Consider the following 114883-nt stretch of genomic DNA (forward strand, 5'->3'; position numbering starts at 1 on the left):
TTAGAATACCGGCCTGTCACGCCGGGGGTCGCGGGTTCGAGTCCCGTCCACTCCGCCATTATTCAAAAGCCCTGCTCTAACGAGCAGGGCTTTTTGCTGTCTGTCGTTCGGTAAATTCATCCTTTCCCATGCCGTCAAATCCCTTCTCGTGACCAAACCGTGACCATTTTGTAGCAATCTGGAAAACTAACTGATCTGTTTGGCTGCCCCGATAAAGGTCGAACGAAGGGGCGAGTCCACCGACACGCTGCAATTGAATGACACTCACCGTTTCAGCCAGCTACAAGCATTCACTGGATACGCGGTCAGGCTGAAACGATTCGTCACGGCGAGGCACGCTCGCCCCATGTACGCTCAAACACATGACGTCCGACCGCCGAAGGCTGGCGGGAGTGCCAGCATTGCAGGAGCCTTTGTTGACCTGTTATGTGATGGTCGCTGGAGTGGATCCCCCTTAATCCGCCCCTCTGCTGCGGCGTCGCCTGTGGGAGCTGACTCTGTTGCCTCTCGTGTCCAGTTCTAAACAAATCATATTTTTACTTACGTTGGTCTAAAAACCTGGTTGTTTAAAGTGATGGCAATCGGATTTGTATCAAGGCTCCGTATGGGTATAATCCGAAGGTTGCGTCAGATTTTGACGCTTATGTAGTGGTAAACACACAAGGGGGCACGTATTGGCAAGGGAGCTGCTCAAACTGACCAATTGGATTCGGCGTCTGTTTCATGCGTTTCTGCTGACATTATTGATGTGGGCAGTTCTGGTTGTTTCGCCTTTCGGTTTCGGTGAGCACCTGGACAAGTATGTCCAGGATCTTATCAATACCCAGGCGGGGCACTGGATTTATCCTGATACCCGGCAGGATGAAGTTGTGGTATTGCTTCTGACGGATGAGATAGTCGATGCCGTTCTGCGGGGACAATGGCCCGCGCCTTACTCTTTTCATGCTTCAATTCTGGATGATCTGCTGGTTCATCAACCACGGGCTCTGTTTATCGATTTTTATTGGATGAACCAGCTCAAGCCCGGCGCTGGAGAGCTGGTTCATGTGCTGAAAAACTACCGGGCAGCCGGAATTGAAGTATACCTTTCGGCACCGTCGCAGGAATGGCTGAATAATTTCTGGCCGGAGCTGGCCGGGTTGGTAATTCCCGTATCACCTCAAATCGTTATGGATCCCATGGACTTCGTTGCACGGGCCTATACGCAGGGTAATAACGAGCTGCCATCGGCGGCTTTCGCGATCGTCAACAACTTGAATCATGGGCTCGAGAATACAGAATCTCGTGGAGACATGGATATCTTCTGGGGCACGAAAAATAATATTCGTAATCAGGCCTGGATGACATCAGATACGGCACAGGATGATTGTTTTCTCGACAGCTTGTTACGAGGTTTCACACAAGTCGAAACGCCGGTACCTTATTCAACAACCGTTTTTGTCCGGGATCTTATCAACCCGGTCGGCCGTACCGAAGATGAAGCCCTTGCCGAGCTGGATGATCATCTGAAAGACAGAGTTGTCGTTTACGGTGCCAGCCTGACCGGTATTCAGGATGTGGTATTTACTCCGACCCGGGAAATTCTTCCGGGCGCCTATTATCACGCCATGGCGCTGGACAACCTGCTGACGTGGGGAGAGCAGTTCAAGGCGGCTACTCCACGCTGGCCTGACGGTATGGAAGGGTTATCGCTGCCATGGTTGCAGTTTTTTTTGCTGCTGCCGATTGCCTGTTTCGTGTGTTTTCGCAAAACAAACAACGAAGACTCCCAGCATGAAGATAACGATTACCTCTGTTATCCGACTTTCTTCGGGCGGCTGTGTGGCTTTGCAGTCAGCCGAGTCCGCCAGTCTTACCCGACTCTTCGTTTTTGGCTGGCCATTTTATTCTATGTCACCCTGGTGTGCTGGATACAATTCAGCCTGCTTGATTTATCGGTGGCGACCTGGGCGGGCTTCATCGAAATTTTTGGTGCGGGTATCGTGCTGGAGCGTCTCAGCCTGGTCGAACGCATCACCTCATTTCCAAAACGTCTATACCGATTTTATCAACCACAGGAAGGAGTGCGCAGTGCGGAGAATAACCATATTTCTGATGCTTTCACTGACAATGCTGGCCGCACAGGCGAGTGATGTCATCAAGATTACGGAATTCAGACGGGCACAAATAAATCTGTTTGACCCTGTCAGCCTTGAGCGAGTGAAGAAGGTGGATACCGGAACGCTTGAATTACCGTTGAATATACTCGAAGTAAAACCGAGTGGGCACTATGTTGTGGAGATTGAAAATGAGCGCTATTCAATAAAAAAAAGAATGGTTCGTACAGATCGAACCTATGAATTGAACAGTTCCTGTAAAAATGTGCTGGCTGCCAATCTTGATGCTGCGACACGCGGACTCGGCAATGGAGAATGCAAATGAGGCGGTCAACTTCAGCTCTTGTTGTCATTACCATGTTGCTGGCGGGATGTAGCTCTAGCGTACTGCCCAGTCGCCTGAATGCGGATAAAACGCTGCTGTCTCAAACCGGCAAGCAATATTCCAGCGGTCTTCTCGGCATTGGGGAAGAGCAGGATCGCTATCGTAATCAAAGTCTCGGGCTGGGACTGATTAGTCACCCTGCAGCAGAGACCTATATTAACGAGCAGTTGGAGAAACTGAAACAGGCCTCTGGTATTAGTGATCTTCCCGGCCGAGTCTATTTGTTCGCGGATACGGCTCTGGGTGCTCGAGCCAGTGCCGACGGCAATATTTATATTCCCTATGCCATGTTAAAGGATCTGGACACCACCGATGAGCTGGCCGCACTACTGGCTCACGAATTGGCCCACACCATACGTAATCATAACAGCAGCGATGTTTTCGTAAAATTCCAGAAAAAAGCGGTGGTGGCGGCGACGCTGTTTGCCAATCTTAAAAGTAATGATGCGGGAGTCATCCGCAGTGAAGATGAGCGTCGAATAGAGAATGCATTTACGGCCTTGATGGTCTCGGATGGTTTTATTAATCCAGGGTGGACGCGGAGGCAGGAAGAAGAAGCCGACAAGTTGGGGCTGGATTTGATGATGGCAGCCGGTTACAACAGTGAGGCCATGTTTACCCTGCTGGACAAGTTGACCTCCTGGGAGGAAATGAACAAGCAGCGGCAGTCCAGTGATAACGAACTTGTTAAAAATGCCTTGGAATCCGTCAATTTGAATGCCGAAAGCATTCCCTTCGGCGAGACGGTGAGCGGGGTGCTTGAAAAATCCGCCGGTAAGATGGATTCCTTGCTGAGTCGTTTCAACAAGGATCATGACTCGGCCGAGGATCGTTATAACATGCTGCTCGACTACGCCGATAAACACTATCCCGATGCTTCCAGTCCCGGTCAGGAACGTCGTCAATGGCAACAAATCAGCAAAAGTCGACAAACAGACAATATATGGCGTGGTTTGCAGCATATCGTCGATGCTAGAGAATCCATGACCAGGGGAGAGCTGGCATCTGGCGAACGCAGTATTCGGGACGCCGTCAATGTGCACACCCGGCACCAGAACTTTGTCAGACAATCCTACTATGAGTTACGTTCTGCTCAGGGGAAAACATCCAGCATGGAGCAAAACCTGCAGCTTGGTTTGAAGGGGGAATATCCCTCCTTGATGATGCATATCGAAAAGACTCGATTGTTGACGGAGAAGAGAGACAGTAACAATCAGCGACAGGTGTTGCCACTGCTCGACATATTTGACGACTATGGTCGGCCGCCCGGTTATTACCATCAGGTTATTGCTCTGGCTGAAGACGCAGGCCTGAGCGCCAAGGTGACGACACTCCTGGCCGACTGCTTTGCACGCTATGCAGGAGAAGGAATAAACTGCACCGTTGAAAGCGAGGAAAAAGAGGAAAGTACTGACCTGTCATACGGTAACTTTATAAGCGGACTCTTCAAGAAGGAATAACGTAAATTCATCTTCCGGGTGACCTTAACTCATCGCTGCTGATTGTGAGACAGAGTTCGGACCGAGAGCAGGCTCCCGTGTACCAAGGTCATTTGGCCGCACGGGTGCAGGGAGTCTGCTATGGCCTTTGTCACGAATGACCTTGTCTGGAGACCGGTTATTTAACTTTCTTGCCGGTGAATGTGCGAAAGGTGCGTCATTCCATTTAACCCGGCCGTTTCGGCGCTTAGTAGCTGCAAAGTCTCAGTGAAATTCCGTACAATGCTCGCCTTATTACAAAGGGGGCGCTATGCCGATTCAATACAATAAACTGGTGTTCTGGAATCTGGTGGCAATCGCCGTGCTGGGCAGCTGGTTCTGGTTACCGAATCATGGCTTCTGGTTCGATATCGACAAGGCCATTTTTTATTATTTTAACGACAAGATCGGCGTCAGTGACGGTTGGGTGACGGCTGTTGCCATTGCCAACAACCGAGCCTTCGATGGGGTGGCCTTGCTGGCAATGGGCGTGCTGTACTACAGCTATTATCGAGGAGCCGGCCCGGAGCAAAAGCGCCAGCTGTTGATTATCGGTTTGATGATGCTGCTGACGGCGGTCGGGCTTAACCAGCTGGGTCGTGCCGTTCCGGTGGAAAGACCGAGCCCCACCCTGACCTTCGAGAACGTTTTCCGCCTGACCGAGCTGGCAGGCTTCAAGACCAAAGACGCCTCCGGTGACAGCTTTCCCGGCGATCACGGCCTGATGTTGATGATCTTTACCGCCTTTGTCTGGCGTTTTCTATCGTGGAAGGCGGGACTCTGGGGCTGTGTATTTGTGGTGGTTTTCTCTGCGCCCCGGGTAATGGGAGGTGCACATTGGTGGAGCGATATTTATGTAGGCGCTTTTTCGGTAGCCTGCTTTGGCATGGCCTGGCTGATGCACACCGGTGTGTTTGATGCGGTGCTTGCCTGGTTGGGCCGTTATTTGCCCCGTTTAAACCGAGGCTGAGCCGCTATTTACTCTGATGGAACAGGGTCGGGATCTGGCGAATCAACCAGCTCTTGGCCTTGCCCATAGCATCTCTTCGCCAGGCCAGTACCACGTCGGTCGTCTCTCTGCTGCTTCCCGCTACTTCCTTTAACTCTCCTCGTTCCAGCATGTCTCCCAGCCAGGATTGCGGCACCGATGAAATACCGAGTCCGGCTTTCAGGGCAATGATCTTGTCCTGCATGGTACCGACGGTCAGTCGCGATTGTTTGTCGAATAACCTGAAGGTCAGCGGCGGCTTGAAGCGGGCACTGTCTGCCACGGCGATGGCGCGGTAACGGCTGAATACCTCTTCGGTCAGCGGTCCTGTTTCCCGATGAATGGGATGCTGTGGATGAGCCACGTAGATGAAGGTTTCCCGGTACAGAAACTGAGTCTTGATGCCGGGGCTGACGATGGCATCGTTGCGCAGGGGGGTAATGGCCATATCGGCCCGCTCGGTTTCCAGCGCTTCCCAGGTACCGGCCAGCACTTCGTGGGCCAGTTTGATATCGGTATCTGTCTGTTGCGACAAGGCGTCCAGCACGGGGAACAGCAGCTGGCTGGGCATGATGGCGTCGATGGCCAGAGTGAGTTGGGTTTCCCAGCCCAGTTCGAGTGCGCGGGCATCTTCCACCAGGCGGCTGGCCGCCTGCAGCAGCTGTCGTCCCCGCTCCAGCACGAGCCGGCCAACCGGGGTAAACTGGGTTTTGTGGCCGGATCGATCGAATAGCGCCAGATCGAGCTCGTCTTCCAGTTTCTGCATGGTATAGCTGAGTGCAGAGGGCACCTTGCCCAATTCATCGGCGGCGGCGGCAAAACTGCCTCGGCGCTCGATGGCGTCGAGCACGCGCAATGCCTCCAGCGTCAGGGCTTTTTCTCTCGACATGATATTTGGCTCTACTTGTGTGCATTACGGCAACCATAACCCAGCCGGAATCGGGTTGCATACGGTCGTGTTTAAAACCAGCCCATCCCCTTCAGCAGGGCGGCGCCGAGACTGGTGCTCAGCAGGGAGCCCAGGGTGGTGACCGCGATGATATTGGCGGCCAGCACCGCATTGCCGCCCATGGCGCGCACCATGACGTAGCTGGCGGCGGCGGTGGGCGAGGCGTTGATCAAAAACAGGATGGCCAGTTCAACATCACGAAAACCGACCAGATAACCGCCCAGGGTAATCAGGGCGGGAATCGCCAGTAACCGCAGCAGGGTAACGCCAGGCAGCAGTCTGTTCTCTGCGCTGCCACCCTTCAGACTCAAACTGGCGCCGGTGCACAGTAATGCCAGCGGCAGCGTCATCTGTGCCAGGTACTGGCCGGTCTTCATCAGCGTTTCCGGCACCGTCCAGTCGCTGGCGGCAAAGGGCAGGGCGGCGACAATACCGATAATCAGCGGATTTTTGATGATCCCCAGGAGTATCTTTCTTATCGGCGGGCTTCCGCCCTGATTCAGGCTGCGATTCAAGGTGATCACCGCCAGAATATTGAACAGTATGGTCAGGCAGGCCACGTACATGGCGGCGGCGGCCACCCCCTGGCTGCCATAGGCATTGTTAACGTAGGCCAGACCCACGATGCCCATATTGGCGCGAAAGGCGCCCTGTACCAGAATGCCGCGTACGCGCTTGTCCGGCGTCATGCGAATGGCCAGCCACTCCAGCAATACAAAGGCCAGCAGCGTTGCCGCCATGCCATAAAGAATGAGCGAAGGACTGGCCATTTGGCTGAAGTCGGTTTGCGCTATGCTGGTAAACAGCAGCATCGGCAGGGCGATATTGAAGACCAGCTTGCTGGCTCCGTCGATAAAGCCTTCATTCATCATTTGGCTGCGGCGCAGGCCAATACCCAGCAACAACAGCAGGCAGATAGGGCCGGTAATGGAAATGGAAAACAGGACGCTGTTAATAAGCTGGTTCATTCAGTCTGGAATTAGGGCCCGGGGAGAGTCAGCATGCCTCGGGCAGCCATGGCGAGCAAGAGTGGTATTGCTTTTGGTTGCCTGTAAATAGAAAAAGGCGCATCAACGGCGCCTTTTTCTATTTATGACTGGTAATCGCCAGCACGCTCCGGCTGGTAGTCGATGGCCGTAATGGTCACCTGCAGCGTCTTGCCGTTAGGTCCGGGCCATTCGATGCACTGGCCAATCGCCAGGCCGAGCAGAGCCGCGCCGATGGGCGCCAGTACCGAAATTTTTTCTTTGGCACCATCCATGTCCCGTGGGTAGCACAGCGTCTTGGTAAAGGAGTCTTTGCTGCCGGCCATGGTAAAGGTAATGATGGAATTCATGGTCACTATATTGTCCGGCACCTCGGCGGGTGCGACTACCTTGGCCCGATCAAGTTCATTCTCCAACCGTCTGACAGCCTCCGAGTCGGGCTGCTTTTCAAGCAAGGCCTCGAGCCGGGCCAGATCTAAAGTAGATACAGTAATAGGTGGCAACTGGGCCATATAAACCTCCATAAAAAAGCAGGCAACGCCAAAAGCGCTGCCTGAACCCGATCACTAAGATATACCCCAATACAACTGCTTTAGCCAGCGGCGGTGCGGGCTATTTTCAGCGAATATGAAAAAGTTCCCGGCTTTGTTAAAAACCGACCTTAGTTTGCGTTAAATCAAAAAAGTTCCGCACCAAATACGGCAGACTGGCCCCAGTTGAAACTTCCCAGCATAAATATTTAAGGACCGAATATGAAAAAAGTCGCTTTACTGGTTGCCGCCGCCCTGATGGCCCCTTCCGCCTTTGCTCACCAGGCCGGTGATATTCTGGTTCGTGGCGGAGCCATGACAGTTGCTCCTACTACAGACTCAGAAGACACTTTTGACGTTGATTCAAACACTCAACTGGGCCTGACTTTTTCCTATATGGTTACCGACAACTGGGGCGTGGAATTGCTGGCTGCGACGCCGTTTTCACATGGTGTAAGCCTTAAAGGCTCAGGCGAAGTGGCGAATGTCAAGCACCTGCCGCCGACCCTGATGGCCCAGTACTACTTCGGCAACGCCCAGAGCAAGGTGCGTCCCTATATTGGCGCCGGCATCAACTACACCTTCTTCTTCGATGAGGAGTCTCGTGGTGATCTGCAAGCTATTGATGCGAATGTAGAAGCCGATGACTCCTGGGGGCTGGCGGCTCAAGCCGGTGTGGATATGGACGTGACCGATAACCTGTTTGTAAACGGCTCCATCTGGTACATGGACATCGACACCGACGTGTCTGTTAACGGCAACTATGTTGATACCGCCAACATCGATCCCATCGGCCTGATGGTTGGCCTGGGTTACCGCTTCTAAGTAATTTGCAATGTGGGTTGAGAGGCATTGAGCCTCGGCAGTGTTTTGGGCAGACCCTTTGGTCTGCCTTTTTTTTCCTTATCGATCCCTATCCCCTCCAGTAGACCTCGCCATCGTATCGACTTCCTCCGCTCTCAATATGCTTTTTTCATACTAATAAATCAGTGGTTATCACTTTTTACGAAGAAAACCTTGCCTCTGAATGTCTGGCCGTGTAAATATGAAGCCATGTAGACGTCTAAGTGTCTCTAGGGTCGCGAAGAGCGCGGAGAGAATAGGCCGTTTTCTACGCTACAAAGTACCACCGAGAGTTTTGTCATTTCTGGCCGCTGATGCGCTCAAACTCAGGGGTGGCGCGGCTCATATGAGGGGATTGGCAAGGCAGCGGACAGTACCCAGATCCACACACACATGTGTTATTCTGGGTTCAACGAAATCATCGAGTCCATTGCTCGTCTGCCCAGTGAGCGTATCTGGGTTAACCCCGACTGCGGTCTCAAGACTCGTAACCGGGAAGAAACCCGTGCAGCCCTGGCTAACATGGTGGCGGTCACGCAGGAATTGCGCAAGGCCTATGCCGAAGCCTGGGCATAAAGGAATGGTTTTAATTTAAGTTGTCAGGAGATAAACATGGGTTTTCACAGCGCGCGTCATGTAGAAGCGCTTAATCAGTCAATGTCCGAGCTGAATGGCGATATTAACGTCTCATTTGAATTTTTTCCGCCAAACAGCGAGAAGATGGAGCAAACCTTGTGGAGCTCCATCGAACGACTGAAAACGCTGGCGCCCAAGTTTGTCTCCGTCACCTACGGCGCCAACTCCGGCACCCGGGACAGAACGCACAAGGTGATCAAGGACATTCAGGATAAAACCGGCCTGATTGCCGCTCCGCACCTGACCTGTATCGATGCAAGCCGCGACGAGCTGCGCGGCATCGCCCGGGACTACTGGAACAACGGCATCCGGCAGATCGTGGCCTTGCGTGGCGATCTGCCCAAGGGCATCGAAAAGCCGGATATGTATGCCGCCGATCTGGTGAGCCTGCTGAAGGAAGAAGCCGACTTCGATATTTCGGTCGCGGCGTATCCCGAGGTGCACCCGGAAGCGAAAAGCGCCCAGGCCGATCTGCTCAGCCTGAAGCGTAAAATAGACGCCGGGGCCAACCGGGCCATTACCCAGTTCTTCTTCGATGTGGAGTCCTACCTGCGGTTTCGCGATCGCTGCGTGACCATCGGTATCGACACCGAAATTGTGCCGGGCATATTGCCGGTGTCCAACTACCAGACCCTGATCAAGTTTGCCGGTTTTTCCAACGTCCGCATTCCGAACTGGATGCACCAACGTTATGAAGGGCTGGAAGATGATCAGAACACCCGTAATCTGGTGGGTGCCAGCATCGCCATGGATCAGGTTCGGGTACTGAGCCGGGAAGGGGTGAAGGACTTCCACTTCTACACCCTGAACCGTTCCGAGCTGACCTACGCTATCTGCCACAGCCTGGGTGTGCGTCCGCCGGTGGCTGTCGCTCAATAAGCATTTTCTTATGAACACCGAAAGCCCCGCAACACCGTTGCGGGGCTTTTTTCATTCGTTAGTGGTGCAGGTGAGAAGCGGCGGTTAGGCTTCTAACCCGGATTGATGATTGACTTGCTTACCGTCTTCATTTCACTATTGCCTCCGTTTGTTCTCAGTTGGATCTACTTTCTGGCTGAATGGATCCCTCATCATCAAAAGGACTTCTTATGCGTATCAAACCGCTGACGTTTGCTTTGACTGCCGCCCTCGGCATGACCCTTGCGACTCCTTCTTTTGCCCAGGAAACCCGCGAGTTTTCCGTTTCCACCGTATTGTCTGACGCCTTCCCCTGGGGACAGGCGGCGGAAAAATGGGCCGAGCTGGTCAATGAGCGTTCCGACGGGCGCCTCACCCTCAAGGTGTATCCCAATGCGCAGCTGGTATCCGGCGACCAGACCCGTGAATTTTCTGCCATGCGCAGTGGCCTCATCGATATGGCGGTCGCCTCCACCATCAACTGGTCACCCCAGGTACCCGAGCTGAACCTGTTCTCGCTGCCTTTCCTGATGCCGGACGAGGCGGCCATCGACGCCATTACCCAGGGCAGCTCCGGTGAAAAGATCTTTACCGCCATCGACAAGAAAGGCGTCATGCCGCTGGCCTGGGGTGAAAACGGCTTTCGCGAGCTGTCCAATTCCAAGCACACCATCGACGGCCCGGAAGACGTGCAGGGTCTCAAGGTACGGGTAGTAGGCTCGCCGCTGTTTCTGGATACCTTCAGCACCCTGGGTGCCAACCCGACCCAGATGAGCTGGGCCGATGCCAAACCGGCACTGACCACCGGTGCCATCGACGGTCAGGAAAATCCGTTGTCGGTGTTCGATGTGGCACGAGTGGATCAGGTAGGCCAGAGCTATCTGACCCTGTGGCATTACATGGCAGACCCGCTGGTGTTCGGCGTGAACAAGAAGGTGTGGAAGTCGCTGTCCGAAGAGGACCAGACGCTGTTGCAGCAGGCGGCCGTCGATGCCGGTGCCTGGGAAATAGAAAAGTCCCGTAACGAGCTGAGCGATACCCTGGCCGCCATCAAGGAGCGAGGTGTCGAAGTCACCGAGCTGACTCCCGAGCAGCATCAGGCTTTCGTCGATGCCACCGCCGAGGTATATCAGAAGTGGATCCCGCGTATTGGTGCCGAACTGGTTGCCGAAGCCCAGGCGGCCATCGCCGCACGTTAACACTCTTTTATCTGGCCCGGCGGCAACGCCGGGCCGAATTCGTTACGTTGAACCTCCTGTCAAGAGTTGTACCCATGTCAAAATCTGCCCCCGATGCCCGGCCCGAGCGCTGGCTGGCGGCCCTTGCCCTGCTGGCTGTTTGTGTAATCAGCCTGGGCAATGTGGTGGTGCGCTACACCACCGATGCGTCCTTTGCCTTTACCGAAGAGTTTTCCGTGTTTCTGCTGGTGGTGCTGACCTTTGCCGGCGCCGCCGTGGCTGCCCGCCGCCATGTTCATATCCGTATCGAACTGGTGGAGGAGTGGCTGCCCGTTCGCCTGCGCCCGGTGCTGTATGTGTTGCAGTGGGCGGCCAGCGTGCTGTTGCTGGGCCTGGTGGTCTGGTACGGCGCCTTGCTGACCTGGGAGGAATATAGCTGGGAGTCGCTGTCCCCCGGCCTAGGCTATCCCACCTGGATTTACTTGATCTGGCTGCCGCTGCTGTGCCTGGCCATTATCTGGCGTCTGACTCAGAGCATGATGGAACGCTGCCGAGTCTGCCTGCAAGCAGGAGGTACTCATGAGTCCTGATCTCCTGATGTTGCTGGTGTTTGGCGGTGCCATGCTGCTGGGTGTACCGGTGGCGTTCGCACTAGGGTTGGGTGGTGCCGCCGGCATTGTGGTCGGCCTGTCGCCGGACATGCTGGCGACCCTGGGTACCAATACCTACAACAGCATCGCCAAGTACCCGTTGATCGCGATACCGCTGTTTATTCTTACCGGACTTATTTTCGAGCGCGCCGGGGTAGCGGCCAGCCTGGTGCGCTTTGCCCAGGCGCTGATTGGCCCGCGTCACGGCGGCCTGGGGCTGGTGGTGGTGCTGGTTTGTCTGATCATGGGTGGCATGAGCGGCTCGGGCCCGGCGGACGCCGCCGCCGTGGCCATGGTGATGCTGCCCAGCATGACCAGGGCCGGTTATCCCAGGCCGTTTTCGGCGGCGCTGATCGCCTCGGCATCGTCTACCGCCATCCTGATCCCGCCGTCGATCGCCCTGATCCTCTATTCGATTGTGGTACCGGGGGTGGATTTGCGGGCACTGTTCGCCGCCGGTCTGTTTCCTGGTCTGCTGGCGGGAATGTCGTTGCTGCTGCCGGTGTGGTGGTTGGCCAAACGCAACGGCTGGGAAGATCCGAGCCAGGGTGAACGACCGAACCTGAAAGAGAGTTTTATCAAGGCATTGCCGGCGCTGTTTGCGCCTGTGTTGATCCTGGGTGGCCTAAGGTCCGGTCTGTTCACGCCGACCGAAGCCGCGGTAGTGGCGGTGACCTACGGTCTGATCGTGGGTATTTTCGTCTATCGCCAGCTCAGCCTGAAGGATGTCTGGGGCATGCTCGGCGAGGCAGGCATGGTTTCGGGCGTGGTGATGATCATCATTTCGCTGGCGGGCATCTTCGCCTGGGCCGGTACTACCCTCGGCACCTTCACCCATCTGGCCGAGTCGATGCTGTCGTTGTCGGATCAGGGCTGGGTGCTGATGATACTGATCATGGTGCTGGTACTGCTGGCGGGCATGCTGCTGGATGCCATTTCCATTTACCTGATCATCACGCCGATACTGATCCCCCTGATGCAACATTTTGGCTGGAACCCGGTATGGTTCGGCATCCTGCTGGCGATGAATATTGCCGTCGGCCAGTTTACCCCGCCGGTGGCCATCAACCTGATGGTGACGACCCAGATTGCCGGTATCCGATTGGAGAAAACCTTCGGCTGGGCGCTGTTCTTCATGTTCACTATGCTGTCGGCACTGGTGCTGGTGATGCTGTTCCCGGGCATTGCATTGTGGCTGCCGGAACGGCTGGGTTATGTCGTCGGCCCCTGGTAACGTCATCAGCATATCCCCATGAGTCAAAGCCCCCGCAACCCAGGTTGCGGGGGCTTTTTTCATCCGTGAGGAGTCAGTAGTAAAGGGTTAGGGGTTATATCAAACAGATTATACCAATCTAAGTAAAAATATGATCTAGTTTAAAACTGAATACTCGAGGCAACAGAGTCACCTCCCGCGACACGCCACCGGGCTAGCCATCTTTGTTGGGTAACGGCTGCGAATATTCACTGGATATTCGGTCCATTACCCAGCAAAGATATACGGCAGCAAGCTGCCCCATGGGGGCTCGAAAAATACCATCTGACCGCCAGGGATGGCGGGAATGCCGGAACGGCAGGAGCATTTTCCGGCCCTGGCATTTCACGGTCGTGGGAGCCGATCTCTGTCCCCTCTCCTTAAGCACCGAGTTGTCTGCAGGGCACTCCCACAGGCGACGCCGCAGCAGAGGGGCGGATGAAGGGTTCAACTTTACCGACCATCACATGACAGGACGTCATGTGCTGAGCGTCGCAGGGATGCGGTTCAGCGTGTCGGTGGAGTCGACCCTTCGTTCGACCTTTTCGGGGCAGCCAAACAGATCAGTTAGTTTTACAGATTGGTATTAATCATTTGATCAGACGGTCATCCTGACGAAAGTCAGGATCTTCGTGCAGAAAGATACCGGGTCAAGCCCGGTATGACAGAGTTTTAAACACGGCATTATTGTCAGAAATTGATCACTCTTCACTACCTGTAAATCTCAGCAACCGAAGGGCGTTGAGGGTCACCAGAGCCGTGGCGCCGGTGTCGGCCAGTACCGCCAGCCACAGGCCGGTAATACCGAGGATACTGGTGACCAGGAAAATAGCCTTCAGCCCCAGCGCCAGGCCGATATTCTGGCGAATAATGCCGTGAGTGGCGCGAGACAGGCGCACCGCCTCGGCCAGCCCCGAGAGCCGGCTGTGGGTGAGGGCGGCATCGGCGCTGTCCAGCGCCACATCGGTGCCCTGACCCATGGCGATACCCACGCTGGCCTGCTTGAGGGCCGGGGCATCGTTGATGCCGTCGCCGACCATGGCCAGTTGGCGGGTCCGACCCAGGCTTATCAGTTGATCCAGCTTGTCCCGGGGGCTCAGTTCGGCGTGATAGTCGATATTGAGGTCGTGGGCAATACGTGCGGCGGCGGCCCGGTGATCGCCGGTCAGCATCAGGCAGCGGATGTTCAGCGCCTGCAAGGCGGCGATACCGGCTTGGGCATCCTCGCGCAACGGGTCATTCAGGGCGAACAGGGCGGCGATCCGGTTGCCGACCACCAACACCACCAGGGTATGAGCCTCGGCCCGCAGCCGGTCGATATGTGTTTGCTGCTCGACGGTGAGTATTCCGGTCGTCAGGTGTGTCGGGGTGCAGATCAACAACGGCTGCCCCTGCCACTCGCTTTCGATGCCGGCGCCGGGCAGGGTGCGACGATAAGGCAGAGGTTCAGGCGCAACACCTTCGGCACCGGCGGCGGCCACCAGCGCCTTGGCCAGCGGATGATGCGAGCCGGCCTCCAGTCCGGCGGCCAGGGTCAGCACCCGCTCTCGATCGAAGGGTGGATAGATGATCAGCTCTTGCAGTTGGGGCTCCCCCCGGGTCAGGGTGCCGGTCTTGTCGAAGGCCAGGGCGTCTATCTTGCCCAGCTGCTCGAGTGCCGCCCCGCCCTTGATCAGGATGCCCATGCGGCTGGCGCTGGTCAGGGCCGAGGTCACCGCCGCCGGGGTGGAGATGACCAGAGCGCAGGGGCAACCGATCAACAAGAGCACCAGGCCCCGGTAAATCCAGGTGTCCCAGTCGGCAGCCAGCCACAGCGGTGGTGCCAGCGCGACCAGAGCTGCCGCCAGTATCATCAGCGGGGTGTACCAGCGGCTGAAGCGTTCGATAAAGCGGGCTATGGGGGCCCGGTTGGACTCGGCCTGTTCCATCAGATGCAGGATGCGATCTATGGTGTTGTTGCCCGGGGCCGAAGTCACCCGAATTCGCACTGCCACGTCGACCAGCAGGCTGCCGGCGGCCAGCGACTCGCCCCGACTCCGGTCGACCGGCAGTGACTCGCCGGTGACGGCACTTTCATCAAATGCCGCCAGCTCGTTGAGCAGGATGCCGTCCACCGGCAGTCGGCCACCGGGGTGTACCTCAATTTCATCGTCCGGTTGCAGGCTGGCGGCAGTGACTTCTTCAATACCGGTGGCGCTAACACGCAGTGCCTTATCGGGGACCAGCGCCATCAGCGCCTTCACGCCCCGGCGGGCTTTATTGGCGGCCAGGCTTTCCAGCTTTTCTCCCACCAGGAACAGCAGCAGCACCATGGCGGCTTCGGCGGTTTCGCCAAGCAGCAGGGCACCTAAGGCGGCGACCGTCATCAGGGTCTCGATGGAAAAAGGCGAGCCGCTGCGCGCCAGTTGCAGCGCCTTGCGACCGATGGGCCACAGACCCCAGAGGGTGGCCAGAGTAAACAGCGGCTGGGCCGCGCCGGGGGTTAACAGGCTGGCGGCAGCGGCGGCCAGCATCAGGGCCAGCAGGGTCAGTATCGATGCGTACTGCTGCCACCAGGGAGCCGGGGTCTGCTCGGTGTCTTGCCCGGCCGAATGTTCGTCAAGGGGCGTAAAACCGGCGGCACGGATGCTCTGCTCTACGGTATGGGTGGTTGTGTCGGGCGTCAGCTGTACCTGCAATCGCTCGGTGGCAAAGCGCACCTCGGCACTCAGCACGCCGGGCAGACGGCGCACCGCGGTTTCGATCTTGCCCGCGCAACTTGGGCAGTCCATGCCGCCGATGCGCCAGTAGCGGGTCTGGCTCTGGTCGTTGTCATCGTCGGGGAGGCTGTCATCGCCTGTCGTTGCGGGCTGTTCGGCGCCGGGCTCTGCACGGGGTGCACACCGGTGATCATGCTGGTGTGCTGTATGTTCGCTTGTTGAACGGTTGTGATGGCAGCGCTGTCCCATGAGGCACTCCTTGTCTGAAAGGGGTGATCAGAGTTTAAACCCTGGATGTATCTCCAGAGTCAAGGGGCGGTAGCACCTGTCGGGCATAGTCGATCAGGCGATGGGACAGATGCTTGTGAATGCCCCGTTCCAGCAACCAGCGATGCCAGTACAGTGGCTCGGTGAGCCTTCCCTGCGGATACAGTTCGATCAGTCGTCCGGTCTGCAAGTCTTCTTCGATCATCAGCCGGGGGATCAGGCAATAGGCCGCCCCGGAGCGCGCGATGGCGACGAAGGCTTCGGCAGAGCGTACCGCATGGCAGGGATAGTCCCCGGGGGGCAGTCCGAAATGTTGTTCTATATAGCGGGCGTGCATGTCGTCGCGCTGGTCGAACGCGACCGCCGGTGCCTGCTGCAGGGCGGTCAGGTTCAGACCTTCGGTAAAGTAACGCTGCCGAAATGCCGGAGTGGCCACCAGTAGGTAGTCCATTTTGCCGAGGGCGTCGCAGCGACAGCCGGGCGGCGGCTCGCCATGCAGGCTGATGGCCCCGAAGGCCTCGCCGCGCTTCAGCCGCTCCAGGCTGCGGGATTCATCCTCTATCAGCAGGTTGAGCTCTATCGGGTGGCTGTGCAGCAGAGGCGTGAGCGCCGGGATCAGCCAGGTGGCCAGGCTGTCGGCGTTGGTGACGATAGTGACGGTGAGCGGTTTTTGCGGCGCGTCCGGCAACAGATCGGCCATGACGGCACTTTCCAGCTGGCTGACCTGACGATAATGGGCCAGCAGCCGTCGGCCCGCTTCGGTGGGCTGGGGTGGCTGGCCGCGCACCAGCAACGGCTGGGCCAGTCGCAATTCCAGCTGCTTGATGCGTTGCGACACCGCCGACTGGGTCAGGTGCAGCAGCCGGGCGGCCCGCTCGAAGCTTTGCTCGCCGACCACCTTGTCCAGGGCGGCCAGCAGCTTGTAGTCCAGTTCGCTCATACAGGCTCCCGCCATTAATTATTCTTATGATGATGAAGTTTTATTAGTTTTACTTAACTCTAACCGCTCTTTAGTCTGGTCGCCATTCGAGTCGACAAGGCGAGCATACGGAATGATGTACTGGTTACCCTGGGTGCAGGGATTTACGTTGGGGGCGGGGCTGATTATTCCCATCGGGGCGCAGAACGCCTTCGTGCTCAATCAGGGCATACGGCGGCAATATCATCTGCTGGTGGCGGCCATCTGCAGCCTGTTCGATGTGCTGTTGATAAGCCTGGGCGTGTTCGGTGGTGGCGCGGCGCTGCAGTCCCATGGCGTGCTGTACTGGGGCATCAGCCTGGCGGGCATGGCGTTCTTGCTGCTGTACGGTGCGCACTGCTGGCGCCGGGTATTCCAGCAGGGGCAGGCGGTGGCGCTGAACGGGCGTGAACGGGGGCTGAAGGCGGTGATCATCGGGGTGCTGGCGGTCACGCTGCTCAACCCGCAGGTGTATATCGAGACCGTGATGATACTGGGCTCGGTGGGCGGTGGCTTCGCCGAGCAGGACAAGTGGGCCTTCGCCATCGGGTGTTTCAGTGCGTCATTGATCTGGTTCTTTACCCTGGCGCTGGCGGCGGCGCGCATGAGCCACTGGCTCAACAAGCCGCTGGTGCAGAAGGGAATGGATGCCATCATAGGTACTTTGATGTGGCTGCTGGCGGCCAAGCTGGCGCTGGGGTTGACGGGGTAAATGACGATGCGGTGAACCTTGGCGCATCCAGGCAAAAAAGAGCCCCGTCGAACCTGGTTCGACGGGGCCATTTTATTTACTGCTGGTTATTCGAAACCGGTTTTCTTTCCGGATCAGGCCTTCAGCGCCTGCTCAAGGTCGGCAATGATGTCGTCGCTGTGCTCGATGCCGATGGACAAACGAATCATCTCCGGCTTCACGCCAGCCTGGGCCTGCTCGGCTTCGCTCATCTGGCGATGAGTGGTGGAGGCCGGGTGACAGGCCAGTGACTTGGCGTCACCGATGTTCACCAGCCGCTTGATGAGCTGGAGCGCATCATAGAAACGCACGCCGGCTTCATAGCCGTCCTTGAGCCCGAACGACAGAATGGCCGAGGGTTTGCCTTTCATGAAACGCTGGGCACGCTCGAAGTCCGGGTGATCCGGCAGACCGGCATAGTTGACCCAGGCCACCTGCGAATGATTTTTCAGGAAGTTGGCCACCTTGAAGGTGTTGTCGACATGGCGCTCCATGCGCAGCGGCAGGGTTTCCAGCCCCTGCAGCAGCAGGAAGGCATTGAGCGGCGCCAGGGCGCTGCCGGTGTTGCGCAGCGGCACGGTGCGGGCGCGGGCGATAAAGGCGGCGGGACCGAAGGCCTCGGTATAGACCACACCGTGGTAGGCGGGCTCGGGTTGGTTGAACTGGGGGAAACGCTCTTTGTGCTCGGCCCAGGGGAAGGTGCCGCTGTCGACGATGATGCCACCGAGCGAGTTACCGTGACCGCCGATGTATTTGGTGAGCGAGTGCACCACTATGTCGGCACCGAAGTCGATGGGCTTGCACAGCAGCGGCGTGGCGACCGTGTTGTCGACCACCAGCGGCACGCCCTGGGCATGAGCCACGTCGGCCAGCCCCTGAATATCGGCCACGTTGCCGGCCGGGTTGCCGATGCTTTCGCAGAATACCGCCTTGGTGTTGGCGTCGATCAGTCTGCCGATGGCGTCCGGGCTGGCGTCTTCGGCAAAACGGACCTCAATACCCAGGCTCGGCAGCATGTGGGCGAACAGGGTGTAGGTGCCGCCGTACAGCTGCGGCGTGGTGATGATGTTGTCGCCATTCTGGGCCAGGGTCAGAATGGCGTAATGAATGGCGGCACTGCCGGCCGACACCACCAACCCGGCGATGCCGCCTTCCAGCGCGGCTACCCGCTGTTCCAGCACGTCGTTGGTCGGGTTCATGATGCGGGTGTAGATGTTGCCCGGCACTTCCAGATTGAACAGGTCGGCGCCGTGCTGGGCGCTGTCAAACTCGTAGGCCACGGTCTGATAGATAGGCACGGCCACGGATTTGGTGGTGGGGTCCGTGGTATAGCCGTGGTGGACCGCCAGGGTTTCGTCTTTCATCGAAAACTTTCCTTGTTATTAGGGAGGTCGTCCAATGTAGAAACTTTCATCCTGGCTGTAAAGCGGCGTCAGTGCGGTAACCGCACCTGCACCAGCAAGCCGCCCTGGGAATGATTGTCCAGAGTCAGTTCGCCACCGTGCTGATGAATGAGGGTGCGGGCAATGGCCAGCCCCAGGCCGATGCTGCCGTCGGTCAGATCGCGGGCCGAATCGAGCCGGGTAAAGGGTTTGAATACTTCTTCCAGCTGATCCGGCGGTATGCCGGGGCCAAAGTCACGGATAAGTATTCGTATCTGGCCCGGTTCGTCGAGCAGCCTGACTTTCACCTTGTCACCGTATTTGACGCCGTTTTCCAGCAGGTTCTGCAGGGCGCGGCGCAGGGCGGTGGAGCGACCCCGGTAGAGAATGGCGTCTCTTTCTTCCAGGCTGACATCGTGGCCGTTGTCCTGCAGATCGTCGCACAGGCTCTGCACCAGGCTGGACAGATCCAGACTCCGTACCGGCTCGGCCATGCCGTCTTCCCGGGCAAACTGCAGGGTGGCGCTCAGCATCTGCTCCATGCGTTTCAGACCTTGTTGCAGTTTTTGCTTGTCTTCGCCGTCGGGCAAAAACTCGCAGCGCAACTGCAGGGTGGTGATGGGGGTGCGCAGATCGTGCGAAATGGCGGCCAGCATGCGGGTGCGATCGGACACGAAGCGATCGAGCCGGTCCTGCATGCGGTTGAAGGCAGACAGGGTTTCACGAATTTCACTGGGGCCGCTTTCTTTGAGTGGCTCGGCGCTGTCACCGCGACCCAGCCGCTCGGCCTGCCGGGCCAGCTCTTTCAACGGCCGAGTGGTCCGTTGCAGCAGCCAGATCATCAGCCCGGCCAGCAGGGCGGCGAGCAGAATAAAGGACAGGGTGGCCTTGATGGACCAGCCGGGTACTTCCCTGTCGGTCAAGGAGGTAAAGCTCAGCCAGCGGCCGTCAGCGAGTTCGATGGCCCCGCGCAGGCGAATATCGGCGCGCCGTGGCGGATGCCGATGCCGATGATGATCCGGCGGTGACCAGTCGGTCAGACCATGTCTGGATTCGGCACTGATATAAATGTTGAGCCGAGCGGGATAGTCGAGCTTGCTTCGCACGATGCGCTCGAAGTTGCTGCTGCGCTCGTCGGGCAGGAGGGCCTCGTCATTCAGCTGCAGGCGCAGGGTTTCGCTGCGGCTGGCGCGCAGAATTTCGCTGTGCAGGGCGGGAGGCGACTGATTGAGCAGGCTGGTAACGGCAATCAGCCGTTGCAGGGTAAAGCGGCTGTTGACCAGGCCCAGGGTCGCCTCGCGTTCCAGGCGGTAGATTTGCACCCCGGCCAGCTGGATCAGCAGCAGGGCAAACAGCGCAACCAGAATGATCTGGCCGGTCAGGCTGCCCAGCCAGTAGCGCAGGCGTTCACTCTTCATGATGTACATCGGCAGCCAGCATGTAGCCGCCGCCCCAGATGGTTTTGATCAGAGTGGGGTGACGGGAGTCCGGCTCCAGCTTGCGGCGCAACCGGCTGACCAGGGTATCGATGGCACGGTCGAAGGCCTGGGCTTCCCGTCCACGGGCCAGATCCAGCAGTTGATCTCGGCTCAGAACCCGGTTGGGGTGCCGGGTGAACACCCGCAGCAGATCGAATTCGGCGGTACTCAGGCTGATGGTGACGCCCTGGCTGTCGATGAGCTCGCGGCGGGCCGTGTCCAGCGTCCAGTGCGCGAAGCGCAGTTGTTTCGGTGAATCGATGACGGCAGGCTGCTCGGCCTGAGACTGGCGGCGCAACACCGCCTTGATGCGGGCCAGCAGTTCGCGCGGATTGAAGGGTTTGGGCAGGTAGTCGTCGGCGCCCATTTCCAGCCCGACGATGCGGTCGGTTTCCTCGCCCATGGCGGTGAGCATGATGATGGGCACCTGATTGCCCTGGCCGCGTAACTCGCGGCACAGGGTCAGGCCGTCGTCGCCGGGCAGCATCAGATCCAGAATAATCAGATCGGGCAACTGACGGCTCAGGTACTGGCGCATTTCCTGGCCGTCGCGCACGCCCTGTACCCGGTAGCCGTGTTGCTCCAGAAAACGTTTCAACAGATCACGGATTTCTCCGTGATCGTCGACTACCAGTAAGTGTTTGCCCTTGTTCATGTATTGCCCTCTCGTGGTTACTGCACCAGTATAAGCGCCTTGATTAGGGAAATAATGTCAAAGTATGGCAGCAGGCAAAGGCGTCACACTTTGTGACAAAAAAGCCGGTCGCCGACACAGTTGGCTGACAAGGAGCTGCTTTAATTGATAGCGAAACCACCACACAGCTTGAGGTCATATTATGAAAATCAAACACAGTGCTCTGCTACTTGCCGCTACCCTGCTGACGGCCCCCGTCCTGGTCAATGCCGCCTCTCACGGGGCGGAAGGTGCCGGACGCTCCGCCATGATGGAAGACTGTGAGCGCGGTGATCACAGAGGCATGCATGGCCGTGATCATCATGGCAAACGAGGCCATGGCATGATGGGCGGCAAGATGATGAATGCCGAGCGGTTTGAGCAACACCTGAGCAAGCGGCTGGAACAGCTGGATACTCCCGAGCTGAAGGCCCAGTTCTTTGCCACCCAGCGTGCCCGTCTGGCTGCCAGTGAGCAGCAACAGTTGATGCATCGTATGATGGCAGAGAGCAAGGCGGCCGGCATCGAGGATGCGGATCTGAAAGCCGCGACGCTGGAGAAAATTGCCGCCGACAGCAAACTGAAGCAGCTGCGGCTCAAACAGATGCAAGAGACTCTGAACAAGATGAAGTGAGCATCACTGAGCATAGGGTTAACAGGGTTGGGGGGTCCCCCAACCTACGATGCTTGTTTACCCGCGGCCAAGAGTGAGGGGGACTCACCCCTCACCTCAGGGAGTCACATCCCTGTCTATCGGCTGCTGCAGCGAGATCAGGGTTTCGGTGGACTGAATTTCGTCGATGGGCTGTAGCCGGTGGATCAATACCTGCTGCAGCTCGTCGATGGAGCGGGTCATCACCTTGATGAAGATATTGTAGTGGCCGGTGGTGTAATAGGCCTCGACTACTTCTTCCAGCTGTTCCAGCCTGGCCAGCGCCTGGGGGTAGTCCCGGGCGCTTTTCAGAATAATGCCGATAAAACAGCAGACATCGTAGCCCAGCTTCTTGGGGTTCACCTGTACCCGGGTGCCTTCGATGATCCCCGCCTGCTTCATCTTCTCTACCCGCACATGAATGGTGCCGGGGCTGACCGAGAATCGTTTGGCCAGTTCGGCATAGGGCACGCGGGCATTTTCCATCAGCGCCATCAGAATGGATTTATCCAGATTATCGATTCGATAATGAAGATCGCTTTTTTCCATCATATTTTGAATATCCTGCAAAAATAAGGCGGTATTTTGATGAATTTAAATTAAGTTTCGAGTTTTTACCATTCAATGTTGAATTTAAAATGATATTCCCTGAGTATTCATCAAAACCAATCAGCAACCTCAGGTGAATGAGATGAAGCAGTCCTATATTGAACGCCAACGCCAGATCCGTTTTGTGAAGGAGTATTTCTCCGGTCAGTTGGCACAGCAGCTCAATCTGCTGGAAGTACAGGCGCCCATTCTCAGCCGTCTGGGTGACGGCATGCAGGACAACCTGTCCGGTTCCGAAAAAGCGGTACAGGTGAAGGTCAAGGCCATTCCTGCCGCTTCCTTTGAAGTGGTGCATTCCCTGGCCAAGTGGAAGCGCCATACTCTGGGTCGGTTCGGCTTCGAAGCGGGTGAAGGCCTCTACACCCACATGAAGGCGCTGCGTCCGGATGAAGATCGTCTGAGCCCCATTCACTCCGTTTATGTGGATCAGTGGGACTGGGAGCAGGTGATGTCAGCGCAGGATCGGGATGTGGATTTTCTGATCGGTACCGTTAACCGCATCTATGGCGCTATCAAGCGTACCGAGCAGGCGGCTGCCGCCGAATTCGGTCTGACGCCCTTCCTGCCCGAGCAGATTCAGGTGTTGCATGCGGAAGAGCTGCTGACCCGTTATCCGGATCTGGATGCCAAGGGCCGTGAACGTGCCATCGCCAAAGAGCTGGGTGCGGTATTCCTGGTCGGCATCGGTGGCAAACTCAGCCACGGCGACATTCACGATGTACGCGCCCCGGACTACGACGACTGGTCGAGTGCAGGCAAAGACGGTCTGGCCGGCCTGAACGGCGATATTCTGGTGTGGAACCCGGTACTGGAAGACGCCTTCGAGATTTCCTCCATGGGGATTCGAGTCGATCAGGAAGCATTGCGCCGCCAACTGGCGCTGACCGGTCATGAAGACCGCGCCGGCCAGGAATGGCACCAGGCCCTGCTGGCCGGTGAACTGCCCCAGACCATCGGTGGCGGTATCGGTCAGTCGCGTCTTGCCATGCTGCTGCTGCAACTGTCGCACATCGGTCAGGTGCAGTGTGGTGTGTGGCCCGCCGAGCTGAGCGAGTCGGTTGAGGGCCTGCTGTAATCGGCGGTCAAATCACACAGCAAAAAGGGAACCCTCGGGTTCCCTTTTTTCGTATTCGACCATCCGGTCTTCAGTAACTGATGGAGCAGTTCTGCAACTGTTTGTTGAGAAACTGCATGACCTGGTGGCGGGTAACGATACCGGTGACCTTGCCATCTTCGACCACCGGATAGAGCTTGGGCTTGGCGCCGCCCATGATGCGGGCCAGCTCGAATACGTCGGCATCGGGGGTAACGGTCAAGGGGTCCTTACGCATCAGATCATTGACCGTGACTCTGTTGTCACAGTGATAGCTGGCGTTGATCAGCTTGGGAATGCAGTCCTGCTCGGAAAGAAACCCGACAATCTGCCGTTGCGAGTCGACCACCGGCAGGCCGCTCAGCTCGGACTCCAGCAATCGGTCCAAGGCTTCCGTGATCGACATCTCGGCTCTCAGTAACGGCAGGCTGTGCCGCATTATTTCGCTTACTGTTGCCATCGCCATTCTCCTTTTATTGCGCATAAGCTGAGTGTGGCATTGTTATGCTCGGTAAGCCAATAGGTGCAGCCTGAACCATTGATAGGCGGGGCCCTGCCAACACAGTGCCCAGGTGTTGGTGCGAGCAATACGCCTCGGGGAGCTTTGTTGTTTCTGTAGTCTGCGTTTGTGGACATTTTTGTTATCCTGCGTTGCTTAAGACCAACAGACCCTAATAACCGAGTGAGTGTATGGATAATGTCTAACGGGGTCAGGGGATTCGCCCCCCGCTCTTTACTACAACTGGTACTGATTGCCTTTTCGCTGGTGTTGCTGCCGCTGATCCTGCTGGTTATTCAGAATGGCCGCAGCTTGGACCGGGTGAATCTGCTGGCGCAGGACGGGATTGAAAGCGCGGTTATCGATACCCGGCGCGCCTCGGACATGAACGACCTGACCCTGGAAATGGAGCGCGCCATTCGTCGTTATGCGGTATTGGGCAACCCGGAATTGCGTCACTCCTATCTGCGCCTGCTGGAGCGCTACCGGCTGGAGCTGGATCAACTGCTGCTGGGTATCGATGGCGGCCCCCTGGGGGCCTCGTTACAACATCAGCTGATCGATTTGGTGGATCTGGCCCAGGCCAGCGGCGAACAAATTCGTGAACGGGTTGAACTGTTCAGTGCCTTCAACCGCGATACCCTGGCGCTGGACCAGCTGACCCGGGCGCAGATTGACGGGCGCATCGAGCAGCTGCGCGAGCATGTGACGCAGGTGCGCCGGCAGCTGTGGATGCTGAGTGCGGCCCTGGGCGGTGCCAGTCTGTTGTTGGTGCTGTTGTTTACCTACCTGATTATTCGCCCGGTGCGACAATTGGAGCGGCGTATTCTCAATCTGGGGGCCGGGGTCGAGCCGGAAGAAAAACCGGTTCGGGGGCCGGCGGAGCTGGTGGCGCTGGGCGACAAGCTGCAGTGGTTGCATCAGCGCCTGCGCGAGCTGGAAGCGCAGAAGCTGCAGTTTCTGCGCCATCTGTCCCATGAACTGAAAACGCCGCTGGCCAGTCTCAGAGAGGGCGCCGACCTCTTGCTGGAGCGAGTAACAGGGCCGCTGACCGACGAGCAGGATGAAATCTGCGAGCTGTTGGTTCATAACAGTTTTCGTCTGCAGGGGCTGATCGAGCAGTTGCTCGATTACAACCGTATTCAGCAGGTGCAGGTCTATCAGGAGTCGGTGATGGTGCAGCCACTGCTGGAGCAAAGCCTGGAAGCCCATCGGTTGACCATCGAGAACAAGCGCTTGCAGGTTAGCCTGGCGCTGGATGAAGCCAGCCCGCTGGCAGACCGGCATCGGCTCAAGCTGGTACTGGATAATCTGATCTCCAATGCGGTCAATTACGCCGATGTGGCGGGGATGCTGCGGATCGAATCCCGGTTCGACGCCGAAGACTATGTGCTGACGGTCGCCAACACCGGGCAGCCAATACCGGAGCGGGACAGAGAGCGCATTTTCGAACCCTTCGTGCAGGGCAGCCAGGTGCGAAAAGGGGTGCTTAAAGGCTCCGGCATCGGGTTGAGTATTGCGCGGGAGGCCGCCGTCAGCATGGGCGGGCGGCTGATATTGAATACCACCATGGCAGAGCTGGTTTGTTTTGAACTGAGTCTGCCCACAAGCCAAGAGCAAGGAACAAGAGATGAGTAGAATCTGGTGTTGCGGTGTGCTGGCATTGATGTTGTCCGGCTGTTCACTGCCTTTTTCGCTGCCTTATCAACAGCAAATCGATGCCACCTGGAGTACGGGATCCGACACTCGGGAGCTGCATGACTGGCTGCAACTGTCGGCCGAGATGATGGACAGCAGTGAAAAAGCGCGTCAACAAGAAGTACTGCAGCTGCAGAAAACGCCTGTCGACCATCAGTCCGCTAACAGGGAATTGAAGCTGGCCCTGTGGCTGAGTCATCCCCGGGCTAGTATCGGTCAGCGACAGCAGGCGCAGCAGCTGTTCAAGCAGCATCTGCCGGCGGTGAACACCCGGCTGCAGCAATTTTTTGGCGCCTATCAGCGCTATAATCAGGAGTTGTTGACCCTTAATCGGCAACTGGCGGAACGCCAGCAACAGATCAACAGCCTGACCCGAAAACTGAAAGAGCTGGCCAGCATCGATCTGCAAATCAACGAACGTAAATTTCGAGAAGCGCCATGAAGCGTAAAGCCAGAATACTGCTGGTAGACGATGATGTCAGCCTGTTGAAACTGTTGGGACTGCGGCTGAAGAGTGAAGGCTTTGAAGTCAGCACGGCGGCCAGCGGCGCCGAGGCGCTGGAATGGCTGGAGCAGGAGCGCCCCGATCTGGTGCTGAGCGATCTGCGTATGGATGGCATGGATGGTCTGGCGCTGTTCGACCGCATTCAGCGTCAGCATGTGGGGCTGCCGGTGGTGATCATGACGGCGCATGGCTCCATTACCGACGCGGTGACCGCCACCCGTTCCGGGGTGTTCGGGTTTCTGACCAAGCCCATCGACAAGGAGGCGTTGCGCAGAACCATCAACGAAGCGCTGTCGGTATCCTTGCCGGCGATGGAAGACGACTGGCAGCAAAGCATCATGACCCGCAGTCCGACCATGGTGGCCTTGCTGGAACAGGCCCGGCGCATGGCCCCGCTGGACATCAGCGTCATGCTGACCGGGCCTTCCGGCTCGGGAAAGGCCTTGATGGCCGAGGTGTTGCACTATGCCAGCCCACGGCGGGATTACCCTTTTATTGCCCTGAACTGCGGCGCCATGACCGAGCAATTGCTGGAGTCCGAACTGTTCGGCCATGTCAAAGGCGCCTTCGATGGCGCCGTATCCGATCATCCGGGCGTTTTTCTCGCCGCGCAGGGCGGAACCCTGTTGCTGGAAGAGGTGGGTGAGTTGTCGTCGACGCTGCAGATAAAACTGTTGCGGGCACTGGAGCAGCAGCAGGTGCGGCCACTGGGGGCCACCAGCAGTATCAAGACCGATGTGCGGGTGCTGTCTTCCACCAACCGGGACCTGGTTAGTGCCATGGAGCAGGGCGCCTTTCGGGAAGACTTGTTTTACCGACTCAATGTGGTGAACCTGAACCTGCCGGCGTTACAGCAACGACCCGAAGATATTCCGCTGCTGGCGCGTCACGCGCTGGACCAGCTCAGGCAGCGCCAGTCCACCCAGGTGACCGGTTTTGCGCCCGAGGCACTGTCGATGCTGGCGGCGGCAAACTGGCCGGGTAATGTGCGGCAATTGCTGAATGTGGTAGAGCAGGCGGTGGCGCTGGCGTCGGCCCCGGTCATAGGCCCGCAGCTGCTTGAGGGCATACTGGCGGGCAGCAGCGAACCCTTTCCGACCTTCAACGAGGCCAGGGCAGAGTTTGAACGCTTGTATCTGCACAAGATACTGCGCATGACCGAGGGCAATGTCAGCCAGGCGGCCGCACTGGCCGGACGCAACCGGACCGACTTCTACAAGCTGCTCAGCCGACACGGTATCGAGGCCGGCACTTACAAAGAAAAAAACAGGGAATGAAAGATTTATACACTTTACTCGCTCTTTGTACCCAATAAGCCAGTCACCACGGATTTCACATGCGGATACACCTCAAGAAAAAATCACAACTGAGCGAAAACCAGGTTACCCCGGAATCGGTTTATCGCCAGCGCCGACAGATATTGCAGGGGCTCGGACTGGGGCTCGGCGCCGCGGCATTGAGCGGCCCGGCCAGTGCCGGCCTGTTCGGTTCCCTGTTGGGGGATGAAAAAGCCACCCCCAGCAAGGGGGCCGCCATCACCACGCCGCTGACCTTCAATCGTCCCGACGCCTATCAAATAGCGGTGCCGCCCACGGCCGAGCGGGTGGCCACCAGCTATAACAACTTCTATGAATTTGGCGCCGACAAATCGGATCCGGCGCGTAATGCTCAAGGCTTCAAAACCAAGCCCTGGACGCTGACCATTTCCGGTGAAGTGGATAATCCCCAGACCATTGACGTCTGGTCGTGGATGGAAAAACAGCAGCTGGAAGAGCGTATTTATCGCCATCGCTGTGTGGAAGCCTGGTCGATGGTGATTCCCTGGCTGGGGGTGCCGTTGGCAGACATCATCAAGGCGGCGGGGCCGACCTCCAAAGCCAAGTATGTGGCCTTTGAAACCCTTTATGATCCCGAACAGATGCCCGGTCAGGCCTCGCGTTTTCTCGGTGGCGGCATCGATTATCCCTATGTGGAAGGGTTGCGTCTGGACGAGGCCATGAACCCGCTGGCGATGCTGGCGGTGGGCATGTACGGCAAGACGCTGCCGCCCCAGAACGGGGCGCCGATAAGGCTGGTCGTGCCCTGGAAGTACGGCTTCAAGGGCATCAAGTCCATCGTGCGCATTCACCTGACCGACAAGCAGCCGCCCACCACCTGGAATCAGCTGGCGTCTTACGAATATGGCTTTTATGCCAACGTGAATCCCGAGGTGGATCATCCCCGCTGGAGTCAGGCCAGCGAGCGGGTGATCGCCGAAGGCGGCCTGTTCGGCAGCGAACGCCAGCCGACGCTGATGTTCAACGGTTATGAAGAAGAAGTCGCCAGCCTCTATCGGGGGATGGATTTGAGGAAGTTCTACTGATGAAACTGACCCCGAAAGGGTTGTTGTGGCTGAAGGTCTGTTTGCATGCAGCGGCGGTGTTACCGCTGCTGTGGCTGCCCTGGGCGTTTGAGGTGGGGCGCTTCAGCGCCGACCCCATTCCGGAGCTGATGCAGTTTCTGGGCGACTGGTCGCTGCGGCTGTTGCTGCTGACGCTCTGCATCTCGCCCCTGGCCAAAAAACTGAAAAACGGCGGCCTGATCAAGGTGCGCCGGCTGTTGGGGCTCTGGTGCTTTACTTATGCCAGCCTGCATCTGCTGGTGTGGCTGCTGCTCGACCTGCAGCTGGCCTGGGGCCAGATTGGCGAAGAGATCGTCAAGCGCGGTTTTATTACCTTAGGCATGGTGTCCTGGGTGGTATTGCTGTTGCTGGCGGTGACTTCTACCCGGGGCTGGCAGCGTCGGCTTGGCCCCCGCTGGCAGCGGCTGCATAACTGGGTGTATCTGCCGGCGCTGCTGATACCGATTCATTTCTGGTGGGGCGTCAAGTCCGGCTGGATAGAGCCGGCCTTCTATCTGGCGCTCAGCCTGGGCCTGTTGTGGTGGCGGCGCGACAAGCTGAGCCGCTGGTGGCGAACCCGGCTGAAAGCGAAGAGGGTGGGGTGATATCCATCATATTATACCAATCTGTAAAACTAACTGATCTACTTGGCTTCACGGTAAAGGTCGAACGAAGGGTTCACTCCACCGACACGCTGAACCGCATCCCTGCGACGCTCAGCACATGACGTCCTGTCATGTGATGGTCGCTGGAGTAGAACCCTTCATCCTCCCTAATGCTGCGGAGTCGCCTGTGGAGCGATCTGCAGACAGCTCGGTGCTAAGGAGAGGCAACAGAGATCGGCTCCCACGACCGTGAAATGCCAGGGACGGCATTTCCGAGCCCCACGGATGGGTTCATGGCGTGTCGTGGGAGGCGGCTGTGTTGCCTCTGGTCTGCGGCTTCAATATGACCAGATCATTACTGGGGTTGGTATTATCAGTCGACTCAGCAGCCGGAGGAGGGTTCCTTTTCACATCTTTGCCGGCTATCGGTTAAACTGGCGGCTTTTGGGCAAGCAGCGGAGTAGTGAATGGATAACCGGTTATGGGGATTGTGTTTTCTGGACGAGGGCGTGGCGTTGTCGGTGATCAGCCGCAAGGAGACCCGCTGCCAGTGGCTGAGCGACGAGGATCAGGCCCGCGAGTATTTGCTCAGTGATTATCTGGCCCATGTGGCCGAACTGGGCGAGTTGGACGAGCAGCAAACCACGGTGGCGCGGGAGCGGTTCGAGCTGCTGATGGAGCAATATCCGGAGCCGGAAACCCTGGTGGAATACCTCAACGATCTCACCAGTGGCCTGACTCGCATTCTCTGGTTTGGCCCGCTGTCTGCCCTGGCCGAAGACTACGGCGATTTTCCGCTGGCGCTGCGCGCCTATTACTGGGAAGAGTATGGCGAAGGTGACGAAGATCCGGTAACGCCGGTGGTGGAAGACGACTGGATTTACCTGGTGGAAGCCATGGACGACTTTCTGCTGCAGGACGATTATTGAAGTCGATCCCGCCCTGCTGCTAACCTGTATCCATATACAGTAGCCTACAGGCAGCAACAAGCCCCCCTATGATCCTCTATATTGCCGAAAAACCCAGTCTCGGCCGCGCCCTGGCCGAGGTGTTGCCCAAACCCCATCAGAAGGGCGATGGCTTTATTCGCCTGGGCAATGGCGACGTGGTCAGCTGGTGTATCGGCCACCTGCTGGAGCAGTCCCAGCCCGACGCCTATGATCCGGCCTTCAAGCAATGGCGGCTGGAACACCTGCCGATTATTCCCCGCGAGTGGAAGCTCGAAGCCAAGCCCAAGACCCGCAGCCAGCTGACGGTGTTGAAGAAGCTGCTGAAGCAGGCCGACGACATCGTGCATGTGGGCGACCCGGACCGCGAGGGCCAGTTGTTGGTGGACGAGGTGATCAGTTTCTGCGGGGTGTCTGCTGCCCGGCGGGAACGGGTGCAACGCTGCCTGATCAGCGACCTCAACCCGGCGGCGGTCAAGAAGGCGCTGGCGGCGCTGCGGCCCAACCGGGACTTTGTGCCGCTGTCGGTGTCGGCGCTGGCGCGGTCCCGGGCCGACTGGCTCTATGGCATCAACATGAGTCGACTGTGCACCATTCAGGGCCGGAAAATGGGCTATCAGGGGGTGCTGTCGGTCGGACGGGTGCAGACCCCGCTGCTGGGGCTGGTGGTGCGCCGGGATCAGGAAATCGGCTCCTTTACCGCCAAACCCTATTACGAGGTGTTGGCCTTGTTGCAGACCGAGGCCGGCGAGCGATTCAAGGCCAAATGGCAGCCCAGCGACGCCTGTCGGCCCTGGCAGGATGAAGAAGGGCGGGTGCTTTCCCGCGCCCTGGCGGAAAACGTCATCAAACGCATTCAGGGCCAACCGGGGCGAGTGGCCGGGGCCGAACGCAAGCAGCGCCGGCAGGCGCCGCCGCTGCCTTACAACCTGTCGACGCTGCAGATTGACGCGGCCCGTCGTTTCGGCCTCAGCGCCAAGCAGGTGCTGGATGTGTGCCAGACCCTGTATGAGCGGCACAAGCTGATCACCTATCCCCGCTCCGATTGCCGTTACCTGCCGGAAGATCATTATCATCAGGCCGGGTCGGTTACCGGGGCTTTGGCGCGCACCTGCCCCGAGCTGGCAACGGCGGTGGCCGAGGCGAATTTAAGCCTGCGCAGCAAGGCCTGGAACGACAAGAAAGTCGAGGCGCACCACGCCATTATTCCCACCGCCCGGGCGATGGACGGCGGCAAGCTGTCCGGCGCCGAGCAAAACGTCTATCAGCTGATTGCCCGCCAGTATCTGGCCCAGTTCTATCCGCACTGGGAATATGCCGACAATCAGCTGGAAGTCGATATCGCCGGCGGCCGCTTTGTCGCCCGCGCCCGCCAGCAAATAAAGCCGGGCTGGAAAGCCCTGTTTGCCCGGCCGGACAAGAAAGAAGAGGAAGATCCCGAATTACAGCCAACGCTGCCTGCGCTGGCGGTGGGGGATGCGTTGCTGTGTCTCGAAGGCGAACTGCTCGACAAGCTGACCCAGCCGCCCAAGCATTTCAGTGACGCCACCTTGCTGGCGGCCATGACCAATATCGCCCGTTATGTCACCGATGCCGAGCTCAGGAAAATACTGCGCGATACCGATGGTCTGGGCACAGAGGCGACCCGGGCCGGCATTATCGAGTTGCTGTTCAATCGCGGCTTCCTCGCCCGCGAGGGCAAGCAGATTCGGGCTACCGAAGCGGGAACCAAGCTGATCGCCAGCCTGCCCGAGTCGGCGACCACCCCGGACATGACCGCCCGCTGGGAGGCGGTGCTCGATGCCATCAGTCGCAAGCAGGCCGCTTATCAGGGCTTTATGGCCGAGCTGGAAGCCTCGCTGCCGGTATTGATAAGCCAGGTTGACCCGGCGGCGTTCAGCGGCCTGCAGGGCGGCGGCAAGCCAAAGCAGTTTCGCAAGCGCAAGCCGCGCAAGGCGGCAACCGGTGCTTCGGCCAGGGCGAAAAAGCGCTAGGCAAGCCGTGCGATATTCGGCCGAATGCGGCGCTGTCGGCCTGCTATGCTTAGGCTTTCAACTCGCCGGCGCCGTGGTTGTTGCGCCACAGACGGAAGCCCATCATGGACAAGACACCCCTGTTGTTCGCCCTCGGCGCCCTGTTGCTCGCCGGCTGCGGCCTGAATGGCGATGCCGGGTATCAGGCCGGTTACGCGGCCCGGCTCGCCGGAGACGACGACAAGGCCTTTGCGTATTACCTGAATGCGGCCCGCAGCGATGATTATCCCGAGGCGCGGCTTGAAGTCGCCGACATGTATCTGCAGGGCAGGGGAACCCGGCAGGACACCGGCCAGGCAATCAGCTGGTTCAGGCAACTGGCGAATGCCGATGATCCGCAGTGGAGCCGCCAGGCGCATCGACAACTGGGCCTCATTTACCGGGGCGATTATGGCGCCGAGTATCGGAATCGGCGCAAGGCGGCAGATCATTTTCGTCGTTGTGCCGATCAGGGCGATGCCGACTGTGGCCGCTTGCTGGCGCTGCTGACCCCGCCTTCTCTGCGAGTGGTGGCCGCCGGTAGCCAGAGCGTGGCTTCCGGTCTGCCGGCGGTGGATATCTATGCCCGTCATGCTGCCAGCGTGTACAAGATAGTGGTGTACGAGCAACTGGGCGCCGACTTCGAGCCCCTCAGCGTCGGCTCGGCCATTGCCATCGACTCGTACCGCGCCATCACCAGTTATCATCTGCTGCAGGCTGGCGGCGTGCCGGTCAGCATAGACAGCAGCCCTGACGGTGGCACCGTGCAGGAGTCGGATGTGCAGGTATGGCAGGTGGCCCGGGTGGATCCCCGGCGGGATCTGGCCCTGCTGACCCTGGCCGAGCCGGTGCGGCCGTTGAACTTCACCGATACCATGGCGTCGTTCGATCGGGTTCGGGTGGGCGAAAAGGTGTTCGCCATCGGCGCCCCGGCCGGACTGGATAAAACCCTGACCGAGGGCATCGTCTCCGCCCGGAGAACCGAGAACGGGGTGCGGCTGATCCAGACCACGGCCCCCGTCACCTATGGCTCCTCGGGCGGCGCCCTGTTTAATACCGAAGGCAACCTGATTGGCATGACCGTGAAGGGCGTGCAGGCCGGGGGCAATTTCAACTTCGCCCTGGCCATGGACGAGGTACAGGCCTTTCTGGCGGAGTAGACGGCCTCCACCCTGTAAACCGTTATACCCTGTTTATCGGACAAAGGGCCCGCTCCGCCAACCCGCTATGATACCAATCCCAGTAATGATCTGGTCATATTGAGGTCCCAGACCAGAGGCAACAGAGCCGACTCCCACGACACGCCTCAAGTACATCCATGTAAGCTCGGATATGCCATCCCTGGCATATCACGGTCGGGGAGCATTCTCTGTTGCCTCTTCTGGAGTACCGAGTTGCCCGCAGACAGACCAACAGGCGACTCTGTAGCATCAAGGAGGACAAAGGGATCTGCTCCAGCGACCATCACATGACAGGGCCAACAAAAGCTCCTGCAATGCTGGCACTCCCGCCCTCCATGGCGGTCGGATGTCATGTGCTGAGCGTCACAGGGATGTGCTTGAAGCGAGTCGGTGGAGCAGACCTTTTGTCCTCCCAGCTGCCTCTGGAGCTGCAGCCCACAGAATACTCAGATACTTGATTGGATTGCTATATAGGGAGCGTCAAAACCGCATCTGACCGTCCCAGTCTCTGTGGTTGAATACCTGCCCCTGGGTTCGGACCTTGGCCAGGGCGGCCAGATCCAGCTCGGCCACTACCCATTGAGCCTGCTCCGGCTCGCCCATCACCAGCACGCCGTCGTCGGGATAGCCGTAGTCTACCGGGGTATAGATGGCGGCCCGGCCGGTGTTGATGTCCACCGCCTCCGACCAGGGCGCCGTGCCTATGGTGGGGGACTGGGCGACGAAGCACTGATTTTCCAGCGCCCGGGCCTGACAGCCGATGCGTACCCGGTTGAAGCCGGCTTCGGTGTCGGTACAGCTGGGCACCAGTATCAGGTTGGCACCGGCCTCGACCTGACGGCGAGCCAGCAGCGGGAATTCGCTGTCGTAACAGATGGCTACGCCGATTTTGCCGAACACGGTGTCCAGTACCTTGAGCTCGGTGCCGGACTGGATCTGCCACTGCTCGTTTTCGAAGCGGGTCATCTGCAGCTTGTCCTGCCAGTCGATACGACCATCGGGATAAAACAGAAAGGCACGGTTGCAATAACTGCCGTCGGCCTGACGCACCGGAAAGGTGCCGGCCAGAATATGCAGCCCATGTTGCCGTGCCAGTTCTCCGAACAGAGCCTTGAAGTCCGTCAGCAGGCGTTGCATGGCGTCGAGCTGGCCATGGAGCGAACGGTAGACGCTTTCTTCGAACAGGGACGCCAGCTCCATGCTGAAATATTCCGGAAACAGCAGGAAGTTGGCGTTTCGATCGACCGCATCCTGCACCAGGTACCGGATCTTGTGCTCATAGGCGGCCCAGTCCGGCAGAAAATCGATTTGATACTGAGCGCAGGCCAGTCGCAGAGCGGGCGTCATAGAGGTGCCTCCAGTGGCTTGAGGTAAAACTGCATCGGCTTGTCGGTCTCGTTCGGCTGGTCGATATCCTTCCAGCCGAAGTGGGCCAGCAGACCCGGCGCGGCCTGGTAACCGAAATGGTGCCAAGCCGGCTCCAGCGACCGATAGCCGTCGGGCCGCAGCGGGTGCTCGGCGGGCCGCACCACGGCGCAGAAGGCCGCCAGCTCGAAGCCGCCCAGGTGCCGGGCATGGGCCTCGCGGCCATTGAAGAAGGCCTTGTAGAGCCCTTGTCCGCGATATTCTGGCAACAGCACCGACTCGGCGCAGTAGAAGATGCGGTCGGTGTTCAGGCCTTGCTCGACGAAGGGGCGGCGAAAGGCCTCGGTTTCATGACTCAGGGGCAGGCCGGTGGAGGCGCCCACCAGCCGATCACCGTCCAGTGCCAGCACGCAGACGCTGCTGTCGGTGTCCAGATAGGTGCTCAGGTAGTCGGCCTCGTAACCCGGGTCTCCGTCATAGAGATAGGGAAAGTCGCGAAATACCCGAATACGCAGTTCGGCCAGCCGGTTCAGCCAGGGTGCCAGCCCGGGGCCGGTGACCGTCAGTAGTCGGACCGCGCCACTCATCAGGCGCCGACCTGGGCTATCCAGTCGTTGAGGTTGTAGTAGTTGCTGATGCGCGCCACCTTGTTGTCGCGCAGCTCGAAGAAGGCGCCGGCCGGCAGTCGGTAGCGTTGGCCGCGGGCTTCGGGCAGGCCCTCGTCGGTCACCAGATATTCGCCCAGCACCACAAATTCGGCGGCGGCACGGCTGCCATCGGCACTGCTCATGATCTGAATGTCGACCAGCTGTTCCCGGTAGTTGCGGTTCATGCGGTCCATGAAGGCGCCGAATGCCTCGCGGCCGGTTTCGCGCTCGCCCTGATTGATGTCGTGCTGCACATCGTCGGTCAGCAGGCCGAGAAAGGTATCCATGTCACCGGCGTTAAAGGCCCGGTAATAGTCGGCGATCAATTGTTCGGCATTGGCTCTGGGCATCATGATGTTCCTGGTTCTGACTGATGAGCAGGTTAATCTCGGCGAAAGCGCCGTACCGGTCAAGACCGGTGGGCTTGAGCGGCCGGCAAATGACTTTTACCACCCGGAAAAAGTGACGACAGATATGTGCCGGTGCCGTTGCGGCGCGGCTTAACCCGCTTCGGTACTTGGGGTACACTGACGCGGCATTTATTCAGGAACCGCGACCATGCAGCCCATCCAGGCATCCCTTGCCCCCTATAACACCTTCGCCCTTGCCCAGACCGCCGATCGTTTGACGGTGCTGGAGCAAAGGGAACAATTGCTCGCCTTGTGGCAAACCCGCCGGGATGAACCCCTGCTGATCGTGGGAGAAGGGTCCAACCTGCTGTTTACCGCGCCCTTTCATGGCCTGGTACTGGTGAACCGACTCAAGGGTATCAATGTTACCGACACCGACGATGCCTGGCTGTTGAAGGTGGAAGGTGGCGAAAACTGGCATCAATTGGTGTGCCGGACCCTGGAGCAGCGAATGCCGGGGCTGGAAAATCTGGCGTTGATCCCGGGTACCGTCGGCGCCTCGCCCATTCAGAATATCGGCGCCTACGGGGTGGAGCTGGCGCAATTCTGCGAGCAGGTGGAAAGCTTTGACTGGCACACGGGTGAGATCCATCACTGGTCGGCGGCCGAGTGCGCCTTCGGTTACCGGGACAGCGTGTTCAAGCATGAGGCGCGTCATCACCTGATCCTGAGTGTGACCCTGCGGCTGCCCAAGCGCTGGCAGCCGGTGCTGGGCTATGGCCCGTTGGCGGAGCTGGGCGAGGCGGCCACGGCGCAGCAGATTTTCGACCGGGTCTGTGCCACTCGCCAGGCCAAGCTGCCGGATCCGGCGGTGCTGGGCAATGCCGGCAGCTTCTTCAAGAACCCCAAGGTGGTCACGGCCCAGGCCGAGGCACTCAAGCTTGCCTGGCCGGCGCTGCCGGTGTTTGCGGCAGAAGCCGGGCGGAGCAAGCTGGCGGCCGGCTGGCTTATCGACAAGGCGGGCCTCAAGGGAACCCGGATCGGTGGTGCCGGAGTGCATACCGAACAGGCGCTGGTGCTGGTTAACCACGGCGGCGCCACCGCCGAAGATGTATTGCGGCTGGCGGCACTGGTGCGGGAACGGGTAGAGCAGCTGTTTGGTGTGCGGCTCGAACCCGAGGTGCGGATGATCGGGCCCAACGGCGAAACCCACCTGGACGAGGCGCTGGCATGTCTGAACTGACTCCCCTGCGCGAACAATTGCTGCGCTGCCTGGCCGATGGCCAGTTTCATTCCGGCGAGCAGTTGGGTGAGCAGTTGTCCGTCAGCCGGGCGGCAGTCGGCAAGCATGTGCAGGCGCTCAGGGCGCTGGGGCTGGAGGTCTACAGCGTCAGCGGCAAGGGCTACCGGCTGGCGGTGCCGCTGCAACTGCTGGATCAGGCACGGCTGAGCGAGGCGCTGGCGCCGAACCGGGCCGAACTGGTGCCGGTGATCGGCTCGACCAATCAGCATTGGTTTGATGCGCTGTCCCGGCTGGAGAAGGGCGATATCTGTGTGGCCGAATGCCAGACCGCCGGTCGTGGACGCCGAGGACGCCAGTGGATTTCTCCCTTTGGCGGTCAGCTGATCATGAGCATGTACTGGCGACTTGAGCAGGGCATGGCGGCGGCCATGGGCCTGAGTCTGGTGGTGGGTATTGCCGTGGTCGAGGCGCTGGAGGCGCAAGGCTTTGCCGGCGTAGAGCTGAAATGGCCCAACGACCTCTACCTGAACGGCCGCAAGCTGGCGGGCATTCTGGTCGAAATGTCTGGCACCGCCGGTGGCCCCTGTCAGCTGGTGATTGGCATGGGGCTGAACCTGCTGTTACCCAGATCCGAGCAGGAGCGTATCGATCAGCCCTGGGCCGAATTGGCCGAGCTTGGCAATATCGAGGATCGCAATGGCTTGGTGATTGCGGTGGCGAATCATATGCAGCGCAGCCTGGTGTTGTTCGAACGGGAGGGCATTTCTGCCTTTCGCGAGCAGTGGAACCGGCTGGATTACTTCAATGGCAAGGCGGTACGGGTACTGATGGGCGAGCAGCAAATACACGGCATCGCCCGGGGTATCGATGCACAGGGTGCCTTGTTGCTGGAGCTGGAAAGCGGCGAAATCAAGCGCTTTTTAGGTGGTGAAATCTCCCTGCGCGGCAACCTCGGGGATTTGTGACTCGGGATTACTTTTTCAACCACACCTGATCGATGCCGTGCTCTCTGCCTTTGGTCAGCACCAGCTCGGCCCTGTCCTTGGTCGGCAGTATGTTCTGTTTCAGGTTCTTGTAGTTGATTTCCTGCCAGATGCGGCCTGCGGTGGCTACCGCCTCTTCTTCCGATAGCTGGGCGTAGTGGTGAAAGTAAGACGCCGGATTGCTGAAGGCGCCGTCGCGCAGCTTGAGAAAACGCTCCACATACCAGGTTTTCAGCAGTCGCTCGTCTGCATCCACGAAGATGGAAAAATCCACAAAGTCCGACACAAATACCCGGTGCGGCTCGTGGGGATAATCCATGCCGCTCTGCAGCACGTTCAGCCCCTCGATGATCACGATATCCGGCTGCTCCACCACTTCTTGCTGCCCCGGCACCACATCGTAGATCAGGTGCGAATAGACCGGCGCCGTGACCCTGGGCTTGCCGGATTTGATATCGGAAACAAACTGCACCAGCCGGCGAATATCATAAGACTGGGGGAAGCCTTTCTTGCGCATCAGGCCTCGCTCTTCCAGCACCGCATTGGGGTACAGAAAACCGTCGGTGGTCACCAGTGCCACCTTGGGGTGCTGGGGCCAGCGTTCCAGCAGCGCTTCAAGAATGCGTGCCGTGGTGCTTTTGCCCACCGCCACCGAGCCGGCGATGCTGATCACATAAGGTACATGGCGGGGTTCTTTACCGAGAAACTGATCCAGCACGCGATTGCGACGCTGCTTGGCCTTGATGTAGAGGTTGAGCAGACGGGACAGGGGCAGGTAGATGTCTCTGACTTCCGCCAGGGATACCTTGTCATTGATGCCTTGCAGGCGTGTGAGTTCCGCCTCGCTCAGGGGCTGATGCACCGCGTCGCGCAGTTCTGACCAGGTTTCGCGAGAAAAGGCCAGATAGGGAGAGTAGTTATCTATCGTCATGGGCGTGTCCTGTGGGTCGCTGGAGGACGATACACCATGGTCTGGGGATGAACAAGGCGACAAAAGGCTATAGCCGAAGCCGTACAGCACGCTGTTACGAGGGAAACAGGCTAATAGTCGAGCGATCGTGGACGGTGCGGACGTCAAAGTAACGTCTGTGTGGTGTTTTTTTGTCCGTTTGAACCCGCAATTGAAAAAACTTGCGGTAAAGGTGTTGCATCGAGTCATGGCCTTGCCCTAGAATTCCGCTCGCTCAAGTGCCGGCATAGCTCAGTTGGTAGAGCAACTGACTTGTAATCAGTAGGTCCCGAGTTCGACTCTTGGTGCCGGCACCATTAAAATTTGGAGGGGTTCCCGAGTGGCCAAAGGGATCAGACTGTAAATCTGACGGCTCAGCCTTCGCTGGTTCGAATCCAGCTCCCTCCACCATTTTTGCAGACCGGTTTATCGTAACGGGTCTGAAATAAAACAGCGCAGGCGCTGTTAAACACAACGTGTTTTGCGGGCATCGTATAATGGCTATTACCTCAGCCTTCCAAGCTGATGATGCGGGTTCGATTCCCGCTGCCCGCTCCAGTTTTGCTGATATAGCTCAGTTGGTAGAGCGCACCCTTGGTAAGGGTGAGGTCCCCAGTTCGAATCCGGGTATCAGCACCACTTCTTTATTCCAGTACTCACTTCAGTAGCTCCCAAAACGCCAAGTCTGATTTTGCTATATACTTTCTAATTGCGATTCGCGTGGTTTATTTCCCACACAACCAGTTAGAGGCATGAGCATGTCTAAAGAAAAGTTCGAACGTAACAAACCGCATGTAAACGTCGGCACCATCGGCCATGTTGACCACGGTAAAACGACCCTGACCGCTGCCATCACCAACGTCCTTGCCAAACAATTTGGCGGTGCTGCCCGCGCCTTCGATCAAATCGACAATGCCCCGGAAGAAAAAGCTCGCGGCATCACCATCGCGGCTTCTCACGTCGAGTACGATACCGAAACCCGTCATTACGCTCACGTTGACTGCCCCGGTCACGCCGATTATGTAAAAAACATGATCACCGGTGCGGCGCAGATGGATGGTGCCATCCTGGTGGTGGCCGCCACCGACGGCCCCATGCCGCAAACCCGAGAGCACATACTGCTGGCCCGTCAGGTCGGTGTGCCTTATATCGTGGTATTCATGAACAAGTGTGACATGGTCGACGACGACGAGCTGCTCGAGCTGGTAGAAATGGAAGTGCGTGAACTGCTGTCCGAGTACGACTTTCCGGGCGACGAGATTCCGGTTATTCAGGGCTCTGCGCTGAAAGGGCTGGAAGGCGACCCGCAGTGGGAACCGAAGATTCTGGAACTGGCTGCCGCGCTGGACTCCTACATCCCCGAGCCCGAGCGTGCCGTTGATGGTGCCTTTTTGCTGCCAATCGAGGACGTGTTCTCTATCCAGGGCCGCGGCACCGTGGTGACCGGTCGTGTCGAGCGCGGTATCATCAAGGTGGGTGAAGAAGTGGAAATTGTCGGTATCAAGGACACCATCAAGACCACCTGTACCGGCGTGGAAATGTTCCGCAAGCTGCTGGACGAAGGTCGCGCCGGCGAAAACGTCGGTGTGTTGCTGCGGGGGACCAAGCGGGAAGATGTCGAGCGTGGACAGGTGCTGGCCAAACCGGGGTCCATCAATCCGCACACCGGCTTCGAGTCCGAGGTCTATGTATTGTCCAAGGAGGAAGGCGGCCGTCATACTCCGTTCTTCAAGGGCTATCGTCCCCAGTTCTACTTTCGTACCACCGACGTGACCGGCACCATAGAGTTGCCGGAAGGCGTCGAGATGGTCATGCCCGGTGACAACATTCAGATGGTGGTCAACCTGATTGCTCCCATCGCGATGGAAGAGGGGTTGCGCTTCGCGATTCGTGAAGGTGGCCGTACCGTGGGGGCTGGTGTCGTCGCCAAAATCATCGAGTAATTGCGCTTACAATCGCATCGGAATGCCCCTATAATGGGGGCTTTCTTGTATAGGGGCGTAGTTCCAATTGGTAGAACGGCGGTCTCCAAAACCGACGGTTGGGGGTTCGAGTCCCTCCGCCCCTGCCACTTACCTCGCCGACAGCGGGGTTTTCGCGTCTGTGACAGACTAAAGTTTTTAGACAGGTAGCTTATGAGTGCAAACATTGAGAGCCAGGGCGGGGCTAAAGACACCCTGTTATGGGGGCTGGTTTTCATTATTTTGATCGCGGCCGTGGTCGCAAATTATCTCTATAGTGATCTGGCGGTGGTTATTCGTGCAGCCGGTGTCGTCGTGGCGGTGGGCATTGCCGGTTTGCTGGCCTATCAGACCCAGAAAGGCAAGAACAGCTTTGCCTTTGCCAAAGAATCCCGTCTGGAAATGCGTAAAGTTGTCTGGCCGAGTCGCCAGGAAGCTATCCAGACCACCCTGATCGTATTGGCCGTCACCGCTCTGGTTGGCCTTTTTCTGTTTTTGCTGGATGGCCTGCTGGTATGGCTGGTCAATCTGGTCACCGGAGTATAAGGATTAACCATGTCAGAACCAGAACAAAGAATGCGTTGGTATGTGGTCCAGGCGTTTTCCGGGTATGAAGGTCGTGTCTCCAAGTCGCTGCGTGAATATATCAAGATGCACGGCATGGAAGAACAGTTTGGCGAAGTGCTGGTGCCTACCGAAGAAGTGGTAGAAATGCGCGCCGGCCAGAAGCGCAAAAGCGAACGCAAATTCTTCCCCGGCTATGTGCTGGTGCAGATGCAGATGAACGATGCCACCTGGCACCTGGTGCGCAGCATCCCCCGGGTGATGGGCTTTATCGGCGGCACGCCGGAGCGTCCGGCGCCGATTTCCGACAAGGAAGCGGACGCCATTCTCAATCGTCTGCAGGATGCGATCGACAAGCCGAAACCAAAGACGCTGTTCGAGCCGGGCGAAGTGGTCCGTGTCTCCGATGGTCCTTTCGCCGACTTCAACGGCGTGGTGGAATCGGTCGACTACGAGAAGAGCCGGGTCAAGGTATCGGTACTTATCTTCGGTCGTTCTACACCGGTAGAGCTGGAGTTCGGTCAGGTAGAAAAATCCTGAGCGAAATTCAGCCATAAAACTTGCGAGGGGCGGCAAATAAAACTACAATTTGCCGCCCTTTTAACACTGGGGAGCCGATTCAGGAGCTTGACTCCGAGGCGCTAACACCCATTCACGAGGTATTAATACATGGCTAAGAAAGTACAAGCCTACATCAAGCTGCAGGTTGCAGCCGGTGCAGCTAACCCGAGTCCGCCCGTTGGTCCTGCTCTGGGTCAGCACGGCGTTAACATCATGGAATTCTGTAAGGCCTTCAACGCCCGTACAGAAAGCCTGGAAAAAGGCTCGCCGATCCCGGTTATCATTACCGTGTACAGCGACCGTTCCTTCACCTTCGAAACCAAGACTCCGCCCGCAGCTTACCTGCTGCTGAAAGCGGCTGGTCTCAAGTCCGGTTCCGGCAAGCCCAACACCGATAAGGTGGGTACCGTTACCCGTGCTCAGCTGGAAGAAATTGCCGGCGTGAAGCAGAAAGACATGACCGGCGCCGATGAGGATGCTCGTGTTCGTTGTATCGAAGGTACTGCCCGGTCCATGGGCCTGGTAGTGGAGGGCTAAGACGATGGCTAAACTGACTAAGCGTATGCGTACTATCCGTGAGCGTGTAAACGCGTCACAAGAGTACCAAATCAACGAAGCCGTTGCCCTGCTGCAAGAGCTGGCCACCGCCAAATTCGTAGAAAGCATCGATGTTGCCGTTAACCTCGGTATCGACGCGCGTAAATCCGACCAGAACGTACGTGGTGCTACCGTACTGCCCAACGGCACCGGTCGTGACGTTCGCGTTGCCGTATTCGCCCAGGGTGCCAACGCCGAAGCCGCCAAGGCTGCCGGTGCCGAACTGGTTGGTATGGACGACCTGGCCGATCTGGTCAAGAAAGGCGAGATGGACTTCGACGTGGTTATCGCCTCTCCCGATGCCATGCGCGTTGTGGGTCAGCTGGGCCAGATCCTGGGCCCGCGCGGCCTGATGCCTAACCCGAAAGTGGGCACCGTAACCCCGAACGTAGCCGAAGCCGTTAAAAACGCCAAGGCCGGTCAGGTACGCTACCGCAACGACAAGAACGGTATCATCCACACCACTATCGGTAAGGTTGATTTCGACGCTGAAAGCCTGAAAGGCAACCTGGAAGCCCTGCTGGGTGCGCTGAAGCGTGCCAAGCCTGCTTCCGCCAAAGGCGTGTTCATCAAGAAAGTGACGCTGTCCACCACCATGGGTGCCGGCGTGACGATCGAACAGGCTAGCCTGGACGCTTAATAAGCATTTACAAGGCGCACCGATTCCCGTAGAATTTTGCGCCTTGTGATTTGGTTGGGGGCTTCGACTCCCGTCCAAGACCGCTGGAGACTTTAACGTCTTAATTTTCCAGCGTAGATGGTGCCGGGACCCAGTTAGAAAGCATTCCTTTCTTCTGGTATCTGCCACCTTGGTGCCCCTTGTGAATAAGGGGCGTGTGTTTAATCTGGGTATATCCCAGGTGGATCCAGGAGTTTAGCCAATGGCATTAAGACTCGACGACAAAAAAGCAATTGTTGCTGAAGTCAACGAAGCTGCCAAGGGCGCCCTGTCTGCGGTAGTTGCCGATTCTCGTGGCGTTACCGTGGCTGCCATGACCACACTGCGCAAGCAAGCCCGTGAAAACGGAATCTACCTCAAGGTAGTCCGTAACACGCTGGCTCGCCTGGCCGTGCAAGAGACCAGCTATGAATGCCTGAACGAGGTATTTGTTGGTCCTACCCTGATTGCGTTTTCCAACGAACACCCGGGCGCTGCCGCTCGTCTGTTCAAGGATTTTGCCAAAGAGCAAAACGCTTTCGAGGTAAAGGGTCTGGCATATGAGGGCGAGTTCATCCCCGCAGCCGACATTGACCGTCTCGCAAAACTGCCGACTTACGACGAAGCAATTGCGAAGCTGATGGCGACTATGAAAGAAGCCTCCGCTGGCAAGCTGGTTCGTACCATCGCTGCTCTGCGCGACCAAAAAGAAGCCGAAGCCGCCTAAGCTGTTTCTGGCTGCTTGATTACCGAAAACTTCAGAACATTAGGAATTTGAGTCATGTCTATCACTAAAGACCAAATCATCGAAGCCGTTGCAGAAATGTCTGTAATGCAAGTTGTTGAACTGATCGAAGCTATGGAAGAGAAGTTCGGCGTTTCTGCCGCTGCTGCCGTTGCCGTTGCCGGCGAAGCTGCTGTTGTAGAAGAGCAGACCGAATTTGACGTTATGCTGACTGCAGCTGGCGCCAACAAGGTTTCTGTTATCAAAGCCGTACGTTCTGCTACCGGTCTGGGCCTGAAAGAAGCCAAGGGCCTGGTTGAAGCCGCTCCGTGTGCCGTTAAAGAAGCACTGAGCAAAGGCGAAGCCGAAGCACTGAAAACTGAACTCGAAGAAGCCGGTGCTTCTGTTGAGCTCAAATAAGCTATTCTATAGCTTAGCGGCCTGAGCAATCAGGCTAGGGCTGGTGAATCTTTATTCACCGGCCCTTTTGCGCTGTAGGATGAGGGGAATTTTCACATCGTTTCTGCCTCTTGTTGTACCAGCCACCCGGGTGTTGTCGAGACATTCGGTCTGAAAAAAAACGATGTTTTAGAGCTGTCCCATTTGGACAGAGTGGGTCACTTATCAGCGAGCTGAGGAACCCTATGGTTTACTCTTACACAGAGAAAAAGCGCATTCGTAAGGACTTCGGTAAACGTGACCAGGTCTTGGACACGCCTTACCTGCTATCAATCCAGCTTGACTCCTTCAAACAGTTTATTGAAGCAGATCCGCAAGGCGAGTACGGACTGGAAGCGGCTTTCCGCAGCGTTTTCCCTATCACCAGCTATTCCGGCACTGCCGAATTGCAGTATGTCAGTTTCCGCTTGGGCGAGCCCGTGTTTGACGTGCAGGAATGTCAAATTCGTGGTGTTACCTATTCGGCACCGCTGCGTGTGAAGTTGCGGATGGTCCTGTATGACAGAGAGGCTGCGGCCGGTACTGTCAAGGACATCAAAGAGCAAGAAGTCTACATGGGCGAAATCCCGCTCATGACTGAAAACGGTACCTTCGTTATCAACGGGACCGAGCGGGTAATTGTCTCCCAGCTGCATCGCAGCCCGGGTGTGTTTTTCGATCACGATCGTGGCAAGACCCACTCTTCCGGTAAGGTCCTGTATAACGCACGCGTGATCCCCTACCGTGGTTCCTGGCTCGATTTTGAGTTTGATGCGAAAGACAACCTGTTCGTTCGTATCGACCGTCGTCGCAAGCTACCCGCGTCTATCATACTGCGCGCGCTGGAGTACACCACCGAAGAGATCCTGGAGCTCTTCTTCGAAACCACTCGTTTCGAGGTGACCGACGGCAAATTGATGATGGAGCTCAAGCCCGATCGTCTGCGTGGTGATACCGCCTCCTTCGACATCATGGTAGATGGCGAAGTTCTGGTGGAAACCGGACGCCGCATTACTGCCCGCCATATCCGTCAACTGGAAAAGGCCGGCATCGATAAAATTGAAGTACCGGTGGAATATGCCGTCGGTAAAGTGTCTGCCAAGGACTATATCAACGCCGATACCGGCGAAGTGATGATTGCTGCCAACAGCGAGCTGAGCCTGGAAAACCTGGCCAACCTGTCTGTGGCCGGCATCAAACAGTTCGAGACCCTGTTCACCAATGAACTGGATCACGGCGCCTACATGTCCGAGACCATGCGTATCGACTCTTCCAACAGCCGCCTCGAAGCGCTGGTGGAAATCTATCGCATGATGCGTCCGGGCGAGCCGCCGACGCGTGAAGCAGCCGACACCCTGTTTGAAAACCTGTTCTTCTCCGAAGACCGTTATGATCTCTCCACCGTAGGCCGGATGAAATTCAACCGTCGCCTGTTCCGTGATGAGTCTACCGGTGCCGGTACCCTGACCAAGTCCGATATCGTCGACGTGATGAAGCGTTTGATCGACATCCGTAACGGTAACGACGAAGTGGACGATATCGACCACCTGGGTAACCGTCGTATTCGTTCCGTGGGCGAAATGGCAGAGAACCAGTTCCGCGTCGGCCTGGTCCGCGTTGAGCGGGCGGTGAAAGAGCGTCTGTCTCTGGGCGATCTGGACACCCTGATGCCGCAGGATCTGATTAACGCCAAGCCGATTTCGGCGGCCGTTAAGGAGTTCTTCGGTTCCAGCCAGCTGTCCCAGTTCATGGATCAGAACAACCCGCTGTCGGAAGTCACCCACAAGCGCCGTATTTCGGCCCTGGGCCCGGGCGGTCTGACCCGTGAGCGTGCCGGCTTTGAAGTGCGAGATGTACACCCGACCCACTATGGTCGTCTGTGTCCCATCGAAACGCCTGAAGGTCCGAACATCGGTCTGATCAACTCATTGGCCTGCTACTCGCGCACCAACGAATACGGTTTCCTCGAGACCCCGTATCGTAAAGTGATCGACAGCAAGATTACCGATGACGTGGATTACCTGTCTGCCATCGAGGAAGGTCACTTCGTGATCGCCCAGGCCAACGCGGCCATCGATGAAGAAGGCCGTCTGATGGACGAACTGGTACCGTCGCGTCACAAGGGTGAAGCCACCTACATGAACGCGGATCAGGTCCAGTACATGGACGTGAGCCCGCAGCAGATTGTTTCTGTGGCGGCCTCCCTGATCCCCTTCCTCGAGCACGATGATGCTAACCGAGCCCTGATGGGGTCGAACATGCAACGTCAGGCCGTACCGACTCTGCGCGCCGACAAGCCGCTGGTAGGTACCGGTATCGAGCGCGCGGTCGCGGTAGACTCCGGTGTGACCTCGGTTGCCAAGCGTGGCGGTATCGTCGACTACGCCGATGCCTCGCGCATCGTGGTCAAGGTGAATGAAGAAGAGATGCTGCCGGGCGAAGCCGGTATCGACATCTATAACCTGACCAAATACACCCGTTCCAACCAGAACACCTGTATCAACCAGCGTCCCTGCGTGATGCCGGGCGAGCGGGTACTGGCCGGTGACGTACTGGCCGATGGCCCGTCTACCGATCTGGGTGAACTGGCGCTGGGTCAGAACCTGCGCGTGGCATTCATGCCCTGGAATGGTTACAACTTCGAAGATTCCATCTTGCTGAACGAGCGGCTGGTAGAAGAAGATCGTCTGACCACCATTCACATTCAGGAACTGACCTGTATCTCCCGTGACACCAAACTGGGTCCGGAAGAAATCACCGCCGACATCCCCAACGTGGGTGAAGCGGCGCTGAGCAAGCTGGATGAGTCCGGTATCGTCTACGTGGGTGCAGAAATGCAGCCCGGCGATATTCTGGTCGGCAAGGTGACGCCGAAAGGCGAAAGCCAGCTGACTCCCGAGGAGAAGCTGCTGCGAGCCATCTTCGGTGAGAAGGCGTCCGACGTGAAGGATTCTTCACTGCGGGTTCCCAACTCCGTATTCGGTACTGTTATCGACGTGCAGGTCTTTACCCGCGATGGCGTGGAAAAAGACAAGCGTGCTCAGGACATCGAGCACATGCAGCTCAAGCAGGCCAAGAAAGATCTGACCGAAGAGTTCAGCATCCTCGAAGACGGCGTTTACGCTCGTGCTCGTAATGTGCTGATTGCCTCCGGTGTCAGTGCGGCCCAGGTCGACAAAATTCCTCGTAACCAGTTGCTGGAACAGGCGATTGACGACGAAGCCAAGCAAATCGAGCTGGAACAGCTCGCCGAGCAGCAGGCCGAGCTGAAAGCTGACTTCGACAAGAAGTTCGAGAACAAGCGTCGCAAAATCACCCAGGGCGATGATCTGGCCCCGGGCGTACTGAAAATCGTCAAGGTTTACCTGGCGGTCAAGCGTCGCATTCAGCCGGGTGACAAGATGGCGGGTCGTCACGGTAACAAGGGTGTTATCTCCACCATAGTGCCGGTAGAAGACATGCCGCACGATGAGCACGGTACCCCGGTCGATATCGTACTGAACCCGCTGGGTGTACCGTCGCGGATGAACATCGGTCAGATCCTCGAAACGCACATGGGCCTTGCGGCCAAGGGCGTGGGCGAGAAAATCGATCGCATGATCAAGGAACAGCAAGAGCTGGCCCGTCTGCGCGAATTCATCCAGGAAGTTTATAATCTGGGTGACAAGGTGCAGCAGAAAGTGGACCTGTCCACCTTCAGCGACGAAGAAGTCCGTGTGCTGGCCAACAACCTGCGCAAGGGTGTGCCGATTGCCACGCCTGCCTTTGACGGTGCCAGCGAGCACGAGATCAAGCGCATGCTGAAGCTGGCCGATCTGCCGGAGTCCGGTCAGATCACCCTGTTCGACGGTCGTACCGGTAACACCTTCGAGCGTCCGGTCACCGTGGGCTATATGTACATGCTGAAGTTGAACCACCTGGTGGACGACAAGATGCATGCCCGTTCTACTGGCTCCTACAGTCTGGTTACCCAGCAGCCGCTGGGTGGTAAAGCCCAGTTCGGTGGTCAGCGTTTCGGTGAGATGGAAGTGTGGGCACTGGAAGCATACGGTGCCGCCTATACTCTGCAGGAAATGCTGACCGTCAAGTCGGACGATGTTAACGGCCGGACCAAGATGTACAAGAACATCGTGGACGGCGATCACCGCATGGAGCCGGGCATGCCCGAGTCCTTCAACGTATTGTTGAAGGAAATTCGCTCCCTCGGTATCAACATCGAGCTGGACGAAAGTTAAGGCGACAGACTGCCTCGGAAATAACGGCGCCCCTTCTTCCTTTGGGAAGGGGGGGCGCCCAGGTAGAACTCCTCACAGGAGACTAACGTGAAAGACTTGCTTAAGTTTTTGAAAGCGCAGAATAAGACCGAAGAGTTTGACGGTATCAAAATCGGTCTGGCTTCGCCGGACATGATCCGCTCTTGGTCCTATGGCGAAGTCAAGAAGCCAGAGACCATTAACTACCGTACCTTCAAGCCGGAGCGTGACGGCCTTTTCTGTGCCCGGATTTTCGGTCCGGTCAAGGACTATGAGTGTCTGTGCGGTAAGTACAAGCGCCTCAAGCACCGCGGTGTTATCTGCGAGAAGTGTGGCGTTGAAGTTACCCAGACCAAGGTGCGCCGCGAGCGTATGGGTCACATCGAGCTGGCCAGCCCGGTTGCCCATATCTGGTTTTTGAAGTCCCTGCCCAGCCGTATCGGCCTGTTGCTGGACATGACCCTGCGTGACATCGAGCGGGTACTGTACTTCGAATCCTTCGTCGTTATCGAACCGGGTATGACCAACCTGGAGCGAAGCCAGATGCTGTCTGAAGAACAGTACCTGGATGCGCTGGAAGAATGGGGTGATGAATTCGACGCCAAGATGGGTGCCGAAGCCGTACTGGCTTTGCTGCGCGACATCGATCTGGAAAGCGAAATCAACACCATGCGCGAAGAGCTGGGTCAGACCAACTCCGAAACCAAGCGCAAAAAAATTACCAAACGCTTCAAGCTGATGGAAGCCTTCTTCGGCTCGGGCAACAAGCCCGAGTGGATGGTGATGACAGTGCTGCCGGTACTGCCGCCGGATCTGCGTCCGCTGGTACCCCTGGACGGTGGTCGCTTCGCGACTTCGGATCTGAACGATCTGTACCGTCGGGTGATCAACCGTAACAACCGTCTGAAGCGCCTGCTGGATCTGGCCGCGCCCGATATTATCGTGCGTAACGAAAAGCGGATGCTGCAGGAATCCGTGGATGCGCTGCTGGACAACGGTCGTCGTGGCCGTGCCATCACCGGCTCCAACAAGCGCCCGCTGAAGTCCCTGGCCGACATGATCAAGGGTAAGCAGGGTCGTTTCCGTCAGAACCTGCTGGGTAAGCGCGTGGACTACTCCGGTCGTTCCGTTATTACCGTGGGTCCGACCCTGCGTCTGCATCAGTGCGGTCTGCCCAAGAAGATGGCGCTGGAGCTGTTCAAGCCCTTCATCTACGGCAAACTGGAAGCGCGTGGCCTGGCTACCACCATCAAGGCGGCCAAGAAAATGGTCGAGCGCGAGGAAGCCGTGGTCTGGGATATCCTGGACGAGGTGATCCGCGAGCATCCGGTACTGCTGAACCGGGCACCGACCCTGCACCGTCTGGGTATCCAGGCGTTCGAGCCGGTGCTGATCGAAGGCAAGGCCATCCAGCTGCACCCGCTGGTGTGTGCGGCCTATAACGCCGACTTCGATGGTGACCAGATGGCGGTACACGTACCGCTGACCATTGAAGCGCAGCTTGAAGCCCGTGCGCTGATGATGTCGACCAACAACATACTGTCACCGGCCAACGGCGAACCCATCATAGTTCCTTCACAGGACGTGGTACTGGGTCTGTATTACATGACCCGCGACAAGATCAACGCCAAGGGCGAAGGCATGTTGCTGACCAGCGCGAAAGAGGCCGAAAAGGTCTATCGTGCCGGCCACGCCGAACTGCACGCCCGGGTCAAGGTACGGATCACCGACTTCGAAAAAATGGAAGGCGGTGAAGTGGTTGAGCGTACTGCCATTCGTGACACTACCGTTGGTCGTGCCATCCTGTCGCTGATCGTGCCCAAGGGTCTGCCCTTCGAGATGATCGATCAGGCGATGGGCAAGAAGCAGATCTCCAAGCTGCTGAACGGTTGTTACCGTCGTCTGGGTCTGAAAGACTCGGTCGTGTTCGCCGATCAGCTGATGTATACCGGTTTCCATTACGCCACCCTGTCCGGCGTATCGGTCGGTATCAACGACATGGTGATCCCGGATGCCAAGAAAGACATTATTGACGAAGCGGAAGCGGAAGTAACCGAAATCCAGGAGCAGTTCCAGTCTGGTCTGGTTACCGCCGGCGAGCGTTACAACAAGGTTATCGATATCTGGGCCAGCGCCAACGAGCGTGTGTCCAAGGCGATGATGGAAAACCTGTCGAAAGACGTGGTGGTCAACCGTGACGGTGAAGAAGAGCTGCAGGATTCGTTCAACAGCATCTTCATGATGGCCGACTCCGGCGCTCGTGGTAGTGCCGCCCAGATCCGTCAGCTGGCGGGTATGCGTGGCCTGATGGCCAAGCCGGATGGCTCCATCATCGAAACGCCGATTATCGCGAACTTCCGTGAAGGTCTGAACGTACTGCAGTACTTCATCTCGACCCACGGTGCTCGTAAGGGTCTGGCGGATACCGCACTGAAGACCGCGAACTCCGGTTACCTGACTCGTCGTCTGGTAGACGTTGCCCAGGATCTGGTGATTACCACCGATGACTGTGGCACCTATAACGGTCTGTGGATTACCTCCCTGATCGAAGGCGGTGACGTGGTTGAGCCCCTGCGTGAGCGGGTGCTGGGTCGTGTGGTTGCGGAAGACGTGATCAAGCCGGGTACCGAAGACGAAATCATGGTTGCCCGTAACACCCTGCTCGACGAGAAGTGGTGTGACGAGCTGGAAGAGAACTCCGTTGACCGGGTCAAGGTACGCTCCGTTATCACCTGTGATAACGACCATGGCGTTTGTGCCCACTGTTACGGTCGTGACCTGGCTCGTGGCCACCTGGTGAACCAGGGCGAAGCGGTCGGTGTTATCGCCGCTCAGTCCATCGGTGAACCCGGTACCCAGCTGACCATGCGTACCTTCCACATCGGTGGTGCGGCGTCGCGGGCAGCAGCAGAAAACAGCATCCAGGTGAAGAACGCCGGTACCGTCAAGCTGCAGAACGCCAAGTTCGTTACCAATGCCGACGGCAAGACCGTCATCGTGTCCCGCTCTTCCGAGCTGAACATCATCGATGACATGGGTCAGACCCGGGAAAACCACAAGCTGCCTTACGGTGCGCTGCTGGACAAAGCCGACGGTGAAACCGTGCAGGTTGGCCAGGTAGTGGCAACCTGGGATCCGCACACCCACCCGATCGTTACCGAGGTGGCGGGTCAGATCAAGTTCATCGACATGATCGACGGCGTGACCATCAGCCGTCAGACCGACGAACTGACCGGTCTGTCCAGCATAGTGGTGATGGATGTCAACGAGCGTCCGAGCTCCGGTAAAGAGCTGCGTCCGACCGTGAAACTGGTCGACGATGCCGGCAAGGATGTGTTCATCCCCGGTACCGATCTGTCTGCTCTGTACTTCCTGCCCGGCCGTGCCATCGTCAGCCTGGAAGATGGTGCAGTGGTGAACGTGGGTGACGCGGTTGCGCGTATTCCGCAGGAATCCAGTGGTACCAAGGACATCACCGGTGGTCTGCCGCGGGTTGCCGACTTGTTCGAAGCCCGTCAGCCGAAAGAACCGGCCATTCTGGCCGAAGTATCCGGCACCATTTCCTTCGGTAAAGAGACCAAAGGCAAGCGCCGTCTGGTCATTACCCCGCTGGAAGGTGGCGATGCCTACGAAGAGATGATTCCGAAATGGCGTCACCTCAACGTGTTCGAAGGTGAAAAGGTCGAAAAAGGCGAAGTACTGGCCGACGGTCCCGAATCTCCGCACGATATCCTGCGTCTGCGTGGTATCAGCCCGGTGGCGAACTATATCGTCAACGAGGTGCAGGAGGTTTACCGTCTGCAGGGCGTTAAGATCAACGACAAGCACATCGAGACCATAGTGCGTCAGATGCTGCGTCGTGCCGAGATCATGAGCGCCGGTGACTCCGACTTCATCACCAATGAACAGGCCGAAGTGGTGCGTATCCGTCAGGCCAACCGTGCGCTGGAAGCAGAAGGCAAACAGCCGGTTGCTTACCGCCACGTGCTGATGGGTATCACCAAGGCATCTCTGAGCACCGAATCCTTCATCTCGGCGGCGTCCTTCCAGGAAACCACCCGAGTGCTGACCGAAGCAGCCGTCTCCGGCAAGGTAGACGATCTGCGCGGCCTGAAGGAAAACGTGATCGTGGGCCGCCTGGTACCTGCCGGTACCGGTTTCGCCTACCATCAGGGCCGTCATGCCAACCGTAATCCGGAACAGCCGGTGATCGTATCGGCAGACGAAGCCGAGCAGAACCTGGCTAACCTGCTGAACGCGGCCGGCGGCAACGAAGAATAAAGTTATCTCGACTCGCTGATAAGACAAGGGCTCCCGCAAGGGGGCCTTTTTTTTTAACGATGTGAGGGGGGGAGGGGTAAAGGGTGAGAGGTAAAACAATCCCGTGCCAGCCCACTTGCCACCCCGCCCTCACACCTCACTCTTTACCCCTCACATACCCTTTATATTCCTTATAAGTATAAAAAATCATCTTTTATTCTTTATTGTTTTCCCTTGCCCTGGCTTAAGCTATATCCAATCTGGAAAAGTGGAAGTTAATGTCATGCTTTTAAAGGAACTCGCGGCGTCTGCCAGCCCGCTCAACGAACAGCAAGTCCATAAGCTTACTCAGGTGGCAGCCGAGTTGAGCGCGACTCAGCTGGCCTGGGTCAGCGGTTATTTTTACGGCATCAGCCAGCAGCCGGGCGGCATTGCCGCTCCTGCGGCGGCGGCTCAGCCTGCCGGCAAGCTGACCATTATCTATGCCTCTCAAACCGGTAATGCCAAGGGCCTTGCCGAGAGCCTCAAGGCCCAGGCGCAAGCCGCCGGCGTGGCGGTCGAGTTGTTTAATGCGGCCGACTACAAGGTCAAGCAGCTCAAGAAAGAGACTCACGTATTGATCGTCGCCAGCACCAATGGCGAAGGCGAAGCCCCCGATGATGCCATCGAGTTCCACAAGCAGCTGAAGGCCGGCAAGGCCGGCAAGCTCGATGGCCTGCATTACGGCGTGCTGGGGCTGGGGGATTCGTCTTACGAATTCTTCTGCCAGACCGGCAAGGACTTCGACGAATACCTGAGCAAGGCCGGTGCAACCTCCTTGCTGGGCAGACTCGACTGCGATGTCGACTACGATGCCGCCGCCGAAAGCTGGAGTCAGTCGGTTGTCGCACTGGTGCAAGACGCGTTGCAGGCGGATGCCGCCAATGACGTGGCGCCCGTGGTGCCCCTCACTCAGGGCGCGGTCAGCCTGTACAACAAAAAGAACCCCTTTGCCGCCGAGCTGGTAACCAACCAGAAGATCACCGGCCGGGATTCCGACAAGGATATCCGTCACTTCGAGATTTCGCTCGATGGCTCCGACCTGAGCTATCAGCCAGGCGATGCGCTGGGTGTCTGGTTCAGTAATGACGAGAAGCTGGTCGATACCCTGCTGGCTCTGGTTGAACTGGCCCCCGAGACTTCGGTCAAGGTAGACAATGAGCCGGTCGGTATCCGCGAGGCGCTGATCAACCACTATGAACTGACCCTGGGTTACGCCGGCTTTGTGCAGGCCTATGCCGAGCTGTCCGGTTCCGACAAGCTGAAGGCGCTGGTGGAAGACAAGGCGGCCCTGCGTGAATATTGCGCCAGCCATCAGATCCTGGACATCGTTCGGGAGCAGCCAGCCGGCCTGACCGCCGAGCAATTGCAGGGTGCGCTGCGCCGTCTGACGCCGCGCCTCTATTCCATCGCTTCTGCCCAGGCGGAAGTGGAAGACGAAGTTCATCTGACCGTGGGCGTGGTGCGCTTCGAGCAGGACGGCGAGCCGCGCAGCGGCGGTGCTTCCTCTTTCTTGTCTGATCGGTTGCAAGAGGGTGGTCAGGTACGGGTGTTCGTTGAGCACAACGACAACTTCCGCCTGCCGGCCAACGACGAGACCCCGGTGATCATGGTGGGTCCCGGTACCGGCATAGCGCCGTTCCGCGCCTTCATGCAGCAGCGTGAAGCGCAGGATGCCACTGGCCAGAACTGGTTGTTCTTCGGTAACCCGCATTTCACCCAGGACTTCCTCTATCAGACCGAATGGCAGCGCTACGTCAAATCCGGCTTGTTGAACAAGATTTCTCTGGCCTTCAGCCGCGATCAGGCCGAGAAGGTTTACGTGCAGCACAAGCTGCGCGAGCAGGGGGGCGAGGTCTATGCCTGGCTGGAGCAGGGCGCCCACTTCTATGTGTGTGGCGATGCCAACAAGATGGCCAAAGACGTACACGAAGCCCTGATTGAGCTGGTGGCCGAGCACGGTGGCAGAAGCCGCGAACAGGCCGAAGAATATGTAGATGCGCTGCGCAGCGCCAAGCGTTACCAAAGGGATGTTTACTGATGAGCGAACAAAAACTGTCCGACAACGAGCGCCTCAAGCGCGAGAGCAACTTTCTGCGCGGCACCATAGAGCAGGATCTGCAGGACGAACTGACCGGCGGCTTCAACGGCGACAATTTTCAGCTGATCCGTTTTCACGGCATGTATCAGCAGGACGACCGCGATATTCGCAACGAGCGGACTGCACAGAAGCTGGAGCCGTTGCACAATGTCATGCTGCGCGCCCGCCTGCCCGGCGGCATCATCAACCCGGACCAGTGGCTGGCTATCGACCAGTTTGCCGAAGAGAGCAGCATCTACGGCAGCATTCGCCTGACCACCCGCCAGACGTTCCAGTTTCACGGTGTGCTCAAGCGGGACATCAAGCACATGCACCAGGTGCTGAACAGCACCGGCATCGACTCCATCGCCACCGCCGGTGACGTGAACCGTAACGTGCTCTGTACCAGTAATCCGGTCGAGTCCGAGCTGCATCAGGAAGCCTACGAGTGGGCCAAGAAGATCTCCGAGCACCTGTTGCCCAAGACCCGCGCCTATACCGAAATCTGGCTGGACGGCGAGCGACTGGACACCCCGGATGAAGAGCCTATCCTCGGCTCCACCTATCTGCCGCGCAAGTTCAAGACCACGGTCGTGATCCCGCCGCAGAACGACGTGGACGTGCACGCCAACGACCTGAACTTTATCGCCATTGCCGACAACGGCAAGCTGGTGGGCTTCAACGTGCTGGTGGGCGGTGGCCTGGCCATGACCCATGGCGATAACGCCACCTATCCGCGCAAGGCCACCGACTTCGGCTTTCTTCCGCTGTCGCACACCCTGGAAGTGGCGGCGGCCGTGGTAACCACCCAGCGCGACATGGGTAACCGCAGCAACCGCAAGAACGCCAAGACCAAGTACACCCTGGAGCGGGTTGGGGTTGAGGTGTTCAAGGCGGAAGTGGAAAAACGGGCCGGCATCAAGTTTGCCGACACGCGCCCCTATGAATTTACCGAACGTGGCGATCGCTTCGGCTGGGTAGCTGGCATCGATGGCAAACACCATCTGACGCTGTTTATCGAAAACGGTCGCCTGCTGGATTATCCGGGCAAGGCGCTGAAGAGCGGCATGCGCGAGATTGCCAAGGTGCACCAGGGCGACTTCCGCCTGACCGCCAACCAGAACCTGATCATCGCCGGCGTGGCCGCCGAAGACAAGGCGCTCATCGAGCAGCTGGCACGGGAACACGGCCTGCTGGAAGACGGTGTCTCGGAGCAGCGCAAGAACTCGATGGCCTGTGTGGCGCTGCCGACCTGTCCGCTGGCGATGGCCGAAGCCGAGCGCATGCTGCCGGCCTATGTCACCGACATCGAAGGCCTGCTGGCCAAACACGGCCTGAATGATGAGAACATCATCTTTCGGGTCACCGGCTGCCCCAACGGCTGTGGCCGCGCCATGCTGGCCGAGATTGGTCTGGTGGGCAAGGCGCCGGGACGCTACAACCTGCACCTGGGCGGTAACCGGGAAGGCACCCGTATTCCGCGTATGTACAAGGAAAACATCACCGACGCCCAGATTCTGGAAGAGATGGACGGGCTTATCGGCCGCTGGGCAACCGAACGGGAAGCGGGTGAAGGTTTCGGTGACTTTGTTATCCGGGCCGGCATCATAGCGCCGGTGATCGACTCAGCGAGGGATTTTTATGACAGCAACAATGTCCTCTAGTCTGTTGCCCGGCCTGGATGAGCTGAACCGGCTGTCCCGGGCGGAACAGGAGGAGTCAATGGCTCCTCTTAACCGGCAACTGGCGGCCATGAGCGCACCCGAGCGGGTGCGCTGGGCGCTGGAGAACCTGGAAGGGGAGCCGGTGCTCTCCTCCAGTTTCGGCATTCAGGCGGCGGTGATGCTGCATCTGGTGACGCAAGAAAAAGCCAATGTACCGGTGATCCTCACCGATACCGGTTACCTGTTTCCGGAAACCTATCGTTTTATCGATGAGCTGACCGAGCGACTGGGGCTCAACCTCAAGGTCTATCGGGCCGCCGGCTCGGCGGCCTGGCAGGAGGCCCGTTACGGCAAGCTGTGGGAGCAGGGAGTAGAGGGCATCAGCCGTTACAACCAGCTCAACAAGGTGGAGCCGATGCAGCGCGCCCTGCGCGACCTGCAGGCGGGCACCTGGTTTTCCGGCCTGCGCCGCAGCCAGTCCGATACCCGCGGAAAGCTCGAAGTGCTGGGGCTGCAGAACGGTCTGTTCAAGTTTCTGCCGATCATCGACTGGAGCAACAAGGACGTTCACTACTATCTCAAGGAGTTCGATCTGCCCTACCATCCGCTGTGGGAGCAGGGTTACGTCTCGGTTGGCGATGTGCACACCACCACCAAGTGGGAGCCGGGCATGAGCGAGGCCGATACCCGTTTCAATGGCCTGAAGCGAGAGTGTGGCCTGCATGAAATCCCCGAGTCAGACGGCAGCGGTATCTGACCGAACAGCACAGGCCGGCACCGGTCGGCCGTGCTTCTTTATTTTCTCTTCCTGACCTCTCGCCTCCTTATACCGAGCACATTAAACAAGTGGTCTATTTAATTTCTGTATCAATGTCGGACAAAAGCTCTGCTCCACCGACCCGCTTCAAGCACATCCATGTGACGCTCAGCACATGACGTCCCTGTCATGTGATGGTCGGTAGAGCAGATCCCTTTGTCCTCCTTGATGCTACAGAGTCGCCTGTTGGCCTGTCTGCGGGCAACTCGGTATTCCAGAAGAGGCGACTCTGTTGCCTCTGGTCTGGGGCCTCAATATGACCAGATCATTACTGGAATTGGTGTTAATGCAATTTTGGAATAAAAAGTCTTTTTATATTCTTTTGTGCGCTAGTCATTTCTGTTTATAGTCGGTCTATCTCAATACATCAGTGGAACCGGCCATGGAACATCTGCCTCTCTTTATCAAAATCAAGCATCGACCTTGCCTGGTGGTGGGTGGTGGTGCCGTGGCGGCCCGCAAGGTACGGGTCCTGCTGGCGCGGGGCGCCCGGGTCACGGTCGTGGCGCCCGAGCTTTCCCCCGAGCTGCAGCAACTGCAGGACCGGTTTGTCTGGCAGAATGATGTGTTTGCCGAAGGCTATCTCGACGACCAGTTTCTGGTGGTGGCGGCGACCGACAACACCGAGGTCAATGCCCGCGTCTATCAGCTCGCCAATCTGCGCGGTCAGCTGGTCAACAAGGCCGACGACAGCAAGCGCTCGGCGGTGATCTTTCCTTCCATCGTCGAACGTCTGCCGATTCAGGTGGCGTTCAGCACCGGTGGCGATGCGCCCTGGCTGGCACGTCTGTTGCGCGCCCGGCTGGATGCGCTGTTGCCGAAACACTGGGGGCAGCTCAGTCAGGTGGCGGGAAAACTGCGCCAAAGGGTCAAGCGAACGCTGAGCAGCAGCGAGGCGCGGCGTCGGTTCTGGGCTCGCACCCAGGACGATACCACCCTGCACGCCTTTTTGAAGCAGGGCAACCTGGCCGCCGCCGAGCGCTGGCTGCAGCAGGAAGTACAGAAGCCCCAGACCGGTGAAGTGATTCTGGTGGGCGCCGGCCCCGGCGATCCGGATTTGCTGACCATCAAGGCGCTCAACGAATTGCAGAAAGCCGAGGTGGTACTGTTCGATCAACTGGTGTCGGAAGAAATTCTGGCGCTGATCCGCCCCGAAGCCGAGCTGATGTCGGTGGGCAAGAAAGCCGGTCATCACAGCGTGCCCCAGGATCAAATCAATCAGTTGCTGGTAGAGCAGGCCCAGGCCGGCAAACGGGTGGTGCGGCTGAAAGGCGGCGATCCCTTCATGTTCGGCCGCGGTGCCGAAGAATTGCAGACCCTGAAGGCCGCCGGTATTCGCTATCAGGTGGTGCCGGGCATCACCGCCGCGGCCGGTGCCACCGCCTATGCGGGGATTCCTCTCACCCATAGAGATCATGCCCAGAGCGCGGTCTTTATCACCGGCCACAGCAAGCAGGACGGCAAGGAGCCGGACTGGGCCTCGCTGGCCCGGGGTCGCCAGACGCTGGTGATCTATATGGGGCTGATGCGCTCGGCGCATATTCAGCAGCGGCTGGTTGAGAATGGTCTGGACGAAGCCACCCCGGTGGCGCTGATTGAACGCGGCACCACGGCACAGCAGCGCGTGGTACGTGGTCAGCTCAAAGAGCTGGCTACGCTGGCGGAGCAGGTAGTCAGTCCTTCCCTGATGGTCATTGGCGAGGTGGCGGCGCTGGCCGACTCGCTGGCCTGGTTCAACCCCCAGCCCGAAATTGAACTCGAGCAAGAACAGTACGCCTGAAGACATCCTCCCGTGAGGTAAAAGGTGCGGCGGCAGCGTCGCACCTTTTACCTTGTTCGCCTCAGACCCACTCTCCCGTCATTTCTGACTCAGTTGCCCCAGCGGCGACAGCAGCTCCTGCAATTCACGCCGGTAATCGGCCGGGGTGGCTTCGGTCATCAGCCCGGCCAGCTCGTTCCCTATGGTGGTGAAGCGGTAATACAGCAGACGAATGCCTTTCTTTTGTGGTTGCAGTGTCATCTGCTGCGGGTTGAATTCCAGCCGTAGCGGTGTGGTGACCGACAGCTCGCCGGACTCCAGCTCAGCCTGATGCAAGAGTCCCAGTTCAAACAGCTGCATCAAGCCCGCATAAGGCAGGCGATAGCGGCCCAGATTCAACTTTTGCTGGCGCTGGCCCTGCAACAGGGTGCGGTACTGGTAGCCAAACAGCAGCCGCAGGTTGTCGTCACCAAAATGGCAGCTGAGGGCGCTGGCTTTTTGCAGCAGCAGGGCATCCTTCTGGGTCATCTGTCGCAGGCGGCTCAGGGCTTGAATGGAGCAATGGCCGGGCTGGTTGATCTCTTGCGCCAGTATGTTGGCCCAGAATTGTTGCATGGCGGGATGACGAATATTCTCGGCCAGCTCCAGATAACAACTCAGCCAATCCGGATCCGGATCGCTGCCGACGTCGTCGGAGCAGGCATTACTTGCCAGGCTGACGATGGTCTCCAGGTTTTTCTGACGGGCGGCCTGATCCAGCTGGCGCCGAATCTCGAATCGCTCGCCAAAGCTCAGCGGTGAGTCACCGTGCAGCAACCCCGCCAATCCCCGTTGCTCGGCCAGGCCGAGCAGCAGCGCCCTGCTGTTCCTGATTTTATGATCCTGTACGGCGGTTTTCGTCTTCATAGACTTCTGTTGTTAACCAGGTTGCAGTCATGTTAAAATTAAGGTCTTATCTTAATTTCCAAGAGGAGCGCCGGATGCACATGCAACAAATCCAGAAAGGTAAATCCAGCATCGGCAAGTTGCTTCTGTTGGTCGCCTATTTTTCAAGCCTGGGCATACTGGCGACCCTCATCGCCATCATAGAGTAACCCTCGCTAAAAAATAAGGTCCGCAATGAGGCCTTTTTACCGCGCCGGCTCGGTAGATATTCGGTGCCGGCACGCCAACAGGCGAATGCGCTGCCATCGCCAAACCGAACAGCCAATAAAAAAGAGCACCGAAGTGCTCTTTTTTACGTCTGGTTGCCGGCAGGCTATCAGGCCTTGTTGTAACGCTCGGCAGAGCTGAGGATTTCGGCTTCGGCCGCGGCCTTGTCGCCCCATCCTTCCAGTTTGACCCACTTGCCTGCTTCCAGCTCTTTGTAACGCTCGAAGAAGTGCTTGATCTGGGCTTTGAGCAATTCGGGAACATCCTTGATGTCCTGAATATGATCGTATTCCTTGCTCAGCTTGCTGTGCGGAACGGCTACGATTTTGGCATCTTCGCCAGACTCGTCGGTCATGTTCAGTACGCCAACCGGGCGGCAGCGGATCACGGAGCCGGGTACCAGCGGATGCGGAGTGGGTACCAGTACGTCAACCGGATCGCCGTCCAGAGACAGGGTGTTGTTTACGTAGCCGTAGTTGCAGGGATAGAACATGGGGGTAGACATGAAACGGTCCACGAAGATGGCGCCGGTGTCCTTGTCGACTTCATATTTGATGGGATCGGCATTCTGCGGGATCTCGATCACTACGTAGATATCTTCGGGCAGGCTCTTTCCGGCCGGTACCTGGTTCAGGCTCATGACGTTTCCTTTAGTGTTGTCTGTGACGGGTTTGATAACCGAGTTTATCACCCTTACCGGGAGACATCTGTTATACAAATGGGTAACGGTTATCAGGGCGCATATTATAACCACTGTCGCACAGATCACCATACAAGTGCCCAAAGCGGCGGCGGATTGTTAGAATGCAGCCAATACAGCAGCCAAGGGCATTTTATGCACATTCATATTCTGGGTATTTGCGGCACCTTCATGGGCGGACTGGCGGTGCTGGCCAAACAGCTGGGCTACCGGGTTACCGGCAGCGACGCCAACGTCTATCCGCCGATGAGTACCCAGCTCGAGCAGCAGGGCATCGAGTTGATTGAAGGTTATGATCCAAGCCAACTCGATTCAGGCCCGGATCTGGTGGTGGTGGGCAACGCCATGAGCCGGGGCAACCCCTGCGTGGAGGCGATGCTCAATCGTCGCATTCCCTATACCTCCGGCCCCCAATGGCTGTTGGAACATGTGCTGCAGGATCGCTGGGTACTGGCGGTAGCCGGCACCCACGGTAAAACCACCACTGCCGGCATGCTGGCCTGGATTCTGGAAGACTGCGGCCTGGCGCCCGGTTTTCTGATCGGCGGCGTGCCCGGTAACTTCGAGGTATCCGCCCGGCTGGGCGAGGCGCCTTTTTTCGTGATCGAAGCCGACGAATACGACAGCGCCTTCTTCGACAAGCGATCCAAATTTGTTCATTACCGTCCCAGCACCCTGATCCTCAATAACCTCGAATTCGATCATGCGGATATCTTCGACGATCTGGCGGCCATTCAGCGACAGTTTCATCATCTGCTGCGCATGGTGCCCGGCCACGGCCGGGTACTGGTACCGACGCACACACCGGCGGTGGAGAAGGTACTGGCCATGGGCTGCTGGAGTGAAGTGGAATACGCGGGCGAAGACGGCCTGTGGCAGGCCGAACCGCGGCAAGCCGATGGCAGCCATTTCACCGTGCTGCTCGACGGCAAGGCGGTGGGCGAGGTGCGCTGGGGCTGTATCGGCCTGCACAACGTGCACAACGGCCTGATGGCACTGGCAGCGGCCCGCCATGCAGGCGTGCCGGTGGCGGAAGCCATCAAGGCGCTGTGCCTGTTCGTGTCGCCCAAGCGACGCATGGAGCTGAAAGGCGAGGTAGCGGGCATTCGGGTCTGGGACGACTTTGCCCATCATCCCACCGCCATCGAATGGACCCTGGCCGGGCTCAAGGCGCGGGTGAAGGCTCAAGAAGGTGGTCGGGTGCTGGCGGTGCTGGAGCCGCGCTCCAATACCATGAAAATGGGCGTGCATCAGCAGCCGCTGGCGGACTCCCTGCAACTGGCGGATCAGACCTATCTATTCCGGCCGGCGGATCTGAACTGGGATCTGGCCGCAGTCGCCGGTGCCTGTCCGCAGGGGCGGGTATTTGAGGATCTGGACGGACTGATCGCGGCCCTCACCGAGGCGGCACAGCCGGGGGATCAGATACTGGTGATGAGTAACGGCGGCTTCGGCGGCATTCACGGCCGCCTGCTGCAGGCACTGGAGGCGACCCATGTCTGCGCCTAAATACCCGCGTCATCGTCAGGTCACCCTGGCCCTGTCCGGTGCGTCCGGTGCTCCCTATGCGTTGGCGTTGCTGGGGCGGCTGCTGGCCGCCGGTATGCAGGTGCACCTGCTGGTATCCAGTGCCGCCCGGGTGGTGCTGGCGACCGAAGAGGGCGAGCAGTGGCCGGGCAAGCCGGATGCCCTGGCAGCCCTGCTGAGCGAGCGTTATCAGGCGGCGCCGGAGCAACTGCAGGTCTATGGCAAGGAAGAATGGTTTTCGCCGGTGGCCTCCGGCTCCGGCGCCCCCCGGCGCATGGTGATTTGTCCCTGCTCCATGGGCACGGTGGCGTCCATCGCCAGTGGCGCGTCGGACAATCTGATCGAGCGGGCCGCCGATGTGGTGATCAAGGAGAAGGGTCAGCTGATCCTGGTGCCGCGCGAGTCACCGTTCTCGGCGCTGCATCTGGAAAATCTGCTCAAGCTGGCCAACCTGGGCGTGACCATCATGCCGGCGTCACCGGGGTTTTATCATCAGCCGCGCACCATCGCGGATCTGGTCGACTTCATGGTGGCGCGTATTCTGGATCACCTCGAGGTGGATCAGGAGCTGGTGCCGCGCTGGGGCTATGGCGGTGCGGAAAGCTGACCCGATATGCAGATAAGAGAGAATTCCGTTAGAATACCGCTTTAATCACAGTCGGGCATTTCAGGCCCAACGGAGCTAAAAATGAAACACAGAGTGGATATCCTGATCGGTACCGATGAGGTAAACGCGCGGATTCAGGCCCTGGGCGATCAAATCAACGCCCATTATCAGGGGGTGGACGAGCTGGTGATGGTCGGTTTGCTGCGCGGCTCCTGTGTATTTATGGCCGACTTGTGTCGCAAGCTTACCCTGCCGGTGCGGCTCGATTTCATGACCGCTTCCAGCTACGGCAGCAGCATGGAAAGTAACCGTGATGTGAGAATCCTCAAGGATCTGGACGACGAGATCCACGGCAAGCACGTGTTGATTGTCGAAGACATTATCGACACCGGTTATACCCTGAGCAAGGTGAAGGAAATACTGTCGCTGCGCAATCCGGCCTCGCTGACCATTTGCTCGCTGCTCGACAAGCCCGATCGGCGTGAAGTACAGGTGCCGGTGGACTGGATAGGCTTTACCATTCCCGACGAGTTCGTGGTCGGCTACGGTATCGATTATGCCCAGCTTTATCGCAATCTGCCCTATATCGGCAAGGTGATACCGCTCGATTAAGTTTTTTGCTTATACCAATTGGAATAAACATCTGATCATGTTAACCCCCGGGATCAGAGGCAACACAGTCGCCTCCCACGACACGCCATGAACTCATCCCTGAGGGCTCGGGAAATGCCTTCCATGGCATTTCACGGTCGTGGGAGTCAATCTCTGTTGCCTCTTCTCGAGCATCGAGTTGTCTGCAGACGGCGCTAACAGGCAACTCCGGTGTATCAAGGAGGACAAAGGGATCTGCTCAGCCGACCATCCGCGCCATGGATGGCGCGGCTGAGCCTCCAGGGAGGGATTCATGGCGAGTCGGGGGAGCGGGCCCTTTGTTCGAATTTTATACAAAAATGAAATAGATCATTTGTTTAGTGGGATTGGTATTACTCACAAATCTGCCTGGGGATGGGGCAACGGGCTTATGTCCGCCACCTGCCCCGGGTATTTTTTATTCTATGGAGCCAATAATGACCAAAGCACTGGAGATTGATGGCCTGCGCAAGACCTACGCCGGTGGTGTAGAAGCATTGAAAGGCATAGATCTGACAGTCAACAAGGGCGATTTCTATGCCTTGCTCGGCCCTAACGGAGCAGGTAAATCCACCACCATCGGTATTATTTCCTCGCTGGTGAACAAGAGTGCCGGCACGGTCAAGGTATTCGGTTTCGATATCGATACCCACCTGAATCAGGCCAAGACCCAGATCGGCCTGGTGCCGCAGGAATTCAACTTCAACCCGTTCGAAAAAGTGCAGCAAATCGTGGTCAACCAGGCCGGCTTGTATGGCATTGAGCGCAAAGAGGCCAAGATCCGCGCCGAACGTTACCTGAAACAGCTGGATCTGTGGGAAAAGCGCGATGTTCCCGCCCGCACCCTGTCCGGCGGCATGAAGCGACGACTGATGATTGCCCGGGCGCTGATGCACGAACCCAAGCTGTTGATTCTGGATGAACCGACCGCCGGGGTGGATATCGAAATTCGCCGGGCCATGTGGGATTTTCTCAAGGCTATCAACGAGCAGGGCATTACCATTATCCTGACCACCCACTACCTGGAAGAAGCGGAGATGCTGTGCCGGAATATCGGCATCATCGACAAGGGGCGCCTGGTCGAGAACACCAGCATGAAAGGCCTGCTGGGCAAGCTCAACGTGGAAACCTTCATTCTGGATTTGGCTACCGATTGCCGCGAACCCTTTTTGTCCGGTTTTAACTGGCAGTTGCTGGACGATCACACCCTGGAAGTTGAAGTGAAGAAAGATCAGGGGGTGAACGGCGTCTTTGCCCAGCTTAACGAGCAGGGTATTCGCGTGCTGAGCATGCGCAATAAGGCCAACCGGTTGGAGGAATTATTCGTTACGCTGGTGGAGCAGGGGAGAACGACAGCATGAGCGGAAAACACTATTACATCGCCTTTCGCAGTATTTTACACCGGGAAATCGTGCGTTTTACCCGCATCTGGGTGCAGACCCTGGTGCCGCCGGCCATCACCATGACCCTGTATTTCGTGATTTTCGGCAACCTGATTGGCAGCCGTATCGGCGAGATGGGTGGTTATTCCTACATGGCCTTTATCGTACCGGGCCTGATCATGATGTCGGTGATCACCAACTCCTACTCCAATGTGGCCTCGTCGTTTTTCAGCAGCAAGTTCCAGCATAACGTGGAAGAGCTGCTGGTGGCGCCGGTGCCCACTTACGTGATCATCGCCGGTTATGTCGGTGGCGGTGTGGTACGGGGCCTGTTGGTGGGGCTGACTGTCAGTATGGTGTCGCTGTTCTTTGTCGATCTGCAAATCAGTCATCTGTTCAGCGTTATCTTCACCGTGTTTCTGACCTCGGTGCTGTTTTCGCTGGCGGGGCTGCTCAACGCCATTTTTGCCCGTACCTTCGACGATATCAGCATCATTCCGACCTTTATCCTGACGCCGCTGACCTATCTGGGCGGGGTCTTCTACTCCATCGACCTGCTGCCCGAGATATGGCAAACCATTTCGCACGGCAATCCTGTGCTGTATATGGTGAACGCCTTCCGCTACGGTTTTCTGGGTATCAGCGATGTACCGCTGACCGTGGCCTACGGCATCATCATCGGCTTTATCGCGCTGTTCTATGGCCTGGCCTGGTATCTGATTCACACCGGGCGTGGATTACGCAGTTGAGTTTAAAAAAGGCAGCCGGTTGGCTGCCTTTTTGTTTGTTGTCCCGGCTGTTTTCTATTTTGCTAAAGTCAGCCAAAGGGCCAGCTCCTCCTACCCGCTCGAGCACCTCCATGTGACGCTCAGCACATGACATCCCTGTCATGTGATGCTCGGCGGAGCAGATCCCTTTGACCTCCTTGGTACTACGGAGTCGCCTGTTGGCACCGCTTGCGGGCAACTCGGTGTTCAGAAGAGGCAACAGAGATCTCCTCCCACGACCGTGAAATACCAGGGATGGTATTTCCGAGCCCCCAAGGATGGGTTTATGGCGTGTCGTGGGAGGTGGCTGTGTTGCCTCTGGAGCCAAGATCCTGAAGATAATGTGTAGCGTTTATGAAGCAATAAACAAAAAAGGCAGCCAATGGGCCGCCTTTTGTCTGTTACCTGCGGGTTATGGTGGCGATCAGGCCAGTTGCAGGGGGATGTTCTTGCTGGTGCGTACTATGTTGTTGTCCGCATCCAGATACACCAGATTGGGATCGTAGCTTTCGATTTGCTGCTCGCTCATCGGCGCATAGGCACAGATGATGATACGGTCGCCCACGGCGGCCTTGCGGGCGGCGGCGCCGTTCAATGAGATCATCCTGGAGCCACGTTCGCCGGAAATGGCGTAGGTGTGAAAACGCTCGCCGTTTTCGATGTTGTAGATATCGATCTGCTCGTATTCTCGGATATTGACCGCGTCCAGCAGGTCCTGATCGATAGCGCAGGAGCCTTCGTAGTTCAGCTCGGCGTGGGTGACCCGGGCCTGGTGCAGCTTGCCTCTGAGCATAATGCGTTGCATGTCCATCTTTACCTTGTCTCCATTGGTTACTGCCTTCACGGCGAGTCGGCGTGAGCTAATCCCCATCCGGCTGTACTGTCGAAAAGCGAGGGGTAGTGTTCTACAGGGGCACTACCCGGTTGTCTATCAGTCGGGCCTTGCCGAGAAAGGCGGCCATCAGGATGACCACGGCCCGGCTCTGTGCCGTTAACGGCAGCAGGGTGTCGGCATCGACGATATCGATACCGTCGGTACGAAAACCGGCATCGTTCAGGCGAGCACTGCCGTCTGTGGCCAGCCGTTCAATATCCCGCTCGCCGTCGGCGAGGCGAACGGCCAGCCAGTTCATGGTGGCGGCAAGCTCGGGGGCCAGCGTGCGTTCGGCGTCGGTCAGATAACCGTTGCGGGAACTCAGCGCTAGGCCGTCTTCGGCACGTACCGTAGGCACCCCCAGGATCTCGACCGGCATATTCAATTCGGCGGTCATTTTACGGATCAGCGCCAGCTGCTGGTAGTCTTTTTCACCGAAACAGGCCAGATCCGGCTGCACCAGGTTGAACAGCTTGCACACGACCGTGCTGACGCCGTCGAAGTGACCCGGACGCAGGGCGCCTTCCAGTACCTCGGAAACGCCGGGCACCACAACCCGGGTTTGCTGTTGCTGGCCATTGGGGTACATCAGCGCCGGCGTGGGGGTGAAGACGATATCCGCCTGTTCACCCAGCCGCTCGCAGTCCTGCTCCAGGGTGCGGGGATAGGCGTCGAGATCGGCGGCCCGGTCAAACTGCAGCGGGTTGACGAAGATGCTGACCACCACGCGATCGCAACGGCTTCCGGCCTGCTTGACCAGCTCCATATGTCCCTGATGCAAATTGCCCATGGTGGGCACAAAACCGATACGCTCGCCGTGACGGCGCCAGCCGTTGATGACGGCTCTTAATTCGTCGAGGGTGCTGACCAGCTGCATCTTCTGTCCTCAGTTAAAACTGTGTTCCGGGCCGGGGAAACGGCCCTCGGCCACGTCGGCCACATAGGCTTCGATGGCGGCTTTGACGTTGCCGTTGTCGGCCAGAAAGTTCTTGGTGAACTTGGGCACATAGCCGGTGGTGAGCCCCAGGGCATCCTGCATCACCAGTACCTGACCGTCGGTCTGGGCACCGGCACCGATGCCGATCACCGGTATGCTCAGCATCTGGCTGATGTCGGTGGCAAGCCGGCTTGGCACGCACTCCAGCACCAGCAACTGAATGCCGGCGGCTTCCAGTGCTCTGGCATGACGTTTGATTTGTTCGGCCTGCTCGGTTTCGCGCCCCTGCAGCTTGAAGCCGCCGAACACGTGCACCGACTGCGGCGTCAGCCCCAGATGGCCGCACACCGGAATACCCTGGCGGGTCAGCTGGGTCACGGTGTCGGCCAGCCAGTCGCCGCCTTCCAGCTTGACCATGTGGGCACCGGCGCGCATCAGGGTGGCGGCACCGGCACAGGCCTGCTCCGGATTGCTGTAACTCATAAACGGCATGTCGGCGACGATAAGCGATTTTGAGCAACCATTGGCCACCGATCTGGTGTGATAGGCGATATCGTCGACTGTCACCTTGAGGGTGCTGTCTTCGCCTTGCAATACCATGCCGAGGGAGTCGCCGATCAGGATGGCATGCACGCCGGCCTGTTCGAACAGCTGGGCAAAGGTGGCATCGTAGGCGGTGATCATGGCAATTTTCTGCCGAGCCTGTTTCATCGCCAGCAGGCGTGCCGTGGTGATTTTAGTCATGAGAGATTCCTTTACTGCGGGGGCAGTCGGGTCATGCTGTTGGCCGGGCACTGTTGCAACAGCTGGGCCAGGGAAGTACCGCAGGGCAGTATCAGGCCCGGGACCAGGTCCGCCAGCGGGTAAAGCACGAATTCCCGTTGCTTCATGCCATAGTGGGGGACCGTCAGCCGTTCATCGTCGATGTGGCGTTCGCCATAGAGCAGCATGTCCAGATCCAGGGTGCGGGGCCCCCAGCGTTCTTCCTTGCGTACCCGGCCATGCGCCTGCTCTATGCGCTGCAACGCATCCAGCAGGGCGTGTGGCGCGAGCGAGGTATCAAACATCGATACCCCATTGATATAGCGCGGCTGATCCGCCGGCCCCATGGGCAGGCTCTGATACAGCGGCGAATGCTGCAGGCTGCCCGGGGTGGCCAGACTCGCCAAGGCCAGCTGCGCCGCCTTTATTTGTGCAAGCGGCTCGCCAAGGTTGGCGCCGAGGGCAACAAATACCCGGGTCACGCGTCTTTTTTCCGACGCGGGCGGCGGCGTGGCCGCTTGCGTGGTTTACGCGGTTCGGCATCGCTGGCCGTATTGGCCTGACCTTGCTGCGCTCCACGAGCCTGAGGCTGACGGTGTTGCGTTTGTCGGTCGACCGGATTGGAAACTTGAAACTCGGTCCACCATTCGGCCAGCTCTTTCAGGCGCGGGTCCAGTTCGGCCCGCAGCAGCAAGAAGTCGTAGCCGGCGCGGAACTTGGGATGCTCGAGCAGGCGGTGCGGCCGTTTGCCGTTGCGCTTGGTGAGACGATCCTGCAGTTGCCAGATATCGCGGACTACCGAGCTGAAACGGCGCGGAATGGCGACGGCTTTCACCTGGCGACCCAGCACATCATCGGTGGCCAGCATGAAGGCGTCGTAATGATTCAGGCCGCCTTCATTCATGAAGGCCTGGGTGCGGGTTTCTACCGGTCCCCACAGCAGGGCGGCATACAGGAAGGCCGGAGTCACCCGCATATCCTGGGCGATACGTTCGTCGGTGTTGGTCAGCGCCAGCTCGATAAAGCGACCGTAGCGATTGTTGCCCTTGCCCATGACCTCGGCCGCTTCCGGAAACAGCGGCGCAAAGAGGCCGTATTGCTGCAGCTGGCGATAGGTTTCCAGACCGTGGCCGGCAAGAAACAGCTTGAGGGTTTCTTCAAACAGGCGGGCCGGAGGAATATCGCTCAGCAAGGGCGCCAGTTCCTGAATCGGCGCTTCGGTGCGGGGGCTGATGGTCAGACCCAGCTTGGCGGAGAAACGGACCGCCCGAATCATGCGCACCGGATCTTCCCGATAGCGGGTTTCCGGGTCGCCGATCAGTTCGAGGCGGCGCGCTTCCAGATCCTTGATGCCATTGGCAAAGCCAACCACGCTGAAGTCGGCAATGTTGTAATAGAGGGCGTTAACGGTAAAGTCGCGGCGCTCGGCGTCTTCTTCTATGGTGCCGTAGACGTTGTCGCGCAGCAGCATGCCTTCGGAAGACTGGGAAGAGACGTTTTTGTTGGTATTAACCTGATGGTGATGACCACGGAAAGTAGCCACTTCGATGACATCGCGACCAAACAGCACATGGGCCAGGCGAAAACGGCGACCAACCAGACGGCAGTTGCTGAAAAGCTGCTTTATCTGTTCAGGCGTGGCGTTGGTGGAGACATCGAAGTCTTTGGGCTGACGGCCCAGCAGCAAGTCACGCACCCCACCACCGACCAGGTAGGCTTCAAAGCCCGCCTTGTTCAGGCGATACAGTACTTTGAGGGCGTTTTCGCTGATTTGTCGGCGCGAAATACCATGTTGGTCGCGTGTCAGCACCACGGGTTGCAACGGCAACGCCTCCTGTTGTCGGGTAAGCAGCTTTCTACAAAAGCCAGCAATCTGGGAAAAAATAGGACACCTCGCAAGGCCTTAAGCTAAAAAAATCGGCGCACTATAATAGCGCAGGGCGCTGAAAATGCGAACTGTCTGCGCACTTCAGCTCGATATTTGGTCTGCCGGGCACTCGATCCAGGCGCCAGTGACGGCAGGCCCAGTGCAGTAGTTCGGCAGCACCGGCTCCAAACAGCGCCGGTGGGGGTTCTTGTCCGAGAAAATCCAGCGCGTGCCAGAGCGCCTCGCCCGGTTGCCGGTCATCCAGTGCCGGGGCATGATTCTGCTTGGACAGCTTGTTGCCCGCATACAGCGCCAGCGGCAGGTGCAGCCAGCCGGGCTCCGGCGCCTTCAGCATGCGATAAAGGGCAATCTGGCGCACCGTGGGGTCGAGCAGGTCGGCCCCACGCACCACTTCGGTAATGCCCGCCTCGGCATCGTCGACTACCACCGCCAGGTTATAGGCGTAGAGCCCGTCGCGACGACGCACGATAAAGTCTTCTTCGGCCAGCGCTCCCGGTACGGAAATGTCCCCCTGCAGCCGGTCGTGGAAGCGGTAAACCGGCCGATCCATCACCAGCCTGGTAGCCGCGTTTTCGGCCGGCAGTGCAAGATCACGACAATGGCCGTTATAAAAGCCGCCGGCGGCACTGATCATCTTGCGGGTACAATGGCAATGATAGGTCAGCCCGTGTCGTGCCAGCTTGTCCAGCACGGCACGGTAGGCATGGTGTCGTTGACTCTGGTACACGACGGGGCCGTCCCAGTGCAGGCCAAAGGCGTCCAGGGTGCGCAAGATGGCATCGGCCGCACCGGGAACTTCCCGCGGCGGATCCAGGTCTTCAATCCGCAGTAACCATAGTCCCTGATGACTTCGGGCTTGCAGATAGCTGCCGAGGGCGGCTATCAGAGAGCCGAAATGAAGGGGGCCGCTGGGCGAGGGGGCAAAGCGCCCAATGTAGCGGTTGGACGCTGTTCTATTCATGGTATCAGGGACGGCTTAGTAACCGGCCATCTGTTTTTCCTTTATTTCGGCCAGGGTCTTGCAGTCGATGCACAGATCGGCGGTGGGGCGAGCTTCCAGACGACGGATGCCGATTTCCACGCCGCAGTGTTCGCAATAGCCGAAGTCGTCTTCTTCTATTTTCTGCAGGGTTTTCTCGATCTTCTTGATCAGCTTGCGTTCACGATCCCGGGCACGCAATTCAAGCGCGAATTCTTCTTCCTGAGCGGCTCTGTCTACCGGGTCGGGGAAGTTGGCTGCCTCGTCTTTCATGTAGCCCATGGTGCGATCCACTTCTTCGCGCAACTGATTGCGCCAGGCACCCAGAATTTTGCGAAAATGCGTCTTTTGCGCATCGTTCATGTATTCTTCGTCGGGCTTCGCCTGGTAAGGCTCAACACCGGCAATGGCCAGAATACCGAGAGATTTTTTGGTTTCGACTGCTGGCATTCCGTATCTCCTAAAAAGCAATATTGCGTCAACCAAGGTTAAGAAGCGGCTATCTATAGCAGAAACCATAATGACAAGGCAATTTTGCATTGCTGTTTCTGCGAAAATCAGCCCTTAAATACGACCATGACCACTTTTTTCTGAAATGACTCTGGTTGAGTGGGCCGGATGATAAAGAGCGGCAGCTTCTCGATGAGCCCTCCATATGGGGACGGGGAATGGCATTTTCAAGAGTAGAGTCGCAGTGGTGATACAGATTACCATCGAACTCTATTCATGAACTATAGGTACAATCGTGCAGTTTTCCTCTTCTTTGTGCCGTGGTCAGCTGATTCGGCGTTACAAGCGCTTTCTGGCCGACGTCATTCATCCGGGCTCTTCGCCAGAGGCTCCGCTGACCATACATTGCCCCAATACCGGCAAGATGACCGGTTGCGCCGAGCCGGGCTGGACTGTGTATTTCTCTACATCAGACAACCAGAAACGCAAATATGCTCACACCTGGGAGCTGGTCGAAAACCGGCGCGGCGACCTCATCTGTGTCAATACCGGGCGGGCCAACCCCTTGGTGGCCGAGGCACTGGCGCAAAAACGCATTCCCTCGCTGGCGCAATATGACGATATAAAAGCCGAAGTTCGCTACGGCAACGAGGGCAGCCGCATCGACTTTCTGCTGAGTGGCGGCGATGAGCCCGACTGTTATGTGGAGGTCAAGAGCGTGACCCTGCTGGATGAAACCGCGGGGGAGCCGGGCGGGCAGGGTTATTTTCCGGATACCGAGAGTGTCAGGGCTCAGAAGCACGTGCGGGAGCTGATCGACTGCGTTCATCACGGCCACAGGGCGGTGCTGCTGTTCTGTGTGCTGCATACCGGCATCGATCGGGTCAGCCCGGCGCAGCACCTGGACCCGGTCTATGCCGGTCTGGTGCTCGAGGCCCTGACCGCCGGCGTGGAATGCCAGGCCTGGAAGGCGGATATCTCCCCCGAGGGCATGACCCTGATTGAACAGCTACCGTTTGCGGTGTGAGTTTTCTCCTCGCGCCTCACTTCCTTTCACTTCGGCCAGCGGCCAGCGTTGCAGACAGTGATAAACCGGCCCTTGCTCGGTGAGGGTGGAGCGGTACAGGCACAGCGCCGTTGGTTGGTAATGAAAGGGTCTGATGGTGGGCAGCTCGTCGGTGTTGCTGTGGCGAAACAGGGTCACGTGAGGACGGTAGGCCTTGTGCGGCTTGTCCAGACCCAGGGCGCGGCATTTCAGCTCCACGGCCTCGGCCAGTGCCATCAGCGCCGGCGGCGGTGCGCTCGGCCCCAGCCAGACCACGCCGGCCCGGGAAAAGCAGCCCAGCTGGTCCAGCACCAGTGCAAAGCCGGGCAGGGGCAGCTTGTCCAGCTGGTGCAGTAACGAGGCCTGTTGCTTCGGGTTGCACTGGCCGAGAAAGTGCAGGGTCAGGTGCAGTTGCTCCGGCGGCACGCATCGGCCGGGCAGGGCCAGCCGGCGTTGCAGCCGGGTCAGTTCGGGCGCCAGCGCCTCGGCGGGAAAAGCCAGGAACAGCCGGTTATCCTTGCCTGCCATCTTTACCCTCCTGATCTGCTGACTCGCTTTAGGTCGAGCTATTTGTCAGCGGGCCGTCGCCATGAGAAGCCTGTCAGCATCAGGTGCCTTCTCGCTCGTCGCCAAACCGGCATAGCCGGTGTATTGCAGTGCCTGCTCGGGTGGCAGGGGCCTGGCAAACAGGAAACCCTGGGCATAGTCACAGCCTATCTTGTTGAGAAACTGCATTTGCTCAACGGTTTCAATGCCTTCGGCAATCACTTTAAGTCCCAGCTTGTGCACCATGGCGGTAATGGCCTCCACCATCTGGCGGTCGATGGGGCTGTTTTCCAGATCCATCACAAAGGAACGGTCGATTTTCAGAATATCGACGGGAAAGTGGCGTAATTGCGATAACGAAGAATAGCCGGTGCCAAAGTCATCAATCGAAATACGGATGCCCAAGCCTTTTAGTTTTCCAATCAACACCATGGCCAGCTCGACATTTTCCATCAGCATGGATTCGGTAATTTCAAGCACCAGCAAGGCGGGTGGAATATTCAGGCGTAGCAACAGGCTTTCTACCCGGTCTGCAAATTCCGCCTCGCGCAACTGGCAGACACTCAGGTTGACCGCCACCGGCTTCACGCTTCGATCTGCCTGCATTTGTTGCCGAATAAAATGACAGGCCGCCTCGATGACCCAATAACCAATAGGTACAATCAGCCCGGTCTGCTCTGCCACCGCAATAAAAGTGCCCGGACTTTGCATTCCCCGCTCCGGCTGCTTCCAGCGCAGCAAGGCTTCGAATTTAGCTATCTTGCCAGATGAAAAGGAAATGATCGGCTGGAATACCAGGACAAATTCCTGCCGACAGAGGGCCCGACGCAACTCTTCCTCCAGTCGTATCGAGGCAAGCGCCTGTTCCTGCATTTCCTTGTTATAAAACGAAAGCTGGTTTTTACCCGCTCGTTTCGAGCTATACATGGCAAGATCGGCATTGCGTAATAACTCGCCACCGCTGGACCCGTCTTCCGGTGCCAGGGTGATGCCAATACTGGTGCCAATAACGGTCTCGTTCTGCGCCAACTGAACCGGCATGCCGATATTGGCGATTATTTTTTCGGCGACGATTCGTGCGTTGTCGGCGTCGTTTATATTGACCAGTATAATTGCAAACTCATCACCCCCGAGGCGACCGACGATATCGGTTTCTCTTACCGTGGCCTTGAGTCGTCGCGCCACTTCAGTCAATAACCGGTCGCCGTCTTCGTGTCCGGTTGAATCATTGATGCGTTTAAAATCATCGAGATCCAGATACATCAGCGCCAGGCTGCCACCTTCGCGCCGAATATTCAAAAGTGCCTGCTCCAGCTGCTCGGTCAGAAAGCGCCGGTTGGCCAGACCGGTGAGTTCATCATTAAATGCCAGCTGCTCCAGTTGAAAGGTTTGTTTTTTGACCAACTCTCGCAGTCGCTCCGGCTCCAGCAGGATGCGGCGTATCAGCAGCGCGAATACGCTCGCCGTGATCAGGCTGAGGGTGAGGCCGACGATAATCTGAAAGGTGAAGTCGATTGGCCGGCTCATCGCTATGGTCCATTCGCCATTGGGAACCTTGACTCTTTTTCTGACCTGCTGCCGATCCAGCTCGTTACTGGAGCGGGCAAAGATATCCACCTTGCCGGTGTCGGGGTGTAAGCGCGACAGTTGAAAGGCATAGCCTTTTTGTTTCAGTTGATCGAGCTCGGTAAACGACAGCAGATCATCCAGGTAAATCAAGGCTGTCGCAAAGCCCCAAAACTGTTGCTCGCCGTCGTTCTCAAGGAACACCGGGTTTCGTCCCACCATGCCCAGGCGTCCCTGCACCAGCATAAAGGGGCCAGCCAGCGTCAGGGCCTTGCTTTCGATGGCTTCCCAGGCTTCCTTTTTCCGTTTATCACTCACCAACAGGTTATGACCAATGCCCTTTTCATTACCCGCCAGCGGGTATATTTGCCGAGTTATGCCATCGGGGGCAAGCTGGAGACTGGAAACACCGCCCAGGGTCTGGATGACTTCTGCGGCAAAGTTGTCGAAATCCCTGAACTGACCGTTACTGCGCCGCACTTCCTGGGCAAGAATATAGGTCGATGATAACGAACGGGTCAGGCGCCGCTCTATGGACGCGGCCTGAACACTGACCACCTCTTCCATCAGCAGCTGCTGATCCTTGCGATCGGCCACAATACTCAGGTGAATGTAATACCCTCCCGCTGCAAAAACACATACAAACGCCATCAGGGTATAAAGGCTGCTGAGCCTGAATGTAAGCATTTATTTCTCTTACCTGGTTTGCCAGGAACATTTGAGTTTGGTGGTGTTGCAGCACCAGGCATGAGAACTCAGCAATACCTGTATCAGCACAACAAACCTCGTTCGGTTACTTGTGAACCACTATACATGGGTTCCGATGATGAGCATCATGTGGATCCGATTTGTGGCGGTGAAGCCAACCGCATGGCTCCCGGTCGGGGCTTTTGGCACAATATAGTGGTTTTCGATCAATCAGGTAATCATGTGAATCAGCTCCCTATCGTCGACGCGCTGCCGCAACTGCAACCGGCGCTGGCGGCGTCCCAGATCATCATTGAAGCGCCACCCGGCGCCGGTAAATCCACCTGGCTGCCGTTGTGGCTGCTGAAGCAACCCGAAATCCAGGGCCGCATCATCATGCTGGAACCCCGGCGGCTGGCGGCACGCACCATAGCCCAGTATCTGGCGACGCAACTGGGCGAAACGCCGGGTGGCCGCATCGGTTATCGCATGCGTGGCGAAAGCCGGGTGGGCAAAGACACCCGGCTGGAAGTGGTTACCGAGGGGGTGCTGACCCGCATGCTGCAGGCCGATCCGGAGCTGGACGGCGTCGGGCTGTTGATCTTCGATGAATTTCACGAACGCAGCCTGCAGGCGGATTTGGCGCTGGCCTTTGCCCTGGAATGCCAGGCGCTGCGTGAAGACCTCAACATCATGGTGATGTCCGCCACCCTGGAGGGGCTGGCACTCGATAGCCTGCTGCCCGAGGCCGCCGTGGTGCAGAGCGCCGGGCGCAGCTTTCCGGTGACGGTGGAATATCAGCCCCGCAATCAGCACAGCCGGCTGGATGAAGCCATGGGCCGAGCCATTCTTACGGCACTGGATCGTTTCGATGGCAGTGTGCTGGCCTTTCTGCCCGGAGAGCGGGAAATCCGTGGCACTCAGGACTGGCTGAGCGGCAAAACCGGCTCGGAGACCGAACTCAGGCCGCTCTATGGTCGGCTGACGCTGGCCGAGCAGCAGGCTGCCATCGCTCCGGCGAAGGCGGGGCGGCGCAAGATAGTGCTGGCCACCAATGTGGCGGAAACCTCGCTGACCATCGACGGCATCAGCATAGTGGTGGACTCGGGGCTGGAACGACAGGCGCAGTTCGAACCCCAGTCCGGCATCACCCGGCTGCACAGCCGCCAGATTGGCCAGGCCTCGGCTACTCAGCGGGCCGGCCGGGCCGGGCGCCTGCAGCCCGGTACCTGTGTGCGGCTGTGGGGCCAAGAGCAACAGGAACGGCTGGCGCCCCGGCGACCGGCAGAAATCGAACAGAGTGACCTGGCCGGTTTTGTGCTGGAATGTGCCGCCTGGGGCGCCGAGCCCGAGCAATTGCCGCTGTTGACGCCGCCCCCCACCACGCTGTTGGCGGCGGCTCGCAGCCAGCTCTCAAGCCTGGGCCTGTTGAGTGGCTCCCAGTTGACTGCGCTCGGGCGACGAGTCTGGCAACTGGGCACAGAGCCCTGGCTCGGGCAGCTGTTGCTGACGGCGCAGGACTGGCAGCTGCAGGGCCGGGCCGGAGCCCTGGCCGATGCCGTCTATCTGGTGGCGCTGCTGGAAGAGGGCCGCTGGGATAATGGCCCCCTGTCGGGCCAGCTACTGGCGCGGCAGGGACGGCTGATACCGGCGGCCCGGCGCTGGTTCAAACGCCTGCAGCAGAACGAAAGTGCGCCGTCGGGCCAGTATCTGGGGCCTCTGCTGGCCAACGCGAGACCCGAATGGGTTGGCCTGTTGCGCCAGCAGGGGCGTTACGGCCTGGCCGGCGGCCTGAGTGCGGATCTGCCTCAGGGCAGCCCCTTGCTCGGCAAGCCCATGCTGGCGATGGCGGCGCTGGGGCGGGGCGAACGGGGCATCTTTATTCAGGCGGCAGAGCCGGTCAGCCTGGAGCAATTGCAGCAGTTTGTGCCCGAGCGTTTCGGCGAGCGGGAGCATCTGGAGTGGGATAACGATGCCAACCGGGTGCGGGCCGAACGCCAGTGGTGCTTTGGCGGCCTGATATTACAGCGTTCACCGTTAAGCAAGGTCAGCCCCGAACAGCGGGCTCGTTGCCTGCTGGAAGAAGTGGTGCGGCGCGGTTGGTCGGCCTTGCCGCTGAATGAGGCAAGCCGGCAATATTGGCTCAGATTGAAGCTGGCCGGACAAAAACTGGCCGATAGCGGCTTCGAACCTTGTGACGAAAGCGACTGGCTGGCCGAGGCAGAACACTGGCTGTTGCCCTATCTGACGGGGCTGGGGCGGTGGGAGGAGCTGGCCCGGCTCGACTGGACCGGTATTTTCAAGAGTCGGCTGGACTGGTCACAACGGCAATTGCTGGATACCCTGCTACCGTCGGCTATCGAGCTGGCCACCGGTACCAGGGCCGGTATTCGCTATCGGGAAAACGAGGATCCGGTATTGCCGGTACGGCTGCAGGAAATGTTTGGCCAATCCGACACCCCGGAGCTGGCGAGAGGACGGGTGGCACTGGTGCTGGAGCTGTTGTCGCCGGCTCGTCGTCCGTTACAGATTACCCGGGATCTGGCCGCCTTCTGGGCCGGATCCTATCTGGATGTAAAAAAAGAGATGAAGGGGCGTTACCCCAAGCATGTGTGGCCCGATGATCCCGCCAATACGGCGCCGACCCGGCACACCAAGAGGCATAGTAAGCACTGATTATGGCAAAACAGACTCGTAAATCGAAAAAGAAGCCCGTGAAGTCCCGCCGTTCATGGTGGGGCCTGCTGTTCAAGCTGGCGCTGGTGGGTACCGTGTTGATGGGCATCTTCGGCATTTATCTGGACAGTCAGGTAAAGGAGCGCTTCGAGGGCCAGAAATGGGCGCTGCCGGCACTGGTTTATAGCCGGCCGCTGGAGTTGTTTCCGGGACAGAAGCTGTCTCATGCCCAGATGCTGCGCGAATTGCAGCTGCTCAACTACCGCAAGGTGGCCAATCCCGGTCGGCCGGGTGAATATGCGGTGGCCAACAATCGCATCGAGATTCATCGCCGGGCCTTTAATTTCTCCGACGGCGCCGAGGCGGCCCGCTCGATTCTGCTGACCTTCGAGGGACAGCGGCTGAAGCGGATGCAGAATCCGGACAACGGCCGTGAGCTGGGTTATGCCCGCATGGATCCGGTGTTGCTCGACCGGCTCAACGTGGAAAAGCGGGAAGATCGCCTGCTGGTGCGGCTGGATCAGGTGCCCCCCTTGCTGGTGACCGCCCTGCTGACGGTCGAGGATCGGGACTTTTATCAGCATGACGGCGTGTCGCCGCTGGCGATACTGCGCGCGCTGGTGGTCAACATCAAGGCCGGGCGCACGGTACAGGGCGGCAGTACCCTGACCCAGCAGCTGGCCAAGAACTTCTTCCTGAGTCAGGACCGCAGCCTGTGGCGCAAGATCCAGGAAGCCTACATGGCGTTGATCATCGACTTTCGCTATGAAAAGGACGAGATCCTCGAGGCCTACCTCAACGAAGTCTACCTCGGACAGAACGGCGCTCAGGGGGTTTACGGCTTTGGTCTGGCCAGTTATTTCTATTTCGGTCTGCCGCTGAACGAGCTGAATCCGGATCAGATAGCGCTGATGGTGGCGCTGGTGAAGGGGCCGTCCTATTACGATCCCTGGCGTAATACCGAGCGGGCGCAGAAACGGCGCGATCTGGTACTGCGGTTACTGGCCAACGAAGGTCATATCGACCGCCAGACTTACGAACGGGCCAGCAGCACGCCGCTGCAGTTGATCGAGCGGGGCCGCATGGGATATGGCCGCACTCCGGGCTTTATGGGGCTGTTGCGCCAGGAGCTGAAAGAGCGGTTCGGCGCCGATTTTCTGCGTCAGAACGGGCTCAAGATCTTCAGTAGCCTGGATCCGATTGCCCAGCACAGCGCCGAGCAGGCGGTGATCGAACAGCTAAAGCAACTGCGTGCCAACACCAGAAAATCGGATCTGGAAGCGGCCATGGTGGTCAGCAACTGGCGCAAGGGGGAAGTCAGCGCCGTGGTTGGCGGTGCCGATCCCAGCTTTGCCGGTTTCAACCGGGCGCTGGCGGCGCGGCGGCCCATCGGTTCGCTGATCAAGCCACCTGTGTATGCCGAGGCCCTGGCCAACGGTTATACCCTGGGCAGTGCAATAAAGGATGAACCCATCAGCCTGCGCAGCGACTCGGGACAGGTGTGGCGGCCCAACAACTATGATCGCCGGTTCCGGGGCCAGGTGATGCTGGTTGATGCCCTGGCCAAGTCGCTGAACGTGCCGACGGTGAACCTGGGCATGGCCATCGGACTGGACAAGGTAATCGAAGGCCTCAAGCGAATGGGGGTGGAACAGCCGATTCCGGCCTATCCGTCCTTGATGCTGGGTACTCTGGAGCTGACACCACTGGAGGTCAATCAGCTGTATCTGACTCTGGCCAATCAGGGACTCTATCAGCAGTTGACCTCGATTCGGGCCATTCAGGACGATCAGGGTGAGCTGCTGTACCAGCATAACGCCAAGGCGGTGCGGGTGCTGGAGCCGGAAGCGGGTTATCTGGCGCTTTATGGCATGACCAGGGTGGTGGGCGGTGGTACGGCCGCTCATCTGGCGGCGCGATTCCCCAACCGGGTAATGGCGGGCAAGACCGGCACCACCAACGATCTGCGGGATACCTGGTATGCGGGGCTGGATAACGAAGAGCTGGTCAGTGTCTGGGTGGGCCGGGATGACAACAGCGTAACCGGTCTGACCGGCTCCAGCGGCGCGTTGCGAGTATACAGTCGTTATCTGGACGGACGGGGGGTCGACTCGCTGGATCTGACGGCACCGGCCGGTATCGATCAGGTCAACTTCGCGCTCAGCGATGGCATGCCCGCCGACCCGCGCTGCGAGCCGACCCGACTCTTGCCGGCCAAGGCCGCCGGTTTGCCGGCGATTCGGGATTGTCGACCCAGTATGCCGACGCGGCCTGAAGCCGGTGAGCAGATTGGCGACTGGCTGAAGGATATCTTCAACTTCGCCCGCTGATATTTTTGTAAAGCGTGAGGGGTGAGGTGTCAGGTGGCCTCACCCCTCACCCCTCACCCCTCACGGGTTTGGGTTTATCCCTCACTTCGCTCATAGAAAGGTGAAAGCGGCCATCTCCGTATATGCTCAATAGTATGTAGATGGAGGAGCTGCTCATGTTTTCTTTTCATCATGTCACCCTGAGTGTGCATGACCTGTCTGTTTCTGAACGCTTCTACAAGGGGTTGGGATTCGAGTCGGTTTATCGTTGGCAGGATGATGCAGGCCAGCTGCAGATTTGCCATCTACGACTGGGTCAGGCTTTGCTGGAGCTTTACTGCTTTCGCCCCGATGATGAGACTGAAGTGTCTTCTTTTCCGCCCTGGGCCAGCGGCTACCGGCTGGGGCTGCGTCACTTTGCCTTGCAGGTCGATGATCTTGACCAGGCCTTGAGTGCCCTGCACGGTGCGGGTGTACTGGCGGACAAGCCGTCGCCGGTGACCGGGCAGACCTGTTTGCGCTATGTCTTTATTGTGGATCCGGATGGTAACAGCGTGGAGTTGCTGGAAGGGCCGCTGGTCGAGATCCAGCGGCCGGAGTAGGCTGTTTAGCCTTTCATGATGGCGAAGGCCTTGTCGGCGGCCGCCAGGGTATGCGCAATTTCCTGCTCGCCGTGGGCCAGTGACATGAAGCCGGCTTCAAAGGCGCTGGGCGCCAGGTAAACGCCTTCTTCCAGCATCAGGTGGAAGAAACGCTTGAAGGCCTCCAGGTCACAGCGAGTCACCTGCTCGTAGCTGCTGATGTTCTTCTCTTCACTGAAGAAGAAACCGAACATGGCACCCACCTGCGTGGTGGTAAAGGGAATGCCGTGCCTGTCGGCGGCGGCCTGCAGGCCGTCTACCAGGGCCTTGGTGGTCTGTTCCAGCTGTTCGTAAACACCCGGCGCACTGATGGCATTCAGGGTGGCCAGGCCGGCCGCCATGGCCACCGGGTTACCGGACAGGGTGCCGGCCTGATAAACCGGGCCGGTCGGGGCCAGGTACTCCATGACCTCGCGGCGACCGCCGAAGGCACCCACCGGCATGCCGCCACCGATGATTTTACCGAGGGTGGTGAGATCCGGCTTGACGCCGAAACGCTGCTGGGCACCGCCGAGGGCCGCGCGGAAACCGCACATCACTTCATCGAAAATCAACAGGGCGCCAAATTGGTCACAAATGGCGCGCAGGCCTTCGAGGAAGCCGGGAGCGGGCGGAATGCAGTTCATGTTGCCGGCGATGGGCTCGACGATGATGCAGGCGATGTCGGCGGGCGCCGCTTCAAAGGCTTCCTTGACCGAGTCCAGATCGTTGAAGGTGGCGGTCAGGGTGTGCTTGGCAAAGTCGGCAGGTACGCCCGGCGAGTTGGGCTGGCCCAGGGTGAGGGCGCCGGAGCCGGCCTTGACCAGCAGGCAGTCGGCGTGGCCATGGTAGCAGCCTTCAAACTTCAGAATCTTGTCGCGGCCGGTAAAGCCACGGGCCAGGCGAATGGCGCTCATGGTGGCTTCGGTACCGGAGTTGACCATGCGTACCTGCTCCATGGACGGTACCAGCTGGTAGACTTTCTCCGCCATGGTCACTTCCACTCCGGTAGGCGCGCCGAAACTCAGGCCGCGTTCTACCGCTTCCAGTACGGCTTCGCGTACCGCAGGGGCGTTGTGCCCCAGGATCATCGGGCCCCAGGAGCCGATGTAATCCACATAGGAATGGCCGTCCACATCGAAGATATAGGCACCGTCGGCGCGTTCGATAAAGCGCGGCGTGCCGCCGACGCCGTTAAAGGCACGTACCGGAGAGTTCACGCCACCGGGAATAAAGCGGCGGGCCTGGGCAAATAAATCGTCAGACTTGGACATGTCAGCATCCTTTGAATTGGGTCGGAGTTGGCGCTTGCGGCCAGGGTGCTTGGACTATAACAAAAAGCAGTCGAGCCGAGAATGGCCGCCTTTGTCGCTGGCGCCGAGGTGGCGGCTTTGGCACAATTCGCCGCTATCGTAATCGGGAGTGTTTTATGCACCAGCCGTTCGGGCGTCGTGTAATGGTGGTATCCTTGGTCATCAATCTGTTGCTGCTGGCCGTTGCCGGTTACTTTGTGCCTCGTTATCAGCAACAGAGCCGCCAGCTTGAACAGCATCGGCTGCAGGCCGAGCGTCACCGGCAGGAACTGCTGGCGCTGCGGGTCGATCTGCAGACGCTGTTAAGCGCCGAGAGCAGTCAGCTGGCCCAGCTGGCACGGCAGTCGCAACAACTGACGGAGCAGGCGCAGCAGCTGGCGTTGTATCGGCAGGTGCTGGCGCCGGATGGCGGCGTCGAGCTGCTGCTGGCGCAGGAAGATATTACCAGGCTGGCAGAGCCGGGGCTCTTCGCGTACCGGCTGGTCCTGCTGCAACCCACCAATACCGGCAACCGCGTTACCGGTCAGGCGCGGTTGAAAATCCGCGCCCTGCGGCAGGGGCAGCCGGTGGTATTGAATGAAGAAGCCCTGGGCGTGGCGCCGGTAACCCTGGATTTTCGCCATTTTCAGGTGCTGACCGGCCAGTTGCGGTTGCCGGTCGGCAGCCTGGCGCAGACCCTGGAACTCCAGCTGGAGCTGGATCGCCGACCTGTGCGTACCCTTAGTCTCAACTGGCCCACTCCGGACAATACTTGAACTGTTTACTCGGGTATTAGATAATTTCGGCTGATAACTAATCCAAGAGGTAGTGATGAGCGATGCAATTCCTTTGCCGATCCAGATGAGCGATGCGGCAGCCAACAAAATTCAGGCCCTGATCAGCGAAGAGGAAAATCCCGATCTGCGCCTGCGAGTCTATATCACCGGTGGTGGTTGCTCCGGCTTTCAGTACGGCTTTACCTTCGATGAAAAAACCAACGAAGGCGATACCGTCATCGAAAAGAACGGCGTCATCATGGTGGTGGACGGCATGAGCCTGCAGTACCTGATTGGCGGTACCGTCGATTATATCGACGGTCTGGAAGGCTCCCGCTTTCTGGTGACCAATCCCAACGCCACCAGTACCTGTGGCTGTGGCTCCTCTTTCAGCGTTTAACGGATAATAAGGCGACCCAATGTCCCTGTTTGACTGGCTCAATGGAGCCGAAAACGAGCAAGAACCGGCACCCATGGTCGATGCCGTCGACAAACTGGCCCTGTATCAGCGAGCCTGGTGCCCCTATTGCGAGCGGGTCAAGATGGTGGTGGGCGAGCTGGGCCTCGATATTACCGAGTGCGACACAACCGAGCCGGAGCACCTGCAGGCGCTGATGGCCGGTGGTGGCCAGCGCATGGTGCCCTGTCTGCGTATCGAGCCGGAGCCGGGTCGGTATGTCTGGCTGTACGAGTCGGCGGATATTATCGCCTACCTGCGTCGTTATGCCGGTGCGAACAAGTGAGTGAATTTGAACTGCATCCTCGACTGGCGGCGGACACCATCATACTGGGTGACCTGCCGCTGTGCCGGGTATTGCTGGCCAAAGACAGCCGGTATCCCTGGCTGATACTGGTGCCCAAGCGAGCCGACATTCGTGAAATACACCGGTTGAACGAAGAAGAACAGTTGCAGCTGATACGTGAGTCCTGCGCGGTGGCGCGCTTGATGGAAACCGAGCTGGCGGCGGATAAAATCAATGTGGCTGCGTTGGGCAACATGGTGCCCCAGTTGCACCTGCATCATGTGGCCCGTTTTACCCGGGATGCCGCCTGGCCGGATCCCGTCTGGGGTAAACACCCGGCCCTGGCTTATGGTCAGCCAGGGGTTGAAGCTACCTTGTGGCAGCAGCGCCTGAGCGCCATTGACGGTTTTAAAGTGGTTGGTGTTCATCGGTGACAGGGAAATGATGAAGTGCCAAACACCGACGTTTTGGATTAGTGGCGTACTCCTCACTCCTCACGATTTACCCTTCACCGTTTCCTGTCTTAATTGTTGGCCAGCATCACTTCACTGACCTTGCTCAGCTGCGCCATCAGCTTGTCTGCCCTGGGGCGAAACTTGGCCAGCTCGCCTCGTGACAGAAAGGCGGCCTGGGGCAAATCCACGCTCTTGGGATCCTTGTGTACCCCGTTGACCAGAAACTCGTAATGCAGGTGCGGACCGGTCACTCGACCGGTGGCACCGACGGTGCCGATTTGCTGCTCCTGCTTGACCTTCTCCCCTTTTTTCACCATCCGCTTGTTGAGATGCAGGTACTTGGTGAGATAGGTACGGTCGTGGCGGATCACCACATAATTGCCATTGAAGCGGCTGTAACCGGACTCCACCACCACGCCACTACCGGCGGCCACCACCGGAGTGCCGGTGCGGGCCGCATAGTCGATGCCGCGGTGTGGCTTGACCTGGCCGGTAACCGGATGCAGCCGGCGCGGATTGAAGTTGGAGCTGATATGGGAGAAGTTGACCGGTGCACGCAGAAAACTTTTGCGCATGGCCCGGCCTTCGGGCGAATAGTAATTGCCGTCATCGTGGCGTATGGCTCGGTATACATTACCCTGATTGATAAATTCGGCGGCCAGAATATGGCCGGTGTCGACCAGAATGCCGTCCTTGTAGCGCTGATCGTACAGCACGGCGAAGCGATCGCCGGCACGGATGTCGAGACCAAAGTCCAGATCCCAGGCGAACATGGCGGCCAGACTCATGATCTGGCCCGCACTCAGACCGGCAGTAACACCGGCATTCCAGAAGTTGGAGTTGACCGAGGCCTGGGCGTACTGGGTGCGGTGCTCCAGCTGGACGCTGATGATGCGGCTGCGCAGCCCGGATTCGCTCTGGCGAATGTCGAGGGTGCGTGCCGCATCCAGCGGATAGCTTAGACCGAAAAACTGTCCTTTTTTGTCGAAGGAAAAGGTCAGTTTATCGCCGGGATGAATTTTTTGCAGCGATCTGGCATCGGCGCCGAGCCGGTTGATATCGTGCAACAGGACGGAAGGCAGCCCCTGGCGGGCAAAGATCGAAGACAGGGTATCACCGCGACTGACCTTGACCATCAGCTCGCGCGCAGGCAGGTGCTCGTCAACCAGGGGCAGGTCTTGCACCTCTATCTCGAGTGGTTGGCGTGCGTCCTGAAACTTCGCAGGGACGGCAAGGTCGGCGTGAACGCGGCTGGCCACGGCCGGCTCTGTGGGCATCATGATCAGCGCCACCATGGCGGTGCTCAGCAGTCCGAGGGCGATTTTATGCACACGGGGCAATGTCTTGAGTCTGTAAATAACGGGCATGTGATACTCTTCCCTGAATCAAGCCCGGATTTTACAGCCTTTCCAATTTATCCGCCATTCCAGTAATATGCTTGCCTTATTTTGTTTGGATCGTCTAAATCGCCGTTCCGAATAACAGACCGTATTCAGAACAGCCATTCAGGTGCATAGCACAGGAGTAGAGTCGTCATGTCCCAGCTGGAAGCGGCATTAGCGGAAATCAAGCGTGGTGCCGAAGAGATACTGGTTGAAGAAGAGCTGGTTGCCAAATTAAAGGAAGGGCGTCCCCTGCGGGTGAAACTGGGCATGGATCCCACCGCGCCCGATATTCATCTGGGACACACGGTGATCCTCAACAAGCTGCGCCAGTTTCAGGATCTGGGCCATGAGGTGCTGCTGCTGATCGGTGATTTTACCGCTCAGGTCGGTGATCCCAGCGGCAAGAACAGCACCCGGCCACCGCTGACGCCGGAACAGGTGGCCGACAACGCCAAAACCTACGCCGAACAGGCGTTCAAGGTGCTGGACGCGGAAAAAACCCGAATCGTCTACAACTCGAGCTGGCTCGGCGAGCTGGGCGCAACCGGCATGATCAAGCTGGCGTCCAAACTGACCGTGGCCCGCATGCTGGAACGGGACGACTTCAAGAAGCGTTATGGTTCCGGTCAGTCCATCGCCATCCATGAATTCATGTATCCGCTGCTGCAGGGTTACGACTCGGTGGCACTCAAGGCCGATGTCGAGCTGGGCGGCACCGATCAGAAGTTCAACCTGTTGATGGGCCGTGAGCTGCAGAAAGAGGCCGGTCAGTCGCCGCAGGTAGTGCTGACCATGCCGTTGCTGGAAGGCCTGGACGGCATCAAGAAAATGTCCAAGTCGGCCGGTAACTACATCGGTGTAGACGAGGCGCCGGGCGAGATGTTCGGCAAGATCATGTCGCTGTCCGACGAATTGATGTGGCGTTACTTCGAGCTGCTGTCTCGTCGCAGCCTGGACGAGCTGGCTGCACTCAAGCAGGAGGTGCTGGATGGCGCCAATCCGCGGGATATCAAAATCCTGCTGGCCAAGGAAATCATCAGCCGTTATCACAACGAGGCGGCGGCCGAGCAGGCGCATCAGGATTTTGTGCAGCGTTTCCAGAAAAACGCCATTCCCGACGACCTGCCGGAAGTCACCCTTAACGCCGGTGCCGAAGGTATCGCCATCGCCAATCTGCTGAAAGAGGCGGGTCTGGTGGGCTCTACCTCCGAAGCGCTGCGCATGATCAAGCAGGGCGCAGTCAAGGTAGACGGCGACAAGCTGGAAGACGGCAAGCAGGTGGTCCAGGCCGGCGAAGCAGTCTACCAGGTCGGCAAGCGCAAGTTTGCCAAGGTCACCGTAGCCTGAAGCTGACGGTTATCGACATGTAAAAAGGCCTCGTCAGAGGCCTTTTTTGCATCAACCCCATTAGCAGATGGGGCTAATACCAATCCCTGTAATGAGCTGGTCATATTAAGGCCTCAGAGCAGAGGCAACACAGCCGCCTCCCACGACACGCCATTGGGCTAGCCATCTTTGCTGGATAACGGCTGCGAATATTCACTGGATATTCGGTCCATTACCCAACAAAGATATACGGCAGCAAGCTGCCTCATGGGGGCTCGGAAATGCTGTCTGACCGCCAGGGAGGGCGGGAATGCCGGAACGGCAGGAGCATTTTTCGGCCCTGGCATTTCACGGTCGTGGCAGGCGTTCTCTGTTGCCTCTTCTTGGGCACCGAGTTGCCCGCAGGCGGCACCTACAGGCCATGCCGGAGCTTCAAGGAGGACGAAGGGATCTGCTTCACCGACCATCACATGACAGGGAGGTCATGTGTTGAGCGTCACAGGGAGGTGCTTGAGCGAGTCGGCGAAGCGGGCCCTTTGTCCGATTGTACAGGCCCGAGTCAGCGGTTCAGCGAAAAGGCCGGTAGTGACAGATGCCAGCGAATGGCGGCGACGCGCAGGATGAAGGTGCCCAGCATGCCGAGCAGGGTAGCCAGTAATGGCGTTATGCCAATAGCCAGCGAGCAGGTATAGAGCACGCCGCCCAGAATGCAGGCGGTGGCGTAGATCTCCCGCTGCAATACCATGGGTACCTCGCGCGCCAGCACGTCGCGGATCATGCCGCCGGCCACCCCGGTGATCACCCCCATTACCACCGCCACCATGCCGGACGTTCCGTAGCTGAGCGCCTTGTCGGCACCGATAATGGTAAAAATGGCCAGACCGAAGGCGTCGGCCAGCGGCAGAATATACCAGGGCAGCCGCCGGGGAAGTTGGGCAATATATTGTCCGAGCAGGGCGGTAACCAGTATCACCCACAGATAGAGGGTATCCGCGGTCCAGAACACCTGCTCGGCACCGATGATAAGATCACGGATGGTGCCACCGCCGATGGCGGTGACCGCCGCCAGCACGATGACGCCAAAGCCGTCCATCCGCAGCCGGCCGGCCACCAGTACGCCGGAAAAGGCGAATACCGCCGTGCCGAACAGATCACTCCAGTAGAACACCGACTCAACCAGGGGCTGCATTGTTTATCTCTTCATGTAAAAAGGGCGCCATTGTATAGAGGCGCCCCGACGAACACAATTACACCTATTGGTAGGCTCTGGCTTTATCCAGTTGCCGGCACAGCTGGCGAATACCGCCGGGCGTGCGCGGTGTAAAACGATGCAGGCGATCGGCGTCTATGGTCAGTAAATGGCCGTGCGCCACCGCCTGCAACGCCGGCCATTGCCGCCAATGCTGCAGATCTTCGTGCTCGTCTGCCAGTATCACTTGCGGATCCTGCGCCAGCACCTGCTCGGCATTCAACGGCGGATAAGGCGCCGGACTGTCGGCCATGATATTGACCCCGCCACACAGTTTTACCGCCTGGCCCATCCAGGTGCTGTCGTTGGCGGACATCAAGGGAGTGCGGGCAATCTGATAAAACACCGTCACCGGGCCGGCATCGCGATACTCCCGTTCAATCTCATTCAGCTGCCGCCGATAGTCGGCAACGACGGTAGCGGCCTGGGGTGAATGGCCGGTCAACTCACCCAGTTGCTGCAGTTCATCACCCAGGGCGGAAAAGGTGTCGGGCGCGGAATAAAACACGGTGATACCCAGTTGTTCCAGTGGCTGCACCATTTGTTGCTGGGCATTGCCCCAGGCCACGATCAAGTCCGGCTGTAGCGCCAATATCTGCTCCATGTTGAGTGAGCGATAGTTGGCGACCTTGGGCAAGACGGTGGCTGCTGGTGGGTAGTCACTGGCGTTATCCACCGCAATCACCTGATCACCGGCGCCGATGGCAAACAGCATTTCGGTGATATGGGGGGCCAGGCTGATGATACGGCGGGCCTCGTCGGCACGGGCCTGTGCCGGACCGAGCAGGGCTCCGAACCACAGGGAAAGTAACAATAAGGCGCCGGGTTTAACCATTGAACACTTAACCATTGAACACTTAACCATTGAGCTTTTAACCATAAAACTCTTAGCCATAAAACAAGGGTACCAATACCAGGGTCCAGGCCAGCGACAGCCAGAACAGCAGGGCGATAACCAGCCGCCACAACAGCGCCCGGGTCGAGTCGGCATTCAGGTAGTTCTTGCTGCCCAGCTTGGGATAATAATCGGTGGCGTCGGTGTAACGGCGCGGGCCACCGAGTCCCGCATCTACGCCGGCCGCCGCGACCGCCAGTAAACGACCACTGGCCGGAAAGGCCCACAGTCGACCCTGGGGCCAGGCCTTGATGGCGCGCAGCGACCCCGGATAGATAAGCAGGGTCAGAGCCAGCACCTGGAACGGTAACCAGGCCATAGCGCGATACAGCACCGACGACAGCAGACCGAAGGCCCGCCAGTGCACCAGCTTGCGCGGCCAGGACTGCACCGCCAGCCGCAGCAAGGCGAACAGCAGGGCGGCATAGATGCCACCGGCCAGATACCAGCATAACAGGGCGAAATCGCCTGCCAGCCGTAATACCGCCACCTCCGCCAGCGTCTTGTGCAGCCCCAGCGACGACAGCGGATCTGTCTGGCGCAGACACAAGGGGGCCAGGGTTAACCGGGCCAGTGGTGTCTGTTCGCTACTCTGCTGCAGGCATAAGGGCAGGGCGCGGCTGAGCCGGCCCAAATCCAGACAACACCACAGCAACAGTGGCTCCAGCAGGGCCGGCCAGGGCGACAGCACCGTCAGCGACCAGTAGGTAGCCATCAGCGGCAGCAGCAGGCAGAGCAGCAGCGCCCCCCCGGCAACATGCAGATAACGCGCCGTATAGCGCTCACCATTGAGGCGACTTCCCAGCTGCATCAGACCCTGGGTCAGGCTCTGTTGCAGGCGAGTGGCCGGCAACAGCAGGCTCAGCAGTATGGCGATGCTGAGCAGAGTTACGGGCTGTTCGAGCAGCGAGAGGGCGATCACCGCATTCAGCTCGGCATGCGCGTGATCATGGCCAGCACCATGGCGCTGGAATGCTTGGCGGCGACCTCGAGAAAGGCTTCAAAAGACTCGGCCTGTTCCTTGCCGGCAATATCGGACAGGGCACGAACCACGACGAATGGCACCTGGAACTGATGGCACACCTGGCCCACGGCACCGGCTTCCATTTCACAGGCCTTCATGGTCGGAAACCGGGTGACGGCTTTCTGCAGCTGATCTTCCCGGTGCATAAACTGATCGCCGGTACAGATAAGGCCGACCGCCGAATTAATCTCATTCTGTTCTGCCAGGCACTCCTGCGCCAGCGCGATCAGCCCGGCATCGGCGATAAAGGCCGCCGGTTGCTGAGCCATCTGCCCCATTTCGTAACCGAAGGCGGTTACGTCCACGTCATGAAAACGGACTTCGCTGGACACTACCACATCACCCACATGCAGCGCCGGATCGAAACCGCCGGCGGAGCCGGTATTGATGACGGTATCGGGTGCGAAGCGCTCCAGCAGCAGGGTGGTGGCGATGCTGGCGGCAACTTTACCGATGCCGGAGCGGGTAATCACCACGTCTTTGCCCGCCAGGGTGCCCTGGTAGAATTCACAGCCCGCGACCGTGATGGTCTGGGCGTTGTCCAGCTGAGCGCGCAGCTCGGCGACTTCCTGCTCCATGGCGCCAATAATACCGATAGTCATAAGGGGTTCTCTCGCAACGAAAATAATGGAGAGTTTATCATCATCAACCCAAAAGGCCGATCGGGGATCCTTGTCTCGAGTCGCGCGCAACGTTTTCTGTTGGAGTCGATTCATACCAATCTAAATAAAAATATGATCTATTTTAAAACTGGATACTCGAGGAAACAGAGCCACCTCCCACGACACGCCATAAACCCATCCCTGGGGGCTCGGAAATGCCTTCCATGGCATTTCACGGTCGTGGGAGGCGATCTCTGCAGCCTCTTTTCGAGCATCGAGTTGTCTGTGGACGGCGCTAACAGGCAACGCCGGTGCATCAAGGAGGACAAAGGGATCTGCTCAGCCGACCATCCGCGCCACGGATGGCGCGGCTGAGCCTCCAGGGAGGGATTCACGGCGAGTCGGAGGAGCGGGCCCTTTGTTCGAATTTTATACAAAAATGAAATAGATCATTTGTTTAGTGGGATTGGTATCAGTCGGGCAAAGGGCCCGCTCTTTGTCCGATGTCTGTGGGATGGGCTTACAAAAAAGGCCGCTCGATGAGCGGCCTTTGCAACGGAGTGAAGCGAGCTTACACCCCGATGTAATCCATGATGCCTTCGGCGGCCTTGCGGCCTTCGGCGATGGCGGTCACCACCAGATCGGAGCCGCGTACGGCGTCGCCGCCGGCAAAGATCTTGGCGTTGCTGGTCTGGTAGGCGAAGTCGGCTTTTTCGGGGGCGATGATGCGGCCCCACTTGTCGGCTTCGATACCGTACTCTTTCAGCCAGGGCTGGTCATGAGGCTGGAAACCAAACGCCATGATCACCACATCGGCCGGCAATACCTGCTCGGAACCGGCAACCGGCTCCGGACGGCGGCGACCGTTGGCGTCGGGCTCGCCCAGCTGGGTAGAGACCACTTCAACGCCGCTGACCTTGCCGTTGCTGTCGGTCTGCACGCCGGTAGGCTGCAGGTTGAACATGAAGTTCACCCCTTCTTCCCGGGCATTCTGCACTTCGCGGCGGGAGCCGGGCATGTTGGCTTCGTCCCGACGATAGGCACAGACTACGTGCTCGGCATTCTGACGAATGGAGGTCCGTACACAGTCCATGGCGGTATCACCACCACCCAGCACCACTACCTTCTTGCCGGCCATGTCGATGTAGTCGGACGCCTGCTTTTCGAAACCCAGCACCCGGTTGGCGTTGGAGATCAGGAAGGGCAGGGCATCAAAGACACCCTCGGCATCTTCGTTGGTCAGGCCGCCACGCAGATACTTGTAGGTACCCACGGCGAGGAAGACCGCATCGTAGTCGTCGAGCAGGGTCTGAAAACCGACATCCTTGCCCACTTCGGTATTCAGGCGAAATTCGATGCCCATGTCGGAGAAAATTTCCCGGCGATTGCTCATCACCGTCTTCTCCAGCTTGAAGGACGGAATACCAAAGGTCAGCAGACCGCCGATTTCCGGATAACGGTCGAAGACCACCGGGGTCACGCCGTTACGTGCCAGCACGTCGGCACAGGCCAGACCGGCAGGGCCGGCGCCGATGACGGCGACCTTGCGATCGGTTCTCACCACGTTGGACATGTCCGGACGCCAGCCCATTTCAAAGGCCTTGTCGGTGATGTACTTCTCGATGTTACCTATGGTCACGGCACCGAATTCGTCGTTGAGGGTACAGGAACCCTCGCACAGACGATCCTGCGGACACACCCGGCCACATACTTCGGGCAGGCTGTTGGTCTCGTGACACAGGTCCGCCGCCTCGAAGATGCGTCCCTCGTTGGCCAGCTTCAGCCAGTTGGGAATGTAGTTGTGTACCGGACACTTCCACTCGCAGTAGGGGTTGCCGCAGTCCAGACAGCGGTCGGCCTGCATTTCGGCCTGGCTGTCGGAAAAGGGTTCGTAGATCTCCACGAACTCGATTTTACGGGTGCCGATCGCCTTCTTGGGCGGATCGACACGTTGTACGTCTATAAACTGAAATACGTTCTGGCTCATCTCACAATCTTCCTTTACTGCGCATGGACCCGCAGTTCTGCGGTGGAACGGCTCTGGTGGCCCAACAAGGATTTAACATCACTGGATTTGGGTTTGACCAGTTTGAATTTGGGCAGGTACTGGTCGAAGTTGGCCAGAATTTCCTGTGCCCGGTTACTGCCGGTTTCCTGCAGATGTTGCGTGATGATACCGCGCAGATGTTCCTGATGGATCATCAGTTCATCCAGACCCAGCAACTCGACCAGCTCAAAGTTGGTCTTGAGTTCGAAATCATCGTCTTCATCCAGCACGTAGGCAAAGCCTCCGGTCATGCCGGCGGCAAAGTTGACCCCGGTACGGCCCAGTACGGTCACGATACCGCTGGTCATGTATTCACAGCCGTTGTCACCCACGCCTTCAACCACGGCGATGGTACCGGAGTTGCGCACCGCGAAACGTTCACCGGCACGGCCGGCGACGTACAGGTGGCCACCGGTGGCACCGTACAGACAGGTGTTGCCGACCAGGGTTGCTTCGTGCGAGGCGAAGGCCACGCCGACATGGGACTTGATGACCAGCTTGCCGCCGGTCATGCCCTTGCCGACGTAGTCGTTGGCGTCGCCGGTCAGGATCATTTCCAGACCGCCGGCGTTCCAGACCCCGAAGCTCTGGCCGGCGGTGCCGTCCAGATGCATGCGAACCGGATCCGCCGCCATGCCCTGATTACCGTGACGCTGGGCGATTTCGCCAGACAGACGCGCACCTACCGAACGGTCGGTGTTGCGGATGTTGTAGTAGAAGTCGCCGCCGGTCTTGCCTTCGATGGCGCCGAGGGCATCTTCGGTCATGCGCAGGTTCAGTACGCCCTTGTCGAAGTTGGGGTTGCCGGTCTGGCAGAACACACCCAGACCCGGCTTGGGCTCGGGCTTGGCAGTGATGCCGGACAGATCCAGCTTCTGCTGCTTGGCGGTCAGGCCAGGCAACACTTCCAGCAAGTCGGTACGGCCGATCAAATCGGTCAGTTGGGTCACGCCCAGTTGCGCCATCAGCTCGCGGGTTTCCTCGGCGATGAACTTGAAGTAGTTCTCTACCATTTCGGGTAGACCGTGGAAGTGTTCCTTGCGCAGCTTCTCGTCCTGGGTGGCCACGCCGGTAGCGCAGTTGTTCAGGTGACAGATACGCAGGTACTTACAACCCAGCGCCACCATGGGGCCGGTACCAAAGCCGAAGCTCTCGGCACCCAGAATGGCCGCCTTGACGATGTCCAGGCCGGTCTTGAGACCGCCGTCCACCTGCAGCCGTACCTTGTGGCGCAGGCCGTTGGCCACCAGCGCCTGCTGGGTTTCGGCCAGGCCCAGTTCCCAGGGGGAGCCGGCGTACTTGACCGAGGTCAGCGGGCTGGCACCGGTGCCGCCATCGTAACCGGAGACGGTGATCAGATCCGCATAGGCCTTGGCCACACCGGTGGCAATGGTACCCACGCCGGGCTCGGACACCAGCTTGACCGACACCATGCAGCTCGGGTTGATCTGCTTGATGTCGAAGATCAGCTGGGCCAGATCCTCGATGGAATAGATGTCGTGGTGCGGCGGCGGTGAAATCAGGGTCACACCCGGTACCGCATAACGCAGCTTGGCGATTTCGGTGGTCACCTTGTGGCCGGGCAGCTGACCGCCCTCACCGGGCTTGGCGCCCTGGGCCACCTTGATTTGAATGACCTCGGCGTTCATCAGGTAGTGCGGGGTCACACCGAAGCGACCGGAAGCCACCTGCTTGATCTTGGAGTTCTTCAGGTTGTTGAAACGACGGGCATCTTCACCGCCCTCGCCGGAGTTGCTCTTGCCGCCGAGGCGGTTCATGGCCACGGCCAGTGCTTCATGGGCCTCGGGGCCGAGGGCACCGATGGACATGGCGGCGCTGTCGAAGCGGGGGAACAATTCGCTGGCCGGCTCGACCTTGTCCAGCGCGATGCCCTGACCATCCTGCTTGAGGGTCAGCAGGTCACGCAGCATGGCAACCGGACGCTCGTTGACCAGTTTGGAATAAACCCGGTAGTCCTCGTAGCTGCCGGAGCGCACCGCGGTTTGCAGGCTTTTGACCACATCCGGGTTGTAGCTGTGGTATTCGCCGTCGTGTACATACTTGAGCAGGCCGCCCTGACTGAGGGGCTTGCGGGCAATCCAGGCCACGCGGCTCAGGTTGAACAGGTCCTGCTGGAAGTCTTCGAAAGAGGCACCCTGCACACGGCTGGAGACGCCCTGGAAGCACATCTCGACCACGTCCTGATGCAGACCTATGGCTTCAAACAGCTGAGAGCAGCGGTAAGAGGCAATGGTGCTGATACCCATCTTGGACATGACCTTGTACAGGCCCTTGTTGATGCTGTTGCGGAAGTTGAGCAGCGCATCGCGCAGGGGCATCTTCAGCACGCCGTCTTCCACCATGCGGCCCAGGGTTTCATAGGCCAGATAGGGGTAGATGGCGGTCACGCCGAAGCCGAGCAGAACCGCAAACTGGTGCGGGTCACGGGTGCTGGCGGTTTCGACGATGATGTTGGAGTCGCAGCGCAGGTTGTGTTCGACCAGGGTGCGCTGAATGGCACCGGCGGCCATGGCAGCCGGAATCGGCAGCTTGTCCTTGCTGATATAACGGTCGGTCAGTACCAGCAGTACGGTGCCGGTCTCTACCGCCGTCTTGGCTTCTTCACACAGGCGTTCGATGGCGGCCTGCAGGCCCTCTTCCGGTGCGAAGTTCAGATCCAGCACGGTATTCTTGTGATGGGTCTGTTCCAGATTCATCAGCTGATGAAAATCGGAGTACAGCAGAATGGGTGATTCAAACTGAACCCGATGGGCGTGGCCGTGGGTCTCGTTGAATACGTTCTGCTCGCGGCCGATCAGCGTGGCCAGCGACATGACGTGGTTTTCGCGCAGTGGATCGATGGGCGGATTGGTTACCTGGGCAAACATCTGGCGGAAGTAGTCATACACGGAACGGGACTTGCTGGACAGCACCGCCATGGGGGCATCGTCACCCATGGAGCCTGTGGCTTCCTGGCCGTTCTCGCCCATGACCCGAATCACCTGATCCAGCTCTTCCATCGAGTAGCCGAACAGCTTCTGATAGGTACGCAGGGAGCCGGCGTCCAGCTCGCACTGACCGGCCTTGTCTTCGGGCAGATCTTCGAAGCGAGTCAGCACACGCTTGTGTTGGGTCATCCATTCCTTGTAGGGATGGCGGCTCTTGAGATCGTCGTCGATCTCGAAGCTGGTCCAGATTTTGCCTTTGGCGGTATCGACCACGAACAGCTCGCCCGGGCCGACCCGGCCCTTTTCGAGCACTTCGTCCGGGGTATAGTCCCAGATGCCGATTTCCGAGGCCAGGGTGATAAAGCCGTCTTTGGTGCGCACGAAACGCGCCGGGCGCAGACCGTTACGGTCGAGGGCGCAGGCGGCGAAGCGACCGTCGGACATGACGATACCGGCGGGGCCATCCCAGGGCTCCATGTGCATGGAGTTGAAGTCGTAGAAGGCGCGCAGATCCTGGTCCATTGCCGGGTTTTTCTGCCAGGCCGGCGGAATCAGCATACGCATGGCACGGAACAGATCCATGCCGCCGGCCAGGAACAGTTCCAGCATGTTGTCCAGGCTGGAGGAGTCGGAGCCGTCGGTGTTGACGTAGGGGGCAGCGTCTTGCAGATCCGGCAGCAATGGCGAGCCAAATTTGTAGGCACGGGCCTGGGCCCAGCGACGGTTACCGCCGATGGTGTTGATCTCGCCGTTGTGGGCCAGAAAACGGAACGGCTGAGCCAGCGGCCAGCGGGGCTGGGTATTGGTGGAGAAGCGCTGGTGAAACACGCAAATCGCCGATTGCAGACGAATATCCGCCAGATCGAGGTAAAACCTGGGCAAATCGGCGGGCATGCACAGGCCCTTGTAGGTCATCACCAGATTGGACAGGCTGACTACATAGAAGTATTCGTCATTGATGCGTTTTTCGATGCGACGACGCACTATGTAAAGGCGGCGCTCAATATCATTTTCGACCCAACCGGCGGGGGCATTGACGAAAACCTGCTCGATGCGAGGCAGAGAAGCCTTGGCGATGTCGCCCAGTACCTGGGTATTCACCGGCACATCGCGCCAGCCAACCAGGCTCAGGGTTTCCTTTTCCAGTTCTTCGTTGACTATCTTGCGGCACTGTTCGGCCAGTACCGGATCCGGATTGAGAAACATCATGCCTACGGCATACTTGCGGCCCAGGTTCCATCCCTTGTCTTGAGCGACAGCGCGAAAGAAACTATCCGGTTTTTGCATTAACAGACCGCAACCGTCACCGGTTTTGCCGTCGGCGGCGATGCCGCCGCGATGTTGCATGCGATCCAACGCCGAAATCGCGAGTCGGACAAGCTTGTGGCTGGCTTCGCCTTCTGTATGGGCGATCAGGCCGAAACCACAGTTATCTTTCTCAAGCGAGGGGTCATAAAGAGACATTGCATTCCTCCATTGCTCAAGCCGTTGGGCCGAGCGACTACTTTTGTCAGCACGACATGCTCTGAAGCGTCCGTTGCCATTGGTGGCTAATTTACCAAAATATAGGGATTTTTTTGTGAGGTCAATTAAAGGAATAAAGAGAGAAGTCGCTGTTTATCCCGAGGTGAAGTAGGATATTCCAATGTAAAACCCAGATGTTTGGCTATAAATCTTAATTTTTATTTTAATGTTAGTTGTTTATTTTGTGATTTAAAACTGAGCAGCATAATGTAAAGTTGAATGTTTTTTGTTGTTTTTTTACTACATAGCAAAGGTAAACTTTGAGGTAGATCTCATTTTGTTCCGCCGGAAAAATGAGCATAACGGCATTTCCTGCAAAACTCCTTTGTTATTATGGGATTATAAATTCACTTTTAGTGCATTAAATTTCAGTTGTGATGTTTTACCCAACGAGACAGAGTCTGTTTGATGTAAAATTACGTGCGGATTAAAGGTTCCGCGTGTCTCTATATTGACGGCAACAAGCTCGTACATCATCGGCATGACAGCCCGCGGCTAAGCCGGTATCCTGCTTTTATGCTGTTGTTGACGGGAATAACCGATGAAACCCATAAAAACATGGGCTCAATACTATGTTGATCTGATGACCAAGCTGGGCATAGTGCGTTTCAGCATGTTGCTGGCCGCCTGCATCATACTGCTGGCCATCTTTATCCAGGTGGGCGTGACGCTGTTTCTCAGGGGAACGGTCGAATCCATCGATATGGTGCGATCCGTCTTCTTCGGCCTGCTGGTCACGCCCTGGGCGGTGTACTTTCTGTCGGTGGTGGTGGATCAGCTGGAGGACTCGCGCCAGCGCCTTAGCCGGCTGGTGCAGCGGCTGCAGCAGATGCGGGAGCGGGATCTGGAGCTCAACAACGAGCTGCAGGAAAAAATAGAGTTGCTTAATCGCCAGATAGAAGAAACCCACAAGGCAGAGACCGCACGCCAGCAGGCCATCGGCGATCTGGAGGCGGAAGTCTACCAGCGGGAGAAGGCACAGCTGGAATCTCAGGAGCGCTCTGCCCTGTTGCGCTCCTTCATCGATACCTCACCGGATCTGGTGTATTACCGCAACGAACTGGAAGAATTCTCCGGCTGTAACCGAGCGATGGAAGATTTGCTTGGCCGTCAGGAAAAAGAGCTGATCGGCCTGACGCCTTACGATGTGTATGCGGAAGATGTGGCCGAGAAGGTGGTAGAAACCGACAAGGAAGTGTTCGCCCGCAACGAGAGTCAGACTTACGAGCAATGGCTGCAATACCCGGATGGGCGCCGAGCCTGTTTCGAGTTGCGCAAGGTGCCCTTCTTCGATCGTAACGACAAGCGCCTGGGATTGTTGGGCTTCGGCCGGGACATTACCGAGCGCAAGCGCTATCAGGAGGTGCTGGAAAAAGCCAGTCGTGACAAGACCACCTTTATCTCCACCATCAGTCATGAGCTGCGTACGCCACTGAACGGCATCGTTGGCCTGAGTCGCATTCTGCTGGCCACCAAGCTGGATCAGGAACAGCGACAGCACCTCAAGACCATTCACTTCAGCGCCGTGACCCTGGGCAATATCTTCAACGATATCATCGATCTGGACAAGGTAGACCGCAGCCGGCTGGAACTGGCGCCGGAGCCGATGGACTTCCCCGGCTTTCTGGATGATCTGGAAAGCCTTGCCCGGCTGCAGGCCGAGCAGAAAGGCTTGTATCTGCACTTCGATCGGGATGGTGATATTCCCGAGTGGATTCTGGCCGACGGTACCCGCTTGCGGCAGGTGTTGTGGAACCTGGTTGGCAACGCGGTCAAGTTCACCGATGACGGTGGCGTGACCATTCGTTGCATGGCCGACGAGCTGACGCCGGGCGAAGTGACCCTGCGCTTCGATATCGAAGATACCGGCATCGGCATTCCGACCGAGCTGCAGCAGAAAATATTTGCGCTCTATTTTCAGATCGAGGGCAACAAGCACGCCACCGGCACCGGCATCGGCCTGGCGGTGTCGCAGCAATTGGTGAATGCCATGCACGGCACCATAGAGCTGGACAGCGAACCCGGCGAAGGCTCCTGCTTCAGCATTACCATCACGGTGCCCAGCACCCAGGCTCCGGTAGACGATCCTGCGGTCGCACACTTGCCGCCGCTGTCGATGTTGCTGGTCGAAGATGTGGAGCTGAACGTGACCGTCGCCTGCGCCCTGCTGGAAAAGCTGGGCCACAAGGTGACCGTCGCCCGCGATGGCGGCGAAGCCTTTGCCTGGTTGGCACAGCGGTCCTTTGATCTGGTGTTCCTCGATATCCAGCTACCGGACATGACCGGCTTCGATATTGCCGCCCGTCTGCGGGAAGAGGCGCGGGAGCAGTCGAAGAGCCTGCCGCCGCTGGTGGCGCTGACCGCCAATCTGATCAGAGACAAAGAGGAATATCTGGCCCGGGGTATGGACGATGCCATCAGCAAGCCGCTGTCGTCCAAGGCCATCAAGGGGGTGCTGGCCCGCTTCTTTGCTCATCGACCCCAGCCACAGCACCAGCCACAGCTCCAATCCAAATCCCGACCGGCGCCGGTAACTGCCATGCCCGCCACGGAAAACGATACCGAGGTCGACGCTCACGCCGAGCAGCAGGAAATACTGGATACGGTGTTTCTGACCGATTATGTGGATACGGTAGGTGCCGGTATTCTGTTATCCAGCGTCGACATGCTCGACCAGATGGCCGGTGATTATCTGAACAGGCTCAATGACTTTATGGCCGAGAAGGATAAAGACGGCATTGTCGACGAAGCGCACAAGATCAAGGGCGCAGCCGGCTCGGTCGGATTGAAGCGGGTGCAGCAGCTGGCGCAGCAAATCCAGAGTCCGGATCTGCCCGACTGGTGGCAACAGCTGGATACCCGGGTGAATGAGCTGAACGCCCTGTTACCGGCGGATCTGGTGATACTGCGCCGGTGGCTGGAGCGCCGGGTATGAGTGATTATCAGGCGCTTATCCTGAGTGAGCGTCAGCTGCCTTCCGCCAGTGAGGAGGCGGAGCCTGCGTCGGCATTGGCCGCCATAGAGGCGGATCGCAGCCGCATCGTGCAGTGTTCGCCGGTGCGACGGCTGCAGCAAAAGACCCAGGTGTTTCCGCTCGACGTCAAGGCCTCGGTACGCAGCCGACTGACCCACTCGCTGGAGGTGAAGGAAACCGGCCGCCAGCTTGCGCTGAAGGTGCTGGCCGAAATTGGTCAGGAGGTCGACAAGGAAGCCTTCGTCAGCCTGGTGGAAATGGCCTGCCTGCTGCACGACGTCGGCAATCCGCCGTTCGGCCACTTCGGCGAGGTGGTGATGATTGACTGGTTGCGCACCCGGCTGCCGCCGCTGTTCCGCCAGGCCATTGGCAAGGGCTCGCGTCAGTGGCCCATGTTGATGACGGATTTGCAGCAGTTTGAAGGCAACGCCCAGAGCCTGCGGCTGCTGCACAGCCTGCAGGGGCTGAACCTGACGTTGAGTCAGCTGGCGGCGCTGCAAAAGTACGTGCGCGGCGCCTACCAGCGCCAGACCGGCGGTCGCTGGCAGCAGAAACCGGGGCATTACTTCAGCGAACGGCCGCTGGTGCAGCAGATAAGGGCACGCTTTCCCATCACCACCCGGGGGCGTTATCCGCTGACCTTTCTGATGGAAGCCGCCGACGACATGGCTTATGGGGTGGCGGATCTGGAAGACGCGGTCGACCGGGGCGTGCTGAGTCTGGCGGAGCTGGAACTGGCCTTGCTGGGGGATGGCAATGAGTATCTGAAAAACTGCTGGCAGCAGGCGAAGGCCGATGAGCCGGGCTTTTTCAGCCGCTTTCGCCAGGCCATCAACGATGACCTGCTGGTGCTGGTCAGCGAGCAGTATCTGCTGCATCAGCAGGCGATTCTCGAGGGCAGCCACGATACTCCCCTGTTGGCGGTAGAGCAGGCGCCGGCCGAGGCGTTGCAGTGGTTGAAGGATTTCGCCCACCGGCAGGTATTCAACCGCCGTGAGGTAGAGGCGCTGGAGTTGTCGGGTTTTGCCGCGCTCAAAGGTGTGCTGGAAGCCTTTGCGCCCTTGCTGGCGCTGCCGGAGCAGGAGTTCACCAGCCTGGACAGCCGACAGGATGCCGAGGGGCTGGTGTTGCGCCGGCTCTATCATCGCCTGCCGCCACGTCATCTGGCCGCCTACCGGCGCGACAGCCGCAGCGCCGCTTTCTTTGAAAGCGAGCGGGAGCGGGAGTGGTACTTTCGGGTTCGGCTGCTGCTGGATTTCGTCAGTGGCATGACCGACACCTATGTGCTGGAAGAATATCGCCTCTTGTGCGGCTTTCAGGGCTGATACCAATCTAAGTAAAAATATGATCTAGTTTAAAACTGAATACTCGAGGAAACAGAGTCACCTCCCGCGACACGCCGTAAACCCATCCATGGGGGCTCGAAAAATGCCATCCCTGGCATTTCACGGTCGTGTGAGCCGATCTCTGTTGCCTCTCCTTAAGCACCGAGTTGTCTGCAGGGCACTCCCACAGGCGACGCCGCAGCAGAGGGGCGGATGAAGGGTTCAACTCTACCGACCATCACATGACAGGATGTCATGTGCTGAGCGTCGCAGGGATGCGGTTCAGCGTGTCGGTGGAGTCGACCCTTCGTTCGACCTTTTCGGGGCAGCCAAACAGATCAGTTAGTTTTACAGATTGGTATGAGAGCTTTGAGCCCGGTTGAAGGCGAATCCTGGTTGAATAAGCAGAGCGTGATCACCATAGTTTAATAATCAGGGTTCGATAGCCCGGGTTTGATATTGTTGCTGTCGCCGCGCGCTTTGGCGCGATAGCCCCTTGCCCGTCAGGTACAGCCGGAGCCTTCTGTGTGCGTTATTTCCTGTTATTGATGTCGCTCTGTTTCAGCGTGCCATCGCCGGCCTCGGGCCCCTTGATGGTGATGCACCAGGTGTTGCCCGGTGAAAGCTGGCGCTCGCTGGCGGCGCGCTTTCAACTGACCGAGCGGCAACTGCGGCTGAACTTCAATCGCGAACGCTTCATGACGCCGTTGACGACGGGGGATTGGATCTGGGTGCCGGATCGGCCACCCTTGCCCCCGGCCCTGACCATTCAACCGCCGGCGCCCCGCCCTCGAATGCCGGTGGCCACGCATCTCCCGAGCCAACTGCCCCGGCTGGGACCACCCGATCCGGCCCGGGCACCCAAAACCGACCGTGTGCTGCTCACCATTGCCACCGCGGCGCGGGCGGCGGCGACTGATCAGCTGGACCAGTTTGTGGAGCAACAGGGGACCACTCTGGCCGACAGTACCTTGTCATTTGGTTCGCGCCAGCTCAGCGAGCTGCCCTGGCTCAACCCCGAGCAGTGGAGCTGGGATTATCAGCTGCCGCTGTTTGATAAGGAGCCATTGCTCAACAGTCGCATGGCCTTGCCGGTCATGGAGGACTGGCAGGGCGAACTGGGGCTGGACTACCGGGATGAACGACTGACCTACCAGGCCGGGTTGCACTTCGAACAGCCGCTGACCAACGAGATTAGCGGCCACCTCGAGCCGGTGATGGATTATCAGGCCGCCTGGGATCATCGCCGTGGTGGCCTGTTGATGTTCTTGAACCACAGAGACTGGACCCTGGGAGCGGGGCAATACCGCGCCCTGTCCGGCTGGCAGCAGCAAGGAGGCCGGCTGGAACGGCCGGCATCCGGACGGCAGTGGTTCGGCGAGGGGCGGCTGGGATTCGTGCCGGGGCTGAGTGTGTCGGGGCGGTATTATCAATGGCAGGGACGGCAACTCAGCCTGTACGGCAGCGGTGACAAATACCAGGCGGCATTATCCCGGCAGTGGTCGCTCAATTATGCGCCCTGGCGGATATTTCGGCTGCAGAGTTCGCTGTTGAGCAACAGCAAGCAAAAATTCGAGTCCCGGTTTCGATTGGGCATAGATTTGCCGCTGGGAATGGCGCCGGGGCAGTGGTGGCAAAGCCTGATGGAAAAACCGCGCTACGACCGTTATCGGCCGCTGCAACATCACAAGGTGATGGTGCTGCAGCACCGGTAATCAAGCTGTGAAGAGTGAGGGGAAAGGGGTGAAGAGTAAGGAGTAAACCCATGTTTGAAGGTCCGGTGTTTGGCTCCTCACCATTCACTTTTTACAGCCGCGAAAACTCGTCGTTGGCGAAGCTGGTCGGGGTTGCCTTTTGCAGCATGGTCAGCAGCAGAATGGCACGGGTCTCGCCGTCGGCTTCCTGGTAAATCGCCTCCAGCCCGGCAAAAGGGCCCTCCGTGATACGCACCTTGTCACCACAACGGGGAATGTCACTCAGTTGCTCTCTCAGCTCATCGCTGTCGCAATGACACATCAGATCATAAACCAGCTCGGCGGGTACCTCGCAGGGGCCGCCGCCAAAGCGCACCAGATTACGCACGCCACGGGTAGAGCCAATAGTGGTGGAGCTGGTGATTTCCAGATCGGCTCGCACGAAGATATAACCGGGAAACAGGGCTTCGGTCAGCACCACGACTTTGCGCCGGCGCAGTTTCTTGACCTCGGCGTAAGGGTAAAAAGCCTCTATATCCTGATTGTTCAGGTTCATCAGCGCCCTTTCTTCTTCCCGGGGGCGGCAATGCGCCAGATACCACTTCTGCATACTAGATCCCTGCGGCTTGGTTTGACCCGTTATTATGACAGCACAAAAAAAAAAGGCCACGGCAAGCCGTGACCTTGAACAGTTTGCAAGCCGGTGTTACCAGCCTTTGACCACGCCGCCTTTAAACAGCTCCAGGGCGGCCTGATAGACTTCTTCGCTCTGGTAGGCCTTGATGAAGGTCTGCACGCGCTCGTCGTTTTGGTTGTCTTTACGCGCGACAATCAGATTCACATAGGGTGATTCCTTGTCTTCCACAAACAGGCTGTCCCGGCCGGGCAGCAGATCGATTTGCGAGGCATAGGTGGTGTTGATCACCGAAAAGGCCACGTCATCCAGCGAACGAGGCAGCTGAGGCGCTTCCAGCTCGATGATGTTCAGCTCTTTCGGGTTGGCGGTGATGTCGAGGGTGGTGGCTTCCAGACCCACGGCATCATCTACCTCGATCAGACCCTGTTGTTCCAGCAACAGCAGGGTACGGCCCAGGTTGGTGGGGTCGTTGGGTACCGCAACCTTGGCGCCGTCTTCCAGCTCGTCCAGTGACTTGATCACCTTGGAGTAGGCGGCAATGGGGTAGACGAAGGTACTGCCCACGGCGACCAGATCGTAACCACGATCGGCAATCTGCTTGTCGAGGTAGGGCTGGTGCTGGAAGGCGTTGAGATCCAGGCTGCCATCGCTCAGGGCCACGTTGGGCGTGACGTAGTCGCTGAATGACACCAGCTCCACATCCAGGTTGTACTGTTCTTTGGCCACCTTGACGGCGACTTCTGCCACCTGCTCTTCGGCACCGGCGATTACGCCCAGACGCAGGGGCTTGGCGGCGGTTTCTTCGGCGGTGTCTTTCGCCTGCTCACCACAGCCGCTCAGGGCCAGGGCCGAGGCCAGTACACTCAGGGTCGCAAACGATTTAAAACCTGACTTCATCGGGTAACTCCTTTTTAATCAACGATGATCTACACGAGCGACCAGGCGTTCGCCGGCGCTTTGAATGATTTGTACCAGTACCACCAGCATCACCACGGTAATCAGCATGATCTGGGGATCGAAGCGCTGATAACCGTAACGAATTCCCACATCACCCAGGCCGCCACCACCGATGGCTCCGGCCATGGCGGAGTAGTTCACCAGCGTTACCAGGGTGATGATAATGCCATTGAGCATGCCGGGCAGGGCCTCGGGCAGCAATACCTTGGTGACTATCTGCAGACGGCGGGCGCCCATGGCCTGAGCCGCTTCTACCAGTCCGGCCGGAATTTCCATCAGGGCGCCTTCCATCAATCGGGCCACAAACGGAATGGCAGCCACGGTCAGCGGCACCACGGCGGCGACGGTGCCGATACTGGTGCCCACTACCAGTCGGGTAAAGGGAATAATGGCCACCAGCAGTATGATAAAGGGAATGGAGCGGCCGATATTGACCACGGTACCCAGTATCTTGTTAAAGGCGGCGTGTTCCCAGATCTGACCGGGTTTGCTGACGTGCAGCGCTATCCCCAGCGGAATACCCAGGGCGCAGGCGATGGCGCCCGAGCCAAAGGTCATGATCATGGTTTCCCACAGGGCTGATAACAGCAGATTAATCATGGCGTCGGACATAACCGAGTAACTCCACCTGAATTTTATGTTCCTGAAGATAGGCTTGTGCGGCCTGAGTCTGTTCCGGTTGACCGTCCAGCTCGGCCAGCATGAAGCCGAATTTGACACCACCGGCGTATTCGATATCGGCGCTGAGAATAGTGACGTCGACGCCCAGATCCCGGCTTAGAATGGAGATCAGCGGGGTATCCACGGTTTCGCCGGTAAAGCCGAGTCGCACCAGTGGCAGGGCGCCGGTGAGCGGTTCAGCCGACAGCCGTTGCTGGTATTCCTGTGGAATGTCCAGATTGATGGTGGAGGAAATGAAGCGCCGAGCCAGCTCGGTCTTGGCGTTGGCGAAGAACCAGGCCACATCGCCCTGCTCGACCAGTTCGCCATCATTGATAATGGCCACCCGGTCGCAGATACTCTTGACCACATGCATCTCGTGGGTGATCAGCAATATGGTCAGCCCAAGAGTGCGGTTGATGTCTTTCAGCAGGCCGAGAATGGACTGGGTGGTCTGCGGATCCAGTGCCGAAGTGGCCTCGTCGCACAGCAGCACCTTGGGCTTGGGCGCCAGGGCGCGGGCGATGGCGACGCGCTGTTTCTGACCGCCGGACAGCTCTTTCGGGTAGGCGTTGGCACGGTGTGACAGGCCCACCAGTTCCAGCAGCTCGTTCACGCGCTGCTTGATGGCGGCCTTGTCCATGCCCGCCAGTTCCAGCGGCAGGGCGATATTGGCGAACACGGTACGTGAGGCCAGCAGGTTGAAATGCTGAAAAATCATGCCGATGTTACGACGGGCGCGGGGCAGTTCGCCGTTGTCGAGTTGGGTCAGATCCTGACCATCGACGAAGACGCCGCCCTCGGTGGGGCGTTCCAGCATGTTGACGCAGCGGATCAGGGTGCTTTTGCCGGCACCGGATTCCCCGATGACGCCCATGATCTGACCGGCGGCAACGTCGAGATCGATGTTTCTGACGGCATGAACGGCGGCGTCACCTTCACCGTAGCGTTTACTGATATTGGTTAGCTTGATCATCGGAGGATGAGCCTTTCCGGTATGGTTATTAACTGCTTTAACAGATGAGTGTAGAGACAAGTCATGCAAGCATGGCTAATGGCAGTGGATGCTAGGCCGTCTGGACGTCCAAGTCAATGTAAATTTCCCCTCGGCCGGCATCGATGCCGGGGATGGGATCCAGCCTTGCTAACTCGCCGGTTCATGGGATAGGGTGAGGGGAAGGACCCGGCCGGACCGTGTTCAGGGAACGAACTTAAGGGAAAACCATGGGCCAGTATTTTCTGCGTCGGTTGTTACTGCTGTTACCTACCTTTCTGGGCATCACCCTGGTGGTGTTTGCCATTACCCGTTTCGTGCCGGGCGGCCCGGTGGAACGCATGCTGATGGAAAGCCAGCTGCAAAGCAGCGAGTTCAGCCAGAGTTCCCGCGGCAGCCAGGTGCTGTCGGCCGAGCAGATTGACGAGCTGAAAGCCTTCTACGGCCTCGACAAGCCGGTGTTCGAAGCCTATTGGGAGTGGCTGGGCAAGCTGGTGCGATTGGATCTGGGCGAGTCGACCCGCTACTACCTGCCGGTGTGGGAGCTGATTCAGGAACGACTCCCCATCTCGGCTTTCTTCGGCATTTGTACCTTTTTACTCAGTTATCTGGTGTCCATTCCGCTCGGTATCCTCAAGGCACTGAAACACAACAGCCGTTTCGACAGCATCAGCTCCATGTTGATCTATGCCGGCTATGCGCTGCCGGCCTATGTGGTGGGCATCTTCCTGCTTACCGTGTTCTCCTTTCAGCTCGGCTGGTTTCCGATGGGCGGCTTCGTCGGTGACGACTTCTATTATCTGGAAGGCTTCTGGCCCAAGACGTTCAACCTGTTTCACCATGCGCTGTTGCCGCTGATCGCCTACGCCATCGGCGATTTTGCGGTGTTGACCATGACCATGAAAAACAGCCTGATGGAAAACCTGTCGGCGGATTATGTGCGTACCGCCGTGGCCAAGGGATTGCCGTTTCACAAGGCGGTGACCGGGCATGCCCTGCGCAACAGCATGATTCCCATTGCCAGCCATTTCGGCAACGTGATTTCGGTGTTTTTTGCCGGATCTTTTCTGATCGAGGTGATTTTCAATATCGACGGCCTGGGGCTGCTGGGCTACGAGGCCATCGTCGAACGGGATTATCCGGTGGTGATGGGCATACTGGCGGTGACCTCACTGCTGATGCTGGTGGGCAATATACTGTCGGATATCTGCGTGGCGATGGTGGATCCGAGGGTGCGTTTCGATGGCTAGACTGTTTTCCGACCTTACCCACAAGAAACTGCGCCGCTTTCGCAGCATTCGCCGCGGCTACTACGCCTTCTGTCTGTTCATGCTGATGGTGGTGCTGGCGCTGGCGGCCGAGCTGTGGGCCAGCAACCGGGCGCTGTTGGTCAAATACGAAGGCCAGCTCTATTTTCCCACCTATGGTGCCGTGATCACCGGCGACACCTTCGGTCTCGGTTATCAGTACGAAACCAATTACCGGGAGCTGAAAACCTTATTTGCCGAACAAGCTGCCGAACAAGCCGGGGCCGGGCAGTCCGGCAACTGGGTGTTGTTGCCTCCGGTGCCCTGGAGTCCTTATGAGCAGGACTACAGCAGCGGCAGTTATCCGCCCACCGCCCCCAGTCTGGAGCAGCGGCACTACCTGGGCACCGATAATTCGGGCCGGGATATTCTGGCCCGGCTGGTGTACGGCTTTCGTACTGCCGTGGGGTTTGCCTTTATCGCACTGACGGCCAGTTATGCCATCGGCGTCTTGCTGGGCTGCGTGATGGGCTTCGTCGGTGGCAAGTTCGACCTGTTGTTTCAGCGTTTTATCGAGATCTGGTCTCAGGTGCCGTTTTTGTACGTCATCATGATACTGGTGTCGCTGACCCAGCCGAACTTCATGCTGTTTGTCGGCATCAACGTGCTGTTCGGCTGGATGGGCATCACCTGGTATATGCGTACCCTGACCTATCGGGAGAAGGTGCGGGATTACGTGCTGGCGGCCCGGGCGCAGGGGGCGGGGTTGGGGCGTATTATCGTGCATCATATTCTGCCCAATACCCTGGTAATGATAGTAACGCTGGCGCCCTTTACCGTGGTGGCCAATATCTCGTTACTGACGGCGCTGGACTATCTTGGCTTCGGCCTGCCGCCACCAACCCCCAGCTGGGGTGAGCTGTTGCGTCAGGGGGTCAATCATCTGGATTCACCCTGGATTGTGTCGTCGGTAGTAACGGCGGTATCGATGGTGTTGATTACGGTGTCTTTTATCGGCGAGGCGATTCGAGAAGCCTTCGACCCCAAACATTTCTCTCGTTATGAATAGGCAGGGAATGCGATGAAAAAATGGATAACGATACTGAGTACCTGGCTGCTGGCCTTTGGCGTAAGCGCCGCCGAGCTACCGGATAAGATGGAATGGCTGACCAACAACGAGGATCCGATCTTCGCCTCGACCGAGGCGACGCGGGGCGGGGAGTTCACCAGCAGTCTGCAGAGCTTTCCGCTGACCTTTCGCACCGTGGGGCCGGACTCCAATACGGCGTTTCGCTCCTTTATTCTGGAAAACCAGCTCGGCCTCTATGCGCTGCATCCACAAACCGAGCGGCCGATACCGGCACTGGCAACCCACTGGTCCTTTGGTGACGACAACAGAACCATGTATTTCAAGCTCAATCCCGCCGCGCGCTGGTCCGATGGCGAGCCGGTCACCGCCGACGACTTTCTGTTTGCGCTGGAAATGATGCGCTCCGAGGTGATTCGCGCCCCCTGGTACAACAACTATTACACCGAGGAAATTGTCGATATCACCCGATATGACGATCACACCATCTCGGTTACCGCCGGCAGCCCCAAGAGCCGGCGCGAACTGCTGAACGCGGTGGGTCTCGCCCCCCAGCCCCAACATTTCTATGAGCTGACCGATGACTGGGTCCGTCGCTATAACTGGGCCCAGGCGCCGGTGACCGGCGCCTATGTATTCGATGAGGTCAAACGGGGTCGTTCCATCACCTTCAAACGCTTGAATGATTGGTGGGGCAATGAGCTCACCTATTACCGGCATCGTTTCAACGTGGACCGGATTCGCCTGAATGTGGTGCGCGACATGAACATCGCCTATCGGCACTTTCTGCGCGGTGACATCGATACCTTCGGCCTGATCCTGCCGGAATGGTGGCACGACAAAACCGATACCCCCGAATACCGCAAGGGGCTGATCAACCGCATCTGGTTCTACAACGATATACCGCGCGGTGCCCAGGGCTTTCATCTCAATACCGCCCACCCGAGGTTGCGGGATGTTCGGGTGCGCCAGGGTATTGCCCATGCCATCAACATGCAGCGCATGCTGGATACCATATTGCGCGGCGACTATGAGCGGATGAACACCTTTGGTTCCGGCTACGGCGACTTCATCGATCCCGATATTCGGGCCCGGGAGTTTGATATCGAGCGGGCGCGTGTCTTGTTTGCCGAAGCGGGTTATGACCGACAGGGGCCGGGCGGCATACTGCGCAATGCCGCCGGCGACAGCCTCAGCCTTGCTGTCACTTACACCACGCAGGAGCATACCTCACGGCTGGCGATTTTGCGGGAAGAAGCGCGCAAGGCGGGGCTCGATTTACAGCTGAACCTGGTGGACGGCGCGACCGGCTTCAAGGTGATGCTGGAGAAAAAGCACGAGGCGGCCTGGCTGGGCTGGGGTGGCAGCGGCCTCTATCCCCAGTACTGGGAGTTCTTTCATTCTCTGAATGCGGATAAACCGCAGACCAATAATCTGTTCAATATCAGCGACGCCAAACTGGATGCATTGATCGAGCAATACCGGGTGACCATGGATCTGGATGCCAAGGCCGGCATCTCCCGCCAGATCCAGCAGCGAGTACACGAGCTGGCGATCTTTATTCCCGGTTATCAGGTGCCTTATACCCGCGAAGCTTACTGGCGTTATGTTCGCTTGCCCGAGGCCAAAGGCACGCGCCATTCACCTTCGTTGTTCTGGCCGATGGAGGGGGCACCGCACAGCACCGGCGGCCTGTTCTGGATCGATCAGCAGCTGAAGGCGGAAATCAAGGCTGACGACCGGACCTTTGAGCCGGTGCTTGAGGTGGTGGAAACCTGGCGGCAGAAGGATCAGTGATGGAGCCGTTGCTGAACGTCGAGAGCCTGGCCGTCAGTTTTACCACCGAAGCCGGTTGTTTTCGGGTGGTGGATGATGTCAGCTTTTCGCTGGCGTCGGGCCAGACCTTAGGGCTGGTAGGAGAGTCGGGTTGTGGCAAGAGTGTCACCGCGCTGAGCCTGCTGGGGCTGCTGCCCAGGCCGGCGGGTGAGGTGGTGGCGGGTCGGGCGTTGTTTCAGGGGCAGGATCTGCTTACCCTGACCGCCGAGCAACGCTATCGGGTACGTGGCAACAAGATTGCGATGATCTTTCAGGAGCCGATGACGGCGCTGAACCCGGTGCATACGGTGGGGCGTCAGCTGATGGAGGTCTATCGGCTCCATAAGCCCGAATTGAGTAAGCGCCAACAGCAGCAGGCCGCCGCCGAGATGCTGCGCCAGGTAGGGATACCGGAAGCCGAAGCACGACTGAAAGCCTATCCCCATCAGTTATCCGGCGGCATGCGACAGCGGGTGATGATCGCCATGGCGCTGGCCTGCGAGCCGGACTTGCTGATTTGTGACGAACCGACCACGGCGCTGGACGTGACCATTCAGGCGCAGATACTGCATCTGATCCGGGAGTTGCAGCAGCGCACCGGCATGGCGGTACTCTTTATTACTCACGATCTGGGGGTGGTGGCTCAAGTCTGCGATCAGGTGCTGGTGATGTATGCGGGCCGCAGCGCCGAGCAGGCCGATGTATTTACCCTGTTCGAACGGCCGGTGCATCCTTATACCCAGGGGCTGCTGTCGGCCATTCCTCGTCTCGATCAACCCGGCAAAACGGAACTGGCGACCATCAGGGGCCAGGTGCCGTCGCTTGAAGAACAGCAGGCCGGCTGCCGTTTCGCCAACCGCTGCCCCTATATGACCGAGCGTTGCCAGCGGCAACCGGCTGTGGAGCGGGTAGAAGAGGCGCATCATGTCTGGTGTCATCACTGGCGGGAGTTACGGCGATGAGTGAACTACCGAAAGCAGTCATGAGCCCGCGATCGAACGCAACTTCGAGCCCGCTGTTAAAAATAGAGCAGCTACAACAGCACTTTACCCTGGGCGGAGGCCTGTTGCGCCGTGGTAAAACCCTGTACGCCGTCGATGGGGTCAGCTTCGAGCTGGAAGCGGGCAAAACCCTGGGGCTGGTGGGAGAATCCGGCTGCGGCAAGTCGACCCTGGCTCGAGCCCTGCTCAAACTGCATGAGCCAAGTGGCGGCCGTATCCTGTTCGAGGGGCAGGACATCACCGATTACAGCCGGTCACAAATGCGGCCTTTGCGCCAACAAATGCAACTGGTGTTTCAGGATCCTCAGGAGTCGCTGAATGGCCGCCATACCATAGGCACCATATTGCAGGAGCCTTTCGTGATCCACGGACTGGGCACGGCGGCGGAACGAAAACAATGGGCGGTCGAGCTGCTGGAGCGGGTAGGCTTGCCGGCTTCGGCGCTGGAGCGGTACCCCCACGAATTTTCCGGCGGTCAGCGGCAACGCATCGGCATCGCCCGGGCCATGGCGCTCAAGCCACGGCTGCTGGTCTGTGATGAGGCGGTATCGGCACTGGATGTATCGGTACAGTCCCAGATCCTGAATCTGTTGCTGTCGCTGCAACAGGAATACCAGCTGGCCATGCTGTTTATCGCCCATGATCTGTCGGTGGTAAAACATATCTCGGATCATATCGCTGTCATGTATCTGGGGCGTATCGTCGAGCTGGCGCCGGCGGAAGAGTTATATCGTCGCCCTCTGCATCCCTATACTCGCGCCCTGCTTGAGGCTATTCCGGAGCCGGATCCCCGCCGGCGCAAGGTACCGACGGTGCTGCATGGCGAGCCACCCTCACCGGCCAGTCCGCCGTCCGGCTGTCACTTTCGTACCCGATGCCCTTATGTGGGAGATCGCTGCATTACCGAAGTGCCGGCGCTTATCGGTGAGGAGCACAGCGTTGCCTGTCATTTTCAGCAGGAGATAGACCGCGGACAACGACTGCCTCAACCGCCCCAAGGCTGTGATATTATTGCCACTGTAACTGCGTCTTAAACCATTGCGTCTTAAACCATAGGAACTTCTAGTGACTACAGCGGCAATATTTCTGGATCGGGACGGTGTCATCAATCAGGACAGCGGCTATGTGTCCCACAGTGACGACTTTATCTTTATAGACGGCGTGATCGACGCCATGAAACAACTGAAGCAGAAAGGCTATCAGTTGGTGGTCGTCACCAATCAGTCGGGCATCGCCCGTGGCCTGTTCAGCGAGAAGGACTTTATCCGCCTGACCGAATGGATGGACTGGTCCCTGGCCGACCGGGGCGTGGATCTGGATGGCATCTATTTCTGTCCGCATCATCCTACCGAAGGCACCGGCTCCGAAACCCAGGTGTGCGATTGTCGCAAGCCGGCGCCGGGCATGTTTCTGGAAGCCGCCAGAGAGTTGAACATCGATATGGCCTCCTCTTATATGGTCGGTGACAAGGTATCGGACATGAAGGCCGCCGAAGCGGCGGGTGTCGGTCACAAGATCCTGGTGCGTACCGGCAAGGAAATTACCGCCGAAGGGGAAGTGCTGGCCGAAGCCGTCTATCCGTCACTGGTCGAATTTGCACGGAATATCGCCGATCTGACGTGATATTTAGCACATCGAATAAAAAGCAACCGGATGATTGGTTTTTATCAAAAAAGCCCTTGCGCAAAATCCGCGGTTCCCTATAATGCGCATCCACTGACACGGGGCAACACGCCAACGGTCACAAGGGTTTGAAGCGAACAAAACAAAGTTTGATTCAACGCTTGACGAACAACACGGAATGCGTAGAATACGCATCCCTGATCTGAATAAGGTCAACGCTCTTTAACAATATATCAAGCAAACTGTGTGGGCACTCGCAGGTAGTTGGGAAACAAAAAAATATTGTTTTTCAATGTCTTGTCGAAGTGCACTAGAAATAGCAAAACTTCAGTAATTCATTGAGCATCAAGTCTTTAATTGAAGAGTTTGATCATGGCTCAGATTGAACGCTGGCGGCAGGCCTAACACATGCAAGTCGAGCGGTAACAGAGGGTAGCTTGCTACTTTGCTGACGAGCGGCGGACGGGTGAGTAAGGCTTGGGTATCTGCCCGGTCGTGGGGGATAACCATTGGAAACGATGGCTAATACCGCATACGCCCTACGGGGGAAAGGAGGGGATCTTCGGACCTTTCGCGATTGGATGAGCCCAAGTGAGATTAGCTAGTTGGTGAGGTAATGGCTCACCAAGGCGACGATCTCTAGCTGGTTTGAGAGGATGACCAGCCACACTGGGACTGAGACACGGCCCAGACTCCTACGGGAGGCAGCAGTGGGGAATATTGCACAATGGGGGAAACCCTGATGCAGCCATGCCGCGTGTGTGAAGAAGGCCTTCGGGTTGTAAAGCACTTTCAGTGGTGAGGAAAGGTGAGCGATTAATACTCGCTGACTGTGACGTTAACCACAGAAGAAGCACCGGCTAACTCCGTGCCAGCAGCCGCGGTAATACGGAGGGTGCAAGCGTTAATCGGAATGACTGGGCGTAAAGCGCACGCAGGCGGTTTGTTAAGCCAGATGTGAAAGCCCCGAGCTCAACTCGGGAACTGCATTTGGAACTGGCAAACTAGAGTCTTGTAGAGGGGGGTAGAATTTCCAGTGTAGCGGTGAAATGCGTAGAGATTGGAAGGAATACCAGTGGCGAAGGCGGCCCCCTGGACAAAGACTGACGCTCAGGTGCGAAAGCGTGGGGAGCAAACAGGATTAGATACCCTGGTAGTCCACGCTGTAAACGATGTCAACTTGAAGTCTGTGCCTTAGAGCGTGGGTTTCGGAGCTAACGCGTTAAGTTGACCGCCTGGGGAGTACGGCCGCAAGGTTAAAACTCAAATGAATTGACGGGGGCCCGCACAAGCGGTGGAGCATGTGGTTTAATTCGATGCAACGCGAAGAACCTTACCTACCCTTGACATA

Annotated in this window: 95 protein-coding genes, 5 tRNA genes, 1 rRNA gene and 1 pseudogene; 65 read left to right on the top strand and 37 right to left on the bottom strand. The window is 58.4% G+C overall.

Going from position 1 to position 114883, the window contains the following annotated elements; all coding sequences use genetic code 11:
* The first annotated feature begins 674 nt into the window (after window positions 1-674).
* From Q0753_RS11050 to Q0753_RS11065, 4 genes are all read left to right on the top strand, one after another.
* Window positions 675-2132, top strand: a complete 1458-nt coding sequence (locus tag Q0753_RS11050; protein ID WP_298720599.1) for a CHASE2 domain-containing protein — start codon at window positions 675-677, stop codon at window positions 2130-2132.
* Window positions 2095-2421 (top strand): hypothetical protein, encoded by a 327-nt coding sequence (locus Q0753_RS11055; protein WP_298720601.1) that lies wholly within the window; start codon window positions 2095-2097, stop codon window positions 2419-2421. The genes Q0753_RS11050 and Q0753_RS11055 overlap by 38 nt, the downstream gene beginning before the upstream one ends.
* A complete protein-coding gene (locus tag Q0753_RS11060) occupies window positions 2418-3941 on the top strand; it encodes a M48 family metalloprotease (protein WP_298720604.1) in 1524 nt (507 codons plus the stop codon). The genes Q0753_RS11055 and Q0753_RS11060 overlap by 4 nt, the downstream gene beginning before the upstream one ends.
* Window positions 3942-4230: 289 nt before the next feature.
* Window positions 4231-4929 (top strand): phosphatase PAP2 family protein, encoded by a 699-nt coding sequence (locus Q0753_RS11065; protein ID WP_298720607.1) that lies wholly within the window; start codon window positions 4231-4233, stop codon window positions 4927-4929.
* Window positions 4930-4933: 4 nt separating this feature from the next.
* Here the strand turns inward: Q0753_RS11065 and Q0753_RS11070 are convergent, their stop codons facing one another.
* The 3 genes from Q0753_RS11070 to rnk form a co-directional block, all read right to left on the bottom strand.
* A complete protein-coding gene (locus Q0753_RS11070; RefSeq protein WP_298720610.1) occupies window positions 4934-5836 on the bottom strand; it encodes a LysR family transcriptional regulator in 903 nt (300 codons plus the stop codon).
* A gap of 71 nt (window positions 5837-5907) precedes the next feature.
* Entirely contained in the window at window positions 5908-6864 is a 957-nt protein-coding gene (locus tag Q0753_RS11075; RefSeq protein ID WP_298720613.1) for an AEC family transporter, read from the bottom strand.
* Window positions 6865-6986: 122 nt separating this feature from the next.
* Window positions 6987-7394 (bottom strand): nucleoside diphosphate kinase regulator, encoded by a 408-nt coding sequence (gene rnk / locus Q0753_RS11080; RefSeq protein ID WP_298720616.1) that lies wholly within the window; start codon window positions 7392-7394, stop codon window positions 6987-6989.
* Between the two features lie 240 nt (window positions 7395-7634).
* Between rnk and Q0753_RS11085 the strand changes: the two genes are divergently transcribed.
* The 6 genes and pseudogenes from Q0753_RS11085 (at window position 7635) to Q0753_RS11110 (ending at window position 12850) form a co-directional block, all read left to right on the top strand.
* Window positions 7635-8237: an OmpW family outer membrane protein gene (locus tag Q0753_RS11085; RefSeq protein ID WP_298720621.1), complete on the top strand. Its 603-nt coding sequence runs from the start codon at window positions 7635-7637 to the stop codon at window positions 8235-8237.
* Between the two features lie 387 nt (window positions 8238-8624).
* Window positions 8625-8831, top strand: a pseudogene (locus Q0753_RS11090) (hypothetical protein); the annotation flags it as partial.
* A gap of 36 nt (window positions 8832-8867) precedes the next feature.
* A complete protein-coding gene (gene metF, locus Q0753_RS11095) occupies window positions 8868-9770 on the top strand; it encodes a methylenetetrahydrofolate reductase (RefSeq protein WP_298720625.1) in 903 nt (300 codons plus the stop codon).
* Between the two features lie 209 nt (window positions 9771-9979).
* Window positions 9980-10987: a DctP family TRAP transporter solute-binding subunit gene (locus tag Q0753_RS11100; protein WP_298720627.1), complete on the top strand. Its 1008-nt coding sequence runs from the start codon at window positions 9980-9982 to the stop codon at window positions 10985-10987.
* A 74-nt stretch (window positions 10988-11061) separates the two neighbouring features.
* Window positions 11062-11556: a TRAP transporter small permease gene (locus Q0753_RS11105; RefSeq protein ID WP_298720629.1), complete on the top strand. Its 495-nt coding sequence runs from the start codon at window positions 11062-11064 to the stop codon at window positions 11554-11556.
* Window positions 11546-12850, top strand: a complete 1305-nt coding sequence (locus Q0753_RS11110; protein WP_298720632.1) for a TRAP transporter large permease — start codon at window positions 11546-11548, stop codon at window positions 12848-12850. The genes Q0753_RS11105 and Q0753_RS11110 overlap by 11 nt, the downstream gene beginning before the upstream one ends.
* Before the next feature lie 719 nt (window positions 12851-13569).
* Here the strand turns inward: Q0753_RS11110 and Q0753_RS11115 are convergent.
* Window positions 13570-15816 (bottom strand): heavy metal translocating P-type ATPase, encoded by a 2247-nt coding sequence (locus tag Q0753_RS11115; RefSeq protein ID WP_298720635.1) that lies wholly within the window; start codon window positions 15814-15816, stop codon window positions 13570-13572.
* Window positions 15817-15850: 34 nt separating this feature from the next.
* Complete coding sequence (locus tag Q0753_RS11120) at window positions 15851-16774, bottom strand: LysR family transcriptional regulator ArgP (protein WP_298720638.1); 924 nt, start codon at window positions 16772-16774, stop codon at window positions 15851-15853.
* A gap of 112 nt (window positions 16775-16886) precedes the next feature.
* On the opposite strand from Q0753_RS11120, the gene Q0753_RS11125 reads away from it, so the two are divergent.
* On the top strand, window positions 16887-17504 hold the full coding sequence (locus Q0753_RS11125; RefSeq protein ID WP_298720641.1) for a LysE/ArgO family amino acid transporter: 618 nt from the start codon (window positions 16887-16889) through the stop codon (window positions 17502-17504).
* Between the two features lie 113 nt (window positions 17505-17617).
* On the opposite strand, the gene Q0753_RS11130 is transcribed toward Q0753_RS11125, so the two are convergent.
* The 3 genes from Q0753_RS11130 to Q0753_RS11140 form a co-directional block, all read right to left on the bottom strand.
* On the bottom strand, window positions 17618-18886 hold the full coding sequence (locus tag Q0753_RS11130; protein WP_298720644.1) for an O-acetylhomoserine aminocarboxypropyltransferase/cysteine synthase family protein: 1269 nt from the start codon (window positions 18884-18886) through the stop codon (window positions 17618-17620).
* A 68-nt stretch (window positions 18887-18954) separates the two neighbouring features.
* Window positions 18955-20331, bottom strand: coding sequence for an ATP-binding protein (locus tag Q0753_RS11135; RefSeq protein ID WP_298720646.1), 1377 nt, complete (start codon window positions 20329-20331; stop codon window positions 18955-18957).
* On the bottom strand, window positions 20312-21037 hold the full coding sequence (locus Q0753_RS11140; RefSeq protein WP_298720649.1) for a response regulator: 726 nt from the start codon (window positions 21035-21037) through the stop codon (window positions 20312-20314). The genes Q0753_RS11135 and Q0753_RS11140 overlap by 20 nt, the downstream gene beginning before the upstream one ends.
* Before the next feature lie 181 nt (window positions 21038-21218).
* Here Q0753_RS11140 and Q0753_RS11145 point away from each other — a divergent pair, with 181 nt between their 5' ends.
* On the top strand, window positions 21219-21689 hold the full coding sequence (locus Q0753_RS11145; protein WP_298720652.1) for a hypothetical protein: 471 nt from the start codon (window positions 21219-21221) through the stop codon (window positions 21687-21689).
* 96 nt (window positions 21690-21785) lie between these two features.
* Here Q0753_RS11145 and asnC read toward each other — a convergent pair whose 3' ends face one another.
* Entirely contained in the window at window positions 21786-22256 is a 471-nt protein-coding gene (gene asnC, locus Q0753_RS11150) for a transcriptional regulator AsnC (protein WP_298720870.1), read from the bottom strand.
* A gap of 142 nt (window positions 22257-22398) precedes the next feature.
* Here asnC and asnA point away from each other — a divergent pair, with 142 nt between their 5' ends.
* Window positions 22399-23391: an aspartate--ammonia ligase gene (gene asnA / locus Q0753_RS11155; protein ID WP_298720655.1), complete on the top strand. Its 993-nt coding sequence runs from the start codon at window positions 22399-22401 to the stop codon at window positions 23389-23391.
* A gap of 70 nt (window positions 23392-23461) precedes the next feature.
* Here the strand turns inward: asnA and Q0753_RS11160 are convergent, their stop codons facing one another.
* Window positions 23462-23869: a CBS domain-containing protein gene (locus tag Q0753_RS11160; protein WP_298720658.1), complete on the bottom strand. Its 408-nt coding sequence runs from the start codon at window positions 23867-23869 to the stop codon at window positions 23462-23464.
* Between the two features lie 237 nt (window positions 23870-24106).
* On the opposite strand from Q0753_RS11160, the gene Q0753_RS11165 reads away from it, so the two are divergent.
* The 8 genes from Q0753_RS11165 (at window position 24107) to Q0753_RS11200 (ending at window position 33215) form a co-directional block, all read left to right on the top strand.
* A complete protein-coding gene (locus tag Q0753_RS11165; RefSeq protein WP_298720661.1) occupies window positions 24107-25546 on the top strand; it encodes a HAMP domain-containing sensor histidine kinase in 1440 nt (479 codons plus the stop codon).
* Window positions 25539-26048, top strand: coding sequence for a hypothetical protein (locus Q0753_RS11170; protein ID WP_298720664.1), 510 nt, complete (start codon window positions 25539-25541; stop codon window positions 26046-26048). Before Q0753_RS11165 ends, Q0753_RS11170 begins: the two co-directional genes overlap by 8 nt.
* Complete coding sequence (locus Q0753_RS11175; RefSeq protein WP_298720666.1) at window positions 26045-27388, top strand: sigma 54-interacting transcriptional regulator; 1344 nt, start codon at window positions 26045-26047, stop codon at window positions 27386-27388. The genes Q0753_RS11170 and Q0753_RS11175 overlap by 4 nt, the downstream gene beginning before the upstream one ends.
* Window positions 27389-27447: 59 nt before the next feature.
* Complete coding sequence (msrP, locus tag Q0753_RS11180; protein WP_298720668.1) at window positions 27448-28473, top strand: protein-methionine-sulfoxide reductase catalytic subunit MsrP; 1026 nt, start codon at window positions 27448-27450, stop codon at window positions 28471-28473.
* Window positions 28473-29096: a protein-methionine-sulfoxide reductase heme-binding subunit MsrQ gene (msrQ, locus tag Q0753_RS11185; RefSeq protein ID WP_298720669.1), complete on the top strand. Its 624-nt coding sequence runs from the start codon at window positions 28473-28475 to the stop codon at window positions 29094-29096. Before msrP ends, msrQ begins: the two co-directional genes overlap by 1 nt.
* 467 nt (window positions 29097-29563) lie before the next feature.
* Window positions 29564-30025 carry a hypothetical protein gene (locus Q0753_RS11190; RefSeq protein ID WP_298720672.1) on the top strand — a complete coding sequence of 154 codons (462 nt, stop codon included), beginning with the start codon at window positions 29564-29566 and terminating at the stop codon, window positions 30023-30025.
* 68 nt (window positions 30026-30093) lie between these two features.
* Complete coding sequence (locus tag Q0753_RS11195) at window positions 30094-32037, top strand: DNA topoisomerase III (protein WP_298720675.1); 1944 nt, start codon at window positions 30094-30096, stop codon at window positions 32035-32037.
* 104 nt (window positions 32038-32141) lie between these two features.
* Entirely contained in the window at window positions 32142-33215 is a 1074-nt protein-coding gene (locus Q0753_RS11200; protein WP_298720678.1) for a trypsin-like peptidase domain-containing protein, read from the top strand.
* A 501-nt stretch (window positions 33216-33716) separates the two neighbouring features.
* Here Q0753_RS11200 and Q0753_RS11205 read toward each other — a convergent pair.
* The 3 genes from Q0753_RS11205 to Q0753_RS11215 are packed head-to-tail and all read right to left on the bottom strand — an operon-like array spanning window position 33717 to window position 35601.
* Window positions 33717-34583: a carbon-nitrogen hydrolase family protein gene (locus Q0753_RS11205; RefSeq protein WP_298720680.1), complete on the bottom strand. Its 867-nt coding sequence runs from the start codon at window positions 34581-34583 to the stop codon at window positions 33717-33719.
* Window positions 34580-35188: a GNAT family N-acetyltransferase gene (locus Q0753_RS11210; RefSeq protein ID WP_298720682.1), complete on the bottom strand. Its 609-nt coding sequence runs from the start codon at window positions 35186-35188 to the stop codon at window positions 34580-34582. Before Q0753_RS11210 ends, Q0753_RS11205 begins: the two co-directional genes overlap by 4 nt.
* Window positions 35188-35601: a ketosteroid isomerase-related protein gene (locus tag Q0753_RS11215; protein ID WP_298720685.1), complete on the bottom strand. Its 414-nt coding sequence runs from the start codon at window positions 35599-35601 to the stop codon at window positions 35188-35190. The genes Q0753_RS11210 and Q0753_RS11215 overlap by 1 nt, the downstream gene beginning before the upstream one ends.
* Window positions 35602-35806: 205 nt before the next feature.
* On the opposite strand from Q0753_RS11215, the gene murB reads away from it, so the two are divergent.
* Window positions 35807-36841 carry a UDP-N-acetylmuramate dehydrogenase gene (murB, locus tag Q0753_RS11220; protein ID WP_367179502.1) on the top strand — a complete coding sequence of 345 codons (1035 nt, stop codon included), beginning with the start codon at window positions 35807-35809 and terminating at the stop codon, window positions 36839-36841.
* Window positions 36829-37806, top strand: coding sequence for a bifunctional biotin--[acetyl-CoA-carboxylase] ligase/biotin operon repressor BirA (gene birA, locus Q0753_RS11225; RefSeq protein ID WP_298720688.1), 978 nt, complete (start codon window positions 36829-36831; stop codon window positions 37804-37806). Before murB ends, birA begins: the two co-directional genes overlap by 13 nt.
* Before the next feature lie 7 nt (window positions 37807-37813).
* Here the strand turns inward: birA and coaA are convergent, their stop codons facing one another.
* Window positions 37814-38755 (bottom strand): type I pantothenate kinase, encoded by a 942-nt coding sequence (coaA, locus tag Q0753_RS11230; protein WP_298720690.1) that lies wholly within the window; start codon window positions 38753-38755, stop codon window positions 37814-37816.
* Between the two features lie 259 nt (window positions 38756-39014).
* On the opposite strand from coaA, the gene Q0753_RS11235 reads away from it, so the two are divergent.
* The 18 genes from Q0753_RS11235 to cysG all read left to right on the top strand — a co-directional run bounded on the left by Q0753_RS11235 (window position 39015) and on the right by cysG (window position 59169).
* Window positions 39015-39090, top strand: a tRNA-Thr gene (locus Q0753_RS11235).
* A gap of 9 nt (window positions 39091-39099) precedes the next feature.
* Window positions 39100-39184: transfer RNA gene (locus Q0753_RS11240), tRNA-Tyr, on the top strand.
* A gap of 72 nt (window positions 39185-39256) precedes the next feature.
* A tRNA-Gly gene (locus Q0753_RS11245) sits at window positions 39257-39331 on the top strand.
* 5 nt (window positions 39332-39336) lie between these two features.
* Window positions 39337-39412 (top strand) — tRNA-Thr (locus Q0753_RS11250).
* 119 nt (window positions 39413-39531) lie between these two features.
* Entirely contained in the window at window positions 39532-40716 is a 1185-nt protein-coding gene (tuf, locus tag Q0753_RS11255) for an elongation factor Tu (RefSeq protein ID WP_298720693.1), read from the top strand.
* Between the two features lie 51 nt (window positions 40717-40767).
* Window positions 40768-40844: transfer RNA gene (locus tag Q0753_RS11260), tRNA-Trp, on the top strand.
* Window positions 40845-40908: 64 nt separating this feature from the next.
* On the top strand, window positions 40909-41280 hold the full coding sequence (secE, locus tag Q0753_RS11265; protein WP_298720696.1) for a preprotein translocase subunit SecE: 372 nt from the start codon (window positions 40909-40911) through the stop codon (window positions 41278-41280).
* A gap of 9 nt (window positions 41281-41289) precedes the next feature.
* Complete coding sequence (gene nusG / locus Q0753_RS11270) at window positions 41290-41838, top strand: transcription termination/antitermination protein NusG (protein ID WP_298720699.1); 549 nt, start codon at window positions 41290-41292, stop codon at window positions 41836-41838.
* A 129-nt stretch (window positions 41839-41967) separates the two neighbouring features.
* Window positions 41968-42396 (top strand): 50S ribosomal protein L11, encoded by a 429-nt coding sequence (gene rplK / locus Q0753_RS11275; RefSeq protein ID WP_298720702.1) that lies wholly within the window; start codon window positions 41968-41970, stop codon window positions 42394-42396.
* Window positions 42397-42400: 4 nt separating this feature from the next.
* Window positions 42401-43096 carry a 50S ribosomal protein L1 gene (gene rplA / locus Q0753_RS11280; RefSeq protein ID WP_298720705.1) on the top strand — a complete coding sequence of 232 codons (696 nt, stop codon included), beginning with the start codon at window positions 42401-42403 and terminating at the stop codon, window positions 43094-43096.
* A gap of 241 nt (window positions 43097-43337) precedes the next feature.
* Window positions 43338-43841 carry a 50S ribosomal protein L10 gene (rplJ, locus tag Q0753_RS11285; protein ID WP_298720708.1) on the top strand — a complete coding sequence of 168 codons (504 nt, stop codon included), beginning with the start codon at window positions 43338-43340 and terminating at the stop codon, window positions 43839-43841.
* A 54-nt stretch (window positions 43842-43895) separates the two neighbouring features.
* Window positions 43896-44258 carry a 50S ribosomal protein L7/L12 gene (gene rplL, locus Q0753_RS11290; RefSeq protein WP_298720711.1) on the top strand — a complete coding sequence of 121 codons (363 nt, stop codon included), beginning with the start codon at window positions 43896-43898 and terminating at the stop codon, window positions 44256-44258.
* Between the two features lie 224 nt (window positions 44259-44482).
* A complete protein-coding gene (rpoB, locus tag Q0753_RS11295) occupies window positions 44483-48511 on the top strand; it encodes a DNA-directed RNA polymerase subunit beta (RefSeq protein ID WP_298720714.1) in 4029 nt (1342 codons plus the stop codon).
* An 87-nt stretch (window positions 48512-48598) separates the two neighbouring features.
* Window positions 48599-52810 (top strand): DNA-directed RNA polymerase subunit beta', encoded by a 4212-nt coding sequence (rpoC, locus tag Q0753_RS11300; protein WP_298720717.1) that lies wholly within the window; start codon window positions 48599-48601, stop codon window positions 52808-52810.
* 262 nt (window positions 52811-53072) lie between these two features.
* Entirely contained in the window at window positions 53073-54869 is a 1797-nt protein-coding gene (locus Q0753_RS11305; protein ID WP_298720720.1) for an assimilatory sulfite reductase (NADPH) flavoprotein subunit, read from the top strand.
* Window positions 54869-56572 (top strand): assimilatory sulfite reductase (NADPH) hemoprotein subunit, encoded by a 1704-nt coding sequence (gene cysI, locus Q0753_RS11310; RefSeq protein ID WP_298720723.1) that lies wholly within the window; start codon window positions 54869-54871, stop codon window positions 56570-56572. The genes Q0753_RS11305 and cysI overlap by 1 nt, the downstream gene beginning before the upstream one ends.
* Window positions 56562-57329 carry a phosphoadenylyl-sulfate reductase gene (locus Q0753_RS11315; RefSeq protein WP_367179503.1) on the top strand — a complete coding sequence of 256 codons (768 nt, stop codon included), beginning with the start codon at window positions 56562-56564 and terminating at the stop codon, window positions 57327-57329. Before cysI ends, Q0753_RS11315 begins: the two co-directional genes overlap by 11 nt.
* Before the next feature lie 442 nt (window positions 57330-57771).
* Entirely contained in the window at window positions 57772-59169 is a 1398-nt protein-coding gene (cysG, locus tag Q0753_RS11320; protein ID WP_298720729.1) for a siroheme synthase CysG, read from the top strand.
* A 78-nt stretch (window positions 59170-59247) separates the two neighbouring features.
* On the opposite strand, the gene Q0753_RS11325 is transcribed toward cysG, so the two are convergent.
* Window positions 59248-60054 carry a TIGR03899 family protein gene (locus tag Q0753_RS11325; RefSeq protein ID WP_298720732.1) on the bottom strand — a complete coding sequence of 269 codons (807 nt, stop codon included), beginning with the start codon at window positions 60052-60054 and terminating at the stop codon, window positions 59248-59250.
* 355 nt (window positions 60055-60409) lie between these two features.
* Window positions 60410-60940: an inorganic diphosphatase gene (gene ppa / locus Q0753_RS11330; protein WP_298720735.1), complete on the bottom strand. Its 531-nt coding sequence runs from the start codon at window positions 60938-60940 to the stop codon at window positions 60410-60412.
* A 195-nt stretch (window positions 60941-61135) separates the two neighbouring features.
* On the opposite strand from ppa, the gene mpl reads away from it, so the two are divergent.
* The 5 genes from mpl (at window position 61136) to Q0753_RS11355 (ending at window position 65895) form a co-directional block, all read left to right on the top strand.
* The gene (gene mpl / locus Q0753_RS11335) at window positions 61136-62509 is read left to right on the top strand and encodes a UDP-N-acetylmuramate:L-alanyl-gamma-D-glutamyl-meso-diaminopimelate ligase (protein ID WP_298720738.1); all 1374 of its coding nucleotides are present in this window, start codon (window positions 61136-61138) and stop codon (window positions 62507-62509) included.
* Window positions 62496-63134 (top strand): flavin prenyltransferase UbiX, encoded by a 639-nt coding sequence (locus Q0753_RS11340; RefSeq protein ID WP_298720741.1) that lies wholly within the window; start codon window positions 62496-62498, stop codon window positions 63132-63134. Before mpl ends, Q0753_RS11340 begins: the two co-directional genes overlap by 14 nt.
* 81 nt (window positions 63135-63215) lie before the next feature.
* On the top strand, window positions 63216-63746 hold the full coding sequence (hpt, locus tag Q0753_RS11345) for a hypoxanthine phosphoribosyltransferase (protein ID WP_298720744.1): 531 nt from the start codon (window positions 63216-63218) through the stop codon (window positions 63744-63746).
* A gap of 455 nt (window positions 63747-64201) precedes the next feature.
* The gene (locus Q0753_RS11350; protein ID WP_298720747.1) at window positions 64202-65125 is read left to right on the top strand and encodes an ABC transporter ATP-binding protein; all 924 of its coding nucleotides are present in this window, start codon (window positions 64202-64204) and stop codon (window positions 65123-65125) included.
* Window positions 65122-65895, top strand: a complete 774-nt coding sequence (locus Q0753_RS11355; RefSeq protein WP_298720750.1) for an ABC transporter permease — start codon at window positions 65122-65124, stop codon at window positions 65893-65895. The genes Q0753_RS11350 and Q0753_RS11355 overlap by 4 nt, the downstream gene beginning before the upstream one ends.
* A 442-nt stretch (window positions 65896-66337) precedes the next feature.
* Here the strand turns inward: Q0753_RS11355 and panD are convergent, their stop codons facing one another.
* The 7 genes from panD to dksA all read right to left on the bottom strand — a co-directional run bounded on the left by panD (window position 66338) and on the right by dksA (window position 71803).
* Window positions 66338-66718: an aspartate 1-decarboxylase gene (panD, locus tag Q0753_RS11360; protein WP_204796344.1), complete on the bottom strand. Its 381-nt coding sequence runs from the start codon at window positions 66716-66718 to the stop codon at window positions 66338-66340.
* A 100-nt stretch (window positions 66719-66818) separates the two neighbouring features.
* Window positions 66819-67664 carry a pantoate--beta-alanine ligase gene (gene panC, locus Q0753_RS11365; RefSeq protein ID WP_298720756.1) on the bottom strand — a complete coding sequence of 282 codons (846 nt, stop codon included), beginning with the start codon at window positions 67662-67664 and terminating at the stop codon, window positions 66819-66821.
* A gap of 9 nt (window positions 67665-67673) precedes the next feature.
* Complete coding sequence (gene panB, locus Q0753_RS11370; protein WP_298720759.1) at window positions 67674-68468, bottom strand: 3-methyl-2-oxobutanoate hydroxymethyltransferase; 795 nt, start codon at window positions 68466-68468, stop codon at window positions 67674-67676.
* Between the two features lie 11 nt (window positions 68469-68479).
* A complete protein-coding gene (gene folK, locus Q0753_RS11375; RefSeq protein WP_298720762.1) occupies window positions 68480-68968 on the bottom strand; it encodes a 2-amino-4-hydroxy-6-hydroxymethyldihydropteridine diphosphokinase in 489 nt (162 codons plus the stop codon).
* Complete coding sequence (pcnB, locus tag Q0753_RS11380) at window positions 68965-70338, bottom strand: polynucleotide adenylyltransferase PcnB (protein ID WP_298720876.1); 1374 nt, start codon at window positions 70336-70338, stop codon at window positions 68965-68967. Before pcnB ends, folK begins: the two co-directional genes overlap by 4 nt.
* Before the next feature lie 73 nt (window positions 70339-70411).
* Window positions 70412-71335 (bottom strand): tRNA glutamyl-Q(34) synthetase GluQRS, encoded by a 924-nt coding sequence (gene gluQRS / locus Q0753_RS11385; RefSeq protein ID WP_298720764.1) that lies wholly within the window; start codon window positions 71333-71335, stop codon window positions 70412-70414.
* Window positions 71336-71350: 15 nt separating this feature from the next.
* Window positions 71351-71803 carry an RNA polymerase-binding protein DksA gene (dksA, locus tag Q0753_RS11390; RefSeq protein ID WP_204796295.1) on the bottom strand — a complete coding sequence of 151 codons (453 nt, stop codon included), beginning with the start codon at window positions 71801-71803 and terminating at the stop codon, window positions 71351-71353.
* 295 nt (window positions 71804-72098) lie between these two features.
* Here dksA and sfsA point away from each other — a divergent pair, with 295 nt between their 5' ends.
* A complete protein-coding gene (sfsA, locus tag Q0753_RS11395) occupies window positions 72099-72830 on the top strand; it encodes a DNA/RNA nuclease SfsA (protein WP_298720770.1) in 732 nt (243 codons plus the stop codon).
* On the opposite strand, the gene thpR is transcribed toward sfsA, so the two are convergent.
* Entirely contained in the window at window positions 72813-73376 is a 564-nt protein-coding gene (gene thpR / locus Q0753_RS11400) for an RNA 2',3'-cyclic phosphodiesterase (protein ID WP_298720773.1), read from the bottom strand. The two genes, sfsA and thpR, sit on opposite strands and share 18 nt — an antisense overlap.
* A 45-nt stretch (window positions 73377-73421) precedes the next feature.
* The gene (locus tag Q0753_RS11405) at window positions 73422-75647 is read right to left on the bottom strand and encodes an EAL domain-containing protein (RefSeq protein ID WP_298720776.1); all 2226 of its coding nucleotides are present in this window, start codon (window positions 75645-75647) and stop codon (window positions 73422-73424) included.
* Window positions 75648-75890: 243 nt separating this feature from the next.
* On the opposite strand from Q0753_RS11405, the gene hrpB reads away from it, so the two are divergent.
* The 3 genes from hrpB (at window position 75891) to Q0753_RS11420 (ending at window position 81234) form a co-directional block, all read left to right on the top strand.
* The gene (gene hrpB / locus Q0753_RS11410; RefSeq protein ID WP_298720778.1) at window positions 75891-78323 is read left to right on the top strand and encodes an ATP-dependent helicase HrpB; all 2433 of its coding nucleotides are present in this window, start codon (window positions 75891-75893) and stop codon (window positions 78321-78323) included.
* A 2-nt stretch (window positions 78324-78325) separates the two neighbouring features.
* Window positions 78326-80653 (top strand): penicillin-binding protein 1B, encoded by a 2328-nt coding sequence (gene mrcB, locus Q0753_RS11415; protein ID WP_298720781.1) that lies wholly within the window; start codon window positions 78326-78328, stop codon window positions 80651-80653.
* 155 nt (window positions 80654-80808) lie between these two features.
* Complete coding sequence (locus Q0753_RS11420) at window positions 80809-81234, top strand: VOC family protein (protein ID WP_298720792.1); 426 nt, start codon at window positions 80809-80811, stop codon at window positions 81232-81234.
* Window positions 81235-81239: 5 nt separating this feature from the next.
* Here the strand turns inward: Q0753_RS11420 and hemL are convergent, their stop codons facing one another.
* Window positions 81240-82526, bottom strand: coding sequence for a glutamate-1-semialdehyde 2,1-aminomutase (gene hemL, locus Q0753_RS11425; RefSeq protein ID WP_298720795.1), 1287 nt, complete (start codon window positions 82524-82526; stop codon window positions 81240-81242).
* A gap of 155 nt (window positions 82527-82681) precedes the next feature.
* Here hemL and Q0753_RS11430 point away from each other — a divergent pair, with 155 nt between their 5' ends.
* From Q0753_RS11430 to Q0753_RS11445, 4 genes are read left to right on the top strand one after another with little or no spacing between them, the layout of a single operon-like run.
* Window positions 82682-83320, top strand: coding sequence for a DUF6776 family protein (locus Q0753_RS11430; RefSeq protein WP_298720797.1), 639 nt, complete (start codon window positions 82682-82684; stop codon window positions 83318-83320).
* 55 nt (window positions 83321-83375) lie between these two features.
* Entirely contained in the window at window positions 83376-83720 is a 345-nt protein-coding gene (gene erpA / locus Q0753_RS11435; protein ID WP_204796288.1) for an iron-sulfur cluster insertion protein ErpA, read from the top strand.
* Between the two features lie 19 nt (window positions 83721-83739).
* Window positions 83740-84063, top strand: coding sequence for a glutathione S-transferase N-terminal domain-containing protein (locus tag Q0753_RS11440; RefSeq protein WP_298720802.1), 324 nt, complete (start codon window positions 83740-83742; stop codon window positions 84061-84063).
* A complete protein-coding gene (locus Q0753_RS11445; protein WP_298720805.1) occupies window positions 84060-84497 on the top strand; it encodes an HIT domain-containing protein in 438 nt (145 codons plus the stop codon). The genes Q0753_RS11440 and Q0753_RS11445 overlap by 4 nt, the downstream gene beginning before the upstream one ends.
* Before the next feature lie 89 nt (window positions 84498-84586).
* Here the strand turns inward: Q0753_RS11445 and Q0753_RS11450 are convergent, their stop codons facing one another.
* Complete coding sequence (locus tag Q0753_RS11450) at window positions 84587-85885, bottom strand: peptidoglycan DD-metalloendopeptidase family protein (protein WP_298720808.1); 1299 nt, start codon at window positions 85883-85885, stop codon at window positions 84587-84589.
* A 168-nt stretch (window positions 85886-86053) separates the two neighbouring features.
* On the opposite strand from Q0753_RS11450, the gene tyrS reads away from it, so the two are divergent.
* Window positions 86054-87250, top strand: a complete 1197-nt coding sequence (gene tyrS / locus Q0753_RS11455) for a tyrosine--tRNA ligase (RefSeq protein ID WP_298720811.1) — start codon at window positions 86054-86056, stop codon at window positions 87248-87250.
* A 538-nt stretch (window positions 87251-87788) separates the two neighbouring features.
* Here tyrS and Q0753_RS11460 read toward each other — a convergent pair.
* The 6 genes from Q0753_RS11460 to gltB form a co-directional block, all read right to left on the bottom strand.
* Window positions 87789-88418: a TRIC cation channel family protein gene (locus Q0753_RS11460; RefSeq protein WP_298720813.1), complete on the bottom strand. Its 630-nt coding sequence runs from the start codon at window positions 88416-88418 to the stop codon at window positions 87789-87791.
* Between the two features lie 64 nt (window positions 88419-88482).
* Window positions 88483-89313: a cobalamin-binding protein gene (locus tag Q0753_RS11465; RefSeq protein ID WP_298720816.1), complete on the bottom strand. Its 831-nt coding sequence runs from the start codon at window positions 89311-89313 to the stop codon at window positions 88483-88485.
* 52 nt (window positions 89314-89365) lie between these two features.
* Window positions 89366-90295, bottom strand: coding sequence for a cobalamin biosynthesis protein (locus Q0753_RS11470; RefSeq protein ID WP_298720819.1), 930 nt, complete (start codon window positions 90293-90295; stop codon window positions 89366-89368).
* A gap of 5 nt (window positions 90296-90300) precedes the next feature.
* Complete coding sequence (mtnN, locus tag Q0753_RS11475; RefSeq protein ID WP_298720822.1) at window positions 90301-90999, bottom strand: 5'-methylthioadenosine/S-adenosylhomocysteine nucleosidase; 699 nt, start codon at window positions 90997-90999, stop codon at window positions 90301-90303.
* 571 nt (window positions 91000-91570) lie between these two features.
* The gene (locus Q0753_RS11480) at window positions 91571-92986 is read right to left on the bottom strand and encodes an FAD-dependent oxidoreductase (protein WP_298720825.1); all 1416 of its coding nucleotides are present in this window, start codon (window positions 92984-92986) and stop codon (window positions 91571-91573) included.
* Between the two features lie 14 nt (window positions 92987-93000).
* A complete protein-coding gene (gene gltB, locus Q0753_RS11485; RefSeq protein WP_298720828.1) occupies window positions 93001-97458 on the bottom strand; it encodes a glutamate synthase large subunit in 4458 nt (1485 codons plus the stop codon).
* 601 nt (window positions 97459-98059) lie between these two features.
* Here gltB and arcB point away from each other — a divergent pair.
* The 3 genes from arcB (at window position 98060) to Q0753_RS11500 (ending at window position 103532) form a co-directional block, all read left to right on the top strand.
* The gene (arcB, locus tag Q0753_RS11490; RefSeq protein ID WP_298720831.1) at window positions 98060-100453 is read left to right on the top strand and encodes an aerobic respiration two-component sensor histidine kinase ArcB; all 2394 of its coding nucleotides are present in this window, start codon (window positions 98060-98062) and stop codon (window positions 100451-100453) included.
* The gene (gene dgt / locus Q0753_RS11495; RefSeq protein ID WP_298720835.1) at window positions 100450-101817 is read left to right on the top strand and encodes a dGTPase; all 1368 of its coding nucleotides are present in this window, start codon (window positions 100450-100452) and stop codon (window positions 101815-101817) included. Before arcB ends, dgt begins: the two co-directional genes overlap by 4 nt.
* 527 nt (window positions 101818-102344) lie before the next feature.
* Window positions 102345-103532 (top strand): inverse autotransporter beta domain-containing protein, encoded by a 1188-nt coding sequence (locus Q0753_RS11500; protein ID WP_298720837.1) that lies wholly within the window; start codon window positions 102345-102347, stop codon window positions 103530-103532.
* Window positions 103533-103623: 91 nt separating this feature from the next.
* On the opposite strand, the gene rfaH is transcribed toward Q0753_RS11500, so the two are convergent.
* The 4 genes from rfaH to metN all read right to left on the bottom strand — a co-directional run bounded on the left by rfaH (window position 103624) and on the right by metN (window position 106741).
* Entirely contained in the window at window positions 103624-104121 is a 498-nt protein-coding gene (gene rfaH, locus Q0753_RS11505) for a transcription/translation regulatory transformer protein RfaH (protein ID WP_298720840.1), read from the bottom strand.
* A 96-nt stretch (window positions 104122-104217) separates the two neighbouring features.
* The gene (metQ, locus tag Q0753_RS11510) at window positions 104218-105045 is read right to left on the bottom strand and encodes a methionine ABC transporter substrate-binding lipoprotein MetQ (protein WP_298720843.1); all 828 of its coding nucleotides are present in this window, start codon (window positions 105043-105045) and stop codon (window positions 104218-104220) included.
* A gap of 18 nt (window positions 105046-105063) precedes the next feature.
* On the bottom strand, window positions 105064-105717 hold the full coding sequence (locus tag Q0753_RS11515) for a methionine ABC transporter permease (protein WP_298720846.1): 654 nt from the start codon (window positions 105715-105717) through the stop codon (window positions 105064-105066).
* Window positions 105698-106741, bottom strand: coding sequence for a methionine ABC transporter ATP-binding protein MetN (gene metN, locus Q0753_RS11520; protein ID WP_298720849.1), 1044 nt, complete (start codon window positions 106739-106741; stop codon window positions 105698-105700). The genes Q0753_RS11515 and metN overlap by 20 nt, the downstream gene beginning before the upstream one ends.
* A gap of 248 nt (window positions 106742-106989) precedes the next feature.
* Between metN and Q0753_RS11525 the strand changes: the two genes are divergently transcribed.
* The 7 genes from Q0753_RS11525 to Q0753_RS11555 all read left to right on the top strand — a co-directional run.
* Complete coding sequence (locus Q0753_RS11525; protein WP_298720852.1) at window positions 106990-108009, top strand: ABC transporter permease subunit; 1020 nt, start codon at window positions 106990-106992, stop codon at window positions 108007-108009.
* A complete protein-coding gene (locus tag Q0753_RS11530; protein WP_298720855.1) occupies window positions 108002-109075 on the top strand; it encodes an ABC transporter permease in 1074 nt (357 codons plus the stop codon). Before Q0753_RS11525 ends, Q0753_RS11530 begins: the two co-directional genes overlap by 8 nt.
* Window positions 109076-109087: 12 nt before the next feature.
* On the top strand, window positions 109088-110890 hold the full coding sequence (locus tag Q0753_RS11535; RefSeq protein ID WP_298720858.1) for an extracellular solute-binding protein: 1803 nt from the start codon (window positions 109088-109090) through the stop codon (window positions 110888-110890).
* Window positions 110890-111870 (top strand): ABC transporter ATP-binding protein, encoded by a 981-nt coding sequence (locus Q0753_RS11540; RefSeq protein ID WP_298720861.1) that lies wholly within the window; start codon window positions 110890-110892, stop codon window positions 111868-111870. The genes Q0753_RS11535 and Q0753_RS11540 overlap by 1 nt, the downstream gene beginning before the upstream one ends.
* Window positions 111867-112943 (top strand): ABC transporter ATP-binding protein, encoded by a 1077-nt coding sequence (locus Q0753_RS11545; RefSeq protein WP_298720864.1) that lies wholly within the window; start codon window positions 111867-111869, stop codon window positions 112941-112943. Before Q0753_RS11540 ends, Q0753_RS11545 begins: the two co-directional genes overlap by 4 nt.
* 31 nt (window positions 112944-112974) lie before the next feature.
* The gene (gene gmhB, locus Q0753_RS11550; RefSeq protein WP_298720867.1) at window positions 112975-113532 is read left to right on the top strand and encodes a D-glycero-beta-D-manno-heptose 1,7-bisphosphate 7-phosphatase; all 558 of its coding nucleotides are present in this window, start codon (window positions 112975-112977) and stop codon (window positions 113530-113532) included.
* 354 nt (window positions 113533-113886) lie between these two features.
* Window positions 113887-114883, top strand: a 16S ribosomal RNA gene (locus Q0753_RS11555); the annotation flags it as partial.

Origin of the sequence: uncultured Oceanisphaera sp. (assembly GCF_947495715.1) — a bacterium.
Classification (GTDB): Bacteria; Pseudomonadota; Gammaproteobacteria; order Enterobacterales; family Aeromonadaceae; genus Oceanimonas; species Oceanimonas sediminis.

Coding starts and splice junctions, on each gene's coding strand:
- Q0753_RS11055 (WP_298720601.1), top strand. CDS start 2,095: ATGCTTTCACTGACAATGCTGGCCGCACAGGCGAGTGATGTCATCAAG.
- Q0753_RS11060 (WP_298720604.1), top strand. CDS start 2,418: ATGAGGCGGTCAACTTCAGCTCTTGTTGTCATTACCATGTTGCTGGCG.
- Q0753_RS11065 (WP_298720607.1), top strand. CDS start 4,231: ATGCCGATTCAATACAATAAACTGGTGTTCTGGAATCTGGTGGCAATC.
- Q0753_RS11070 (WP_298720610.1), bottom strand. CDS start 5,836: ATGTCGAGAGAAAAAGCCCTGACGCTGGAGGCATTGCGCGTGCTCGAC.
- Q0753_RS11075 (WP_298720613.1), bottom strand. CDS start 6,864: ATGAACCAGCTTATTAACAGCGTCCTGTTTTCCATTTCCATTACCGGC.
- rnk (WP_298720616.1), bottom strand. CDS start 7,394: ATGGCCCAGTTGCCACCTATTACTGTATCTACTTTAGATCTGGCCCGG.
- Q0753_RS11085 (WP_298720621.1), top strand. CDS start 7,635: ATGAAAAAAGTCGCTTTACTGGTTGCCGCCGCCCTGATGGCCCCTTCC.
- metF (WP_298720625.1), top strand. CDS start 8,868: ATGGGTTTTCACAGCGCGCGTCATGTAGAAGCGCTTAATCAGTCAATG.
- Q0753_RS11100 (WP_298720627.1), top strand. CDS start 9,980: ATGCGTATCAAACCGCTGACGTTTGCTTTGACTGCCGCCCTCGGCATG.
- Q0753_RS11105 (WP_298720629.1), top strand. CDS start 11,062: ATGTCAAAATCTGCCCCCGATGCCCGGCCCGAGCGCTGGCTGGCGGCC.
- Q0753_RS11110 (WP_298720632.1), top strand. CDS start 11,546: ATGAGTCCTGATCTCCTGATGTTGCTGGTGTTTGGCGGTGCCATGCTG.
- Q0753_RS11115 (WP_298720635.1), bottom strand. CDS start 15,816: ATGGGACAGCGCTGCCATCACAACCGTTCAACAAGCGAACATACAGCA.
- Q0753_RS11120 (WP_298720638.1), bottom strand. CDS start 16,774: ATGAGCGAACTGGACTACAAGCTGCTGGCCGCCCTGGACAAGGTGGTC.
- Q0753_RS11125 (WP_298720641.1), top strand. CDS start 16,887: ATGATGTACTGGTTACCCTGGGTGCAGGGATTTACGTTGGGGGCGGGG.
- Q0753_RS11130 (WP_298720644.1), bottom strand. CDS start 18,886: ATGAAAGACGAAACCCTGGCGGTCCACCACGGCTATACCACGGACCCC.
- Q0753_RS11135 (WP_298720646.1), bottom strand. CDS start 20,331: ATGTACATCATGAAGAGTGAACGCCTGCGCTACTGGCTGGGCAGCCTG.
- Q0753_RS11140 (WP_298720649.1), bottom strand. CDS start 21,037: ATGAACAAGGGCAAACACTTACTGGTAGTCGACGATCACGGAGAAATC.
- Q0753_RS11145 (WP_298720652.1), top strand. CDS start 21,219: ATGAAAATCAAACACAGTGCTCTGCTACTTGCCGCTACCCTGCTGACG.
- asnC (WP_298720870.1), bottom strand. CDS start 22,256: ATGGAAAAAAGCGATCTTCATTATCGAATCGATAATCTGGATAAATCC.
- asnA (WP_298720655.1), top strand. CDS start 22,399: ATGAAGCAGTCCTATATTGAACGCCAACGCCAGATCCGTTTTGTGAAG.
- Q0753_RS11160 (WP_298720658.1), bottom strand. CDS start 23,869: ATGGCAACAGTAAGCGAAATAATGCGGCACAGCCTGCCGTTACTGAGA.
- Q0753_RS11165 (WP_298720661.1), top strand. CDS start 24,107: ATGTCTAACGGGGTCAGGGGATTCGCCCCCCGCTCTTTACTACAACTG.
- Q0753_RS11170 (WP_298720664.1), top strand. CDS start 25,539: ATGAGTAGAATCTGGTGTTGCGGTGTGCTGGCATTGATGTTGTCCGGC.
- Q0753_RS11175 (WP_298720666.1), top strand. CDS start 26,045: ATGAAGCGTAAAGCCAGAATACTGCTGGTAGACGATGATGTCAGCCTG.
- msrP (WP_298720668.1), top strand. CDS start 27,448: ATGCGGATACACCTCAAGAAAAAATCACAACTGAGCGAAAACCAGGTT.
- msrQ (WP_298720669.1), top strand. CDS start 28,473: ATGAAACTGACCCCGAAAGGGTTGTTGTGGCTGAAGGTCTGTTTGCAT.
- Q0753_RS11190 (WP_298720672.1), top strand. CDS start 29,564: ATGGATAACCGGTTATGGGGATTGTGTTTTCTGGACGAGGGCGTGGCG.
- Q0753_RS11195 (WP_298720675.1), top strand. CDS start 30,094: ATGATCCTCTATATTGCCGAAAAACCCAGTCTCGGCCGCGCCCTGGCC.
- Q0753_RS11200 (WP_298720678.1), top strand. CDS start 32,142: ATGGACAAGACACCCCTGTTGTTCGCCCTCGGCGCCCTGTTGCTCGCC.
- Q0753_RS11205 (WP_298720680.1), bottom strand. CDS start 34,583: ATGACGCCCGCTCTGCGACTGGCCTGCGCTCAGTATCAAATCGATTTT.
- Q0753_RS11210 (WP_298720682.1), bottom strand. CDS start 35,188: ATGAGTGGCGCGGTCCGACTACTGACGGTCACCGGCCCCGGGCTGGCA.
- Q0753_RS11215 (WP_298720685.1), bottom strand. CDS start 35,601: ATGATGCCCAGAGCCAATGCCGAACAATTGATCGCCGACTATTACCGG.
- murB (WP_367179502.1), top strand. CDS start 35,807: ATGCAGCCCATCCAGGCATCCCTTGCCCCCTATAACACCTTCGCCCTT.
- birA (WP_298720688.1), top strand. CDS start 36,829: ATGTCTGAACTGACTCCCCTGCGCGAACAATTGCTGCGCTGCCTGGCC.
- coaA (WP_298720690.1), bottom strand. CDS start 38,755: ATGACGATAGATAACTACTCTCCCTATCTGGCCTTTTCTCGCGAAACC.
- tuf (WP_298720693.1), top strand. CDS start 39,532: ATGTCTAAAGAAAAGTTCGAACGTAACAAACCGCATGTAAACGTCGGC.
- secE (WP_298720696.1), top strand. CDS start 40,909: ATGAGTGCAAACATTGAGAGCCAGGGCGGGGCTAAAGACACCCTGTTA.
- nusG (WP_298720699.1), top strand. CDS start 41,290: ATGTCAGAACCAGAACAAAGAATGCGTTGGTATGTGGTCCAGGCGTTT.
- rplK (WP_298720702.1), top strand. CDS start 41,968: ATGGCTAAGAAAGTACAAGCCTACATCAAGCTGCAGGTTGCAGCCGGT.
- rplA (WP_298720705.1), top strand. CDS start 42,401: ATGGCTAAACTGACTAAGCGTATGCGTACTATCCGTGAGCGTGTAAAC.
- rplJ (WP_298720708.1), top strand. CDS start 43,338: ATGGCATTAAGACTCGACGACAAAAAAGCAATTGTTGCTGAAGTCAAC.
- rplL (WP_298720711.1), top strand. CDS start 43,896: ATGTCTATCACTAAAGACCAAATCATCGAAGCCGTTGCAGAAATGTCT.
- rpoB (WP_298720714.1), top strand. CDS start 44,483: ATGGTTTACTCTTACACAGAGAAAAAGCGCATTCGTAAGGACTTCGGT.
- Q0753_RS11305 (WP_298720720.1), top strand. CDS start 53,073: ATGCTTTTAAAGGAACTCGCGGCGTCTGCCAGCCCGCTCAACGAACAG.
- cysI (WP_298720723.1), top strand. CDS start 54,869: ATGAGCGAACAAAAACTGTCCGACAACGAGCGCCTCAAGCGCGAGAGC.
- Q0753_RS11315 (WP_367179503.1), top strand. CDS start 56,562: ATGTCCTCTAGTCTGTTGCCCGGCCTGGATGAGCTGAACCGGCTGTCC.
- cysG (WP_298720729.1), top strand. CDS start 57,772: ATGGAACATCTGCCTCTCTTTATCAAAATCAAGCATCGACCTTGCCTG.
- Q0753_RS11325 (WP_298720732.1), bottom strand. CDS start 60,054: ATGAAGACGAAAACCGCCGTACAGGATCATAAAATCAGGAACAGCAGG.
- ppa (WP_298720735.1), bottom strand. CDS start 60,940: ATGAGCCTGAACCAGGTACCGGCCGGAAAGAGCCTGCCCGAAGATATC.
- mpl (WP_298720738.1), top strand. CDS start 61,136: ATGCACATTCATATTCTGGGTATTTGCGGCACCTTCATGGGCGGACTG.
- Q0753_RS11340 (WP_298720741.1), top strand. CDS start 62,496: ATGTCTGCGCCTAAATACCCGCGTCATCGTCAGGTCACCCTGGCCCTG.
- hpt (WP_298720744.1), top strand. CDS start 63,216: ATGAAACACAGAGTGGATATCCTGATCGGTACCGATGAGGTAAACGCG.
- Q0753_RS11350 (WP_298720747.1), top strand. CDS start 64,202: ATGACCAAAGCACTGGAGATTGATGGCCTGCGCAAGACCTACGCCGGT.
- Q0753_RS11355 (WP_298720750.1), top strand. CDS start 65,122: ATGAGCGGAAAACACTATTACATCGCCTTTCGCAGTATTTTACACCGG.
- panD (WP_204796344.1), bottom strand. CDS start 66,718: ATGCAACGCATTATGCTCAGAGGCAAGCTGCACCAGGCCCGGGTCACC.
- panC (WP_298720756.1), bottom strand. CDS start 67,664: ATGCAGCTGGTCAGCACCCTCGACGAATTAAGAGCCGTCATCAACGGC.
- panB (WP_298720759.1), bottom strand. CDS start 68,468: ATGACTAAAATCACCACGGCACGCCTGCTGGCGATGAAACAGGCTCGG.
- gluQRS (WP_298720764.1), bottom strand. CDS start 71,335: ATGAATAGAACAGCGTCCAACCGCTACATTGGGCGCTTTGCCCCCTCG.
- dksA (WP_204796295.1), bottom strand. CDS start 71,803: ATGCCAGCAGTCGAAACCAAAAAATCTCTCGGTATTCTGGCCATTGCC.
- thpR (WP_298720773.1), bottom strand. CDS start 73,376: ATGGCAGGCAAGGATAACCGGCTGTTCCTGGCTTTTCCCGCCGAGGCG.
- Q0753_RS11405 (WP_298720776.1), bottom strand. CDS start 75,647: ATGCTTACATTCAGGCTCAGCAGCCTTTATACCCTGATGGCGTTTGTA.
- mrcB (WP_298720781.1), top strand. CDS start 78,326: ATGGCAAAACAGACTCGTAAATCGAAAAAGAAGCCCGTGAAGTCCCGC.
- Q0753_RS11420 (WP_298720792.1), top strand. CDS start 80,809: ATGTTTTCTTTTCATCATGTCACCCTGAGTGTGCATGACCTGTCTGTT.
- hemL (WP_298720795.1), bottom strand. CDS start 82,526: ATGTCCAAGTCTGACGATTTATTTGCCCAGGCCCGCCGCTTTATTCCC.
- Q0753_RS11430 (WP_298720797.1), top strand. CDS start 82,682: ATGCACCAGCCGTTCGGGCGTCGTGTAATGGTGGTATCCTTGGTCATC.
- erpA (WP_204796288.1), top strand. CDS start 83,376: ATGAGCGATGCAATTCCTTTGCCGATCCAGATGAGCGATGCGGCAGCC.
- Q0753_RS11440 (WP_298720802.1), top strand. CDS start 83,740: ATGTCCCTGTTTGACTGGCTCAATGGAGCCGAAAACGAGCAAGAACCG.
- Q0753_RS11450 (WP_298720808.1), bottom strand. CDS start 85,885: ATGCCCGTTATTTACAGACTCAAGACATTGCCCCGTGTGCATAAAATC.
- tyrS (WP_298720811.1), top strand. CDS start 86,054: ATGTCCCAGCTGGAAGCGGCATTAGCGGAAATCAAGCGTGGTGCCGAA.
- Q0753_RS11460 (WP_298720813.1), bottom strand. CDS start 88,418: ATGCAGCCCCTGGTTGAGTCGGTGTTCTACTGGAGTGATCTGTTCGGC.
- Q0753_RS11465 (WP_298720816.1), bottom strand. CDS start 89,313: ATGGTTAAACCCGGCGCCTTATTGTTACTTTCCCTGTGGTTCGGAGCC.
- mtnN (WP_298720822.1), bottom strand. CDS start 90,999: ATGACTATCGGTATTATTGGCGCCATGGAGCAGGAAGTCGCCGAGCTG.
- Q0753_RS11480 (WP_298720825.1), bottom strand. CDS start 92,986: ATGAGCCAGAACGTATTTCAGTTTATAGACGTACAACGTGTCGATCCG.
- gltB (WP_298720828.1), bottom strand. CDS start 97,458: ATGTCTCTTTATGACCCCTCGCTTGAGAAAGATAACTGTGGTTTCGGC.
- arcB (WP_298720831.1), top strand. CDS start 98,060: ATGAAACCCATAAAAACATGGGCTCAATACTATGTTGATCTGATGACC.
- dgt (WP_298720835.1), top strand. CDS start 100,450: ATGAGTGATTATCAGGCGCTTATCCTGAGTGAGCGTCAGCTGCCTTCC.
- rfaH (WP_298720840.1), bottom strand. CDS start 104,121: ATGCAGAAGTGGTATCTGGCGCATTGCCGCCCCCGGGAAGAAGAAAGG.
- metQ (WP_298720843.1), bottom strand. CDS start 105,045: ATGAAGTCAGGTTTTAAATCGTTTGCGACCCTGAGTGTACTGGCCTCG.
- Q0753_RS11515 (WP_298720846.1), bottom strand. CDS start 105,717: ATGTCCGACGCCATGATTAATCTGCTGTTATCAGCCCTGTGGGAAACC.
- metN (WP_298720849.1), bottom strand. CDS start 106,741: ATGATCAAGCTAACCAATATCAGTAAACGCTACGGTGAAGGTGACGCC.
- Q0753_RS11525 (WP_298720852.1), top strand. CDS start 106,990: ATGGGCCAGTATTTTCTGCGTCGGTTGTTACTGCTGTTACCTACCTTT.
- Q0753_RS11530 (WP_298720855.1), top strand. CDS start 108,002: ATGGCTAGACTGTTTTCCGACCTTACCCACAAGAAACTGCGCCGCTTT.
- Q0753_RS11535 (WP_298720858.1), top strand. CDS start 109,088: ATGAAAAAATGGATAACGATACTGAGTACCTGGCTGCTGGCCTTTGGC.
- Q0753_RS11540 (WP_298720861.1), top strand. CDS start 110,890: ATGGAGCCGTTGCTGAACGTCGAGAGCCTGGCCGTCAGTTTTACCACC.
- Q0753_RS11545 (WP_298720864.1), top strand. CDS start 111,867: ATGAGTGAACTACCGAAAGCAGTCATGAGCCCGCGATCGAACGCAACT.